The 113,391-nt window shown below is 63.5% G+C and carries 104 protein-coding genes and 1 tRNA gene (2 of these 105 only partly in view); 48 read left to right on the top strand and 57 right to left on the bottom strand.

Annotated features, from left to right (window positions below):
- The 6 genes from ABMC89_RS14580 to ABMC89_RS14555 form a co-directional block, all read right to left on the bottom strand.
- A protein-coding gene (locus ABMC89_RS14580) for a hypothetical protein (protein WP_349569180.1) crosses the window boundary here: on the bottom strand, window positions 1-340 show its beginning. It extends 557 nt beyond the left edge of the window; only the first 340 of its 897 coding nucleotides appear in the window; the start codon lies at window positions 338-340; the stop codon falls past the left edge of the window.
- A 2-nt stretch (window positions 341-342) separates the two neighbouring features.
- Window positions 343-2,148, bottom strand: coding sequence for a succinate dehydrogenase flavoprotein subunit (sdhA, locus tag ABMC89_RS14575; protein WP_349569178.1), 1,806 nt, complete (start codon window positions 2,146-2,148; stop codon window positions 343-345).
- Between the two features lie 167 nt (window positions 2,149-2,315).
- Window positions 2,316-2,687 (bottom strand): succinate dehydrogenase, hydrophobic membrane anchor protein, encoded by a 372-nt coding sequence (gene sdhD / locus ABMC89_RS14570; RefSeq protein WP_349569175.1) that lies wholly within the window; start codon window positions 2,685-2,687, stop codon window positions 2,316-2,318.
- 10 nt (window positions 2,688-2,697) lie between these two features.
- Entirely contained in the window at window positions 2,698-3,081 is a 384-nt protein-coding gene (gene sdhC, locus ABMC89_RS14565) for a succinate dehydrogenase, cytochrome b556 subunit (protein WP_349569173.1), read from the bottom strand.
- A 340-nt stretch (window positions 3,082-3,421) separates the two neighbouring features.
- Window positions 3,422-4,384 (bottom strand): malate dehydrogenase, encoded by a 963-nt coding sequence (gene mdh, locus ABMC89_RS14560; protein ID WP_349569171.1) that lies wholly within the window; start codon window positions 4,382-4,384, stop codon window positions 3,422-3,424.
- Window positions 4,385-4,508: 124 nt separating this feature from the next.
- On the bottom strand, window positions 4,509-5,618 hold the full coding sequence (locus tag ABMC89_RS14555; RefSeq protein WP_349569169.1) for a PRC-barrel domain-containing protein: 1,110 nt from the start codon (window positions 5,616-5,618) through the stop codon (window positions 4,509-4,511).
- A gap of 116 nt (window positions 5,619-5,734) precedes the next feature.
- Between ABMC89_RS14555 and ABMC89_RS14550 the strand changes: the two genes are divergently transcribed.
- The gene (locus tag ABMC89_RS14550) at window positions 5,735-6,490 is read left to right on the top strand and encodes a sulfite exporter TauE/SafE family protein (protein WP_349569167.1); all 756 of its coding nucleotides are present in this window, start codon (window positions 5,735-5,737) and stop codon (window positions 6,488-6,490) included.
- Between the two features lie 79 nt (window positions 6,491-6,569).
- On the opposite strand, the gene ABMC89_RS14545 is transcribed toward ABMC89_RS14550, so the two are convergent.
- Entirely contained in the window at window positions 6,570-6,902 is a 333-nt protein-coding gene (locus ABMC89_RS14545) for a hypothetical protein (RefSeq protein WP_349569165.1), read from the bottom strand.
- A 331-nt stretch (window positions 6,903-7,233) separates the two neighbouring features.
- On the opposite strand from ABMC89_RS14545, the gene ABMC89_RS14540 reads away from it, so the two are divergent.
- From ABMC89_RS14540 to lpdA, 16 genes are all read left to right on the top strand, one after another.
- Entirely contained in the window at window positions 7,234-8,091 is an 858-nt protein-coding gene (locus tag ABMC89_RS14540; RefSeq protein WP_349569163.1) for an HpcH/HpaI aldolase/citrate lyase family protein, read from the top strand.
- Window positions 8,092-8,094: 3 nt separating this feature from the next.
- Window positions 8,095-8,649: an NnrU family protein gene (locus ABMC89_RS14535; RefSeq protein WP_349569161.1), complete on the top strand. Its 555-nt coding sequence runs from the start codon at window positions 8,095-8,097 to the stop codon at window positions 8,647-8,649.
- 12 nt (window positions 8,650-8,661) lie between these two features.
- Window positions 8,662-8,865 (top strand): DUF1737 domain-containing protein, encoded by a 204-nt coding sequence (locus tag ABMC89_RS14530; protein ID WP_349569159.1) that lies wholly within the window; start codon window positions 8,662-8,664, stop codon window positions 8,863-8,865.
- Window positions 8,866-8,867: 2 nt separating this feature from the next.
- Complete coding sequence (locus tag ABMC89_RS14525; RefSeq protein WP_349569157.1) at window positions 8,868-9,902, top strand: MaoC family dehydratase; 1,035 nt, start codon at window positions 8,868-8,870, stop codon at window positions 9,900-9,902.
- A gap of 94 nt (window positions 9,903-9,996) precedes the next feature.
- Window positions 9,997-10,437 carry a universal stress protein gene (locus ABMC89_RS14520; protein WP_349569155.1) on the top strand — a complete coding sequence of 147 codons (441 nt, stop codon included), beginning with the start codon at window positions 9,997-9,999 and terminating at the stop codon, window positions 10,435-10,437.
- Window positions 10,438-10,699: 262 nt separating this feature from the next.
- Window positions 10,700-11,893 carry an ADP-forming succinate--CoA ligase subunit beta gene (gene sucC / locus ABMC89_RS14515; RefSeq protein WP_349569153.1) on the top strand — a complete coding sequence of 398 codons (1,194 nt, stop codon included), beginning with the start codon at window positions 10,700-10,702 and terminating at the stop codon, window positions 11,891-11,893.
- A gap of 73 nt (window positions 11,894-11,966) precedes the next feature.
- A complete protein-coding gene (locus ABMC89_RS14510; protein WP_349569151.1) occupies window positions 11,967-12,278 on the top strand; it encodes a hypothetical protein in 312 nt (103 codons plus the stop codon).
- Window positions 12,278-12,796 (top strand): succinyl-CoA synthetase subunit beta, encoded by a 519-nt coding sequence (locus ABMC89_RS14505; protein WP_349569149.1) that lies wholly within the window; start codon window positions 12,278-12,280, stop codon window positions 12,794-12,796. The genes ABMC89_RS14510 and ABMC89_RS14505 overlap by 1 nt, the downstream gene beginning before the upstream one ends.
- Window positions 12,796-13,458 (top strand): hypothetical protein, encoded by a 663-nt coding sequence (locus tag ABMC89_RS14500; protein WP_349569147.1) that lies wholly within the window; start codon window positions 12,796-12,798, stop codon window positions 13,456-13,458. Before ABMC89_RS14505 ends, ABMC89_RS14500 begins: the two co-directional genes overlap by 1 nt.
- Before the next feature lie 103 nt (window positions 13,459-13,561).
- On the top strand, window positions 13,562-14,449 hold the full coding sequence (gene sucD / locus ABMC89_RS14495; RefSeq protein WP_349569145.1) for a succinate--CoA ligase subunit alpha: 888 nt from the start codon (window positions 13,562-13,564) through the stop codon (window positions 14,447-14,449).
- 98 nt (window positions 14,450-14,547) lie between these two features.
- Complete coding sequence (locus tag ABMC89_RS14490) at window positions 14,548-17,502, top strand: 2-oxoglutarate dehydrogenase E1 component (protein ID WP_349569143.1); 2,955 nt, start codon at window positions 14,548-14,550, stop codon at window positions 17,500-17,502.
- Between the two features lie 4 nt (window positions 17,503-17,506).
- Complete coding sequence (gene odhB / locus ABMC89_RS14485; RefSeq protein ID WP_349569141.1) at window positions 17,507-19,078, top strand: 2-oxoglutarate dehydrogenase complex dihydrolipoyllysine-residue succinyltransferase; 1,572 nt, start codon at window positions 17,507-17,509, stop codon at window positions 19,076-19,078.
- 54 nt (window positions 19,079-19,132) lie between these two features.
- Window positions 19,133-19,516 carry an MAPEG family protein gene (locus ABMC89_RS14480; protein ID WP_349569138.1) on the top strand — a complete coding sequence of 128 codons (384 nt, stop codon included), beginning with the start codon at window positions 19,133-19,135 and terminating at the stop codon, window positions 19,514-19,516.
- A 15-nt stretch (window positions 19,517-19,531) separates the two neighbouring features.
- The gene (locus tag ABMC89_RS14475; protein WP_349569136.1) at window positions 19,532-19,795 is read left to right on the top strand and encodes a hypothetical protein; all 264 of its coding nucleotides are present in this window, start codon (window positions 19,532-19,534) and stop codon (window positions 19,793-19,795) included.
- Window positions 19,795-20,190 (top strand): MAPEG family protein, encoded by a 396-nt coding sequence (locus ABMC89_RS14470; RefSeq protein WP_349569134.1) that lies wholly within the window; start codon window positions 19,795-19,797, stop codon window positions 20,188-20,190. The genes ABMC89_RS14475 and ABMC89_RS14470 overlap by 1 nt, the downstream gene beginning before the upstream one ends.
- A 73-nt stretch (window positions 20,191-20,263) precedes the next feature.
- Window positions 20,264-21,652 carry a dihydrolipoyl dehydrogenase gene (lpdA, locus tag ABMC89_RS14465; RefSeq protein WP_349569132.1) on the top strand — a complete coding sequence of 463 codons (1,389 nt, stop codon included), beginning with the start codon at window positions 20,264-20,266 and terminating at the stop codon, window positions 21,650-21,652.
- A 115-nt stretch (window positions 21,653-21,767) separates the two neighbouring features.
- On the opposite strand, the gene ABMC89_RS14460 is transcribed toward lpdA, so the two are convergent.
- From ABMC89_RS14460 to ABMC89_RS14450, 3 genes are read right to left on the bottom strand one after another with little or no spacing between them, the layout of a single operon-like run.
- Window positions 21,768-22,502, bottom strand: coding sequence for a lysophospholipid acyltransferase family protein (locus ABMC89_RS14460; protein ID WP_349569707.1), 735 nt, complete (start codon window positions 22,500-22,502; stop codon window positions 21,768-21,770).
- A gap of 2 nt (window positions 22,503-22,504) precedes the next feature.
- Window positions 22,505-23,413, bottom strand: a complete 909-nt coding sequence (locus ABMC89_RS14455) for a cell division protein FtsX (RefSeq protein ID WP_349569130.1) — start codon at window positions 23,411-23,413, stop codon at window positions 22,505-22,507.
- On the bottom strand, window positions 23,410-24,087 hold the full coding sequence (locus ABMC89_RS14450) for a cell division ATP-binding protein FtsE (RefSeq protein WP_349569128.1): 678 nt from the start codon (window positions 24,085-24,087) through the stop codon (window positions 23,410-23,412). The genes ABMC89_RS14455 and ABMC89_RS14450 overlap by 4 nt, the downstream gene beginning before the upstream one ends.
- Before the next feature lie 167 nt (window positions 24,088-24,254).
- On the opposite strand from ABMC89_RS14450, the gene ABMC89_RS14445 reads away from it, so the two are divergent.
- The gene (locus ABMC89_RS14445; RefSeq protein WP_349569126.1) at window positions 24,255-25,079 is read left to right on the top strand and encodes a zinc-ribbon domain-containing protein; all 825 of its coding nucleotides are present in this window, start codon (window positions 24,255-24,257) and stop codon (window positions 25,077-25,079) included.
- 28 nt (window positions 25,080-25,107) lie between these two features.
- Here ABMC89_RS14445 and ABMC89_RS14440 read toward each other — a convergent pair whose 3' ends face one another.
- Genes ABMC89_RS14440 through argH form a run of 6 tightly spaced genes read right to left on the bottom strand, consistent with a single transcriptional unit; the run spans window position 25,108 to window position 31,119 of the window.
- Complete coding sequence (locus tag ABMC89_RS14440) at window positions 25,108-27,741, bottom strand: TIGR02302 family protein (RefSeq protein WP_349569124.1); 2,634 nt, start codon at window positions 27,739-27,741, stop codon at window positions 25,108-25,110.
- A gap of 37 nt (window positions 27,742-27,778) precedes the next feature.
- Window positions 27,779-29,044, bottom strand: coding sequence for a diaminopimelate decarboxylase (gene lysA / locus ABMC89_RS14435; protein WP_349569122.1), 1,266 nt, complete (start codon window positions 29,042-29,044; stop codon window positions 27,779-27,781).
- Between the two features lie 32 nt (window positions 29,045-29,076).
- Window positions 29,077-29,394: a DUF2834 domain-containing protein gene (locus ABMC89_RS14430; RefSeq protein ID WP_349569120.1), complete on the bottom strand. Its 318-nt coding sequence runs from the start codon at window positions 29,392-29,394 to the stop codon at window positions 29,077-29,079.
- Window positions 29,394-29,561, bottom strand: a complete 168-nt coding sequence (locus ABMC89_RS14425) for a hypothetical protein (RefSeq protein WP_349569118.1) — start codon at window positions 29,559-29,561, stop codon at window positions 29,394-29,396. The genes ABMC89_RS14430 and ABMC89_RS14425 overlap by 1 nt, the downstream gene beginning before the upstream one ends.
- The gene (locus tag ABMC89_RS14420; protein ID WP_349569116.1) at window positions 29,558-29,731 is read right to left on the bottom strand and encodes a hypothetical protein; all 174 of its coding nucleotides are present in this window, start codon (window positions 29,729-29,731) and stop codon (window positions 29,558-29,560) included. The genes ABMC89_RS14425 and ABMC89_RS14420 overlap by 4 nt, the downstream gene beginning before the upstream one ends.
- Window positions 29,728-31,119 carry an argininosuccinate lyase gene (gene argH / locus ABMC89_RS14415; protein WP_349569114.1) on the bottom strand — a complete coding sequence of 464 codons (1,392 nt, stop codon included), beginning with the start codon at window positions 31,117-31,119 and terminating at the stop codon, window positions 29,728-29,730. Before argH ends, ABMC89_RS14420 begins: the two co-directional genes overlap by 4 nt.
- Window positions 31,120-31,142: 23 nt before the next feature.
- Here argH and ABMC89_RS14410 point away from each other — a divergent pair, with 23 nt between their 5' ends.
- Complete coding sequence (locus ABMC89_RS14410; protein ID WP_349569112.1) at window positions 31,143-31,715, top strand: TlpA disulfide reductase family protein; 573 nt, start codon at window positions 31,143-31,145, stop codon at window positions 31,713-31,715.
- 12 nt (window positions 31,716-31,727) lie between these two features.
- Here the strand turns inward: ABMC89_RS14410 and ABMC89_RS14405 are convergent, their stop codons facing one another.
- Window positions 31,728-32,801 (bottom strand): Hint domain-containing protein, encoded by a 1,074-nt coding sequence (locus ABMC89_RS14405; RefSeq protein ID WP_349569110.1) that lies wholly within the window; start codon window positions 32,799-32,801, stop codon window positions 31,728-31,730.
- Window positions 32,802-32,932: 131 nt separating this feature from the next.
- Window positions 32,933-33,865 carry a lipid A-modifier LpxR family protein gene (locus ABMC89_RS14400; RefSeq protein WP_349569108.1) on the bottom strand — a complete coding sequence of 311 codons (933 nt, stop codon included), beginning with the start codon at window positions 33,863-33,865 and terminating at the stop codon, window positions 32,933-32,935.
- A gap of 212 nt (window positions 33,866-34,077) precedes the next feature.
- Here ABMC89_RS14400 and ABMC89_RS14395 point away from each other — a divergent pair, with 212 nt between their 5' ends.
- Window positions 34,078-35,727 (top strand): sulfatase-like hydrolase/transferase, encoded by a 1,650-nt coding sequence (locus tag ABMC89_RS14395; protein WP_349569106.1) that lies wholly within the window; start codon window positions 34,078-34,080, stop codon window positions 35,725-35,727.
- Window positions 35,728-35,735: 8 nt separating this feature from the next.
- Here ABMC89_RS14395 and hpaR read toward each other — a convergent pair whose 3' ends face one another.
- From hpaR to edd, 3 genes are all read right to left on the bottom strand, one after another.
- A complete protein-coding gene (hpaR, locus tag ABMC89_RS14390; RefSeq protein WP_349569104.1) occupies window positions 35,736-36,194 on the bottom strand; it encodes a homoprotocatechuate degradation operon regulator HpaR in 459 nt (152 codons plus the stop codon).
- A 384-nt stretch (window positions 36,195-36,578) separates the two neighbouring features.
- Complete coding sequence (eda, locus tag ABMC89_RS14385; RefSeq protein WP_349569102.1) at window positions 36,579-37,217, bottom strand: bifunctional 4-hydroxy-2-oxoglutarate aldolase/2-dehydro-3-deoxy-phosphogluconate aldolase; 639 nt, start codon at window positions 37,215-37,217, stop codon at window positions 36,579-36,581.
- 3 nt (window positions 37,218-37,220) lie between these two features.
- The gene (gene edd / locus ABMC89_RS14380; protein ID WP_349569100.1) at window positions 37,221-39,029 is read right to left on the bottom strand and encodes a phosphogluconate dehydratase; all 1,809 of its coding nucleotides are present in this window, start codon (window positions 39,027-39,029) and stop codon (window positions 37,221-37,223) included.
- Window positions 39,030-39,075: 46 nt separating this feature from the next.
- On the opposite strand from edd, the gene ABMC89_RS14375 reads away from it, so the two are divergent.
- On the top strand, window positions 39,076-39,918 hold the full coding sequence (locus ABMC89_RS14375; protein ID WP_349569098.1) for a hypothetical protein: 843 nt from the start codon (window positions 39,076-39,078) through the stop codon (window positions 39,916-39,918).
- Between the two features lie 8 nt (window positions 39,919-39,926).
- Here ABMC89_RS14375 and ABMC89_RS14370 read toward each other — a convergent pair whose 3' ends face one another.
- Window positions 39,927-40,967 carry a hypothetical protein gene (locus ABMC89_RS14370; protein WP_349569096.1) on the bottom strand — a complete coding sequence of 347 codons (1,041 nt, stop codon included), beginning with the start codon at window positions 40,965-40,967 and terminating at the stop codon, window positions 39,927-39,929.
- A gap of 45 nt (window positions 40,968-41,012) precedes the next feature.
- Here ABMC89_RS14370 and ABMC89_RS14365 point away from each other — a divergent pair, with 45 nt between their 5' ends.
- The 3 genes from ABMC89_RS14365 to ABMC89_RS14355 all read left to right on the top strand — a co-directional run bounded on the left by ABMC89_RS14365 (window position 41,013) and on the right by ABMC89_RS14355 (window position 44,246).
- The gene (locus tag ABMC89_RS14365) at window positions 41,013-41,789 is read left to right on the top strand and encodes a hypothetical protein (protein WP_349569094.1); all 777 of its coding nucleotides are present in this window, start codon (window positions 41,013-41,015) and stop codon (window positions 41,787-41,789) included.
- Between the two features lie 41 nt (window positions 41,790-41,830).
- Entirely contained in the window at window positions 41,831-42,853 is a 1,023-nt protein-coding gene (locus tag ABMC89_RS14360; RefSeq protein WP_349569092.1) for a hypothetical protein, read from the top strand.
- Between the two features lie 136 nt (window positions 42,854-42,989).
- Complete coding sequence (locus tag ABMC89_RS14355; RefSeq protein WP_349569090.1) at window positions 42,990-44,246, top strand: peptidoglycan-binding domain-containing protein; 1,257 nt, start codon at window positions 42,990-42,992, stop codon at window positions 44,244-44,246.
- A 60-nt stretch (window positions 44,247-44,306) separates the two neighbouring features.
- On the opposite strand, the gene ABMC89_RS14350 is transcribed toward ABMC89_RS14355, so the two are convergent.
- Window positions 44,307-45,671 (bottom strand): hypothetical protein, encoded by a 1,365-nt coding sequence (locus tag ABMC89_RS14350; protein WP_349569088.1) that lies wholly within the window; start codon window positions 45,669-45,671, stop codon window positions 44,307-44,309.
- 441 nt (window positions 45,672-46,112) lie between these two features.
- Between ABMC89_RS14350 and ABMC89_RS14345 the strand changes: the two genes are divergently transcribed.
- Window positions 46,113-47,051 carry a 4-helix bundle domain-containing protein gene (locus ABMC89_RS14345; RefSeq protein ID WP_349569086.1) on the top strand — a complete coding sequence of 313 codons (939 nt, stop codon included), beginning with the start codon at window positions 46,113-46,115 and terminating at the stop codon, window positions 47,049-47,051.
- A 3-nt stretch (window positions 47,052-47,054) separates the two neighbouring features.
- Window positions 47,055-47,714 carry a Fe2+-dependent dioxygenase gene (locus ABMC89_RS14340; protein WP_349569084.1) on the top strand — a complete coding sequence of 220 codons (660 nt, stop codon included), beginning with the start codon at window positions 47,055-47,057 and terminating at the stop codon, window positions 47,712-47,714.
- A 206-nt stretch (window positions 47,715-47,920) separates the two neighbouring features.
- On the opposite strand, the gene queF is transcribed toward ABMC89_RS14340, so the two are convergent.
- The 5 genes from queF to ABMC89_RS14315 form a co-directional block, all read right to left on the bottom strand.
- Complete coding sequence (queF, locus tag ABMC89_RS14335; RefSeq protein WP_349569082.1) at window positions 47,921-48,385, bottom strand: preQ(1) synthase; 465 nt, start codon at window positions 48,383-48,385, stop codon at window positions 47,921-47,923.
- A gap of 16 nt (window positions 48,386-48,401) precedes the next feature.
- Window positions 48,402-49,112: a 7-carboxy-7-deazaguanine synthase QueE gene (gene queE / locus ABMC89_RS14330; RefSeq protein ID WP_349569080.1), complete on the bottom strand. Its 711-nt coding sequence runs from the start codon at window positions 49,110-49,112 to the stop codon at window positions 48,402-48,404.
- On the bottom strand, window positions 49,109-49,462 hold the full coding sequence (gene queD, locus ABMC89_RS14325; protein WP_349569078.1) for a 6-carboxytetrahydropterin synthase QueD: 354 nt from the start codon (window positions 49,460-49,462) through the stop codon (window positions 49,109-49,111). Before queD ends, queE begins: the two co-directional genes overlap by 4 nt.
- Window positions 49,462-50,163: a 7-cyano-7-deazaguanine synthase QueC gene (gene queC / locus ABMC89_RS14320; RefSeq protein ID WP_349569076.1), complete on the bottom strand. Its 702-nt coding sequence runs from the start codon at window positions 50,161-50,163 to the stop codon at window positions 49,462-49,464. Before queC ends, queD begins: the two co-directional genes overlap by 1 nt.
- Before the next feature lie 443 nt (window positions 50,164-50,606).
- Window positions 50,607-52,895 (bottom strand): adenosylcobalamin-dependent ribonucleoside-diphosphate reductase, encoded by a 2,289-nt coding sequence (locus tag ABMC89_RS14315; protein WP_349569074.1) that lies wholly within the window; start codon window positions 52,893-52,895, stop codon window positions 50,607-50,609.
- Between the two features lie 258 nt (window positions 52,896-53,153).
- Here ABMC89_RS14315 and ABMC89_RS14310 point away from each other — a divergent pair, with 258 nt between their 5' ends.
- Window positions 53,154-53,585 carry a DUF1489 family protein gene (locus tag ABMC89_RS14310; protein WP_349569072.1) on the top strand — a complete coding sequence of 144 codons (432 nt, stop codon included), beginning with the start codon at window positions 53,154-53,156 and terminating at the stop codon, window positions 53,583-53,585.
- Between the two features lie 21 nt (window positions 53,586-53,606).
- On the opposite strand, the gene hisG is transcribed toward ABMC89_RS14310, so the two are convergent.
- From hisG to hisS, 3 genes are read right to left on the bottom strand one after another with little or no spacing between them, the layout of a single operon-like run.
- Window positions 53,607-54,290 carry an ATP phosphoribosyltransferase gene (gene hisG, locus ABMC89_RS14305; RefSeq protein WP_349569070.1) on the bottom strand — a complete coding sequence of 228 codons (684 nt, stop codon included), beginning with the start codon at window positions 54,288-54,290 and terminating at the stop codon, window positions 53,607-53,609.
- Window positions 54,284-55,360, bottom strand: a complete 1,077-nt coding sequence (locus tag ABMC89_RS14300) for an ATP phosphoribosyltransferase regulatory subunit (protein WP_349569068.1) — start codon at window positions 55,358-55,360, stop codon at window positions 54,284-54,286. Before ABMC89_RS14300 ends, hisG begins: the two co-directional genes overlap by 7 nt.
- Complete coding sequence (hisS, locus tag ABMC89_RS14295; protein ID WP_349569066.1) at window positions 55,360-56,856, bottom strand: histidine--tRNA ligase; 1,497 nt, start codon at window positions 56,854-56,856, stop codon at window positions 55,360-55,362. The genes ABMC89_RS14300 and hisS overlap by 1 nt, the downstream gene beginning before the upstream one ends.
- Before the next feature lie 138 nt (window positions 56,857-56,994).
- Between hisS and ABMC89_RS14290 the strand changes: the two genes are divergently transcribed.
- The gene (locus ABMC89_RS14290) at window positions 56,995-57,189 is read left to right on the top strand and encodes a SlyX family protein (RefSeq protein ID WP_349569064.1); all 195 of its coding nucleotides are present in this window, start codon (window positions 56,995-56,997) and stop codon (window positions 57,187-57,189) included.
- A 30-nt stretch (window positions 57,190-57,219) separates the two neighbouring features.
- On the opposite strand, the gene ABMC89_RS14285 is transcribed toward ABMC89_RS14290, so the two are convergent.
- A complete protein-coding gene (locus tag ABMC89_RS14285) occupies window positions 57,220-58,104 on the bottom strand; it encodes a hypothetical protein (RefSeq protein ID WP_349569062.1) in 885 nt (294 codons plus the stop codon).
- Between the two features lie 114 nt (window positions 58,105-58,218).
- Window positions 58,219-61,755 (bottom strand): DNA polymerase III subunit alpha, encoded by a 3,537-nt coding sequence (gene dnaE, locus ABMC89_RS14280; protein WP_349569060.1) that lies wholly within the window; start codon window positions 61,753-61,755, stop codon window positions 58,219-58,221.
- A 248-nt stretch (window positions 61,756-62,003) separates the two neighbouring features.
- Between dnaE and xdhA the strand changes: the two genes are divergently transcribed.
- From xdhA to ABMC89_RS14220, 12 genes are all read left to right on the top strand, one after another.
- A complete protein-coding gene (gene xdhA / locus ABMC89_RS14275) occupies window positions 62,004-63,407 on the top strand; it encodes a xanthine dehydrogenase small subunit (RefSeq protein ID WP_349569058.1) in 1,404 nt (467 codons plus the stop codon).
- On the top strand, window positions 63,404-65,803 hold the full coding sequence (xdhB, locus tag ABMC89_RS14270) for a xanthine dehydrogenase molybdopterin binding subunit (protein WP_349569056.1): 2,400 nt from the start codon (window positions 63,404-63,406) through the stop codon (window positions 65,801-65,803). Before xdhA ends, xdhB begins: the two co-directional genes overlap by 4 nt.
- Window positions 65,800-66,564 carry a xanthine dehydrogenase accessory protein XdhC gene (gene xdhC, locus ABMC89_RS14265; RefSeq protein ID WP_349569054.1) on the top strand — a complete coding sequence of 255 codons (765 nt, stop codon included), beginning with the start codon at window positions 65,800-65,802 and terminating at the stop codon, window positions 66,562-66,564. The genes xdhB and xdhC overlap by 4 nt, the downstream gene beginning before the upstream one ends.
- Window positions 66,561-68,078, top strand: a complete 1,518-nt coding sequence (locus ABMC89_RS14260; protein WP_349569052.1) for an ABC transporter ATP-binding protein — start codon at window positions 66,561-66,563, stop codon at window positions 68,076-68,078. The genes xdhC and ABMC89_RS14260 overlap by 4 nt, the downstream gene beginning before the upstream one ends.
- Before the next feature lie 99 nt (window positions 68,079-68,177).
- Window positions 68,178-69,260 carry an ABC transporter permease gene (locus ABMC89_RS14255; RefSeq protein WP_349569050.1) on the top strand — a complete coding sequence of 361 codons (1,083 nt, stop codon included), beginning with the start codon at window positions 68,178-68,180 and terminating at the stop codon, window positions 69,258-69,260.
- Complete coding sequence (locus ABMC89_RS14250) at window positions 69,260-70,180, top strand: ABC transporter permease (protein ID WP_349569048.1); 921 nt, start codon at window positions 69,260-69,262, stop codon at window positions 70,178-70,180. The genes ABMC89_RS14255 and ABMC89_RS14250 overlap by 1 nt, the downstream gene beginning before the upstream one ends.
- Window positions 70,181-70,227: 47 nt before the next feature.
- On the top strand, window positions 70,228-71,307 hold the full coding sequence (locus ABMC89_RS14245; RefSeq protein ID WP_349569046.1) for a BMP family ABC transporter substrate-binding protein: 1,080 nt from the start codon (window positions 70,228-70,230) through the stop codon (window positions 71,305-71,307).
- 312 nt (window positions 71,308-71,619) lie between these two features.
- Window positions 71,620-72,228, top strand: a complete 609-nt coding sequence (locus ABMC89_RS14240) for a glutathione S-transferase family protein (protein ID WP_349569044.1) — start codon at window positions 71,620-71,622, stop codon at window positions 72,226-72,228.
- Window positions 72,229-72,343: 115 nt separating this feature from the next.
- Window positions 72,344-73,276 carry an aldo/keto reductase gene (locus tag ABMC89_RS14235; protein WP_349569042.1) on the top strand — a complete coding sequence of 311 codons (933 nt, stop codon included), beginning with the start codon at window positions 72,344-72,346 and terminating at the stop codon, window positions 73,274-73,276.
- The gene (locus ABMC89_RS14230) at window positions 73,273-74,349 is read left to right on the top strand and encodes an NAD(P)/FAD-dependent oxidoreductase (protein ID WP_349569040.1); all 1,077 of its coding nucleotides are present in this window, start codon (window positions 73,273-73,275) and stop codon (window positions 74,347-74,349) included. Before ABMC89_RS14235 ends, ABMC89_RS14230 begins: the two co-directional genes overlap by 4 nt.
- Window positions 74,346-75,002 carry a DUF938 domain-containing protein gene (locus tag ABMC89_RS14225; RefSeq protein WP_349569038.1) on the top strand — a complete coding sequence of 219 codons (657 nt, stop codon included), beginning with the start codon at window positions 74,346-74,348 and terminating at the stop codon, window positions 75,000-75,002. The genes ABMC89_RS14230 and ABMC89_RS14225 overlap by 4 nt, the downstream gene beginning before the upstream one ends.
- Window positions 74,999-75,781 (top strand): glycoside hydrolase family 25 protein, encoded by a 783-nt coding sequence (locus ABMC89_RS14220; protein WP_349569036.1) that lies wholly within the window; start codon window positions 74,999-75,001, stop codon window positions 75,779-75,781. The genes ABMC89_RS14225 and ABMC89_RS14220 overlap by 4 nt, the downstream gene beginning before the upstream one ends.
- 6 nt (window positions 75,782-75,787) lie before the next feature.
- Here ABMC89_RS14220 and ABMC89_RS14215 read toward each other — a convergent pair whose 3' ends face one another.
- The 6 genes from ABMC89_RS14215 to ABMC89_RS14190 all read right to left on the bottom strand — a co-directional run bounded on the left by ABMC89_RS14215 (window position 75,788) and on the right by ABMC89_RS14190 (window position 84,018).
- A complete protein-coding gene (locus tag ABMC89_RS14215) occupies window positions 75,788-76,273 on the bottom strand; it encodes a hypothetical protein (protein ID WP_349569034.1) in 486 nt (161 codons plus the stop codon).
- A 25-nt stretch (window positions 76,274-76,298) separates the two neighbouring features.
- Window positions 76,299-77,057 (bottom strand): hypothetical protein, encoded by a 759-nt coding sequence (locus tag ABMC89_RS14210; RefSeq protein ID WP_349569032.1) that lies wholly within the window; start codon window positions 77,055-77,057, stop codon window positions 76,299-76,301.
- Window positions 77,054-79,546, bottom strand: coding sequence for a GcvT family protein (locus ABMC89_RS14205; protein ID WP_349569030.1), 2,493 nt, complete (start codon window positions 79,544-79,546; stop codon window positions 77,054-77,056). The genes ABMC89_RS14210 and ABMC89_RS14205 overlap by 4 nt, the downstream gene beginning before the upstream one ends.
- 218 nt (window positions 79,547-79,764) lie before the next feature.
- Window positions 79,765-81,168 carry an FAD-binding oxidoreductase gene (locus tag ABMC89_RS14200; RefSeq protein WP_349569028.1) on the bottom strand — a complete coding sequence of 468 codons (1,404 nt, stop codon included), beginning with the start codon at window positions 81,166-81,168 and terminating at the stop codon, window positions 79,765-79,767.
- 4 nt (window positions 81,169-81,172) lie between these two features.
- On the bottom strand, window positions 81,173-82,954 hold the full coding sequence (ggt, locus tag ABMC89_RS14195; protein ID WP_349569026.1) for a gamma-glutamyltransferase: 1,782 nt from the start codon (window positions 82,952-82,954) through the stop codon (window positions 81,173-81,175).
- Window positions 82,955-83,031: 77 nt separating this feature from the next.
- A complete protein-coding gene (locus ABMC89_RS14190) occupies window positions 83,032-84,018 on the bottom strand; it encodes a 2-hydroxyacid dehydrogenase (protein ID WP_349569024.1) in 987 nt (328 codons plus the stop codon).
- Between the two features lie 127 nt (window positions 84,019-84,145).
- On the opposite strand from ABMC89_RS14190, the gene ABMC89_RS14185 reads away from it, so the two are divergent.
- From ABMC89_RS14185 to ABMC89_RS14160, 6 genes are all read left to right on the top strand, one after another.
- The gene (locus ABMC89_RS14185; RefSeq protein ID WP_349569022.1) at window positions 84,146-84,676 is read left to right on the top strand and encodes an SH3 domain-containing protein; all 531 of its coding nucleotides are present in this window, start codon (window positions 84,146-84,148) and stop codon (window positions 84,674-84,676) included.
- 60 nt (window positions 84,677-84,736) lie between these two features.
- Complete coding sequence (locus ABMC89_RS14180) at window positions 84,737-85,726, top strand: NADPH:quinone reductase (protein ID WP_349569020.1); 990 nt, start codon at window positions 84,737-84,739, stop codon at window positions 85,724-85,726.
- Between the two features lie 89 nt (window positions 85,727-85,815).
- Complete coding sequence (locus tag ABMC89_RS14175) at window positions 85,816-87,147, top strand: mechanosensitive ion channel domain-containing protein (RefSeq protein ID WP_349569018.1); 1,332 nt, start codon at window positions 85,816-85,818, stop codon at window positions 87,145-87,147.
- 70 nt (window positions 87,148-87,217) lie between these two features.
- Window positions 87,218-87,292 (top strand) — tRNA-Gln (locus ABMC89_RS14170).
- A 337-nt stretch (window positions 87,293-87,629) separates the two neighbouring features.
- Entirely contained in the window at window positions 87,630-88,100 is a 471-nt protein-coding gene (locus tag ABMC89_RS14165) for a (2Fe-2S)-binding protein (RefSeq protein ID WP_349569016.1), read from the top strand.
- A 4-nt stretch (window positions 88,101-88,104) separates the two neighbouring features.
- Window positions 88,105-90,405: a xanthine dehydrogenase family protein molybdopterin-binding subunit gene (locus ABMC89_RS14160; RefSeq protein WP_349569014.1), complete on the top strand. Its 2,301-nt coding sequence runs from the start codon at window positions 88,105-88,107 to the stop codon at window positions 90,403-90,405.
- 219 nt (window positions 90,406-90,624) lie between these two features.
- Here the strand turns inward: ABMC89_RS14160 and ABMC89_RS14155 are convergent, their stop codons facing one another.
- From ABMC89_RS14155 to ABMC89_RS14140, 4 genes are all read right to left on the bottom strand, one after another.
- Window positions 90,625-92,184: an acetolactate synthase large subunit gene (locus ABMC89_RS14155; RefSeq protein ID WP_349569012.1), complete on the bottom strand. Its 1,560-nt coding sequence runs from the start codon at window positions 92,182-92,184 to the stop codon at window positions 90,625-90,627.
- The gene (locus ABMC89_RS14150) at window positions 92,181-93,749 is read right to left on the bottom strand and encodes a class I adenylate-forming enzyme family protein (RefSeq protein ID WP_349569010.1); all 1,569 of its coding nucleotides are present in this window, start codon (window positions 93,747-93,749) and stop codon (window positions 92,181-92,183) included. The genes ABMC89_RS14155 and ABMC89_RS14150 overlap by 4 nt, the downstream gene beginning before the upstream one ends.
- A 4-nt stretch (window positions 93,750-93,753) precedes the next feature.
- A complete protein-coding gene (locus ABMC89_RS14145; protein WP_349569008.1) occupies window positions 93,754-95,748 on the bottom strand; it encodes a TRAP transporter permease in 1,995 nt (664 codons plus the stop codon).
- Between the two features lie 82 nt (window positions 95,749-95,830).
- Window positions 95,831-96,967: a TAXI family TRAP transporter solute-binding subunit gene (locus tag ABMC89_RS14140; protein ID WP_349569006.1), complete on the bottom strand. Its 1,137-nt coding sequence runs from the start codon at window positions 96,965-96,967 to the stop codon at window positions 95,831-95,833.
- Window positions 96,968-97,312: 345 nt separating this feature from the next.
- Between ABMC89_RS14140 and ABMC89_RS14135 the strand changes: the two genes are divergently transcribed.
- Together ABMC89_RS14135 and ABMC89_RS14130 are read left to right on the top strand one after the other, a co-directional pair.
- The gene (locus tag ABMC89_RS14135; RefSeq protein WP_349569004.1) at window positions 97,313-97,840 is read left to right on the top strand and encodes an SRPBCC family protein; all 528 of its coding nucleotides are present in this window, start codon (window positions 97,313-97,315) and stop codon (window positions 97,838-97,840) included.
- Between the two features lie 157 nt (window positions 97,841-97,997).
- Window positions 97,998-99,761 (top strand): sugar phosphorylase, encoded by a 1,764-nt coding sequence (locus ABMC89_RS14130; RefSeq protein WP_349569002.1) that lies wholly within the window; start codon window positions 97,998-98,000, stop codon window positions 99,759-99,761.
- Here ABMC89_RS14130 and ABMC89_RS14125 read toward each other — a convergent pair.
- The 14 genes from ABMC89_RS14125 to glpD all read right to left on the bottom strand — a co-directional run.
- Window positions 99,755-100,975, bottom strand: coding sequence for a glycosyltransferase family protein (locus tag ABMC89_RS14125; protein WP_349569000.1), 1,221 nt, complete (start codon window positions 100,973-100,975; stop codon window positions 99,755-99,757). The genes ABMC89_RS14130 and ABMC89_RS14125 overlap by 7 nt on opposite strands.
- A 12-nt stretch (window positions 100,976-100,987) precedes the next feature.
- Window positions 100,988-101,767, bottom strand: a complete 780-nt coding sequence (locus tag ABMC89_RS14120; protein WP_349568998.1) for an HAD-IIB family hydrolase — start codon at window positions 101,765-101,767, stop codon at window positions 100,988-100,990.
- A gap of 92 nt (window positions 101,768-101,859) precedes the next feature.
- Entirely contained in the window at window positions 101,860-102,657 is a 798-nt protein-coding gene (locus ABMC89_RS14115; protein ID WP_349568996.1) for a carbohydrate ABC transporter permease, read from the bottom strand.
- Window positions 102,657-103,445 carry a carbohydrate ABC transporter permease gene (locus tag ABMC89_RS14110; RefSeq protein WP_349568994.1) on the bottom strand — a complete coding sequence of 263 codons (789 nt, stop codon included), beginning with the start codon at window positions 103,443-103,445 and terminating at the stop codon, window positions 102,657-102,659. Before ABMC89_RS14110 ends, ABMC89_RS14115 begins: the two co-directional genes overlap by 1 nt.
- An 84-nt stretch (window positions 103,446-103,529) precedes the next feature.
- Complete coding sequence (locus ABMC89_RS14105) at window positions 103,530-104,675, bottom strand: iron-containing alcohol dehydrogenase (protein WP_349568992.1); 1,146 nt, start codon at window positions 104,673-104,675, stop codon at window positions 103,530-103,532.
- Window positions 104,675-106,162 carry a glycerol kinase GlpK gene (glpK, locus tag ABMC89_RS14100; RefSeq protein WP_349568990.1) on the bottom strand — a complete coding sequence of 496 codons (1,488 nt, stop codon included), beginning with the start codon at window positions 106,160-106,162 and terminating at the stop codon, window positions 104,675-104,677. Before glpK ends, ABMC89_RS14105 begins: the two co-directional genes overlap by 1 nt.
- 123 nt (window positions 106,163-106,285) lie before the next feature.
- The gene (locus ABMC89_RS14095) at window positions 106,286-108,007 is read right to left on the bottom strand and encodes an ABC transporter substrate-binding protein (protein ID WP_349568988.1); all 1,722 of its coding nucleotides are present in this window, start codon (window positions 108,005-108,007) and stop codon (window positions 106,286-106,288) included.
- 81 nt (window positions 108,008-108,088) lie between these two features.
- Window positions 108,089-108,361 (bottom strand): DUF2160 domain-containing protein, encoded by a 273-nt coding sequence (locus ABMC89_RS14090; protein ID WP_349569705.1) that lies wholly within the window; start codon window positions 108,359-108,361, stop codon window positions 108,089-108,091.
- Window positions 108,362-108,378: 17 nt separating this feature from the next.
- Window positions 108,379-108,705: an SH3 domain-containing protein gene (locus ABMC89_RS14085; RefSeq protein WP_349568986.1), complete on the bottom strand. Its 327-nt coding sequence runs from the start codon at window positions 108,703-108,705 to the stop codon at window positions 108,379-108,381.
- Window positions 108,705-109,571 (bottom strand): carbohydrate ABC transporter permease, encoded by an 867-nt coding sequence (locus tag ABMC89_RS14080; RefSeq protein WP_349568984.1) that lies wholly within the window; start codon window positions 109,569-109,571, stop codon window positions 108,705-108,707. Before ABMC89_RS14080 ends, ABMC89_RS14085 begins: the two co-directional genes overlap by 1 nt.
- Before the next feature lies 1 nt (window position 109,572).
- Window positions 109,573-110,442 carry a carbohydrate ABC transporter permease gene (locus tag ABMC89_RS14075; protein WP_349568982.1) on the bottom strand — a complete coding sequence of 290 codons (870 nt, stop codon included), beginning with the start codon at window positions 110,440-110,442 and terminating at the stop codon, window positions 109,573-109,575.
- Complete coding sequence (locus ABMC89_RS14070; protein ID WP_349568980.1) at window positions 110,442-111,518, bottom strand: ABC transporter ATP-binding protein; 1,077 nt, start codon at window positions 111,516-111,518, stop codon at window positions 110,442-110,444. Before ABMC89_RS14070 ends, ABMC89_RS14075 begins: the two co-directional genes overlap by 1 nt.
- Before the next feature lie 10 nt (window positions 111,519-111,528).
- Window positions 111,529-112,617, bottom strand: a complete 1,089-nt coding sequence (locus tag ABMC89_RS14065; RefSeq protein ID WP_349568978.1) for an ABC transporter ATP-binding protein — start codon at window positions 112,615-112,617, stop codon at window positions 111,529-111,531.
- 9 nt (window positions 112,618-112,626) lie between these two features.
- Window positions 112,627-113,391 carry the final stretch of a glycerol-3-phosphate dehydrogenase gene (gene glpD, locus ABMC89_RS14060; RefSeq protein ID WP_349568976.1) on the bottom strand. 822 nt of this gene lie beyond the right edge of the window, so the window shows 765 of its 1,587 coding nt (coding positions 823-1,587); its start codon lies beyond the right edge, outside the window; it ends in the stop codon at window positions 112,627-112,629.

Genomic DNA, 113,391 nt, shown 5'->3' with positions numbered 1-113,391 from the left:
GCTTGCCCTTGGGCTGCGGGATCCGGTCCTCGTAGGAGACGACGACCATAGGCGCATCCCCTGCCGCCGCGATCCGCTGCGCATCGGCGATATCGTGGTGCGGCTGCACCCGGCTTTCGGCATCGTAGATGTCGAGCGATCCGTAAGCGCTCAGCGGGTCGCGCCCGTGTCTGCAGTTGTTGAAGAACACACCGCCCGTCGCCGCCTGCGGCGCGTTGCGCATCAGCCAGTCGATGATCGCATGATTGCCCGAACGGCGCATCCCGAACACCTGCAAGGCGCAGACAGGGGCGAACCCCGCCTGGCCCCACGCGGTGCCGATCTGCGCCGTTGCGGTCATGATCAGTAGACCCGCGCTTTCGGTGCGATCTTCTTGAGGTCGATACCGCCCTCGTTGTGCGATGTCAGCGGCTGGGTGTGAACACCACGGAAGCCCAGCGACGCCTCGTTGCCCTTGAACCAGATCAGGCTGTGCTTGCGCCAGTTCTCGTCGTCGCGGTCGGGATAATCCTCGTGCGCGTGGGCACCGCGGCTTTCCTTGCGGGCCGCAGCGGCAGTGATGGTTGCAACCGCGTTTGGCATGAGGTTGGTCAGTTCGAGCGTTTCCATCAGGTCCGAGTTCCAGACCAGGGATGTATCCGTCACCTTGATATCGCTGAGCTTGCCCGCGACACCTTTCATCTTCTCCTCACCCTCGGCCAGCGTCTTGTCGGTGCGGAAGACGGCCGCATCCTGCTGCATTGTCTGCTGCATCTCGAGACGCAATTCAGCCGTCGGGACGTGGCCCTTGGCATAGCGCAGACCGTCGAACCGGCTGAACGCCGCCTCGATCGACCGCTTGCTGGGGGTTGGCACGGCGGTTTCGGGATCGACGACTTCCTTGGCGCGGATCGCTGCCGCGCGGCCAAAGACCACGAGGTCGATCAGCGAGTTCGAGCCCAGACGGTTCGCCCCATGCACGGATGCGCAGCCCGCTTCGCCCACGGCCATCAGACCGGGCGATACATTGTCGGGGTTGTCCTTGGTCGGCGCCAGCACTTCGCCCCAATAGTTCGTTGGAATGCCGCCCATGTTGTAGTGAACGGTCGGCAGAACCGGGATCGGCTCTTTGTTGACGTCGACACCCGCAAAGATACGCGCGGATTCCGAGATGCCGGGCAGGCGCAGTTCCAGCGTTTCCGGTGGCAGGTGGTTGAGGTGCAGGTGGATGTGGTCGTTCTTGTCGCCCACACCGCGGCCTTCGCGGATTTCCATCGTCATGCAGCGGCTCACCACGTCGCGCGACGCCAGATCCTTGTAGGTCGGCGCGTAGCGCTCCATGAACCGCTCGCCTTCGGAGTTGGTGAGGTATCCGCCCTCGCCGCGCGCGCCTTCGGTGATCAGGCAGCCAGCGCCGTAGATGCCGGTCGGGTGGAACTGGACGAACTCCATATCCTGAAGCGGCAGGCCCGCACGGGCCGTCATGCCGCCACCGTCTCCGGTACATGTATGCGCAGAGGTGGCGCTGAAGTAGGCGCGGCCATATCCGCCCGTCGCCAGCACAACCATCTTCGCCGAAAAGACGTGCATCGTGCCGTCGTCCAGCTTCCAGCACAGAACGCCTTGGCAGACGCCGTCCTCGCTCATCAGCAGGTCGATGGCGAAATATTCGATGAAGAACTGCGCGTTCTGTTTCAGCGACTGGCCATAGAGCGTGTGCAGGATCGCGTGGCCGGTCCGGTCGGCGGCGGCACAGGTGCGCTGCACGGGGGGGCCTTCGCCGAACTCGGTGGTGTGGCCGCCGAAGGGGCGCTGGTAGATCTTGCCTTCCTCGGTCCGGCTGAACGGCACGCCGTAGTGCTCAAGCTCGTAAACCGCCTTGGGGGCTTCACGGGCGAGGTATTCCATCGCATCCGTATCGCCCAGCCAGTCCGATCCCTTCACGGTGTCGTACATGTGCCACTGCCAGTTGTCGGGACCCATGTTGCTCAGCGATGCGGCGATGCCACCCTGTGCGGCCACCGTGTGCGAGCGTGTCGGGAACACCTTCGAGATACAGGCCGTGCGCAGCCCCTGCTCCGCCATGCCCAGTGTCGCACGCAGGCCAGCACCGCCGGCACCGACGACGACAACGTCGTATTCATGGGTTTCGTAATCATAAGCAGCCATAATGTGCCCTCTCTCGATTTGGACCGGTGCGCGCTGCGCGTCCCGTCCCTCATGTTCTCGCGCGATCTGCGCGCGGTCTGAATTTCCCTATGGGCGGAGCGACCCGCCACTTGATCCCGTAGATAGCACGGGCGACGGCGACCGCCGCCCAGCCATTTGTCGCAGTGTCAGAGCGCCAGCCGCGCGATGGCGAAGATGGCCACAGCCGCCGCACCGTAGCTGATGCAGGTCATCACGATCAGCGCGATTTTCTGCGCGGGGCCGTGCACATAGTCCTCGATCAGCGTTTGCACACCGTCGTTGAAATGCTTGAAACCTACGGCAAAGGTCAGCGCCGCGATGATCGCGGGGGTGGGCCGGCTGTAGTAGGCGACGATTTCCTCGTATGTCCCGCCAAGTGCTGCGCCGAAGGTAAAGACGAACAGCGGGATCAGGATCAGCAGCGCGACGGAGCTGACTTTCATCGCCCAGAAATGCGCTGTGCCGCTTTTGGCAGAGCCAAGTCCGGTGGCGCGCTTGCGGTCGGTCATATATGCCATGTGAGCCTCCTTAAACGGCGATGACGGTCACGAGGGTCAGGAACACCGACCCGCCAAGACACGCCCAGCCCAGTTTTTCTGCGGTGGGGATATCCATCGCGACGGCATTGTCCCAGATCAGGTGCCGGATGCCCGCCAGCGTGTGGTACCACAGACCGAGGACCGACAGGAACATCACCAGATCACCGAACCAGCTGGTCAGCACGGCATTCGCGGTCGCGAAGTAATCGGCATTCGTTGACGCGGCGAGAAACCACCACACGATCAACAGCGCACTGATCAGCAGGGCGTTGCCCGTGATCCGCGTGAGAATGGAGGTCATCGAGGTCAGCTGCGGGCGATAGATCGTCAGATGCGGTGACAGCGGGCGGTTGCCCCGGTTCACATCGGCCATATCAGGCTCCTTTCTGGCTACTTGGCTTTAGTGATAGCGGTTTTTTTCCGACTGTCACGCGGGCAAGGCGGAAATACGCGGACTGTTACCGCTATTTTTCAGGATTTTTTCGCGGCGCGGGCGGTTCCGGGCATATTGTGATCACTAGATTTGTTTTTGTGATCACACATATGCTGCCTCAACCGAATGAGGTGACTGCGCGGCCCCGCCGGATGCCCCGCCAAACGCCTCCCGACCGTGAGTCGGGCATCCGTGATCACAGCCCTCCGCACAGCGGGCCTCTAACGAAAAAAGGCGGACCGAACAGATCCGCCTTCTTCGAATTTTGTATGCAGCCGCCTTATGCGAGGCTGTCGTCGATCCCTTTGCAGGCCTCGACAAGGCCCTTCACCGCGTTCACGGAATTGTCGAACATGGACTGCTCTTCCTTGTTCATCGAAATCTCGACGACTTTCTCGACACCGCCAGCGCCGATCACTGTCGGAACGCCGACATAGAAACCGTTCAGGCCGTAGGCGCCATCGACGTATGCGGCGCAGGGCAGCACACGTTTCTGGTCTTTCAGATAGGCTTCGGCCATTTCGATCGCCGATGTGGCTGGCGCGTAGAAAGCGGAACCGGTCTTCAGCAGGCCGACGATCTCGGCGCCGCCGTCGCGGGTACGCTGAACGATCGCGTCCAGTTTCTCCTGCGTGGTCCAACCCATCTTGACCATGTCGGGGAGCGGGATACCGGCAACGGTGGAATACCGTGTCAGCGGCACCATCGTGTCGCCGTGACCGCCCAGAACAAAGGCCGTCACATCGCGCATCGACACTTCGAACTCTTCCGCGAGGAAATGGCGGAAGCGCGCCGAATCAAGAACACCCGCCATGCCGCAGACTTTTTCGTGCGGCAGACCGGAGAATTCGCGCAGGGCCCAAACCATCGCGTCGAGAGGGTTGGTGATACAGATAACGAATGCGTTCGGTGCGTGGGCTGCGATTCCCTCGCCCACGGACTTCATGACTTTCAGGTTGATGCCCAGAAGATCGTCGCGCGACATGCCCGGCTTGCGGGCGACGCCGGCTGTCACGATGCAGACGTCGGCGCCCGCGATATCCGCGTAATCCTGCGTGCCGGACATTTTCGCGTCAAAGCCTTCGGACGGGCCGGATTCGGCGATATCGAGCGCTTTTCCTTCTGGCGTGCCCTCGGCAATGTCGAACAGAACGACGTCGCCGAGTTCCTTGATTGCAGCGAGATGGGCAAGTGTGCCCCCGATTTGCCCGGCGCCGATAAGCGCGATCTTGGGTCTGGCCATGTGCAGGTCTCCGATTGAGTTTGCGTTGACCGCGGGCTTAAACCTTCATGTGCAGTCATGCAAGTTGCCGCTGCGCACGCGCAACCGAAACTGAAACCCATGGGAGCGTCCGACTGGGCCCGTATCAGTTGTCGGACTTCACCTCTTCGCTTTCGGCGTCATTCGCGCCGTCGCTTTCGATGATCTCTTCGTTCGACACGTCGTCGGCTTCACCCTTTTCTTCGGCCTCGTCGGGGATCCCGACTGTCGCCTGATCGTCTTCGGTGTTCACATCGCTCAGCTCGGCATCGCGGGGCTGCCCATCCTCGGTTGCCGCTTCATCCGATGCGTCGATGGACGTGCCGTTGGGGGCCTCATCGCCCTCCATCTCGTCCGCAGGCTGTGCTTTGTCGATGGACGCGTCCTCGTCCTGACCGACGATTGTCGGGTCGTCCTCCTGCGCTGCGGCGGTATCGCCGTTGTCTGTGCTTTCTTGGGCGGAAGCCTCGTCTTCGGCTGTGTCGTCACCTGCTGCTGTGTCATCTGCGGTCTCTGCCGGCGCGTCGCCCGCGTCCGCGTTCTCTTCACCGGTTTCGCCGGATGCTGCGTCCTGATCCGCTTCGGCGGCGTCATCCGCACTCGCGTTTTCCGCCGCGCCCTCGTCGGTAGAGGTCTCTTCCGCTTCGGTCTCGGCAGCTTGCTCATCCGCTGGCGCACTGTCGTCGCCGGATGCCATTGTATCGCTGGTTTCTTCTTCCGCGGCGGTTTCTTCTTCGTCAGCCTCTTCACTGTCGGCTTCTTCGTCACCGGCGTTATCCGCAACACTCTGGATGTCGAACTTGTTGAACCGTGGCGCGTTATCGAGGGTTTCCTCATCGGTGAAGATCACGAAGTATTTGTCACCGCGCACATCTGTCACGACGGTCAGGCCGTCGATCCCCGCAGACACTTCGCGATCGGCCAGCCCCCAGAATCCCCCGACACTCATGATCAGCGCTTCGACGGCACCGTCCGAATTGATCACCACATCCTTCACCGTGGCAATGCGTTCAAAGCGGTTCGCCCCGTCCAGCGGCATCGGCTCGTCGGTTTTGGGCTTGCCGCGGAAGTTATAGACGGGCTCACCGATCATATCGCCGACCAGCAGGCTGCTTTCGTTCATCTTTACAACGCCGACTTCGGTCTGCACGGATTGGGCCGTGGCAGGGACGGCAAAGGCGAGAACGAGGGCGGTGGAAGTCAGCAGGCGTTTCATGGGGTGGCTCCTTGCAGCGGATCGTGCGAATTTGTGTTGCGCCAAGATGAACGTTATGCGCGGTGGTTCGGTTCCAGCGCAAACTAGGTGCGCGGACAGGGTTTCAAGGGGCTGGGATGCTTAACCTCGATCTGTGGTTCTTTGCGATTGCCGGACCGGCGGTCATCTTTGCCGGTATCTCCAAAGGGGGCTTCGGATCGGGCGCTGCCTTTGCGGCCTCGTCGATGCTGGCGCTTGTGGTGGAGCCTGCCATGGCGCTGGGGGTGATGCTGCCGCTGCTGATGCTGATCGATGCCGCCACCCTGCGACCCTACTGGGGCCGCTGGCGCCTGCGCGAAGCGATGATCCTCATACTCGGCGGCCTGCCCGGTGTGGCACTGGGCGCGATGCTGTTTCGTGTCGCATCGCCCGATCTGCTGCGGCTGCTGATCGGTCTGGTGTCGGTGGGGTTTGTCCTGTGGCAGATCGCGTCGCGGTCGGGCAAGCTGAAGCTTGGCACGCGCCCGATGCCCGACTGGGGCGGTGGCATCGCGGGTCTCACGGCGGGTTTCACCAGCTTCATCAGCCACGCGGGCGGCCCGCCTGCGGCGGTGTTCCTGCTGGCCCGCGGTCTGGACAAGACCGCGTATCAGGCCACGACAGTACTGGTGTTCTGGGCCATCAATATCGCCAAGTTCATTCCCTATGCCGCGCTTGACATGTTCACGCAGGCCACGACACAGGCCAATCTCGCGCTGGCGCCCTTCGCGCTGCTGGGCGCATGGCTGGGCGTGCGGGCGCATCGCATCGTGCCCGAACGGTTGTTTTTTGCGGTCACCTACGTGGCGCTGACCGCGACCGGTCTGAAACTGATCTGGGACGGTCTGACCTGAGGCGAACGCTGCGCCCGGCGGTCGGCCGCGGAAAAGAGGAGCCGCGCGTCAAAGGTGCGCGCGGCCCCGCTGTGCGCGGTCAGGCCGGGTCGCCCGCCGCCGGCAGGCTTTCCGTGACTGTCTCGAAAGACTGGCCCGAGGCCACAAGACAGCTGAGCCCGGTGGGCAGCGTCACCAGAATGGTCCAACTGCCCGTCGCGTCGGAGGCGAAGACCTCCACCATGCGGTTGCCCGAGCCGAGGCCGATTGACTGGCGGGTCTCGCCATAGCCGCTGGCGAGGCGTTCGACCACAAGGTCCCGGGGCCCGCAGTTTCGCTGCCCCTGCGCGCTGGCCCCGCTGCTCCAGGCGATCAGGATCGCCGACGCGGTGGTCAGCGCGGCAAGATGAATAAATTTTGCAGTACGTGTCATGTCAGTGCCTTTCCAGAGGTCAGGCGGCGCGACGTGGTTATGGCCCCTCCGGCGCATCAGCCGGTGAAACACGGGCGCCCCCGGTATGAAACTTCGCTGCATGACGCTGCATCGCCTATGCCGGCGGCCCAGCCGGCGCGCTCCCCTTCGGATCATGCCCCCCGACTGTTGCCGATGAGATTTAAATTCCGGGTTAACGCCGCGTCCGCTGCCGTTGCGGCCCGTATTTTCGCCGCAGCGCGGCGCAAAGGGGCTTGAAGTTTTCGTCCAGAAATGCCCCTTTGCGCGCAACTTTGTTTCGTCAATCCCGTGATACCATTCAGGAGTTCCCATGCCCTCCATTGCCCGCCCCCTGCGGTCCGTCCTCTACATCCCCGGCTCCAAGCCCCGCGCGCTGGACAAGGCACGCGGACTGGCTGCCGATGCGATCATCTTCGATCTTGAGGACGCCGTGATTCCCGAAGAGAAAGTCGCCGCGCGCGATACCCTGCGTGTCGCCTTGGCCGAAGGCGGCTACGGCAGCCGCATGAAAATCATCCGGATCAACGGGCTCGACACCGAATGGGGCGCCGACGATGCAGCTGCCGCCGCCGAAATGGGCGCGGAGGCAATCCTGCTGCCAAAGGTGAACGCGCCCGCCGATCTAGACGCGCTCGCGAAGATCTGCGGCGATATCCCTCTGTGGGCCATGATGGAGACGCCTCTGGGTCTGCTGAATGCCGCCGCCATCGCCGCGCACCCCAAGTTGCAGGGCATGGTCATGGGGACAAACGATCTGAACAAGGATTTGCAGACCCGTACCCGGACCGACCGCCTGCCCCTGATGACGGGCCTTGGCCTGTGTGTGCTGGCGGGCAAGGCGCATGGCGTGGCGCTGATCGACGGGGTGTATAATGCCTTCAAGGACGACGAGGGGCTGAAAATCGAATGCGATCAGGGCCGTGACATGGGCTTTGACGGCAAGACGCTGATCCACCCCGCGCAGCTTGATGTCGCCAACGCGGCGTTTTCGCCGTCCGCCGAAGAGGCCGATCTGGCGCGCCGCCAGATTGCCGCATTCGAGGAATGCGAGGCCACCGGTCAGGGTGTTGCAGTGGTTGACGGCAAGATCGTCGAGAACCTTCATGTTGCAACCGCACGCGAAACGCTGGCAAAACTCGAAGCGATCGAAAAGCTCAAGGCGGAATAGACCATGACCCTTCTCATCCTCGGCCTGCTTCTGTGGACCCTCGCACATTTCTTCCGGCGTCTGGCACCGCAGGCGCGGTCGCGCCTTGGCAATGCAGGCAAAGGCGCGGTCGCGGGGGCCATCGTGCTGGCGCTGTTGCTGATGATCTTCGGCTACCGCTGGGCCGAATTCATTCCCGTCTGGACGCCTCCCGCGTTTCTTGTGCATGTCAACAACCTGCTGATGGTCGTGGCCCTGTGGGTCTACGGATCGAGCGCGGCCAAGGGGGCCAAGGCCTGGCCCGCCTACAAAACCCGCCACCCACAATTGCTGGGGTTCAAGATCTGGGCGTTCGCGCATCTGCTGGTCAACGGCGATCTGGCGTCGATCGTGCTGTTCGGCGGGCTTCTGGCCTGGGCCGTGGCCGAGGTTATCGTGATCAACCGCACCGAGCCCGACTGGACACCACCGCAACCGGCGGGCGCGCGCACCTACGTGCGTCTGGCGATCATCACCGTCGTTCTTCTGGTGCTCATCACATCGGTCCACTACGCGCTTGGCGTGTCCCCCTTCGCCTAAAGGTCTGACAAAATGAAACTTTACCGCTTCCTCTCAGAAGAGGATACATCCGCTTTTTGCCATAAGGTTACCGATGCGCTGAACAAGGGCTGGGAGCTTTACGGCACACCGACGCAAACGTGGGACCACGCGGCAGGCGTGATGCGCTGCGGTCAGGCCGTCACCAAAGAGGTCGACGGCACCTACACACCCGACACCAAACTGGGGGCACATTGAGCATGGCGAGCAAGACAAACGCAGGCCGGTTTTTCGAGGACTACGCTGTCGGTCAGGTCATCGACCATGCGGTGCCGCGCACATTGGGGAACGGCGAACGCGCGCTTTATCACGCGCTCTATCCCGCCCGCCATGCGCTCTATTCATCCGACGCTTTCGCCCAATCGTGCGGCCTGCCCGGCAGCCCTCTCGACGATCTGATCGCCTTTCACACCGTGTTCGGGAAAACCGTTCCGGACGTGTCGCTCAATGCCGTGGCCAATCTGGGCTACGCGCAGGGGCGCTGGCTGAAACCCGTCTTCGCCGGTGACACGCTGCGTAGCCGATCCGAAGTGATCGGGCTGAAGCAGAATTCGAACGGTCGCACCGGCGTCGTCTACGTGCGCACCACCGGCCTGAATCAGAGCGGCGACACGGTTCTGGAGTATGTGCGCTGGGTCATGGTCCGCAAACGCGATGCCGACGCCCCTGCCCCCGAAACGGTTGTGCCCGACCTGCCGGATGCCATTGCAGCCGCCGATCTGGTCATTCCCGAAGGACTCGATTTCACCAACTACGATTTCGATCTGGCAGGAGAGCCGCACCGGCTGGGCGACTACGCGGTGGGCGAAACGATCGACCACGTCGACGGTGTAACCATCGAAGAGGCCGAGCACATGATGGCCACGCGGCTGTGGCAGAACACCGCGAAGGTTCATTTCGATACCTCCGCCCGCCCCGACGGCAGCCGCCTGATCTATGGCGGACACGTGATTTCGATGGCGCGGGCCCTGTCGTTCAACGGTCTGGCAAACGCACAGATGATCGTCGGCCTCAACGGTGGCGCACATGCGAATCCCTGCCTCGCCGGGGATACGGTACGCGCGTGGTCGGAAGTGCTGGAGATTGCCGAAACTCCCGCACCCGGCGTTGGCGCGATCCGCCTGCGGCTTGTGGCGACCAAGGGCGGCGCGCCCTTTGCGCTGCGCGGCGAGGATGGCAAATATCTCTCCGATGTGCTGCTCGATCTCGACTACTGGGCGCTGATGCCGACCTGAGGCCGACCTGAGGCCGAAGCCCGCCTTGATCTGGGTCAAGGCACAGGATCGCCAGCACATTACCCTGATCCTCACACACCAGAGGAGATACGTAATGTTCCGGAAAATCCTGTTAGCCTACGATGGCTCGGACCACGCCGAAGCCGCGCTTGCGACTGCGGCGGGTTTGTCGAATGCGCTCGGTGCCGATCTGCATGTGGTACATACACCGCAGCTGGATACCCCGCCTGTCGTTTTGGGCCCCTACGTCAGCCAGCTGGGCACACCGCCGACGCAGGCGGAATACGACGCAGTCGGCGCCAAGATGATCGAAAGGGTCCGCACCGCCGCCGACGCACATGGCGTGCGCGTCAAGGGCGCGCATGTCGGGCACGGCGCGCCCGCGGATTACATACTGGCGACTGCAAAAGACATTGATGCGGACCTGATCGTAATGGGCAGGCGCGGGCTGGGCGCGGTAAAAGCTCTCGTGCTGGGGTCGATCAGCCACGCGGTGGCCCACCGAGCAACCTGCGCCTGTCTGACTGTCGTCTAAAGTGGCTCAGAAGCATTCTGCGGCAACGCACCGAAACGTATGGCCGCTGCCAAGTGCATTTATCGTCAAGATGTGCAAAACTTCTGACAAATCTTACATGTCCACGAAAATCGTTGGTTTTGTGATCACACGTTTTGGGTGTGTGATCACAAATGTCGCTTTGGGCTGGATATTCCCGAGAAGTGCTGGAAACTGCTGCACGAGCAATTCCTAGAAGGGCGCATATCTGCGCCCTGCCCACCACAAACGGGACCGTTTCCAAATGAACATCCACGAATACCAGGCCAAAGCCCTCCTGCGCAGCTATGGCGCTCCAGTCTCTGACGGGCGTGTCGTACTGAAAGCCGAAAACGCAAAGAACGCGGCAGGCGAACTCGATGGGCCGCTTTGGGTGGTCAAGGCGCAGATCCACGCGGGCGGTCGCGGCAAGGGCAAGTTCAAGGAAGCCGATGCCGGCGAAGCAGGCGGCGTTCGTCTGACCAAATCCGTCGAAGAGGCTGCGGAAGAAGCGAAAAAGATGCTTGGCCGCACGCTCGTCACGCATCAGACCGGCCCAGCGGGCAAGCAGGTCAACCGCGTCTACATCGAGGACGGTTCCGGCATCGAGACCGAATTGTACCTCGCACTGCTGGTGGACCGCCAGACATCGCGCGTGGGCTTTGTCTGCTCGACCGAGGGTGGCATGGACATCGAGGAAGTCGCCGCATCCACTCCGGAAAAGATCGTGAGCTTCTCCGTCGATCCGGCGACCGGTTTCCAGCCGTTCCACGGCCGCCGAATCGCTTTTGCGCTGGGTCTCGAGGGAAAGGCCGTGAAGCAGTGCGTCGGCCTGATGGGCACGCTCTACAAAGCGTTCATCGAAAAAGACATGGAAATGCTGGAAATCAACCCGCTGATCGTGACCGACGGCGGCGACCTCAAGGTGCTGGACGCCAAGGTCAGCTTTGACGGCAACGCGATTTACCGCCACGGCGATATCGCGGAACTGCGCGACACGACCGAAGAAGACCCCAAAGAGCTTGAAGCGTCGAAGTACGACCTGAACTACATCGCGCTCGACGGTGAAATCGGCTGCATGGTCAACGGTGCGGGCCTCGCGATGGCGACGATGGACATCATCAAGCTTTATGGCGCGGAGCCTGCGAACTTCCTCGACGTGGGCGGTGGCGCCACGAAAGAGAAAGTTACCGAAGCGTTCAAGATCATCACGTCGGACGAGAACGTCAAAGGCATCCTCGTGAACATCTTCGGCGGCATCATGCGGTGTGACGTCATCGCCGAAGGCGTGGTCGCAGCGGTGAAGGAAGTTGGCCTCAAGGTGCCGCTGGTGGTTCGCCTCGAAGGCACGAAGGTCGAAGAGGGCAAGGCCATTATCAACAATTCCGGCCTCGACGTGATTGCCGCCGACGATCTGAAGGACGGTGCCGAGAAGATCGTGAAAGCGGTCAAGGGCTGAGACAATGGCGCGGCGCGCCTGGGTGTGCGCCGCGCTGTCTTGCCATCGACACGCAGCTTAAGGAGCCATCGCGATGTTGGACCCCGATCATCATACCCCCTTCCCTTCCTCGCCCGTGATTGCGGGTATTGCTCTTTTGGGCACGGCAGTGCTGTTGCGGAACTGGCAGCCGGGCGCGCTGGACCTGCCCGAAGCCGATAGCGATCGCCCCCACCGCGACCGCGGTGCACGCCGTGCCGCCCGCAAGGCGCGCGACGGCATTGCCGCCATCATGCCGCGCAACCTGACTCGTTCCGTGGCACGGTCCCTGATGATCGTCGGCGCGTCCCTGATCCTGATGCGTGCGCTCGACGAGCTGGTCGAGGACGAAGAGTCGCTGTTCTGATGCATTCCCTCCGCCGCCTCTGCCTGACGACCTGCGCCCTGTCATTGGGGATCGCGGGCGGCGTGCGTGCGGATGCGGCGGCGTTGCAGGCTTTCGCCGACCATTGTTTCAGCCCGTACCTGACCGCCGAGACGGCGCAGGATGCCCTTTCGTCAGAGGGCGTGCGGATTGATTTTTACGACACGCGGCCCTTCTCTTCGGCGGAGCCGTCGCCTCCGGCGGGCCGCCCGGCGACGCCCGGCACCGACCGCCGTTGCGAGGTCGCCTTCGATGGCACCGCCACGGACGCAGGGATCGCAGCTGTCGCATCGGGCCTGTCGCGCGAGGGAATTACCGCCGAAACAGACGTGCCCGCGGGGTTTCCCGCGCTCGACACCAGCGCCTTTGTCGCCGCGCGGCTGCTAAACCCCCGCCGCATCGCGGTGGTGCAGGTCGGCACCCGCCCCGGCCCCCACGGGACCGAGACCTATCTCAATGTTGAACGGCTGGACCCGCTGCCGAACGGGGTGCGCCCGTGATGCGCCCGGCCTTCCCTTCCTTCCGAGCCGACGCGCTGATCGCCGCTGCACTGCTGCTGATCTTCGCGCGGATGCTCGGTGTGGCGCTGCTGTCCGAACCCTCTCAGGCGGTTCTGCTGATGGAGGGGGGCATGATCGAGAGCGCATCGGCGCTCGGCTATGGCGTCTGCATAGCGCTTCTCTTCTGGCTCTGGCCCGCCGGCATGGTGCGTCGCAGATTCTATTTTCCGGTCCTGCTTGCCGTATTCGCGGCACGCGAACTCGATCTCGACAAGATCCCCTTTACCAAGGGCCTTTTCAAATCCAGCCAGTATCTCGGCGATGGCGTTCCGTTGACCGAGGTGATTGTCTCCGGCCTGCTGCTGGCCGCGATCATCGCGACCGTTCTGATGCTGCTGCTGCGCGAAACGGGTCCCTTCTTGTCCGGCCTGCGCAGCCGCGACCGCGCGTCCATCGCCACGGCGGCTGGCATCGCCTTCATCTTCTTCTACAAGGCCATCGACGGGCTCGCCCGCAAACTCGAACCTTTCGGCATCCGGATCAGCGATGCGCTGAACCGCAACCTGTCGGTGATCGAGGAGGTCGGCGAACTCGGCATTCCGGTGATGTTCGCAATCGCGATCATTCTCGCGGCCCAGAAATACGCAGGAGCGCAGTTTTGAATGGCCCTCCCCGCTCCCTTTGCGCGTTGCCCGGACGGGCGACGCCATCCTCACCGCGCATCTACGCAGACTTGAATTGAACTAAGAGAAAGCACCCAAGACTATGGCCGTACTCGTCAACGAAAACACCAAAGTCATCTGTCAGGGCCTCACCGGCTCGCAGGGCACATTCCACACCGAACAGGCCATCGCCTACGGCACGAAGATGGTCGGCGGCGTCACCCCGGGCAAGGGCGGACAGACGCACCTTGACCTGCCGGTCTACAATTCGGTGCATGAAGCCAAGGCAAAGACCGAAGCGAATGCATCCGTGATCTACGTGCCGCCCCCATTCGCCGCCGACTCCATTCTGGAAGCGATCGACGCCGAGATGGAGCTGATCGTCTGCATCACCGAAGGCATTCCGGTGCTCGACATGATGAAGGTGCAGCGCGCCCTCGAAGGGTCGAAGTCGCGCCTGATCGGGCCGAACTGCCCCGGCGTCATCACGCCAGACGCCTGCAAGATCGGCATCATGCCCGGCCATATCCACAAACGCGGCACCTGCGGTGTTGTCTCGCGCTCCGGCACGCTTACCTACGAGGCTGTGAAACAGACGACAGACCTCGGCTACGGCCAATCTTCCGCGGTGGGTATCGGCGGTGACCCGATCAAAGGGTCCGAGCATATCGACATTCTCGAGATGTTCCTCGCCGACGACGAAACCCATTCGATCATCATGATCGGTGAAATCGGCGGCACCGCCGAGGAAGAGGCCGCGCAGTTCCTTGCCGACGAACGCAAGAAGGGCCGCTGGAAACCCACCGCCGGTTTCATCGCGGGCCGCACCGCCCCTCCGGGCCGCCGCATGGGCCACGCAGGCGCGATCGTTGCCGGTGGCAAGGGCGACGCGGAAAGCAAGATCGAAGCGATGCGCGAAGCGGGCATCGTGGTGGCCGATAGCCCCGCCACACTGGGCGAAGCTGTGAAAGCAGCCATCGAAAAGGCCTGAGCGCCTCACAAGGCGGGCCTTGGCCCGTCCTGACGCGCGCGGGGCTCCCCGCGCGCTGCGACCTCCAACCGTTCCGTGATCTCGAGCGAGGCCTCACAATGACCGACCAACCTGCAAACGACCAGTTCCACGCATCCTCTTTCATGCAAGGCCATAACGCCGAGTATCTGGAACAGATGTACGCGCGCTATGCCAGTGACCCCAGTGCGGTCGACGAGGCGTGGCAGGAATTCTTCCGCCAACTGGGCGACGAGGAAAAACAGGTCAAGGCCGAAGCCTCGGGGCCAAGCTGGGCGCGCACCGACTGGCCGCCCATGCCGGGCGACGATCTGACCGCCGCGCTGACCGGCGAATGGCCGGTCGAGGCGAAGGCCGCCGGAAACAAGATTGCCGAGAAGGCAAAGGAAAAGGGCGTCGAGGTCTCCGACGACCAGATCAAGCGCGCCGTTCTCGACAGTATCCGCGCCCTGATGATCATCCGCGCCTACCGTATCCGGGGCCATCTGGCCGCCGATCTGGATCCGCTGGGCATGCGCGAGACGAAGACCTATGACGAGCTCGACCCGAAATCCTACGGCTTTGCCGATGGCGACATGGACCGCCCGATCTTCATCGACAATGTGTTGGGCCTTCAGGTGGCCAGCATGCGCCAGATCGTCGACATTCTGAAAACCACCTACTGCGGCACGTTTGCGCTGCAATACATGCATATTTCGGACCCAGAACAGGCCGCGTGGCTGAAAGAGCGGATCGAAGGCTACGGCAAGGAAATCCATTTCACCCGCGAGGGCCGCAAGGCGATCCTGAACAAGCTGGTCGAGGCGGAAGGGTTCGAGAAATACCTGCACGTCAAATACATGGGCACGAAGCGCTTCGGCCTTGATGGCGGCGAAAGCCTGATCCCCGCGATGGAGCAGATCATCAAGCGCGGCGGACAGCTTGGTCTGAAGGATATCGTGGTGGGGATGCCCCACCGTGGCCGTCTTTCGGTGCTCGCCAACGTGATGCAAAAACCCTACCGCGCGATCTTCAACGAATTCCAGGGCGGCAGCTTCAAGCCCGAGGATGTCGATGGATCGGGCGATGTGAAATACCACCTCGGGGCGTCGTCGGACCGTGAATTCGACGGCAATACCGTGCACCTCAGCCTGACCGCGAACCCCTCGCACCTCGAGGCGGTGAACCCCGTGGTGCTGGGCAAGGCCCGCGCCAAGCAGGACCAGTTGAACGACAAGGACCGCACAGCCGTGATGCCCTTGCTGCTGCACGGCGATGCGGCGTTTGCCGGTCAGGGCGTTGTTGCGGAATGTTTCGCGCTCTCGGGCCTGCGCGGCCACAAGACCGGCGGCACCATGCACATCGTTGTGAACAACCAGATCGGGTTCACCACCGCGCCGCATTTCTCGCGGTCCTCGCCCTACCCCACCGACAACGCGCTGGTGGTCGAGGCACCGATTTTCCACGTCAACGGTGACGATCCCGAAGCCGTGGTGCACGCCGCCAAGGTCGCGACTGAGTTCCGCCAGAAGTTCCACAAGGACGTGGTGATCGATCTGATCTGCTACCGCCGCTTCGGCCACAACGAGGGGGACGAACCGATGTTCACAAACCCCCTGATGTACAAGAAGATCAAGAAGCAGAAGACGACACTGACGCTTTACACAGACCGTCTGGTCAAGGACGGCTTGATCCCCGAGGGCGAGATCGAGGACATGAAGGCGCAGTTTCAGGCGCGCATGGCCGACGAATTCGAAGCCGGCAAGGAATACCGCCCGAACAAGGCCGACTGGCTCGACGGGAAATGGTCCCACCTCGATCGCGAAGGCGAACGCTACGAACGTGGCGAAACGGCGATCAAGCCCGAAACGCTCGAGGATGTCGGACGCGCGCTCAGCACGGTTCCCGATGATTACCCCGTTCACAAGACGGTCAGCCGCCTGATGGAGGCGAAGGCCAAGATGTTCGAAAGCGGCGAAGGCTTTGACTGGGCCACCGCCGAGGCGCTCGCCTTCGGTTCGCTCCTGACCGAAGGCTACAAGGTGCGCCTCTCGGGGCAGGATTCCGCACGCGGCACGTTCAGCCAGCGGCACTCGGCCCTGATCAATCAGGAAACCGAGGAGCGGTATTACCCGCTCAACAACATCCGCAAGGGTCAGGCCGAATACGAAGTCATCGACTCGATGCTCAGCGAATACGCGGTTCTGGGATTCGAATACGGCTACAGTCTCGCCGAGCCCAACGCCCTGACGCTCTGGGAAGCACAGTTCGGCGATTTCGCCAACGGCGCGCAGATCATGTTCGACCAGTTCATCAGCTCCGGCGAAAGCAAATGGCTGCGGATGTCGGGCCTCGTATGCCTCATGCCCCACGGCTACGAGGGACAGGGCCCCGAACACTCATCCGCCCGGTTGGAGCGGTTCCTGACAATGTGCGGCGGCGACAACTGGATCGTGGCAAACTGCACCACGCCCGCGAACTATTTCCACATCCTGCGCCGCCAGCTGCACCGCGACTACCGCAAACCGCTGATGTTGATGACGCCGAAATCGCTGCTGCGTCACAAGCTAGCGGTCAGCAAGGCCGAGGAGTTTACCACCGGCTCGTCCTTCCACCGCGTGCTCTGGGACGATGCCCAGCAGGGCAACTCCGACACCACGCTGGTCGCGGATGACAAGATCAAGCGCGTCGTGATGTGTTCGGGCAAGGTCTACTACGACCTTCTGGAAGAACGCGATGCGCGCGGGATCGACGATGTCTACCTTCTGCGCTTCGAGCAGTTCTATCCCTTCCCGGCGCAATCTGCCGTGAAAGAGCTGGAGCGGTTCAAGAACGCGGAAATGGTCTGGTGCCAGGAAGAGCCTAAGAACCAGGGCGCCTGGACCTTCATCGAACCCAACCTCGAATGGGTGCTGGAGCGCATTGGCGCCAAACAGACCCGTCCCATCTATGCTGGCCGTGCCACTGCGGCCTCTCCGGCGACAGGTCTGGCCAGCCAGCACAAAGCACAACAAGAAGCGCTCGTGAATGAAGCGCTGACAATCAAAGGATCCTGAACCGATGAGTAGCGAAGTCCGCGTGCCCACACTGGGCGAATCCGTAACCGAAGCCACCGTTGCCACATGGTTCAAGAAGCCCGGCGATACCGTCGCCGTCGACGAAATGCTGTGCGAACTGGAAACCGACAAGGTCACCGTCGAAGTTCCGTCGCCGGTTGCAGGCAAGCTTGAAGACATCATCGCGCAGGAAGGCGAAACCGTCGGCGTCGATGCGCTGCTTGCCACCGTTGCCGAAGGCGACAGCGGCAGCGACGCGGCCCCGAAAGCCAAGGAAGCCGCCCGTGAGGACGACGCCAAGGGCCAAGCCCCCCGCGACGCCGTCGAGGGCGAAGATACGGCGCACGCCGATGAAGGTGGATCCGGCGGCAGCGACGTCGATGTCATGGTTCCGACCCTCGGCGAAAGCGTCTCCGAGGCGACCGTGAGCACATGGTTCAAGAAAGTCGGCGACACCGTTGCGCAGGACGAAATGCTCTGCGAGCTTGAAACCGACAAGGTTTCGGTCGAGGTACCCGCCCCAGCCGCGGGGACGCTGACCGAAATCCTCGCCGAGGAAGGCAGCACCGTCGAGGCATCGGCAAAGCTCGCCGTGATCAGCTCGGGCGACGGTGCCAAGGCATCGGCCCCCGCCCACGAAGAAGCCCCCGCCCCGGCCGCCAAGAAGTCGGAAAGCAGCGGCAAGGATATCGAGGATGCTCCCTCGGCCAAGAAAGCGATGGCCGAAGCGGGACTGAGCCGCGATGACGTCACCGGCACGGGCCGCGACGGCCGCATCATGAAAGAGGACGTGGCCAAGGCACTGGAAGCCGGCAAATCCGCCCCCGCAGCGGCACCTGCCCAAGCGCCCCGCGCGCCGGTTTCGGCCGATGATGAAAGCCGCGAGGAACGGGTAAAGATGACCCGCCTGCGCCAGACCATCGCCAAGCGCCTGAAGGACAGCCAGAACACCGCCGCGATGCTGACCACCTACAACGAGGTCGACATGACCGAGGTCATGGCGCTGCGCAACGAGTACAAGGACCTGTTCCTGAAGAAGCACGGCGTGAAGCTGGGCTTCATGTCCTTCTTCACCAAGGCCTGCTGCCACGCGCTGCGCGAGGTTCCCGAGGTCAACGCCGAGATCGACGGCACCGATGTGGTTTACAAGAACTTCGTCCACATGGGCATCGCTGCGGGCACCCCGCAGGGGCTTGTTGTGCCGGTGATCCGCGACGCGGATTCCATGTCCTTTGCCGAGATCGAAAAAGCGATCGCCGACAAGGGCGCGCGCGCCCGCGACGGCAAGCTCAGCATGGCCGAAATGCAGGGCGGCACCTTCACCATCTCCAACGGCGGTGTCTACGGCTCGCTCATGTCCTCGCCGATCCTGAACCCGCCGCAGTCCGGTATTCTGGGCATGCACAAGATTCAGGACCGCCCGATGGCGATCAACGGAGAGGTCGTGATCCGTCCGATGATGTACCTAGCACTCAGCTACGATCACCGTATCGTGGACGGCAAAGGCGCCGTGACCTTCTTGGTCCGGGTCAAGGAAGCGCTGGAAGATCCACGGCGTCTGTTGATGGATCTGTAACCTGTCAGGGGCGGGCCTTTGGCCTGCCTCTTCACCCCGAAAGGCTCCTGTACCATGACCGAACTCGAAGCTCTCGTCGCCTACGGCCTTCTTACCGCACTTACTGTCGTCTGGCAGGCAACCGGATCGCTCGGTCAGCTGGGCATCGCGTACCTGATGGGCGCGCGCGATGAACAGCGCCCCGTCAAGGGCGTTGCCGCGCGGCTGAACCGTGCGCTGAACAATGCCATCACCGCAATGGCGCTGTTCGCACCTGCTGTGCTGCTGATCCTTGTCACCGACCAATCCACCCCCGCGTCCACGCTGGCCGCCACGGTGTTCTTCATCGCGCGCCTGATCTATCTGCCCGCTTACGCCTTCGCGATCACCGGCGTGCGCACCCTCGCCTGGGCTGCCGGTTTTGCCGCCACCGTGTCGCTCTATCTGCTTGCCCTGTAACGGAAGGTCCGACCCATGCAAATGATCTGCCACTTCGAGGTGAGCGATTTCACCAAATGGAAAACGGCGTTCGACGCGGATCACGAGGCGCGACGGGACGCCGGACTGGGCGTGCTGCAAATCTGGCGTGACGCCGACAGCACCAGCCACGCTTTCGTTCTGCTGTCGGTCAACGACCGCGACCGCGCGCAGGCGTGGATCAAACGCTCGGACGCGCTGAAGGGCGACGACGGCGGCACCGTCAGCGACGAAAGCTACTACTTCATCGAGACCGCCTGATGACCGCTGAACTGACCGCACTTACGCTCGCGGCGCTGCTGCAATGCGTGCAGTTCGCGCTTTATGCTGTGCCGGCAAATCGCGAGCTTGGCCCGGGCTATACCATGTCGGCGCGCGACCGCGATCCGTCCCGCAGCCTCTCGGACAAAACCGCGCGGCTGGGCCGGGCCTTCGACAACCATTTCGAGGGGCTGATCCTTTTCGCCATCGCCGTCGGTGTGGTGCAGATGTCGGGACAGAATACCGCACTGACCGCCGCTTGCGCCTGGGCGTATCTGGTCGCGCGGGTCCTTTATGTGCCTGCCTATGCCTTCGGCCTGCGCCCCTGGCGCTCGCTGATCTGGATGGTGGGATTCTTCGCTACGCTCATTATGCTGCTCGCAGCACTTTTCTGACCAAACGGTAGGGGGCGGCCCGCGATCCGCATTTGCCGCCCGCACCACCGAAATACTGTCCAAGGAGGACCCTATGTCCGCATATGACGTCATCATCATCGGTTCCGGCCCCGGCGGCTACGTCTGCGCCATCCGCTGCGCGCAACTGGGCCTGAAAACCGCCTGCGTCGAGGGGCGCGAAACACTGGGCGGCACCTGCCTCAACATCGGGTGCATCCCGTCGAAGGCGCTGCTGCACGCCAGCCACATGCTGCACGAGGCGGAACACAACTTTGCCGAAATGGGCCTGAAGGGCAAAAGCCCCTCGGTCGACTGGCAGCAGATGCAGAAATACAAACAGTCCACCATCGACAGCAACACCGGCGGCATCGAATTCCTGTTCAAGAAGAACAAGGTCGACTGGATCAAGGGCTGGGCCAGCATCCCCGAAGCGGGCAAGGTCAAGGTCGGCGACGAGATCCACGAGGCGAAGAACATCGTCATCGCCTCCGGGTCCGAACCAGCAACCCTGCCCGGCGTCGAGATCGACGAGAAAGTCGTGGTCAGCTCCACCGGCGGGCTGTCGCTGGGCAAGGTGCCAAAGAAGATGGTTGTCATCGGCGCGGGCGTGATCGGGCTTGAGCTCGGCTCCGTCTACGCGCGGCTCGGCTCCGAGGTGAAGGTGATCGAGTACCTCGATCATATCACCCCCGGCATGGACGCGGAGATCAGCAAGCAGTTCCAGAAAACCCTGAAGAAGCAGGGGCTGGAATTCATCCTCGGCGCAGCCGTGCAATCGACCGAAGCGACCAAGCAGAAGGCCAAGGTGACCTACAAGCTGCGCAAGGATGACAGCGAACACACGCTGGACGCCGATACCGTGCTCGTTGCCACCGGGCGCAAACCCTATGTCGAGGGGCTGGGTCTGGACGCGCTCGACATGATCATGACGAAGCGCGGGCAAATCCAGGTCAACGATCAGTGGCGCACGTCAGTCGACGGGGTATATGCCATCGGCGACGTGATCGAAGGCCCGATGCTGGCCCACAAGGCCGAGGACGAAGGCATGGCCGTGGCCGAACAGATCGCCGGTCAGCACGGGCACGTAAACTACGGCGTGATCCCCGGTGTGATCTATACCCACCCCGAAGTCGCCAACGTCGGCATGACCGAAGAGCAACTGAAAGAAGCGGGCCGTGACTATAAGGTCGGCAAGTTTTCCTTCATGGGCAACGCCCGCGCCAAGGCAAATTTCTCGGGCGACGGCTTTGTGAAAATGCTGGCCGACAAGGAAACCGACCGGATCCTGGGATGCCACATCATAGGTCCGGCGGCGGGCGATCTGATCCATGAGGTCTGCGTCGCGATGGAATTCGGCGCCTCGGCGCAGGATCTTGCGATGACCTGCCACGCCCACCCGACCTATTCCGAAGCCGTGCGGGAGGCCGCTCTGGCCTGTGGTGACGGTCCGATCCACATGTAAGCGGTGGTGCCCACGCAGGCACAGACAAAGCCGGGCCCATCTGATGGGTCCGGCTTATTCGTTCAGGCGGGTTATGCAGATCAGGCGCTAAAGGGCGCACCGCGCAGCGACCGGATCACTCCGGCGTATAGAGATGCGCGACATTGGTTTCGGCCAGCAGCCGGTCGGACGCCTCTTCGACGCGGTTCTCCAGCAGCCGCATGAACTCGGCTTTCGGCAGGCCCGGCTCGATCGGCTCCAGAAACTCCACAACCGCCACGCCGGGCCGACGGAACAATCCGCGGCGCGGCCAGAAAACCCCTGCATTGGTCGCCGCCGGCACGCACTTCTGGCCCAGCTGGTCGTAAAGCGCAGCGGTACCGACCTTGTAGGGGACCTTCAGGCCAGGACGGACCCGCGTGCCCTGGCTGTAGATGACGATCTGTCCCGGCTCGCGGCGGCCTGCCTCGACCTCCTCCACCATCTTCTGGATCGCGCGGCCGCGCTTGCCCCTGTCGACAAAGATCATCTCCATCCGCTTGACGTACTGGCCGATCACGGGGGCCCATTTCAACTGGTTCTTCATGATGAACTTGGGCAGCGGCAGCGCATTGTAGATCATGATGATGTCGAGAAACGACTGGTGCTTGGCCGCGATCAACGTCTCGCCCTGCGGAATGTCACCGCGTATTTCGCAGCGCAGCCCGACCATCCAGCGCGCGGACCACATCACATACCGCGCGTAGGCCCGACAACCAGCGTAGGCGCCGCGCTTCGAGAACATGGCCCAAGGCGCGTAGGCCAGCCCGATGACCGGCATCGACAGCGTCGCGTTGAGCGAGAACAGGATCGACCGGATCCATTGCAAGATGATCACGAAAGCTCCTCCAGAGTGCTGCGTGCGGCGCGGCGGGTGGCGAAAAATGCGACCCCGGCAGCCAGCGGCGGAATTGTCAGCGGTATCAGCCAATGCCAGCCCCTAAAGCCGAGCCCGGTCAGAAAGCTTGCCGTCTCGTCACTGCCGCCGGGCATCAGAAGCACCGCGATCAGCCCTAGCGCAACGCCCCCTGCAGCCCCCGCAAGGGTGCGCAGGGTGAAACGCCGGATGAAGGCATGGGCGATATAGTCATCCGTGGCCCCCACCAGCCGCAGCACGGCAATGACCTGCGCATTGGCGGCAAGTGCGGCGTTGGCGGCCAGGGTGACCATCGCACCGGTCACCAGCACGATCAGCAGGATCGACACCACGCCGAGGCTGCGCAGCCGTGCCGCCGCGTCCACCAGCGGCTCGCGCCAGCGCGAGTGATCGTCCAGAACCGCGCCCGGCACCTCGGCGGCCAGCCTCAGGCGCAGGCCGGCGGCATCCATGCCTTCGGCGGTTTCGATAACCTCGATCAGGCGCGGCACCGGCAGCGCGTCCAGCGCCAATTCCGCCCCGAACCACGGGGCAAGCAGAGCGGCCTGTTCGTCGTCGCTGAGCGCGCGGGCGGTCTGCACCCCGCGCGTCGTCTCGAGGATGCGCAGGGCCGCGCCGGTCTGGGCCTGCTGCTGGTCATCGGGTGCAGCGATCCGGATCGTTGCCGACCGGCCCAGTTCTTCGCCCCAGCGGTCGGCAAGCCGCCCCGCCGCCAGTGACAGCGCCAGCGCGAAAACCGCGAGGAAGGCCATCGCGCCGGCGGCAAAAACCGTCAGCTGCGCGGTAAAGCCCGAAGGCGGGACAACCCTGTCGGCCTGAGCGTCGGACGACCAAGTCCCGCGCAGCAGTTTACGCAGCTTCTTCACAGATCCGCCCCCGCCAGCTGGATACGCCGGTTTGCGATCCGCAGGACCCGCGCCTGTACATGCGCCTTGGTCGCGCGGATCAGGCTCAGATCATGGGTGGCGACCAGCACGGTCTTGCCCATGCGGTTCAGCTCGATCAGCAGCCGCAGCAGGCGCTGTGACATGTCCCAGTCGACGTTTCCCGTAGGCTCGTCGGCCAGAACCACATCGGGCGACATGATCACCGCGCGCGCAAGTGCGGCGCGCTGCCGCTCGCCCCCGGACAATTCGGGCGGTATCGCGTTGGCGCGGTCGGTCAGCCCCACCCAGTGCAGCAGATCGGACAGGTCCTCGCGCGCGGCCTCGGCATTGCGACCCGAGACATTCAGCGGCAAGGCCACGTTCTCATGCACCGGAAGGTGATCCAGAAACTGGCAATCCTGATGCACGACCCCCACGCGGCGGCGCAGCAGCGCAACATCGTCGCGGCTCAGCCCGCGCACATCGGAATCGAACAGGCGGACGTTGCCCGCCGTGGGTAACAGCGCCCCGTAGCACAGCTTCATCAAGGTGGTCTTTCCCGACCCAGAGGGACCGGTCAGAAAATGGAACGATCCCGGTGCGAGCTTCAGCGAAATATCCGAAAACAGCTCGCCCCCGCCGTAGCTATAGGCCACATTTTCCAGCTCGATCACGCGCCGCCCCTTTTTGCTGTGCCTGTTGTGCCGCAGCACCAGCCCGGTTTCAATCCTTTGCAGCCAACGGCTACAGGCCAAATTACGCTTTTCGCATCTGGTCTTACAGCCTATGCTGTTCGTTAACGAGCAAATACAGAGCATAAACTGATGCTGCGGGGCGAAAGATGAGGCTGATCTGTCCGAATTGCGATGCGCAATACGAAGTGCCAGATGACGTGATGCCTGCGACCGGTCGGGACGTGCAGTGTTCCAACTGCGGTCAGACGTGGTTTCAGCACCACCCCGACCATGCTCCTGCCGAATTGCCCCAAGACGACCCTGTCACCGCCGACGACGAGGAGGTCGCGCCACCGCCGCCGCCCCCTCCGCCCGCGCCGGAGCCAAAGCGCAAGCAGCTTGACCCTGCCGTAGCCGACATCCTGCGGCAGGAGGCCGAGGCCGAACAGGCCGCGCGCCGCGCCGGCCAGAGCGGTGGCGGCCTGGAAAGCCAGCCCGATCTCGGCCTTGATGCCGAACCGCAACCGCGCAAGGAAGAAGCCGACCGCCGCGCCCGCGAGGCACGCGAGAGAATGGCCCGCATGCGTGGCGAGGATCCCGACGAGCTTGCCGTCGAAGATGCGGAGGCCAGTGCCGCAGGCCTCCGGTCACGCCGCGATATGCTGCCCGATATCGAGGAGATAAACTCGACATTGCGGGCCGGTGCCTCGGGCGGGAACGACGCCGCCCAAGAGGACGCGCCACGCATAGACGCACCGACCCACCAGCGCAAGCGGCGCGGTTTCCGCACCGGTTTCCTGACCGTGGTGCTGATCTTTATCGTCTTGTCTGCTATCTATATTCTCGCGCCGCGTCTTGCGACATCCGTACCCGCACTGGCGCCGCCGCTGGCGGCCTATACCTCTGCCGTGGATCGCGGACGTATCTGGATCGACACCCAGATCAGGGGTGTTCTGGAGGGCTCCGGCGCCGAAGGCGCAGGCGGCAGCTGATCGCGCCTGTACCGCTGGCCGGTACAGATCAGAAACGATCCAGCAGACGCCTGAGGTATTCCAGTTCGATCTCGGGCCGCCCCGCCTCGCCGGAACGGCGGCGGATTTCATCCAGCAGTTCGCGCGCGCGCCCGTAGGCATCCGGGTTGAGATCGGCACGTTCATCGCTGCCGGTGGCGCCGTTGGTCCCCTGACTGCGGCCGAGTGGATCCTCGCTCTGGGCGCGGCGGTCGCTTTCCTGAGTTCCCTGTCCGGGCTGCTGGTTCTGTTGTTCCTGCGCCATCGCCTCGCCCAGCGACCGCATCCCCTCGCGCAATGCTTCCATCGCCTGCGACTGGTTGTCGATCGCGCCGGGCAGATCGCCTTCGCGCAGGTCCTGCTCGGCCTCGTCCATCGCGCGGCCCGCACGGTCCAGCGCGTCCCGCGCGGCCTCTCCTTCGGCAGAGCCTTGCCCCGGCAGGCGACCCTGCTGTCGGCTCAGCTCATCCCGCAGCTGCTGCTGGCGCTCGGCGAGGGATTGTTCCTGGCCCTGACCCTCGCTCGGACTCTGTTCGCCACCACCGCTTTCGCCGCGCTGTTGCCCTTCCTGACCCTCGCCTTGGCCCTGCTGGCCTTCGTGGTTCTGGCCACGTCCCTGTCCGCCGTTGCGCCCCTCGTTCCCCTGGGACTCGCCGGCCTGGGCGCCGGGATTGAACTGCTCCTGCAAATCGCGGAATGCCTGATCGCTCAGCCCTTGCTGGTTGCGCAGGGTTTCGGCCAGACCTTCCATCGCCTGCTCGCCCGGCGATTGACCGCCCTGCCCCTGCTGGCCTTGCGTGACCTGCATGTTCTCCATCATCTCTTGCAACTCGCGCAGGGCCTGTTCGGCCTCGGCCATGCGGCCCTGTTCCATTAGTTCCTGAATGCGGTCCATCAGGCGTTGCAGGTCGTCCTGCGTCATCTGCATGGACTCGCCCTGCTGTTGCTGGCCCTGCTGCTGTTGCCCGTCATCCTGACGCTGCGCCTGCTCGCGCTGCAATTGCTGCATGTACTCTTCGGTGGCGCGGCGCAATTCCTGCATCAGCTCGGCGATTTCCTCGTCCGAGGCACCGTTCTTCATCGCCTCGTTCAGTCGCTCCTGCGCGCGGCGCATCCGTTCGCGCGCATCGTCCAGATCGCCCTCCTCCAGCTCAAGCGCCAGATCCCACATATCCTTGGCAATCTCATTCTGGGTTTCGGGGTCGAGCCCGTATTTCGCGTGCATCTCCAGCCGGTCGATCAGCTTGCGCAGACGCAGCGCGGTGGTTTGCGCGCGGAACACATCGTCGGGCAGATAGCTGACCGCCCGCAGGACCTGTGCCGTCCGGCCAAGGTTCTCCCTGCTCCACAGGATATCGCGGCGCATCTCGATCACCGAAGCCGCGACCGGATCGAAGAACCTGCGCCCCGGCAAGGTCATCTGCATCGGTGCCGTCTGTCCCATCTGCTCTGCCGCATCCAGCGCGGTCATTGCGACAGTCACCGGCAGGTTCGCCCAGGGATGCTGGGAGAAATCATCCACCAAATTTTCTTCGAAACCGGCGCGATCGCCCGAGATCGGCAGCGGCAGCGGCACGACGATTTCGGGACGCGGCTCGGGGTCCACACTCAGCCCGTACCGGCGCTCTACCGCCGGGAGGTCCAGCGCAAAGCGCGCCTCGCCCGCTTCCACGCCGTAGTCATCCTTTGCCGCGAAGGGCAATTGCATCTCGCCCATGGCCGCCACGTCCGGCGCGCCGAGAATGGTGATTTCCGGAGCCTCATCCGCACGCACGGCAACGGACCATGCGCGGCCGCCCGGTCCCTCGATCGCGATCTCGCCATCGCTCAGAACCTTGAAATCGAAGGCCGTCTGCGGCGGCGCATCGTCTTCGCCCGCATCCGGCGGATCGGCGCGGCCCGATACCGCCTCGCTCAGGGTCAAGGCGCCCGGCTCGCCGTAAAAGCGCACGGTGATCAGTGTGCCGACCGGCAGGGTCAATTCGCCCGCCGCAAGATCGTTGAGGTAGAACGTGGGCTTGCCCGTATAGCGCGGCGGTTCTGCCCAGCCTTCCCAGACCGGCCCGCTGGCCAAAGTGGCCTCTGCGCCCCGCGCCATGTCGTCGATGGTACCAACCCGCCAGATCGAGCCGAACGCCAGCGCGACCATGAACCCGAGGGCGGCAACGTAGCGCAACGCATAGGGGTCGCGCGACGACACCCGCAGATCGCCCGGCACCGCTTCGGCGCGGGCAGCGCGTTCGGCCATGCGGCGCTTGTGGGCACGCCACACCGCCGCTGATGCCGCATCGCTGTCCCCGATTGCCTGATCGTCCAGCAGTGCCGTGATGGGCCGTCCCGGCAGGCTCCGGTCGAGCCGCATCATCGCGTCCAGCTCGGACGGCATGGACAACCGGCGCAGGGCGTAGATCAGAGACCATAGCGCCAGCGCCACGGTAAGCCCGCCAACGGCCCACAGAGCCTCTAGCGGGATCACCTCGTGCAGGCCCAGCATGGCAGCGGCCAGCGCCACCAGAACGACGCTCAGCAGCGGCCAGAGCGCGCGCACCGCGACTTCGGCACGCATTCCCCAGCGGGTCAGCGCCAGCGGCCGGCGCAGCCGGTCCATCGTGCGGGTCAGATCGTCGGGGGTAAAGGAAGTCATGCGCGCCTCGCTCGTCGGGCCAAGGCGCGACACGCGCCTACAACCATTCGGGGATGGTATCGCGATTTATCATTTCGTCAAAGGTCGGCCGTGGGCGGATAACCGCGAATTGATCGTCCTTGACCAGCACCTCGGGGATCAGCAGGCGCGAGTTGTATTCGGACGACATGACCGCCCCGTAAGCGCCGGAGCTGCGAAACGCGACCAGATCGCCCGCAACCAGCGGCGGCATCATGCGCTGTTTGGCGAATGTGTCGCCGGATTCGCAGACGGGCCCGACGATGTCATAGGGCTGGCGCTCGACGCCCGGCGCAGGCTCCTCTACCGCGATGATGTCGTGATGCGCTTCGTACATCGCGGGGCGGATCAGATCATTCATCGCCCCGTCAAGGATCAGGAAATCGCGCCCCTCGCCGGATTTGACGTAGATGACCCGCGACACCATCAGGCCCGCGTTCCCGGCGATCAGCCGTCCCGGTTCGATCTCTATCTCGCAGCCCAGATGGCCCAATGTGCGCGCCACCATAGCGCCGTAGTCAGAGGGCAGCGGCGGCGCCTGATTGCCGGTTTCGTAAGGGATTCCAAGGCCTCCCCCCAGATCGAGCCGTATTATCTCGTGGCCGTCCGCCCGCAGCGCCTCGGTCAGCTCGGCCACTTTGCCATAGGCCGCCTCGAAGGGTGCAAGGTCAGTTAGCTGCGAGCCGATATGCACGTCGATACCGATGACCTTCAGACCCGGCAACGCCGCGGCCATCGCGTAGACTTCGCGCGCACGCGCGATCGGTATCCCGAACTTGTTCTCGGATTTGCCCGTTGCAATCTTGGCGTGGGTCTTGGCATCGACATCGGGATTGACCCGCACGGTGATCGGCGCCTCGACACCCAACTCGGTTGCGATGGCGCTCAGCTGCTCCATCTCCGGCTCGCTTTCGACGTTGAACTGGCGGATCCCGCCGGTCAGCGCCACGCGGATTTCCTCGGCGGTTTTGCCCACACCGGAGAAAACGATCCGCTCCCCCGGCACGCCTGCGGCCTTTGCGCGCAGGTACTCGCCTTGGCTGACAACATCCATTCCCGCACCGGCCTGTGCCAAAGTTTTCAGCACCGCCTGATTGGAATTGGCCTTCATCGCGTAGCAGACCAGATGGTCCATGCCCGCCAGCGCTTCGTCGAAAGCACGGAAATGCCGCAGCAGCGTTGCCGTGGAATAAACGTAGAAAGGCGTGCCGACCGTGGCCGCAATCTCGGAGATTGCAACGTCTTCGGCAAAAAGCGCCCCGTCGCGGTACAGGAAATGGTCCATTTCTCTATTTTGCCCTTAAACTCTTATCCGGCCTATTTCACAGGCGCTGCGCGCAGAAACAGGTAAAGAGGCAAGCCACAGCTTACCCCGATGCAGAAGGTGGCGGGGATGGCGATCAACGCGCCCCAGTTCCGGCGGACCGCGACTTCGGCGATGATCCAGACCGTCAACGCCACAGCCGCGATGGTCAGATCCCAGACCAGACCGCTCGTCGCCGCATTGACGTGCCACGCGTCGACCATCGCCATGATGTCCCAACCGTTCTCGCGGAACCATGTGACGAAATAATACATCGGATGGATCGCGCCCCAGACGGCCAGCGCAAGATAGATCATGCGTAGAACTGACATCAGTATCTCCGTATCACGCCGACATTGGCATAGCCCGACAGGCTGATCCCCGGCGTCGTCACCGACGGTTGCTGTCGCGGCGAGGTATAGCCGGTGTCTTCATCGGCATCCAGTGCGCCGCAGCCCGCGACCAATGCGCCCAGCGCAAATGCACACAACAGTCTCAAAATCCCAGCCCCAGCGTCAGCGGGCCCCGGCGCAGACCCACGGTGCCACCGACCGAAGCGCCGGCATTCGACAGGGTGACCGTGGCCCCGCCCGCCGGCTGCACGGGTTCGCCGTCCACACCGCAGGCGGCGACGGCTGCAAGCGTCAGCACCATGGCAAGGCGTTTCATCCCAGCGTCTCCTTCCAGCGCGCGATCTGCGCGCGCACCTGTGCGGGGGCGGTTCCCCCGTAGGACATGCGCGAGTTTACCGAATTTTCCACCCCGAGCACGGAAAATACATCTTCGGTGATGTCGCCGTGGGCGGCTTGCATCTGCTCCAGCGTCAGGTCCGGCAGGTCGCAGCCCTGCGCCTCGGCGGTGGCGACAAGCGCGCCGGTGATGTGATGCGCGTCGCGGAACGGCAAACCCAGCACGCGGACCAGCCAGTCGGCCAGATCTGTCGCGGTCGAAAACCCGCTGCCCGCCGCGGCTGCAAGGTTTTCGCGGTTGCCGGTCATGTCCTTGACCATACCTTCCATGGCGGCCAGCGCCAGCATCAGGTTGTCCGCCGCGTCAAAGACCTGTTCCTTGTCTTCCTGCATGTCCTTGGAATAGGCCAGCGGCAGCCCCTTCATCACCATCATCAGCGCGACGTTGGCGCCGAATATCCGACCCACCTTGGCGCGGATCAGCTCGGCTGCATCGGGGTTCTTCTTTTGCGGCATGATGCTCGACCCTGTCGAGAACCTGTCCGACAGGCTGACGAAACGGAACTGCGCCGAGGACCAGATCACCAGTTCTTCGGCAAAACGGCTCAGGTGCATCGCGCAGATGCTGGCGGCACCCAGAAACTCCAGCGCGAAATCGCGGTCACTCACCGCGTCAAGGCTGTTGGCCGCAGGCCGGTCGAAGCCCAGAGCCTCTGCCGTGGCATCGCGGTCGATGGGAAAGGATGTCCCCGCCAGCGCCGCCGCCCCGAGGGGGCTTTCGTTCATCCGCGCCCGCGCGTCGCGCACGCGGCCCAGATCACGGCCGAACATCTCGACATAGGCCATCATGTGATGGCCCCATGTGACGGGTTGCGCGGTTTGCAGGTGGGTGAACCCCGGCATCACCCAGTCCGCACCGCTCTCGGCCTGTGCGAGGAGCGCGCGCAGCAGAGCGAGGAGCGCACCCTCGAACGCGTCGAGCTGGTCCCGCACCCACAGTTTGAAGTCCGTCGCCACCTGATCGTTGCGCGACCGGCCCGTGTGAAGACGCCCGGCAGGCTCTCCGATCACTTCTTTCAGGCGCGCTTCCACGTTCATGTGGATGTCCTCCAGCGCGGCGGAGAATTCGAAGTTTCCGTCCTCGATTTCTGACAAGACCGTGAGCAGCCCTTCACGTATCGCCTCGGCATCGCTAGCTTCGATGATACCCTGCGCGGCCAGCATCGCCGCGTGGGCGCGAGAGCCTGCAATGTCCTGGGCTGCCATACGCTTGTCAAACCCGATCGAGGCGTTAATTGCCTCCATGATTGCATCGGGTCCGGCGGCGAAACGGCCGCCCCACATCTTGTTGGAAGTCTTGTCAGTCATCTGCCTATCCCGCGGAGGGTCTCATGAAGAAAATATCGCTCGCCATCGTCTATACGGCCATTGCCTTGGGGACCAGCCCCGCATGGGCAAATGATGCGGACACAATCCTGCCCCTGCGCGACGGTGACATGAAAAAACTGGCGGTGCACGAGACCCCGCAGGCGACATCGGGCGCGGCCTTCGAGCTGGCCGACGGTGCGGGGACCGCGACGCTGGCCGATTATTCCGGCAAATACGTCCTGGTGAATTTCTGGGCAACCTGGTGCGCGCCCTGCCGCAAGGAGATGCCGCAGCTCTCCGAACTGCAGCGGGAGTTCGGCGGCGAGGATTTCGAGGTGCTCACCATCGCCACGGGACGCAATTCGCCACAGGGCATCCAGAAGTTTTTTGACGACATCGGTGTCGACAATCTGCCCCGCCATCAGGACCCGCAGCAGCAGCTTGCCAGCCAGATGGGTATCTTCGGCCTGCCGATCACCGTCCTGCTTGACCCGCAAGGCCGCGAGATCGCGCGCCTGCGCGGGGATGCGGACTGGTCATCCGACAGCGCCAAATCCATCGTAAAAGCGCTGGTCGAGGGCCGCGCCGAAGGCTGAGAGCGCCCCCGCTCAGGCCGCGTGGTTCAGGATCGCCGCCTCGGAGGGCGACAGCGTGCGGCGCGCAAAACTGCCGTAGGTATGCGGGTCGTATTCGAGCTCGGGATAGGCCGCCAGAAGCCGGTTGCGGTCTTCCTTGTCCAGCGTGGTCAGCGCGGCGGAAGCGGGGTGGAAGCTTTCTGTTTCGACCCCGTTTGCCCAGAGAACCTGATGCTGGTCGAGAAGGATATGGATATAGGTGACCTCGCGCAGGGTGGTATCCACGGTGATCGTTCGACCGTTTATCAGGTCCTTCGCCGCCACCAGCACTTCCGAGGTATTGAACAGCTCCTGCGCTGCGGGCCCTTTGACCAAGACGCGGTGTTCGGGCGATACCAGCAGATCCTGATCCGGCCGGTCGAGGCCCAGCGCATCGCCCGCGATGCGCACGGGGCGCAAACGCGGCATCGCAAACAGACGCGCGCCGGTCATGCGGCGCTGGCCGATCCAGCGCAGCGGTTGCAGGCCGTTGTCCTTGGTCTGCACCATGTCGCCCTCGCGCAGATCCTCGATCCTCTCAAGGCCGTATTCGGTCCGGATCATGGTGCCCGGCGTAAAGCAGATTACCCCGCCCCGCTGCGACATATCCGGTGAGGGCGGCACCGTTCCCAGAGTGTGGTGAACGATCCACAGGTCGCAATTGCGCGGCGGCATCTCATCGAGAAACATCAGCAGCGGCTGCGCGCCGCGACCGACCTCGATCAGGGTCACACTGTAGCTTTTGGAGCCATCTGTGACGACGAAGCTGTTGTCCATCAAGGGCACGGAAGTGTCGGCAGCCCGAAGCGTCGCGCGCGGATCGGTTTCCCGTTCCAACGCCGCACCCACCAAACGGTGAACCATGCGTGCCGCCCGTTTGCGCAATTCTTCTGCGCCGTCCGCCCTGTCCAGCCGCAACACATCCGATGGTCCGTCCACGCGCACGGCATCGCCGCGCCACGCCCATGCGCCCCCTACGCTCAACGACTGCACGGGTGCAGCGTCAAGACCATCAATTTCTGTTTGCGACCAAGAGATGACGAACGTGCCACGAAAGCCCGTTCCCATATCTGTTACGCCTGCCTCGTTCTTTTTTTATTCCCACAAGGCTAGCAAAGATGATTCGCCTGCGGAAGAGCGTTTATGTCTCAGGACATAAAACTGTTGCACGGACGACGACAAGAACGAGGCGGATGCACCTAGAAGCTCAGGTTGATCCGGACGGATCCTGTCAACTGGCCTTCGGTCTGGGCTTCGAATTCCTCGCTCAGATAGGTAAGACCATAGAAGGCCGACGCGGTCCTGCCCTGCCAATGGACGCCCGCGCGCAGCCTGTCGCGGCTTGGCGTCAGCTCGTACCCGCGGTCTTCGGGCAGGTAGATGCTGTCCGCGACATGCGCGACATCGGCACCCAGCAGGAAGGAAAATCCGGTGGTGTCAGAATTCTGGATGACGCGGTAGCGGTGGCCGGTCACGCTTTCGCGTACCATGAATTCACCCTGCCCGATGCGCCCGATCGTCAGATCCATGCCCGCGCGCACCATGGTTTCGGCGCCCGCACGCCCCTCGACAAAGGGCCGCAACCTCAGCGCCGGGCCCAGATCCAGCGTGCGCCCGAGTTCGGCCACCACAGTGGGATGCAGACCGCCGCCGATCTGCGCATCCAGCAGCGCTTCGGACGGCGCGTCCACGCCGAACGCTTCGTGGAGCTGTTGCTGGAGCTTGCCCAGCCCCGTGCCCGAGCCGGTAAAAACCAGATCGGCGCCCATCGAGGTTTCGAGCCCGTTCCAGTCGAAATGCGTATGCGCGCCCACCGACAGCGATCCGGCATAGGGCCGGTCACCGACCGCCGGTGCGGAAAGGTTCTCGGGGGCGAGAATTTCAAACGAAAGGCGCAGTTCGACCAGATCACCGAATTGCGACGGCGCCGATCCCTGCCAGTCGGTCTTTCCCCAGACCCGCGAGGACGTCCAGGACCCCGTGCGCCAGCGGTCCTTGCCATCGCCGATGTAGTCATTGCTCATCAACCGGCCATAGCCCAGCCTGTTGCGGTCCTGCGCCATGGCAGCATCGGACAATCCGACTGCAAGAAAGCACGAACCGACAAGCGCGGCGAGAAGGCTGCGAAGCATGAGTGTATTCCGTCTGTTTTCGCCCCCCAGCGGCCTACTTGGTAGCGTGAACCGCGCGGGCGCGCCAAGGTGCGCGGCACCGCCGAACGGCGAACTTGTGATGGCTGCGCTTTTCGTGTCACGGTCGCGCGACCAAAATACAGGCAAAGGCGCGTTGCCGGCCCGCGCAAGGGCCGCGGCGATCCCTGCATACATCAGACCGGAGCTGTGTCTTGAACATCCTTTTCATCATGTATGACCAGCTGCGTTTCGACTATCTCGGCTGCGCGGGGCATCCGCATCTCGACACCCCGAATTTCGACCGCGTTGCCGCGATGGGCGTGCGCTTTACCAATGCCTACGTCCAGTCGCCCATCTGCGGGGCCAGCAGGATGTGCACCTACACGGGCCGCTATGCCTCAAGCCACGGCGCGCAATGGAACGGGTTTCCGCTGCGGGTGGGCGAGCAGACGATGGGCGATCATCTGCGCAAGCTCGGCATGGACTGCTGGCTGATCGGCAAGACCCATATGAAGGCAGACGCCGAGGGGATGGCGCGGCTGGGCCTGTCGCCCGACAGCGTGATCGGCGCACGGCAGGCCGAATGCGGCTTTGATGTCTGGATCCGCGATGACGGCCTGTGGGGCTACGGGCCGGACGGCTACTACGACGAGAAACGCTCGCCCTATAATGAATACCTCAAATCAAGGGGATACGACGGCGAAAATCCCTGGGCCGATTACGCGAATGCCGCCGTATCGAACGACCAGATCGCTTCGGGGTGGATGTTTCGCAACGCGGACAAACCCGCGAACATTGCCGAGCCCGACAGCGAAACGCCCTGGCTTACCTCGCGCACGATCGATTTCATCGACCGGCAGGAAGGGCCATGGTGCGCGCATGTCAGCTATATCAAACCGCATTGGCCCTATATCGTGCCCGCGCCCTACAACGATATGTACGGCCCCGCCCATGTGCCCCCGGCCAAACGCCACGAGGCGGAGCGCGAGGACACGCATCCGGTTCTGGCAGCCTATATGGAAAGCAAGATCGCGTCGGCCTTCCAGCGCGACGAGGTCCGTGAAAAGGTAATTCCCGCCTACATGGGCCTTATCAAACAGTGCGACGACCAGCTGGGCCGCTTGCTGGATCATCTGGAGCATACCGGACGGATGGACGACACGATGATCGTCCTGACCTCGGACCACGGCGATTATCTGGGCGATCACTGGCTGGGCGAGAAGGACATGTTCCACGAGGCATCGGTGAAGGTGCCGCTGATCGTCTACGATCCGCGCCGCGCCGCGGATGCAACGCGCGGGACGACCTGCGATGCACTGGTCGAAAGCATCGATCTGGCCGCGACCTTTGTCGAGGCCGCGGGCGGCGCCGTGCCCGATCACATCATCGAAGGCCGGTCCCTGATGCCATGGCTGCACGGGCAGACCCCCGACTGGCGCGAGGTGGCGATCTCGGAATACGATTACTCGGCGACGCCGCAATGCATGAAGCTCGGTCTTCAACCGCGGGACGCACGGCTGTTCATGGTCTTTGACGGGCGGTTCAAGCTGATCCATGCAGAGGGCGGGTTCCGGCCGATGCTCTTCGATCTGGAAACCGATCCGGATGAATTCAACGATCTGGCCAAGCACGGTAACGACCACCCTGCCCTGGGCGTTCTTTACGATGCGCTTGCAAGGTGGGGGCGGCGGATGTCCCAGCGCGTGACCAGGTCGGATGCCGATATCGAGGCGTCGCGGGGACGGTCCCTCAGACGGGGGATCCTGCCGTTTCTCTACGACGGAAGCGAAGTGCCCGACGATCTGACCGAACGCTACAGAGGGCCTGTCCGGCAGAAACACCGGCCGACCCGCGAGGAGTAAGCGAAGGTCTAGACCTTGGTGCGCTGAAGGTCTTCGAGAAGATCGAGTAAATTGTCGAGCTTGTCGGCACCGAAAGACTCGCGCAAATCCGCCGTGATCTTTCGCGCCTGGTCCTTGTACCTCTCGAGGATATCGCGACCGCCCTGTTCAATGGTCACGATGCTGCGGCGCCTGTCTTCTGGGTCCGGGCAGCGCGAGATCAGGCCATCGCATTCCATCGCCCGCAGGATACGGGTGAGGCTGGGAAGCAGCAGACAGGCCGCCCGGGCGATGCTGTTCTGGTCCTGCGCGCCGCTTTCGTCGAGCACCCGCAGCACCCGCCATTTCTGTTCGTTCACTGGTGCATTGGCTAACATTTCGCGCACGGGCCCCATCACCTTCTCGCGCGCCCTCAGCAACGCGATGGGCAGGGCCCTTTCGGTCTGTTCCAGTTTTGTTTCCATGCCACCGTGCTTGCTATCTGTCATCACTGCCGCCCATCGTCTACTATCTGCGAGTTGACGCAACAACCAATTAAAGAGCCATGCGAGACTTCAGCCTGATCTTTTCAGTTAACAAACTGTTTATCAGATATTTCTTGCTATTTGAGGCTTTTGCGTCTCGTCATTCGGTCCCGTCTTCGCGCTCGATACAACGCAAACTCCTGACGGCAAAAAATCATGCGGACAAAACGGCCGCATCAAAGCTCAGTTAGAATAGTTGTCCCCCGCACATCCTCCGATGAGCGAGATCTCTCCCCTCACAGAATAATATCATGAAAAATGCAAAGAAACCAGAACACTGTTCCATCGGCCCGCAGGCGGGGTTTGGGCGCTGTTGCGCATGTGCAGCAAGCGGTCCGGTGCGCCGGCTTAACCGCGTGACAGTCTAGACGCTGCGCGCGCGCGTTCTTCGATCTGCGCCCAGTCGCCTGCCCGTACCAGTTCGGCGGGTGCGATCCAGCTTCCGCCCGCACAGACGACATTCGGAAGGGCCAGATACCGCTCTGCGTTCTCGGGGCTGACACCACCGGTGGGACAGAATGAAATCTGCGGCAACGGCCCGCCCAGACCTTTCAGGGTGGTGATCCCGCCCGCCCCTTCGGCGGGGAAGAATTTAAGGATATCATAGCCGCGCGCGGCGAGCGTCATCGCTTCTGTCGCTGTTGCCGCCCCGGGCAGAAACGGCAGTTTGGCGGCCTCGCACGCCGACAGCAGCGCCTCCGGTGCGCCCGGCGACACGCCGAAGGTCGCACCCGCATTCATCGCGGCCTTCACATCCTGCGGTGTGACCAGCGTTCCCGCGCCGACCCGCGCGCCTTCGACGGCGGACATCGCCGCAATCACATCCAGTGCGCAGGAGGTGCGCAGGGTGACTTCGAGCACCGGCAGGCCGCCGCGCACCAGCGCCTGCGCCAGCGGCACCGCATCGGCCACGTCGTCGACCACTAGCACAGGGATGATCGGGGCAAGCCCCGCGAGTTCACGAATGAAATGCGTCTGGCCTGTCATGCTTCAGCTCCCGAATACGCTTGCGCCACTGTCCGCGGCACCCACTGCCGCGCGAAACGCGGTGAAGAGTTCGCGACCGGTGCCATAGTGATTTCCCGTAAGGTCCGCGGTTTCCGCAGGACGGTCCAGCACACCCTCTGTCAGGATCTCAAGCGTACCGGCCCGCGCATCCACCCGCAGCATGTCACCGTCGCGCAGTTTGGCAATCGGTCCGCCGTCCAGCGCTTCGGGGCAGACATGGATCGCGGCAGGCACCTTGCCCGACGCGCCGGACATGCGCCCGTCGGTGACCAGCGCCACCTTCTGCCCGCGCCCCTGACAGATCCCCAGAAGCGGTGTCAGGCTGTGCAGTTCGGGCATGCCGTTCGCTTTCGGCCCCTGAAACCGGACCACGACGATGACATCGTCTGTCAACTCTCCGGCCTTGAACGCCGCCTTGACCGCGTCCTGATCGTGGAAAACACGCACCGGCGCCTCCACGACCTGATGCTCCTGCGCAACCGCCGATATCTTGATGACACCGGTGCCAAGGTTGCCCGCAAGCCGCCGCAGGCCGCCGCTGGACTGGAAGGGATCACTTGCAGGGCGCAGGATCTTGTCGTTCAGGCTTTGGCGTGTGCCCTCGCGCCAGGCCACGGTGCCGTCCTTCAAGAACGGCTCTTGGGTATAAAGCGACAGCCCCCCGCCCGCGACGGTGCTTGTGTCGGGATGGAGCAGCCCGGCATCCAGAAGCTGGCCGATCATATAGCCCAGACCGCCTGCTGCGTGGAAATGGTTCACGTCCGCCAGCCCGTTGGGATAGACCCGCGCCATCAGCGGCACCAGATCGGACACTTCCGAGAAATCCTGCCAGTCCAGAACGATGCCACCGGCGCGCGCCATGGCCACCAGATGGATCAGCAGGTTCGTCGATCCGCCCGTCGCCATCAGCCCGACGATGCCGTTCACGAAAGCCTTCTCGTTCAGGATATCGCACACCGGCGTATAGGTATTGCCAAGATCGGACAGGGACAGCGCGCGGCGGGCGCTTTCCACCGTCAACGCATCGCGCAGATCATTGCCGGGATTGATGAAACTGGTGCCGGGCAGATGCAGGCCCATGAATTCCATCAGCATCTGGTTGGTATTCGCGGTACCGTAAAAGGTACAGGTGCCCGGACCGTGATAGGCGGCCATCTCGGCGCGCATCAACTCGTCGCGCCCGCATTCACCGGCGGCGAATTTCTGGCGGACTTTCGATTTCTCGTCGTTCGACAGCCCGCTGGTCATCGGCCCTGCGGGGATGAACACGGCCGGCAAATGGCCAAAAACCTGCGCCGCGATCACCAGACCCGGCACGATCTTGTCGCACACGCCAAGGAATACAGCCGCATCAAACGTCGCATGGCTGAGGGCGACACCGGCGGCCATCGCGATCACGTCACGCGAGAACAGGCTCAGCTCCATCCCCGCCTCGCCTTGGGTGACGCCGTCGCACATCGCGGGCACCCCGCCCGCCACCTGCGCGGTGCCGCCTGCCGCGCGGATCGCATCCCGGATGAGAGTGGGGTAGCGCTCGTAGGGCTGGTGCGCCGACAGCATGTCGTTATAGGCCGTCACGATCCCGAGGTTGCCCTGTTGCCCCGTGGCCAGCTTGTCCTGATCCGGGCCCGCGCCCGCATAGGCATGGGCCTGACCGGAACACGACAGATGCCCGCGCGACGGCCCCTTGCGCCGCGCTTGGTCCATACGGTCGAGATAGGCGCCGCGCGTGTCTGCGCTGCGTGCGACGATACGGTCCGTGATCTCGGTCAGCTTCGGGTGCAGTGTCATGGGCAGATCCTAAAGGCTCGGTTCAACATTAGTTAGCGCTAACATAATGAGGTTTCCGCGAAAAAGAAACCCGGCATTTCCCGACCAGAGTGACCTGTGCGCGCGAACAAATCAACGTCTGTGGAATTTGGCGGTCATCCCGCGACCTGTCAGGCTGATCCGCCGCGCAAACGCCCTGCAACCCTGCGGGACGCAAACCACAGCCAGAAAATTCTTGTCAATCCAAACCGCGTTATCCAAAATATTTATAAACGCGCGACACGAAAGGAAGACGATCTTGAGCATCAAAATGTCATTCCTCGCAGCCGCTCTTTGCGCGATGGGCACTCTCGGGTCGGCGCAGACTTTCGAGGAAATCATATCAAACGCCGAAAAGCAGGTCGAGGATATCGGCAAGTATCAGTTGGCCCTGCAAAACCCCGATCCGCGAATGCAATATGCGCTGATCCAGCAAATGCTGAAGCTGGAGGACCCCGCATTGCAGAGGATCGCGAAAGAACACGCGCTTTTCTCTACCAATCCGGTCATGCGCGAGGCGGCGATCAAGGCGATACTGGACAGCTCCCCGAACCTGCGGATTCAATTTGCCGGTGATCGAAGCGCCGCTCTGAATATCGCCGCGTGGGTCACGGACAATGGCGGCACGTACCTCGAAAATCAGGGGCAGGTTCTGTATCGCGTGCGCGCCGCCCGCGGCGCTGATTGCTGGGGCGGCGAGAAAAGTTGCTATATCCGGCAGGTCGGCAACGCGATCCAGCTTACCCCGTCTTTCCCGAACCGCAAAAAGATATCGGCCGTTTTGAATTTGGGGAATGACGGTGTGATGCGCGGGACCATGAACTATAACGATGTCGAATTTGTTCAGGTCCAGATCGATCTCAAGGAGTGACGCGCTGCCTATTCGACCACCAGCTGGTCAATTCTAAGGCTCCGCTCCGGATACCACACATCGACGATCTGTATCTTGATCCTGCGCGCCCATGTGCCGCCCGTTGCAGCTTCGAAAACGCCGGTGGGTGACATATCGGGGGTGGCAATCGGCGTCCAGTAGGGACTGGCGGGAAGACCTCTGTCTATCAGGATCTTGATCCTGCGGGGCGGGGTCGTCGTGGAGGACACGAAGCTGAAGATCGAAATCTTGTTCAGTGGCAGTATCTCTGTATTCGACAGGGTGATTTCGAAATTGACCGGCGCGCCGCTCCATTCGCTGATCCAAGTTGATCCTTGATCCCCCGGCTCAAGTCCGATTACGCCAGATCCCTCCCCTGCATCGAACTCCGTGACGCGGTATCCGTAGCCGCTGGACGCCGCGCCGATGGCCTGTGTGCTGGGATGCAAGGTGGCGCTGAGCTGCCGCCCGATGAGCGCGCGGATGCGATCAATCCGGAGGAAACGCGCCTCCCCGGTGTCTCCTGCATCGATGGCAATCCCGCTCAGCGTGCCTGCAACCGACAGGACCGCCCCGGACAGCCCCTGTATCACGTCCGCATCGGTGCCCGCGTCCGATAGCCTGACGGTCACGAAAGTGTCGTCCACATCGATCAACGTGGCACCGATCCTGTCAAAGAACGCGCCGTCGAAATGCACGCTCTTTATCAATCCGGTCTCCGTTGTCACGTGGACCCCGGACAGGTCTGTGGGCAGCGCGTCGAACGTGATCGAACACCTATCGCTCAATGCGCCCTCGACGTAGGCAAGCGCGACATCGTTATCGGTATCGCGCCAGAAAATCTCGGCGGTGCCGACGGTTTGGGGGGACGGCGCGAACAGGGCAACGCGGTCTTTGGTTGCGGAGACGTGATTTGGCAAAACCGCGTAGCACAGGCCGCGGTTTTCGAACAACAGCGCCTGCCCCAGATCGTCTTCGACCATCGCCACGTCAGCGCTGTGTCCCGCACCGGCGAGCAGGACCAGTATAAAGAGACTTCGCAACAACATCACAATCGCCTAACCTTCGGGAGAAAAGGAGTTCCCGAAAGGTTCATGACCGTGAAGCGCCTGTCAATTCTTCTTTCGGCACTGCTGTTTGCGGGCGAGGCAACGGCGCAGGACGTGCTGCCGCTCGAAGGTCTGGTCATCAGCGAAACGGATCCGGAACGCACACTGATTTCCAAACCGAACTGGCTTCGCGGTTTGCATGTGATCGGATCCGACCTTCCCGAACAGCAAAGGCCACAGATCGAAGCCGTCATTCCCGAAGAGTGGCTGGGGACCACGATATGTGCGCGGATCACGACAATCGTCGGCAATTACACCGCGCTCGTCGAGTTCAACGTTCCCGAAGAAGTGAATACGCGCCGTGCAAGATTGAATTTCATTTCCAGATACGAGGACATCATTTCCGAGGTGTCGCCGGACAACAGCGGTATCACTTTGGAAAAAGGCCGGTGTATTGGCGATACCTCTAAAACGGATCGCCAATATCTGGCGAATTTCTGGAATGAGGGCGCAGAGACCCTGGGGGCTGAGGATCAGGACATCGAACTGATGCTCAATATGAACATCGCACGGGCCGACGAATTGCTGGCGGAGGCGGAATTGATCGAGGCAGGATCGACCCGGATCAGGCTGGAGCCTGCCTGCGCGCGAATAGACAGCCCCGATGCGCTGGCCTACAACTTCAGGTGCTCGTTCACCATTCCCGCAGAATATATGCCGACGCATGCGGATGCGACCCTCAGATTCGGCTATAAACGGCTGTATCGCGGACGGGTCTCCGCGCCGCGCAGCGCCGTGATTTTCCTGGGAGTAGCACCATAAGCGCGGTCTTCAGCAGGACACTGGCTGCGGGACGGCGGCTGTTGGCGTACCGCGCCGAGGTCGGCTTTTCGGGGCGCATCGCACGCGCCGGGCTGACCATCATCTTCGTGGCATTCGTCATCTATTATGTGCTTCCGCGAAAGCAGTCCTTTACCGTCTTTGCATCGACTGAATACCTTGTTGTCCGCACCGTGAACGAAAGCTCGCCGGATTGGGAGCTGCCCGACGCCTCCATATGCCTGCGAACGAATGAGGGTTCCAGGGCCAGCAGCATCGATGTCGCGGATTGCGACAACAGCCTTTACGAACAGCACCGGCTGGCCGACATCACGCTGAGGTGGAGCGAAGGGTACACGCTGACCTTTCAGGGGCGCGACCCTTCTTTCCTTCTTCTTCTGGTGGGCAAGGAAGAGACAGCCAAACCCGTCATCATCGATGGATACCGGATGCGCGATGGTCAGGCCGACTACGACAGTCCCGCCGAGCTTCAAGTCACGGGTGGCAGCATTCTGAGAATTCCGTGGGACGGTCCGGAACGCCCGTTGATCCCGATGCGGGGACGCATCAGCATCGGGCACCTGCCCGACGGACGCCACGAAATGCTGCTCCGCGAAGCGCGGTACGAAATCCGCCAGACCCTCGGCATCACCCGCCGGCCATCGCTGGTGGCCCAGGGAGATTTCTACCCCGGGGACCGCATCGGTTTCGCGCGGCAGAGCGGGCCGTTCTGGGACCGGGGCGCAACGGCCCCCGCCGGAAACGCCGAGGATGATATCGTCGCGACGCTGTTTGTAACCAACCTCAGCAGGCTCAGCCCCGCTTTTGACATGGTCGCGACAAGCCCGTCGCAATACAGCGCCCTGCGGCTGACGCGCATCGGCAGCGCGCCCACGATCATTCCGGTCTCGTGGACACAGAGGATCGCGGCAGACACCATCCCCGTTGCGCTCGCCACGCTGTTCGGTTTGCTGGCAACGGCGATCGCACTGTCCAATACCTATTTCGCGACACCGCCCTCCTCCAACGGCAACGCGCGGGGCAAGGCCGATCCTGACGGGTCATAGCGCCCTTCGGCGCGACCCCAGACAGCCCGGCGCGACCGGTCAAGAGCGTAGACACAAGCGGCCCGTTCCGAATACAGTCGATGCAATTCATTTAATCTATGCGCAAATCAATTCAGTTCCGAGAGAGGACCATATCATGAAAATTGCAATGAGTTCGGCAATCGCCCTGTCACTCGCGCTTAGCGCCCCAAACCCTGTTTACGCGGATCTCAAGGATGCCCTGATCGGCGGCGTGATCGGTGCGGCGATCAACCAGAGCGTCCGCAACAGCCAGGCCCAGAAAAGAGCAACGGCCAAGAGAACCACCCGAACGGTCAAGAACCGTGCAAATGTGCCTGCCAGCCTCAACAGCCAGTTCACACGCGACGAGCGTCGCCAGATACAGACCTCTCTCAACAACATGGGGCTGAATGTAGGTGTCGTGGACGGGTCGCTTGGCCCCAAAAGCCGCGCGGCAATCTCGCAATTCCAGGCGAGCCGTGGCGAAGCGGCAACCGGCCAGATGACCCGCGCGCAGTTCCTCGCCCTGACGGGTGTCGGATTTGCCGCGCCAGCACCCGCTTTCGCTGACCGTCAACTCAACCTGAACGAAGTGGTCATGCTTCAGCAAAGCCTTCAGCGTCTGGGATTCTACCGCGGGACAATCGATGGCATCAACGGGGCTGGCACCCAAAACGCCCGTGCCGCATTTCTGGCGTCGCAGGGCCAGAACCCGATGCAAGTCCCGCAGGTCCAGTCCCTTGCCATGGCGTCAACCGCTGCCGGCTACACGTTGCCGCAAAATCTGATGCAAGAGGCACAGGCCCAGTTTGCCGCTGCCAGCGGTGCAACCGGTTTTGGCGCAGCGCCCGTGCCGCAGTCGAACTTTGGACAGTTGCCACAACAGAACAACCAGTTTGGCACGCCCACGACATCCGCAGGTTTCGCGACACCTCCGCCCCCTCAGCCGGTCTTTGGGGCGCAGCCCGCGACACAGGGGACTGCTGGGTTCGCACCCCAGACCGCACCGCAGCAGCAACCGCTTTTCGGTGCCCCCACCCAGCAACAGATGCCGCAACAGCAACAGCAGCCCCTCTTCGGTGCGCCCGCCCAGGCTGCACCGCAGCCGCAGCAGGTTCAGCCCATACAGCAGCCTCAGAACAACGCGATCTTTGCGAGCACCGGAGGGGCAACAGCGCCGCAACAGCAGATTGTCGTGGCTCCCCAACAGGCGCCATCGGCCCTCGACATCTTTGCGCCCCAAAGCACGGGTCAGCCGGCTGCCGTGGCCCAGCAGCCGACACAGCCCGCCGTCTTGCAACCCGTCGCACCGCAGCCGCAGCAACAGGGCGCCGCAGCTCCGGTCATGACCTTCACGGCACCTGCGACAGACGCGAGCCTGCTGAGCAACTGATGCCTCGACATGAGCGGTCGGCCCTGCTCCGGTCGCTCATGTTTCCGGCTAAATCGCTGCTTATTCCGTAGCTTCAGAAAAGCTTGGCGCAATCACCGGGGAGGTGTCGAGCTGCGATGCCGGCTCTTTGGGCTGGCTTGGTTCAGCGGCGCCTTTCGGGGTAAAGCCACCGCCGAAGGATACCGGACTGGTTTGCTGCAACTCGCCGGTCTGGGGATTGCGTTGCAGGACGATTGCCTGCCCCGACACGGGCGCAAAATCGGACGTGACTTTTTCGCGATCGATGCTTCCGAAGATCGTCAGGTAGCGCTCGCCATTTGGCAGGTTCTCCAGTCGGCGCCGATCGACTTCCAGACCTTCAGTCTCCAGACGCATGACGAAAACGGAATTGCCGACCGCCGCGGATCCGGTCACCGGAAAGCTGGACCCGCTGGTGATGCCCGATCCCGCAACCTTCCGCGTGCCCGTTCCGACAGCGCGAAATCCCTGCTGCTGAAAGAGCATCTGCATGTCGATGTTATATTCGGGGATCGTAATCTTCATCGGATTCGTGACATCGAGGCTTTGAACCATGCTCAATGTCGGGTGCTCGAATGTCTTCACCCGCACCACCGCATCCTTGGACAGGCCGAACAGCTGCCCGTCCGTGGGGATGATCTGCACGATCCGTTCGCCGTTGTTGGCCGCCTGAAATTGATAGCCGACGATGGCAAACAACTGACGCCCGAACCTGTCGAATACGGCACGCGCGTCCTGCTGGGACAGGTTGAGCGACCCGCCGAACGGAAATTGCGGCGCGTTCCGTTTCGCTTCTTCGTTCACCACCGAAAATTGCCAGGGGAAAGCCTCTGTCGTGACGGTCGTGCCCTGCAGGATCTGCCTTGCACATCCCTGCGCATTCCGGTCAGGCTGCAAACTTCCCGACAGGACCTGCCGCAGGCCGACGCTCCGGATATTGGAAAACGGCAGATCGCCCGTGGTGAAATCGTATCTACCCGTATCAATCGAATACCCGATATCGAACCTTTGCGGGATCCAGACGGAATTGACGGCACTGCGCAACTGCTCTTTGAGAGAGAACGCCTGAGTGAAATAATCTCGGCGCTCGAATTCGTTCGCGAAGGCGTTCGTGCAGTTGAACCTGTCGGAAGTGGTCATGAGATAGATCAGGAAATTGACGTAGAACTCCTGATTGTCCAGCATGGAAGGGTTGCTGCGCATATAGAGGTACAGCCCCCTCGAATAGCTGTCGCGCATACTCAGGCGACTGGCCGCCTGAACGAGATCGACGCCGAATGCAGCCCCCTGCCCCTGTGCCGTTTGCTGCGCCGCTGACGCACCGGCCATCAGACCGAAGCATGTGACTCCCGCCAAGGCGATCCGCGCCAGCGATGTCTTCAGAGGATTTTTGAAAAACGACAGCATGATCGCCCCCTTTGTAAAATTTTCGCGGCAATCTCAGCAAACGGCCTTCGACAGATTACTGCGAGGAATCGATTCAGCCAAAATCTTATTTCCAATTGCGCTTGGCGGGCCTCGCGCGCGGCAGTCGGACCATCACCGTGGGGTCACACCTTCTCCTTCCCGTGCGTTGTTTCGAACGGCATCGGATCGTGCCGGATTAGAAGTTCTTCCAAGAGGCCTTTTGCACCCATTGCGGCCCATCGCTGCAAATGAAACCAGACGCTCCAGCAGGCGGAAAGCCACACCCAACACCGTCGCCAAACCCGCACAGCAACCGCCGGATAGCCCCAAGATCCTCAAGCCAGCGGATCAAATTTATTTCATACTAAAATACTAAGGATTGACGTTGGACATGCAGGCGCCTACACGAGAGGCCAGAAAACCAAGCATGAGAGGTAAGTCATGACCGATACTCCAAACAACCGTCCGCGCCTTGTGAATGCGCGCCGAGTCTCAACCCTGACAGGCGTTGCGGCCTTGACCGCCGCAGGGTTTATCGCCGCCAGCGGAGCCTATGCGGAAGGTGAAGGCGAAGGCGAATCTGTCGAGCAGACCAGCACGATCTCCGCCCAGGCCGAGGGCGAAGGAGAAGGCCACAGCGCAGCACCGGAAACCGCTTCTGGCGAAGGAGAGGGTGAAGGCGAAGGAGAAGGCAGTGCATCCGCCGATGGCGGCGTCGCGCTTCTGACCGGGCTTGCCTTCATGGAGGGGCATGTGCGCGCGGGCCTCGCGCTTTACGAGGCTGGCGATCTTGCGGCGGCAAAAACCCACATGGGTCATCCGATCGAAGAGAAATACGAAGCGGTCGAGGACGCGCTGGAGAAATCCGGCCACGGGGCTCTTGAGGGCCAGATCGCGGCGCTGGCCGCCGCAACCGAGGCCGAGGCAGATCTGTCCGAGGTGCAGGCCCTGTTCACCGAGATGCGCGAGACGATGGAAGCCGTACGCGCCGATTATCCCGCCGACACGCAGGTCGAAAGCCTTGTGGCGCTGACCCGCATCGCGGGCGAGGAATACAGCGCCGCCATCGGCGACAATCAAACCGTGACCGACCTGCACGAATACCAAGATAGCTGGGGCTTCCTGCGGGTGGTCGAGGCCGAAGCAACGCAGATGGCAGAAAGCGGCGACACGGCGCTGGCCGAAGTGGCGCAAACCCTGCTCGAGCAGGTGGGCGTGACCGATGCGGTCTATGGCGACCTTCAGGGTCAGGGCAGCTTCGATCCAAATGCCGAAGTGATCTACGGCGCGGCAGCGCGCATGGAACTGGCCGGCCTGTCGCTGGGCCATGCCGAAAGCGCAGCCGAGGGTGAAGGCGAAGGCGAAGGCGAAGGCGGTTAAACCATGGCAATCGTCATCTCCAATGTGCTTGGTGACGAGGCGTTGGCGGCCCTTCGGGACGCCGCCGACGCACTCGACTACGAAGACGGGCGCAAGACGGCCGGTCGCTATGCCCGGGACGTCAAAGCGAACCTCCAGGCCAGCAAGTCGCCCGGACTGGAAGCGATTTTCGAGAAGGTCCGCAGGACCCTCGATGGTCACGAACTGGTCCGCTCCTTCGCGCGGCCACGGCATTACGCGCGTATGCTGTTGTCGCGCTATCGTGGCGGCATGACCTACGGCACCCATGTCGACGATCCGGTGATGAACGGTCTGCGCACAGATTTATCCTTCACGCTCTCGCTGACGGACCCGGAGCAATACACCGGCGGAGAGCTTGTGCTTGAGGATGCTTTGGAAGATCGCGCCATCAAGCTGCAAGCCGGCGATATGATCCTTTATCCGACATCCGCGCTGCACCGGGTCGAACCGGTCACGGACGGAGAGCGCGTCGCCATCGTCGGGTGGATCACCAGCTGGGTGCGCGACCCCGCACGCCGCGAGATCCTGCACGATCTCGATGTAGCGGCCCGTTTGCTGCATGACGAGACCGGCAAGACCCCGGCCTTCGACCGCGTGTTCAAATCCAAGGCCAACCTGTCGCGGCTGTGGTACGACGATTGAGGCTACGCCTGTCGCGAGACAGGCGCAGCCTTGGCCGCGACTGACGCGGATTGCCGGGCAGGCGAGCAGATCCATTCCGCGTGACGACAAGATCGGGCAAGCGACAGCGCGGGTACAAACCAGCCTTTGCCGGGGTCAGATTTGAACCCGCATTCCTTGTTGGCGCGCAGACGTTGCAGCCGCAGGGACCGAACGCTATCCCCTAATCAACCCCGTCCCCGATAGGGCGGAACACCCTGATCGGGAATCCACACGCCTTCCGGAAGCGGACCGGTCTGCCAGAACACGTCGATGGGAATACCGCCGCGCGGATACCAGTAGCCGCCGATGCGCAGCCATTGCGGATCGAGGAAGTCGACCAGCCGGCGCGCGATCGAAATGGTGCAGTCCTCATGAAAGGCGCCGTGGTTGCGGAAGGACGTGAGGTAGAGCTTCAGCGACTTCGACTCCACCAGCCACTGGCCGGGCACGTAGTCGATGACCAGATGCGCAAAGTCGGGCTGCCCCGTCATCGGGCAGAGCGAGGTGAATTCCGGCGCGGTAAAGCGCACGTTGTAGGCGATGTCGGCCTGCGGATTGGCCACCCGTTCAAGCTCGGCCTCTTCGGGGCTGCCGGGAACGCGGGTTTCCCCGCCGAGTTGCTTCAGGTCGCTGTAGATCGATGAGGTCATAAGGGTCTCCGGAAGGTCAGACGCCGCGCTTGTTGCCCCAGATCAGGACATGCAATTGCGGCAGGATACGGGGGGCGAACCAGCGATCCGCCATTGCGGTTTCGGTCAGCCAGCCAAGCCGGTCGGCCAGGGCCTGCGGGTCGACGGGCGTCTCGGGGTCGACCTCGGGATTGCCCGGCTGGAGGTAGAGCGGCAGGTCGGGGTGGCGACCATGGGCGTCCTTGGCCCAGTCGTAATCGGTCTGGTCGAAGATCACGATCTTCATCACCGTACTGCGGGCGCCGCGACCGGCTTCGACGCAATCGGCGAAGATGTCCCAATCCACCCGTTCACCGCTCGAGGGCGGTTTGGGGGACAGAACCAGCGTGTCGAGATCCGAAAACCAGGGCCGCGCGACTGAGCCTTGGGTCTCGCAGGCGAAGCGGTAGCCTTGCGCGCGCCCGAGCGCGATGAGCGGGCCAAAATCCTGGATCGCCGGGTTGCCGCCACTCAGCGATACCGTCACGGGCTGACCTTCGGACAACCGATGCAATTCCTCCCAGACCGCCTGCGGCGACATAGGCGCCCAGTCGTGGCGAAAGGCGCTGTCCACCGCATGCATGCTGTCGCACCATGTGCAGCGGTAATCGCAGCCCCCCGCGCGCACGAAGAGCGTGGGCTCGCCGATCAGCGCGCCTTCGCCCTGGATCGTCGGGCCGAAGATCTCGGCGATGCGCAGGGTGGTCATGGCCGGTATTCCGCCCATGTCTTGGGCGTCTCGCTGACCAGTGCTGCACTGGTCTCGGGCCAGCGGGCCTTGCACCAGTCGTAGAAATGCTTGGCCATGTTTTCCGCCGTCGAGGGAACATCCAGTATGTCGTTCAGATGCCGGTGATCGAAGGTGTCGTCGATATAGGACTTGAGCGGCTTCAGGTCGTGATAATCGCGCACAAAACCGTCCGCATCGAGCGCCTCCGCCGCCAGTTCGATCACCACGATGTAATTATGCCCGTGCAGCCGGGCGCATTGGTGGTCGGCGGGCAGGTTTGCCAGCTGGTGGGAGGCGGAGAAGTGGAACTCCTTGCGAATACGAAACATCAGCGCGCCTCCTTGTCGGCCACGGCTTTCGCCCAGAAATCGGGATCGGCATAGTCGGTCGGATCGTTGATGCCGGCGAGGTGGAAAGCCTCGCGCCGCTCCACGCAGGTGCCACAGCGTCCGCAATGCACCGCGCCGCCCTTGTAGCAGGACCACGTCTCGGCGAAGGGCGTGCCGTGCTTGGCCCCCTCGACTACAATATCCGCCTTGGTCCGCTCCACGAAGGGCGTATGGAGCCGCACGTCGGCGTAGCCGTCGAGGGCCATGCGCTGCATCACCTCAAAAGCCTGCGTGAAGGCCGGGCGGCAATCGGGATAGATGAAGTGATCGCCGCCGTGAACCGCGGTGGCGACGGCCTCATCGCCATTGGCCGCAGCGACGCCAAAGCCGATCGCCAGCATGATCGCGTTGCGGTTCGGCACGACCGTGATGCGCATCGTCTCTTCGGCGTAATGGCCGTCGGGCACGTCGATGTCGTCGGTGAGCGCCGATCCGGTCAGCGCCGCACCGATGGTGCGCATGTCGATGAGGTGATGCGGGACGTCCAGCCGCCGTGCGGCGGCAGCGGCGAAATCCAGCTCCTTGCGGTGGCGTTGGCCGTAGTCGAAGGAGACAAGCCGCGTGAGCCGATGCTCGGCAGCGACGATATGGGCGAGCGATACGGAATCGAGCCCGCCAGAGCAGATGACCAGAGTATTCATTTTTAACCCTTGTTTTGTTGACCGGGTAGGCTGCGACCGGTTGAGCGTGCGTGTATAGGCAGAAGATTTACGGCACAAGGGTATGGCGCGATTTCGCGGCCTCACCGGTTCGGCTGCAGCTTGTGGAAGCGACCTTGGATGCGGCGATCATCTGCAAATGCTTCTTTGGTAACCCAGCGATACGGTGGCAGGATCGGGGAAGACCGCTCTCACGCGAAAGCGGGTCAGGTAGCCGCCGATTCCCAATTTTTCTTACGTTGGTATCTGGCGGGTCGACGGGCATCCGGATGTCGGTCGAAAACGACTGACAGCGACCACGTTCCTTAGATGAAAAAACCGGGCGTTTCCGCCCGGCTCTTACGTTAAGCTTGCGCGACTGGCCGCAACATTACTCTGAAAGGCGAACAAGCCCTTTCAGTTACAACCAGCCTTCGACGCCCGCTTCAGCCGCATTTGCTGTGACCGCAGCTGCCGCAGGTCATGCAGCCCTCGACCATGCGCAGGTCGTATTGACCACAGCTTGAGCATGCCTTGCCGCGCGGTTTGTCGAGACCGACAACCTTTGCCTGCGGGTCGGATTTCAGACCCATGCCTTCGCCGGCGATAAAGCCCGTGGTGATCAGGTGCTGTTCGATCACGCCACCGATGGCAGCCAGGATCGACGGGATGTACTTGCCGCCCATCCACGCACCGCCGCGCGGATCGAACACGGCTTTCAGCTCTTCCACCACGAAGGATACGTCACCGCCGCGCCGGAACACGGCCGAGATCATCCGTGTCAGGGCCACGGTCCACGCGAAATGCTCCATGTTCTTGGAGTTGATGAACACCTCGAAGGGCCGCCGCTTGCCGCCGACGATCAGGTCGTTGATCGTGATGTAAAGCGCGTGCTCGCTATCGGGCCACTTGATCTTGTAGGTCGACCCTTCCAGTTCCTCGGGCCGGTCCAGCGGCTCGGACATATAGATGACATCGCCGTGGGGCGCCTGCGGTTCCTCGCCGTCGCGCGATATCACTTCGGGTGCGGTTTTCTTGTCTTCGGAAACGCTCAGGACCGATCCTGTCACGTCGTTGGGCCGGTAGGTCGTGCAGCCTTTGCACCCCGAATCCCACGCCTCCATGTAGACGTCCTTGAACGCCTCGAAAGAGATATCCTCGGGGCAGTTGATCGTCTTGGAGATCGACGAATCCACCCATTTCTGCGCAGCCGCCTGCATCTTGACGTGGTCCAGCGGGGCCAGCGTCTGGGCGTTGACGAAATAGTCGGGCAGCTCGCGGTCGCCGAATTTGTCGCGCCACATCTGCACCGCGTAATCCACAACCTCTTCTTCGGTGCGCGACCCGTCTTTCTGCAACACCTTGCGGGTGTAGGCATAGGCGAACACAGGCTCGATTCCCGAACTGACGTTGCCCGCATAGAGGCTGATCGTACCGGTGGGCGCAATCGACGTCAGCAGCGCGTTGCGGATACCGTGCGTGCGAATGGCTTCGCGCACGTCATCGTCCATCATCTGCATGGTGCCGGAGGCCAGATACTTGTCCGCATCGAACAGCGGGAACGGGCCCTTTTCCTTCGCCAGTTCCACACTCGCCAGATAGGACGCGCGGGCGATGGCCTTCAGCCACGCCTCGGTCTGGGCGGCAGCCTCGTCCGAGCCGTAACGCAGCCCCAGCATCAAGAGCGCATCGGCAAGGCCGGTCACACCTAGACCGATGCGGCGCTTTGCCTGCGCTTCCTGCGCCTGCGCTTCGAGAGGGAATTTCGACACGTCGACCACGTTGTCCATCATCCGCACGGCGGTCGCGACCAGATCGTTCAGGCGGGTGATGTCCAGTTCGGCGGCCTCCTCGAACGGGTCGGTGACAAGGCGGGCAAGGTTGATCGACCCCAGCAGACACGCGCCGTAGGGCGGCAGGGGCTGTTCGCCACAGGGGTTCGTCGCCGCGATCGTTTCGCAATAGCTGAGGTTATTTGCCTTGTTGATACGGTCGATGAAAATCACACCGGGCTCGGCGTAGTCGTAGGTCGCCTTCATGATCTTGTTCCAAAGATCGCGCGCCTGCACGGTCTTGTAGACATGATCGTCGAATTTCAGATCCCATGTACCATCGGCCTTGACCGCATCCATGAAGGGATCCGTGACCAGCACGGACATGTTGAACATCCGCAACCGCGCCGCGTCGGATTTGGCCGAGATGAAGGATTCGATATCGGGGTGATCGCAGCGCATCGTCGCCATCATCGCACCGCGGCGCGATCCCGCGGACATGATGGTCCGGCACATCGCGTCCCACACATCCATGAACGACAGCGGGCCAGAGGCATCGGCGGACACGCCTTTGACATCCGCTCCCTTGGGACGGATCGTCGAGAAATCATAGCCGATCCCGCCCCCCTGCTGCATGGTGAGCGCGGCCTCTTTCAGCATGTCGAAAATGCCCGCCATGCTGTCGGGAACGGTGCCCATCACGAAGCAGTTGAACAAGGTCACGCGGCGCGCGGTTCCGGCCCCTGCCGTGATCCGGCCCGCGGGCAGGTATTTGAAATCTTCGAGCGCGGCAAAGAACGTCTCTTCCCACGCGCCCTTGTCCTCCTCGACCTGCGCCAGATCGCGCGCGATGCGCCGCCAGGTGTCCTCGACGGTGACATCGTTGGGCGTGCCATCGGCAGCCTTGAAGCGATATTTCATATCCCAGATTTGTTCGGCGATCGGGGCGGCAAAGCGTGTCATGGGCGCACTTTCATCATTGGAGGTGTCGGCAGGGGGACCTGCATCTTGGTCTGTCGGGCCACAAATCTCAACTGGCAATATCGTCAATTTCGCCGCATGGGAAATCACCCTCGGCGGTGGTAAGGATAGATCCATGGCGATTGGTGGCTGTTCGAGAGACGGCATATGTGGTAGGACGCACATGCGTCAACACACTATATGGTTAAACACGCCATTTTTTTCAATTGTGTCGCTTTCGGGAATCGGGGATAGATCGGTATGGCTTCGCACATTCATCTCATCAAGCTGTCGGTCGGAACCGAAAGCGTCGATCAATTGATCGACTGGCAACTGCACCGCTCGAAACAGATCGAGAACGGGCAGTATTACCACCTGACGCGCATGTGGCCAAAGCGGGAGGCCGAGATCATCAACGGCGGCTCGATCTACTGGGTCATCAAGGGAGAGATTTCCGCACGCCAGCGGATTATCCGCCTTGACGAGAAATTCGGTCAGGACGGGATCAGGCGCTGCGGAATCGTGCTGGATCCTGAGGTGATTCCCACCGTGACAGCGCTGCGCCGGCCTTTTCAGGGCTGGCGGTATCTCAAGCCCGAAGACGCGCCCGCCGACCTGCCGAAGGGCCGTTCGGGCGAAGAGGCGATCCCTGCCGAACTCAGCCGCGCATTGGCCGATATCGGCGTCCTCTGAGGCTGCGGGCGCCCCTGCCCGTTACAGGCGCGAAAGCAGATCATCGAGCGTGTCGCGCACACCCCCGTCCAGCGGCGCGCGGCGCGATTGCCACAGGGTCGCTTCGCTGCGCAGAATCAGGCCATCGCCCAGAATTTTCAGATGGTTTGCGCGCAGGGTCTCTCCGGTCGAGGTAATGTCGGCGATCGCCTCGGCGGTTTCATTTGCCACCGTGCCCTCGGTCGCGCCCTGGCTGTCGACCAGCGCATAATCCGCGACACCCGAATGGCGCAGGAACTCCCGCACGAGGCGGTGGTATTTCGTCGCGATCCGCAACGGGTGGCCGTGTTCGGCGCGAAAGGCCGCCGCGGCGGCATCCAGATCGTGCAGCGTATCGACGTCGATCCATGCCTGCGGCACGGCGATGATCAGATCGGCCTGACCGAATCCCAGAGGAGCGACCGGTTCGACCAGCCTGTCCCAAAGGGCAAGTTTCTCGTGCACCAGATCGGTGCCGGTAACGCCAAGGTGGATACGTCCCGCCGCCAGTTCGCGCGGGATCTCTCCGGCAGAGAGCAGCACCAGCGCGACACCGTCGATCCCCTCGACAGCCCCTGCGTATTCGCGGTCCGATCCGGTCCGCGTCAGGGTGATGCCCCGCGCGGCGAACCACTGGAAGGTCTTTTCCATCAGCCGGCCCTTGGACGGCACGCCCAGCTTCAGCATCCCTCGACCTCCAGTATCAGACCCGGACGCATGACACCGCCCACGGCGGGTATCTCGGCCCCGCCGCCCAGTCGCCGCGTCAGCGCGTCATAGCGCCCCCCGGTGGCGAGCGGTGGCAGGTCCGGGCGCGCTTCGGCACGAAAGCCGAAAACAAACCCATCGTAGTATTCCATCGACGAGCGGCCATAGCTTGCCTCGAACATCAGGGTGGAGACATCCACGTCCCGTGCCTCCAGCGCCTGCGCGCGGGCCTTGACCCGCCCCACCGCCGCTTCGATCGCGGGCAGATCGACGGCAAGATCCTCCAGCATCCCGATCGCCTCGCTCAGAGGTGCCGCGATATCGAGGAGCGCCTCGATCAGCGCGACTTCGCGGTCGGCCAGCGCCGGGGCCTCGCGGTCCGCGCGCAACACAGCGATCCGCGCGTCGATCTCGCGCTGGCTGCGCAGGCCGACCAGTGGCGCGTCCGACGATACCTGCCCCGCCAGCAGCGCGTCACGCTGGGGCGGCGGCGGCGTCCGGCCCGCGTACATCTCGAGAAGCGCGCGAAACCGCCGCGGGCGCCAGATGTGCCGGCGCAGCGCGGCCTTGCGCATTTCAGTAGTCGCCAGCCCGTCAACGACGGCCATCAACACGCCGATGTCGCCGGTCATCGCCCGCACCGGCAAATCGCCAAAACCCGCCGCGATCAGGGCAAAGACTTCGGCATCGCTGGCGGCAGGATCGGCACGTTCGAACACTTCGTAGCCAACCTGCACATATTCACTAGCGCGGTCCTCGTCCTCTTCCTGACGGCGGAACACTTCGCCCGCGTAGGTATAGCGCGCAGGTTCGGCCCCGCCCTGCATGTGCATCTGAACGACCGGCACCGTGAAATCGGGGCGCAACATCTGCTCGCCCCGCAACGCGTCGGAGGTGACGTAGGCGCGCGCGCGGATGTCTTCACCGTAGAGATCCAGAAGCGTGCCCGCCGGCTGGAGGATCGGCGGCTCGACGGGCTGCGCGCCCGCCGCCTCGAAGCGCGCGCGCAGCTCGGCGGCGCGGGCATTGGTCTGCGCACGGGTGGGCATCAGCGGTAAAGCTCCAGTATCTCGCGTACCTTCGCGACCATATCCCCGCGCACGACCTCATACTGGCTGGGGCGGTCTTTCCATTCTTCCAGCGTCGCGTCCTGTGCGATTTTCGCGCCGAGGATCAGGTCCTTGATCTGTACAACCTCTTTGTCGAACTCGTCGCCACCCGCGATGATCGCAACCGGGCTGCCGCGCTTGTCGGCGTATTTCAACTGGTTGCCGAAGTTCTTGGGATTGCCGAGGTAGACTTCGGCGCGGATACCATCCTTGCGCAGTTCGGCCACCATTGCCTGATAGTCCGCCATGCGGGCCTTATCCATCACCGTCACCACGACCGGACCTTCGGCGTCGTCTTCCAGACGCCCCTTGGCATCCAGCGCGGCAAGCAGGCGGTCCACACCGATGGACACACCGGTTGCGGGCACTTCCTGTCCGGTGAACCGCTTGACCAGATCGTCATAGCGGCCGCCCCCGGCAACCGAGCCGAAATTGCGCACCCGGCCCTTGTCGTCGGTGATCTCGAAGGTCAGTTCCGCCTCGTAGACGGGACCGGTGTAATAGCCGAGCCCGCGCACGACGGACGGGTCGATCTCGATCCGGTCGGCGGCATAGCCCCCTGCCCCCAGAAGCGACGCGATTGTCTCGAGCTCGGTCACGCCCTCAAGCCCGATGTCGCTGCCTGCAACCAGTTCGCGCAGGCGCGCGCAGGTCTCGCTGCCGCTCTCGCGCTTGGCCTGCATGAAACCCATGACCACATCCGCCTGCGCATCATCCAGCCCCGCGCCGTCGGTGAAATCGCCACTTTCGTCCTTGCGGCCCGCGCCGAGAAGCGCGCGCACGCCGTCGGGGCCCAGACGGTCCAGCTTGTCGATGGCACGCAGGACGATACCGCGCTCGGCCTCCTTGTCGTCCCCGGACAATCCCGCAACTTCCAGCACACCGTTCAGCACCTTGCGGTTGTTCACCCGCACCACGTAATCGCCACGGGCGATCCCGACCTCTTCCAGACAATCGGCCAGCATGGCGCAGATTTCCGCATCTGCCGCGACATCCTTTGCGCCCACCGTATCCGCATCGCACTGGTAGAACTGGCGAAACCGGCCCGGTCCGGGCTTTTCGTTGCGCCACACAGGGCCCATCGCGTAGCGGCGATAGGGGGTCGGCAGATCGTTGCGGTGCTGGGCATAGACCCGCGCCAGTGGGGCCGTCAGATCATAGCGCAACGCCAGCCAGTCGCCCGGTTTCTCGGCCTCGGCGTCCTCCTGCCACGCGAAAACGCCCTCGTTGGGGCGGTCCACATCGGGCAGGAACTTGCCCAATGCCTCGACCCGCTCCACGCCCGAGCTTTCCAGCGCGTCGAACCCGTAGCGATGGTAAACCGCCGCGATCTTGCGCAGCATCTCGGTCCGGCGCGTGACTTCGGCACCGAAATAGTCACGGAATCCCCGGGGCGTTTCGGCCTTGGGGCGCGGGGTTTTCTTGGGCTTGGCCATGACGGTCCTCTGCAAGAGACGGCAGTTGCCGCAGGCTCTACCGGATGGCGCAGAGCGGGGCAAGGCGCAGGCGTCACGCGGGGGCGCCACCGGATCACGGCCCTTGCGCCGGCGGGCAACGCCGCCTAGATGCGGGACATGGACCATATCGAAGAGAAAATAGCGCATCTCGAACGCACGGTGGACGATCTCAGCACGATCGTTGCCACCCAGCAGAGCGAGATTGACCGCCTGACCCGCCATGTCGCCATGCTGATGCGGCGCGAGGCGGAGCGTGACGCCGATGGCACGGGCGGCGTGGTGGTCGGCGACGAACGCCCGCCCCACTATTGATCCGCACCCCTGCGCGGGACGCGCGGCGCGTCAGTTCATTGATTTCAGAGCGGCCTCGACCACTTCGCCGTTGTGGACCAGGAATTCCTTCCACCGGCCATTGTGTTCGTTGAACTCGTAGGCGCTCACGAAGGCCGTCTGTTTGTCCAGTTTCCCGATCTTGCTGCCGCAGGGCTTGGCCTTGCGCGAGCCGCATTCGCGGGCCTTGATCTTGTCATAGGCCGCATCGGTCGCCGCATAGGGCATATTCGCCCCCGCTGGCCCGAAACGGAACTGCTCATAGCTCGAAGGGGTGCCGATCAGGGCATTGGCGGCGGTGAACTGACGCGGGCAGCCGTCGTCGAATCCCGTCAGGTAATAGGTCCGCTTGGCCACGATCCCCGGCACGCTGTCATAAAGGGTGAAGCCGCGCCGCGAGGCCACATCGACCCGCTGGCCGAGGTTGCGCCCCTTCGCATCGCAGACCCGCGCGATTTCCCCGAAGGGCAGCACCGTGCCATAGGCGACATCGAGCTTGTCGGGACCGTTGCGCGGCGCATCCGCGCCACCGCCGAATATCGCGGCCAGTCCGGTGGGCGCATCCTCCGCAGTGTCGGCTGGATTGTTTTCGGGTGCGAGTGCGGCCACTTGCGCAGGTTCGGCTGTCTGGGCGGTACGCTGTCCGAACAACCCGCTCAGAAACCCGCCGCCAGCCTGTGCGGGCGCGGCAGCCTGCGGGTCGGCGGTTTCGGCACCGCCCGCAGCGGCGGCCGTGCCAAAGAAACCCTCGCGCTCGATCTCGGCGGCATCGGGCAGGACGGAGGCGGCCGGATCGGTCTGATCCACATCGACATCCGACAGGCGGTCGACACCCGACAGCGGATCACCGCAGCCCGCAAGTGCCAGACAAAATGCTACACCCAGAATTCCGCGCATACGCGCCTCCCATCAGACCTTCGCTGTCTTTTAAAGAAGCGCACCCGCGACGTCCAGCAATCCCCCCGTGCGGACCGGCGCACCACCGCCGGTCTGCGCGGATAGCGGCCGGTTTCAGATTTCCTCGACTTCCAGGACACCGCCAAGGGAGCGTATCGCGCCCTTGATCTGCGGGGTCACGGGGAACTCAGCGCCGAGGTCAACCTCGACCTCGCCGGGCAGCGCCGGATCCATGAGGCACAGTTGCACCGGCCCCTTTCCGGCGGCCCGCGCGGCGTGGCGCGCGCCTTCGAGAACGTCCGACACGGCCGAGATCGCTGCGGGGCTTTCGATGTAGATCTTCAGCCCCATGCCCGCCGCATCCGCAACGGCGGCCTCGACCGGTGCCACGGAACGGCCCAGAAGCTTCAGCTGGTCGCTTTCCATCGTTGCCTCGACCGTCACGACGACCTTTGATCCGGTTTCCAGGTGGTCCCGCGCCAGTTCCAGCGTGTCCGAGAACAGCGTGACTTCGTAGGCGCCCGTCGGATCGGAGAGTTGCGCAAAGGCAAAACGGTTTCCGCGTGCCGATTTGCGTTCCTGACGGCCTGCCACCACACCGGCGAGGCGGGCATTCATCGCGCCCTTCCGGGCAACTCTTTCGTTCAGATCGTCAAGCGTCATGAACGGCACACCGCGGTCATTGCCCCACTTGCGCTTGAGCGGCCCCATGTAGTCATCCAGCGGATGGCCCGACAGATAGAAACCCACCGCCTTGAATTCCTCGGTCAGCCGCTCTGCCGACAACCAATCGTCGCAGGGCATGATCCGTGGCTCGGGCAGATCGTCCCCCGCCTCGCCGAAGAGCGATACCTGGTTCGATGATTTCTGCTCGAAGATCGCGGCGGAATAGGCGGTCAGCGCGTCCAGCGCGCCAAAGACACGGCGACGGTTGCTGTCGAGCGCGTCAAACGCCCCCGCCCGCGCCAACATCTCGAGCGACCGCTTGCCCACCCGCTTGAGATCGACACGACGCGCCAGATCGAAAAGCGTGGCAAAGGGTCTGTCCACACCGTCGACGTGACGGCCTTCGACAACCAGCCGCATCGCCTCGACGCCGACGTTCTTGAGCGCGCCCAGCGCGTAGACAAGCGCACCATCGACCACCTTGAACGTGGCATCCGACCGGTTCACGCAGGGCGGCACCCACGGCAGTTCCAGCCGCTTGCGCACCTCTTCGAAATAGACCGCCAGCTTGTCGGTGAGGTGGATATCGCAGTTCATCACACCGGCCATGAATTCGACCGGGTGGTTCGCCTTGAGCCACGCTGTCTGGTAACTGACAACGGCATAGGCCGCCGCGTGGGATTTGTTGAAACCGTAGTTGGCGAATTTCTCCAGAAGGTCGAACACCTCCGACGCCTTCTTCTTGTCGACGCCATTCTCCATGGCGCCCTTTTCGAACTTGGGGCGTTCCTTTGCCATTTCCTCGGCGATCTTCTTGCCCATCGCGCGGCGCAGCAGATCGGCCCCGCCGAGGGAGTATCCGGCCATGACCTGCGCAATCTGCATCACCTGTTCCTGGTAGACGATGATGCCTTGGGTTTCTTCCAGAATATGGTCGATCAGCGGGTGAACGGATTCGCGTTCGCGCTTGCCGTTCTTGACCTCGCAATAGGTCGGGATGTTCTCCATCGGGCCGGGACGGTAAAGGGCCACCAGCGCCACGATATCCTCGATGCAGGTGGGCTTCATGCGTTTGAGCGCATCCATCATGCCCGAGCTTTCCACCTGGAACACGGCAACCGTCTTTGCGGCGGCATAAAGCTTGTAGGACGCCTCGTCGTCCAGCGGGATTGTCGCGATATCGTCCAGCAACCCCTCGGGTGGCTCGAAAAGCTCGGTGCCGTCTGCGGCGATGTGCAAATGCCGACCCGACGCCTTGATCTGGTCCACCGCGTTCTGGATCACGGTCAGGGTTTTCAGGCCCAGAAAGTCGAATTTGACCAGACCGGCCTGTTCGACCCATTTCATGTTGAACTGCGTCGCGGGCATATCCGACCGCGGATCCTGATAGAGCGGCACCAGCTGGTCCAGCGGGCGATCCCCGATCACCACCCCCGCGGCGTGGGTCGACGCGTTTCGCAGCAGCCCCTCGACCTGCTGGCCGTAGTCCAGCAGCCGTGCCACCACTTCCTCGTTGCGCGCCTCCTCGCGCAGGCGCGGCTCGTCCGCCAATGCCTTTTCGATGCTGACGGGTTTGACCCCTTCCACCGGGATCATCTTGGACAACCGGTCGACCTGGCCGTAGGGCATCTGCAACACGCGGCCGATGTCGCGCACCGCCGCCTTGGACAAAAGCGCACCGAAGGTGATGATCTGCCCGACCTTGTCGCGCCCGTATTTTTCCTGGACGTAGCGGATGACTTCCTCGCGCCGGTCCATGCAAAAATCGATGTCGAAGTCGGGCATCGAGACCCGTTCGGGATTCAGGAACCGCTCGAACAGCAACGAATAGCGCAGCGGATCGAGATCGGTGATCAGCAGCGCGTATGCCACAAGGCTGCCCGCCCCCGACCCACGTCCCGGCCCGACGGGGATGCCTGCCTCTTTCGCCCATTTGATGAAATCGGCAACGATCAGGAAATAGCCGGGGAACCCCATGCCTTCGATGATGCCCAGTTCGAACTCCAGCCGCTTTTCGTACTCTTCGACCGGTGCGGCGTGCGGGATGATTGCAAGACGCGCTTTCAGCCCCTCCTGCGCCTGCCGCCGCAGTTCGGCCACCTCGTCATCGGCAAAGCGCGGCAGGATCGGATCGCGGCGATAGGCCTGGAACGCGCAGCGCTGCGCGATCTCGACGGTGTTCTCGATCGCTTCGGGAAGATCGGCAAACAGCGTCACCATCTCGGATTGCGATTTGAAATAATGTTGCGGGGTCAGCCGGCGGCGCGGCTGCTGCTGGTCGACATAGGCGCCCTCGGCGATGCAGATCAGCGCGTCATGCGCCTCGTACATCTTGGCCTTGGGAAAATAGACATCGTTGGTGGCGACCAGCGGAATGGACATATCGTAGGCCATTTCGATAAATCCGCGCTCGGTCTGGCGTTCGGCTTCGGGCGCGCCGTCCTCGCCGGGGTGGCGCTGAAGCTCGACGTAGAGCCGATCTCCGAAAGCCTTGTGCAGCCGGGCCATCAGGGCCTCCGCCGCCGGGCGCTGGCCGTTCTGCAACAGCATCCCCACCGGACCGCCCGGACCGCCGGTCAGGCAGATCACATCAGCACAATGCACTTCCAACTCGTCCAGCGTGACCTGCGGCAGCGCCCCTGCCTTGTCGAGGTAGAGGCACGAGTTCAGCTTCATCAGGTTCTCGTAGCCTGCTTCCGTCTGCGCCAGCAGCACCACCGGCGCGGGCGGGCGCGCACGCTCGCCGGGCTGGACGCTGACGTATTCCAGATCGACCTGGCAGCCGATGATCGGCTGAACCCCCGCCCCCGACATCGCGACCGAGAATTCCAGCGCCGCGAACATGTTGTTCGTATCGGTCAGCGCCAGCGCGGGCATGGCTGCATCCACACACATGCCGGGAAGCTTTTTCAGCCGCAGCGCCCCCTCCAGCAGCGAGTATTCGGAATGGGTGCGCAGGTGAATGAATCGGGGAGTGTTTGTCATGCGCCAAAGCTACCCCATGGGCCGCCTGCCCCGCCACCTCCAAAACCGCGCGGGTCCAAACTTCGGCGCGAATGGGACCAGAATGCATGCACCCCGGACGCGCGGCTGCGCTTGCCCTTGCGTCACGGCACTTGCGCCCCTTGCCAAAGGCCGCACCCCCGCCGTAGCCTGTCCCCGACCGGTGGTTCTACGCCGCATCGAACCCCGAAGGTCAGGGACGCATCAGGTACCGCGGCGGGGTTACCCCCATGCATCTTTCATTCACACTCAACGGCGCGCCCGTCCGGATCGACGACCCATCGCCCACGACGACCCTGCTCGACTGGCTGCGCGAAACGCGCCACCTGTCGGGCACCAAGGAAGGCTGCAACGAAGGCGACTGCGGCGCCTGCACGGTGATGGTCAGCGACGGGGCGGGCAACGCGCCCCTGAACGCCTGCATCCTGTTTCTGCCGCAGCTTGACGGAAAACATGTCACCACTGTCGAAGGGCTGAGCGCACCGGACGGCACGCTCCATCCGGTGCAACGCGCCATGATAGACACCCACGGCAGCCAATGCGGCTTTTGCACACCGGGCTTCGTCGTCAGCATGGCAACGGCGCATCTGAACGGGGACAGGGACCACGACACCGCACTGGCGGGCAACCTCTGCCGGTGCACCGGCTACGCCCCGATCATCCGCGCGGCGCAGGCTGCCCAAGACGCCCCAGTCCCCTCGCATCTTCTCCATTTTGCCGATAAAACTCCGGGGGGGGCCGCTCCTGCCCCGCAGGAGCGGGCGGGGGCAGAGCCCCTGGCCTACCATCAACCCCGCGATACGGACACGCTGGCCGACCTCTACGCGGCGCACCCGGGCGCCACTCTGGTGGCCGGTGCGACCGACGTGGGGCTCTGGGTCACCAAACAGATGCGCGATCTGGGAAAGGTGATCTTTCTCGGGCATTGCGCGGATCTGCGCGGTATTACCGAAACCGACAGCGCCTGGCGCATCGGCGCAACGACCACCCTCGCGCAGGTCGAACGGACGCTGGATCCGCATTTTCCCAGCCTCGGCGCGATGCTGCGCCGCTACGGATCGGCGCAGGTGCGTGCGGCGGCGACACTGGGCGGAAACATTGCGAACGGATCGCCCATCGGCGATGGCAGCCCCGCGATGATCGCACTGGGGGCAACGCTGCATCTGCGCCACGGCAGCGAAAGGCGGCAGATGCCGCTTGAGGATTTCTTCGTCGATTACGGCAAACAGGACCGCGCGCCCGGCGAATTCGTCGAGGCGATCGACGTGCCCAGACAATCCGACAGCCTGCATTGCCACAAACTATCCAAGCGGTTCGATCAGGACATCTCGGCAGTCTGCGGGTGCTTCAACCTGCCGGTGGAGGGCGACTGCTTCGGCGCGGTTCGTCTTGCCTTTGGCGGTATGGCCGCCACGCCAAAACGCGCGGCACGGGCCGAGGCCGCGCTGCGCGGAGCGCCTGTGAGCCTCGACAGCGTGCAGGCCGCGATGGACGCGCTCGGACAGGATTTCTCGCCGCTGACCGACATGCGCGCGTCGGCGGCCTACCGGATGCAAGCGGCGCGCAACATGCTGCTGCGCAGCTATCACACGCTGTCGGGCACCGAAACGAACCTGCACGCGGTCCGCGCATGAGCGTCGCAAAGCCCCTCCCCCACGATGCCGCCCGCCTGCATGTGACCGGTGCCGCGCGCTACGTTGACGATATCGCGACGCCGGCCAGCACGCTGCACCTTGCCTTCGGCCTGTCGACCGAGGCCCGTGGCCGGATCACGTCGATGGATCTGGACGCGGTGCGCGCCGCCGCGGGCGTGATCGACGTGCTGACAGCGGCGGACCTGCCCCACGCCAACGACGTATCCCCCTCCAACCACGACGAACCCCTGCTCGCCACCGGCGAGGTCCATTACATCGGCCAGCCGCTTTTTCTGGTGGTCGCCACATCGCATCTTGCCGCGCGGCACGCAGCTGTGCTGGGGCATGTCGAGATCGCAAAAGAACCTCCGGTCCTGACCATCGAGGACGCACTCGCAGCCGGATGGCGGTTCGAGGACACGCCGCGCATCTACGCAAAAGGCGATGCCGAAGGCGCGCTGGCCGCCGCGCGCAACCGGCTGTCCGGGTCGGTCGACATCGGCGGTCAGGAACATTTCTACCTCGAAGGACAGGCCGCGCTTGCCCTGCCCGGAGAGGCCGGTGATATCACCGTGCACAGCTCCACCCAGCATCCCACCGAAATCCAGCACAAGGTCGCCGAAGCACTGGGCCAGCCGATGCACAGCGTGCGCGTCGAGACACGGCGCATGGGCGGCGGCTTTGGTGGCAAGGAAAGTCAGGGCAATGCGCTGGCGGTCGCCTGTGCCGTGGCGTCCGCGCGCAGCGGCCAGCCCTGCAAGATGCGCTACGACCGCGACGACGATATGATCATCACCGGCAAGCGCCACGATTTCCGCATCGACTACGAGGTGGGATTTGACGACGACGGCCGGATCACCGCGCTCGATGTGACGCATTACGCGCGCTGCGGATGGGCGATGGACCTCAGCCTGCCGGTCGCGGATCGCGCGATGCTGCACGCCGACAACGCCTATCATCTGCCCGATGTGCGCATCACCTCGCACCGCCTGCGCACCAACACCCAAAGCGCCACAGCCTTTCGCGGCTTCGGCGGACCGCAGGGAATGGTCGGAATGGAGCGGGTGATAGAACATGTCGCCCGCCACCTCGGGTGCGATCCGCTGTCTGTCCGGCAGCGCAATTTCTACAGCGATCTGCGCATCGCACCGCCCGATATCGAGACCGACGCCCTCCCCCCCGCCGACAGCGACGCCGATCTCGCCTCGCGCGGGGCGCAGGCGGATCTGCAACCGCAGGTGCAGGCCCCCGATCCGGCGCCGGACGTACAGACCACGCCCTATCACCAGCCCGTCACCGACTGCATCATCAACGCGCTGACCCACCGGTTGATCGAAACCTCCGGCTACACCGCGCGTCGTGCGGCCATCGCCGACTGGAACCGGCAGCAGCCTGTCCTGAAACGCGGGATCGCGCTGACACCGGTGAAATTCGGGATTTCCTTTACGCTGACACATCTCAATCAGGCGGGTGCGCTGGTGCATGTCTACCAGGACGGATCGGTCCACCTGAACCACGGCGGCACCGAGATGGGACAGGGGCTGTTCCAGAAAGTCGCGCAGGTCGCGGCCAGCCGCTTTGGCATCGCTGTCGAGGCGGTCAAAATCACCGCGACGGACACGGCGAAGGTGCCCAATACATCCGCCACGGCGGCAAGCTCGGGAAGCGATCTGAACGGCATGGCGGTCCTGAACGCCTGCGATACGATCCGCGACCGGATCGCGGCCTGCCTGGCCGCAATGCACGACTGCACCCCGGCGGATGTTGCTTTCGCGGACGGACAGGTCACCGCCGGAGGCCACGTCCTCAGCTTTGCCGAAGCGGCACAGACGGCCTACCAGAACCGTGTATCGCTATCGGCGACTGGCTTTTACAAGACCCCCGACATCCAGTGGGACCGGATCGCGGGCAAGGGTCGTCCGTTCTTTTACTTCGCCTACGGTGCCGCGGTGACCGAGGTCGTCATCGACACGCTGACCGGCGAGAACCGGATCCTGCGCACCGATATCCTGCATGACGCGGGCCAGTCGCTGAACCCCGCCATCGACATCGGCCAGATCGAGGGCGGCTATGTGCAGGGCGCCGGATGGCTGACCACCGAGGAGCTGGTCTGGGACGATCGCGGAGCCCTGAAGACGCATGCGCCCTCGACCTACAAGATCCCCGCCTGTTCCGACCGGCCGAGGATTTTCAATGTCGCCCTTTGGGACCAGCCCAACCCGGCGCGCACCATCTACCGGTCGAAGGCGGTGGGCGAGCCGCCCTTGATGCTGGGCCTGTCGGCCTGGGCCGCTTTGAACGACGCGGTACAGTCCTGCGGGGAGGGCTTTGCCGATCTGCACGCCCCGGCCACCGCCGAAGAAGTGCTCACCGCCATAGGACGGGTGCGCGGATGAGCGTGATCTACGTCGAGATCACCGCCACGCGCGGCTCCGCACCGCGCGATGCGGGTACCGCGATGGCAGTCACCGCCAACGGCATCACCGGCACGATCGGCGGGGGCGCGCTGGAACACCGCGCCATCGCAACCGCCCGGCGGATGCTCTCGGAAGGTTGCGACCACATGGCCGAGACGATCCCCCTCGGTCCGGGTCTGGGGCAGTGCTGCGGTGGTGCCGTCACGCTGGCCTACGGGCGCGAGGTACGGCGCACCGATCCACGAGGGCCGGTCACGAATGGATTTGCCGGCTGCCTTGGACCTGCGCAGTCCCTGTGGGTCTGGGGGGCAGGACATGTGGGGCGCGCGGTCGTCGCCACAGCCCCATCGCAGATGTTCGACATCACCTGGATCGACAGCGCGGCCGACCGGTTCCCGGCAGAGATGCCGCCCAATGTCACCGCCCTGCCCGCCGCCGACATGCCCCTGCTGGCGCAACGGGCCGCACGTCAGGCGCATCACCTGATCCTGACCTACAGCCACGACATCGATTTCGCACTTTGCGCGGCGCTTTTGCAGCGCGGGCCGAAATCCATCGGCCTGATCGGATCAGACACCAAATGGCGCCGCTTTTCGCGTCGCTTGGCCGATCTGGGCCACGATCCGGCGCGGATTACCTGCCCGATCGGTGATAAGTCCCTTGGCAAAGCGCCCCCGCAGATTGCAGAAGGGGTCATCCGGGACCTCGTGTCCGATCCCACGATGAAGAAGTTCGCATGACCGCCCCACTGCTGAAGATGACCGGCCTGACCAAAGCCTACCCCGGGGTGGTCGCCAATGACGATGTGTCACTTCAAATCGCGCCCGGCGAGGTGCACGCGCTGCTGGGCGAGAACGGCGCGGGGAAATCCACGCTGGTCAAGATGATCTACGGCCTTGTCAGCCCCGACAGCGGCACGATGGAAATGCACGGACAGCCCTTCGCCCCCGCAGAGCCGCGGGCGGCGCGGGCGGCGGGTGTGGGCATGGTGTTTCAGCATTTTTCGCTGTTCGACGCGATGACGGTGGCGGAAAACATCGCGCTGGGAATGGAGGACGCGCCGAAACTGGGCGAGCTTTCGGCGAAAATTCGGGAGGTGTCGGAAACCTACGGCCTGCCGCTGTCGCCCGACCGCATCGTGGGCGATCTGTCCGCCGGGGAGCGGCAGCGTGTCGAAATCATCCGCTGCCTTCTTCAGGACCCGACGCTTCTGATCATGGACGAGCCGACGAGCGTTCTGACCCCGCAGGAGGTCGAGATCCTGTTCGAGACCCTGCGCAAACTGAGCGCCGAGGGCACCGCGATCCTGTATATCTCGCACAAGCTGGAAGAAATCCGCAGCCTCTGCGACAGCGCCACGATCCTGAGACTGGGCCGCGTGGTCGGCCAGTGCACCCCGCGCGAGACCACCGCGCGCGATATGGCCGAGATGATGGTCGGCAAGATCCTTGCCACCCCGACCCGTGCGGCGCATGAGCCCGGAGAGACGGTCCTGACTGTCAGCGCACTCGAAGCACCTGCGCCCAGCGCCTTCGGCATGTCGCTCAAATCCGTGTCTTTCGCGCTGCGCGCGGGCGAGGTTCTGGGCATCGGCGGTGTGGCGGGCAACGGGCAGGACGAATTGCTGGCGGCGCTGTCGGGCGAACGCCCCGTCGCGCGCGGCATGATCGCCCACCGTGGCGAGGATATCGGCCCGATGGGCCCGACGGCCCGCCGCAAACGGGGCATCCTCGCGGCCCCCGAAGAACGGATCGGCCATGCCGCAGCGCCCGATATGTCGCTTGCCGAGAATGCGATGCTGACCGGTGCTACGCGGCAGGGATTTGACCGGCGCGGTTTTCTGGACTGGTCTGCGGCGACCGCCTTCGCCGGCGAGATAATCGCACGGTTCGACGTGCGCACGCCCGGAACACAGGCGGCAGCGCGGTCCCTGTCAGGCGGCAACCTGCAAAAGTTCGTCATCGGCCGCGAGGTCATGCAGAACCCCGATGTGCTGGTCGTGAACCAGCCGACATGGGGTGTCGATGCCTCGGCGGCGGCGGCCATCCGGCAGGCGTTGCTGGATCTCGCCGAAGCGGGGGCCGCGGTCATCGTGATTTCGCAGGATCTTGACGAGTTGATGGAAATCTCGGACCGCTTTGCCGCGCTGAACGAGGGCCGCCTGAGTGACAGCCGCCCGACACAGGGGCTGGGTGTCGAGGAAATCGGGCTGATGATGGGCGGGGCCCACGGGATGGAGGTGGCCCATGTCTGATGTCATGCCATTTGAGTTTATTGGCAAAATGGAGAGACCGCTGCGCGCACCCGCTGGCCGGTGTGCTGCGCGGGCTGTTTCGCCAAAGGTGCGTGCCCCATGATCGCGCTGGTCAAACGGGCCGAGCCGAGCCGGTTTTTCTCTCTCGCGGCGCCGGTGCTGGCGGTGGTTGCGACCATGGTTTTCGGCGGGATCCTTTTTGCGTTTCTGGGCAAGGATCCCCTGACCGCGATCGGGACGATTTTCTGGGAGCCGCTGTTTGGCGAATTCGCGTTTTTCTACCGCCCGCAGCTTTTGATCAAGGGGGCGCCGCTGGTGCTGATCGCCATCGGGCTGAGCCTGGGATTCAAGGCGGGGATCTGGAACATCGGCGCCGAGGGGCAGTACATCATGGGAGCGCTTTTCGGCGCGGGCGTCGGTCTGGCGTTCTACCCGATGGAGAGCGTCTTCATCTTTCCGCTGATGGTGCTGGCGGGGGCCTTTGGCGGTTGGGTCTGGGCGATGATCCCTGCCGTTCTCAAGGTGAAATTCGGCACCAACGAGATCCTCGTCTCGCTGATGCTGGTCTATGTTGCCGAGCAGTTTCTCGCCTCCATGTCACTGGGGCTGTTGAAAAACCCCGAAGGCTTCGGATTTCCGGGATCGCGCAATCTGCAACAATACGCCAGTGCGCACAACGGTGAGCTGATCGCGGGATCGGGGATGCACTGGGGTGTGGTCGCGGCCCTGATCGCGGTGATCTTCGGCTATGTGCTGCTGGCCAGGCACAGGCTGGGATTTGCCATTCGCGTCACCGGCGAGGCGCCGCGCGCCGCGAAGTTCTCCGGGGTCAACCCATCGCGGCTGGTGCTGTTCTGCCTTGGTATTTCGGGCCTTCTGGCCGGGCTTGCGGGGCTCTTCGAGGTGTCGGGTCCGGCAGGTCAGGTCACAATCGAATTCAATGTAGGCTACGGGTTTACCGCGATCATCGTTGCCTTCCTGGGGCGGCTGCATCCCGTCGGCATCCTGCTTGCGGGCGGGCTGATGGCGCTGACCTATATCGGGGGCGATATCGCGGAGTCAAAGCTGGGCCTGCCCGCCGCGGCGATACAGGTGTTTCAGGGGATGCTGCTGTTTTTCCTTCTGGCCTTTGATCTGTTCACGAACTACCGGCTGCGCCTTGGCCGGGCGGAGGTGGCGTGATGGACCTGTCGGCAATCAACCCGGTGCTTTTCATCGCAGGCTTCTTTGTCGCCGCGACACCGCTGATTTTCGCCGCGATCGGCGAGTTGGTGGTCGAGCGGACGGGGGTGCTGAACCTCGGGGTGGAGGGGATGATGATCGTCGGCGCCATCTGCGGCTTCGCCACGGCAGTCGAAACCGGGTCACCCCTGCTTGGGTTTGCCGCGGCGGCGGTCGGCGGGGCCGCCCTGAGCCTTCTGTTCGCCTTTCTCACGCAGGTCATGCTGGCCAATCAGGTCGCCTCGGGGCTTGCGCTGACGCTCTTCGGGCTGGGTTTCTCCGCGCTGCTGGGCCAGAGCTATGTAGGGATCAAGCCGCCGCGGCTGGGCGATATCGATTTCGGCCCGCTTCGCGAGATCCCGGTGATCGGACCCATCCTGCTGAGCCATGACCTCATCGTCTATCTCGGCCTTGCACTGGTCATCGCGGTCTGGGCGGTGCTGAAATACAGCCGCATCGGCCTTGTCCTGCGCGCCGTGGGCGAGAACCACGATGCGGCCCATGCGCTGGGGTTCAAGGTGAAGCGGATCCGTACGCTCGCGATCATGTTCGGCGGGGCCTGTGCCGGTGTCGGCGGGGCCTACATCAGCCTGATCCGTGTGCCGCAATGGACCGAAGGGATGACAGCGGGCGTCGGCTGGATCGCCCTCGCGCTGGTGGTTTTCGCCTCATGGAAGCCGCTGCGCGTGCTGCTTGGTGCCTATCTTTTCGGCGGGCTGGTCCAGTTGCAACTGAACCTTCAGGGCGTGGGCGTTGCCATTCCTGTCGAGTATCTGGCAATGTCGCCTTACGTGATCACGATCATCGTTCTGGTCGTGCTGTCCCGAGACAACAATCGCGCGCCCGGTTCACTGGGTCGCACGTTCCACGCCTCGTCCTGAGGCCCAATTGCCCGAAAAGGGCGCACTGAAAACTGGGGAGATACCTGATGAAATTCACCAATCTGCTGACCGGCCTTGCGCTGGCTGCCGGTATGGCGACAGCGGCCTTTGCCGATGGCCATGAGAAGACCAAGGTCGGCTTTGTCTACGTCGGCCCCGTCGGCGACGGCGGCTGGACATACGAGCACAACCAGGGCCGTCTCGCGGTCGAGGAAGAGTTCGGTGATGCGGTCGAAACCGTATTCGTCGAGAACGTTGCCGAAGGCCCCGACGCCGAGCGGGTGATGACGCAGATGGCGCTGGACGGCGCCGACCTGATCTTTACCACCTCGTTTGGTTACATGGATCCGACGATCAACGTTGCGGCGAAATTCCCGGACGTGAAATTCGAACACGCGACCGGCTACAAGCGCGCCGACAACGTTTCGACCTATTCGGCACGTTTCTACGAGGGCCGCGCGATTCAGGGCCACATCGCGGGCAAGATGACCGAAAGCAACATCGTCGGCTACATCGGCTCCTACCCGATCCCCGAAGTGATCCGCGGCATCAACTCGGCGTTCATCCACGCGCGCAAGGCGAACCCCGATGTCGAGTTCAAGATCGTATGGGCCTACACCTGGTTCGATCCCGCCAAGGAAGCGGATGCAGCGAAAGTGCTGATCGAACAGGGCGCGGACGTGATCCTGCAACACACCGACTCCACCGCGCCACAGGCCGCCGCGCAGGAGGCTGGCAACGTCGTAACATTCGGTCAGGCCTCGGACATGGCGCAATACGCGCCCTTCCCGCGCGTCTCGTCGATCATTGACGACTGGGCACCCTACTACATCGCGCGCACAAAGGCCGTGATGGACGGCACATGGGAAAGCACGGACACATGGGACGGGATCGGCGCAGGCATGGTCGGCATTGGCGAGATCACAGATGCCGTTCCTGCGGACGTGAAAGCAGAAGCGCTGGCACTGAAGGACAGCATCGCATCGGGTGAATACCATCCCTTCACCGGCCCGCTGAACAAGCAGGACGGCAGCGTTTTCCTGGCCGAGGGCGAGACTGCCGATGATGGCACGCTTGCCGGCATGAACTTCTATGTCGAAGGCATCGAAGGCGACATTCCGCAATAAGCGCGGCTGCCGCATAGCGGCGATACGCGAGGAAAGGGCCGGCACGCTGTTGCCGGCCCTTTTTTGTCACAGAGGCAGGCGGAAGAATTCAATTCATCGCTGTGGCTGTAGATCTCGAACGCGCCGCGAAAACCCGCGTGTCCGCATCGTGGATCGGAAGGGTCTCAGGGGGGATGATCGGCTCTGGCGTCATGGGTGCTGCGCGCGGCGGCCAAAGTGGCACAGCACATCGCGCGTTCAAGAGAATTATTCGCCCCGTCATCTTCAGTGGCCATCTTTCCAGTCGCAAGCAATCGGCGTAGGCTTCTGCATATGATTACTTTGCACCACCTCAACAGGTCCCGCTCGCTCCGCATTCTGTGGCTTCTCGAAGAACTGGGGCAGCCCTACGATCTGGTGCTGCACCAGCGTGACGAGCGCACGAACCTTGCGCCGCCTGCGCTGAAGGAACTGCACCCACTAGGCAAATCACCGGTGATCGAGATCGACGGCGACCGCATCGTCGAAAGTGCCGCGATCGTCGAGCTTTTGTGCGCGATGCATGCCCCCGGCATGGTGCCCGATCCGGGCACGGCGGCGCATGTGCGGCATCTGGAACTGATGCATTTTGCCGAAGGGTCGGCGATGACGCCGATCTTGCTGAACCTCTACGTCGGGCGTCTGGGCGACGCGGGAGAGCCGCTGCATCCGCGCATCAACGACGAACTCGACAACCATTTTTCTTACATGGAAAGCGTCATCCGGCCATCGGGGCATTTCGTGCTGGATGATCTCTCCGCGGCGGACATCATGCTGAGTTTTCCGGCGCAGATCGCCATGCGGCTGCGCGATGCGGATCAATACCCGAAACTGGGTGCGTTCTGCACGATGATCGAAGCGCGCCCCGCCTTCCGCCGCGCCGTGGAAAAAGGCGGCTTCTGAGCCCGCGACCTCTGCTGCTAGCGCGGAAGGCAGCGGCGGGCGGAAAGCGCGAGATTCCGCCCGCCTGCGCCTTCGGACGATTGCACCGCGTCGGCTGGCGTGTCACCCATATGGCATGAAACAGCTTACCAGTCCCAACGGCACGGCGGCCAGCGCGCTGGCATTCGGCACGATGCAATTCGGGGGCCGCGCGGATGAAACCGCCTCGGCCAGAATGTTCGACGCCTGCCGCGCGGCGGGCATCACCCACTTTGACACTGCGCATGTCTACACCGACGGCGCGTCGGAAAAGATACTGGGCAAGCTGATTGCCAAGGACCGCGACAGCCTGCTGATCGCGACAAAAGCCGCCTACACCGGCGGCGCGCGCCCCGACACGATCCGCACGTCGTTAGAGACGTCGCGCAAACGTCTGGGCATCGATGTGATCGACGCGCTCTACATGCACAGGTTCGATCCCGACACCGATCTGCACGACACTTTCGAGGCTCTGGCAGAGCTGAAGCAGGCCGGGCTGATCCGCTATGTCGGCATATCCAACTATGCCGCGTGGCAGGCCGTGAAGGCCTGCTGGGTCGCGTCGAAATTCGATCTGTCCATTGACCTGATCCAGCCGATGTACAGCCTTGTCAAACGACAGGCCGAAGTCGAGATCCTGCCGATGGCAGCGGATATGGAGATGCTCTGCGCGCCCTACTCGCCGCTGGGTGGCGGCTTGCTGAGCGGTAAATATGCCGAAGGCGGATCGGGGCGATTGACCGAGGACGACAGATACGCCGAACGCTACGGGGCGCGGGTGATGCATGACGCCGCCGCGCGGCTGTCGCAGATTGCGGCGGCGCGGGGCACGCATCCGGCAACACTTGCCGTGGCCTGGGCCGCGGCGCATCCCACCGCGCCCACGCCGATCATTTCCGCCCGCGACCCTGCGCAGCTTGCCCCGTCTCTGGCCGCGCTCGACTATGACATGCCAGACGATCTTTATGATGAACTGGCGGCGCTGGTGCCTGCACCGCCGCCCGCCACAGACCGAACGGAGGAAGCATGAGCGACATTATCGTGATCGGCGGAGGAATTGCGGGCCTTTCGGCAGCGGCACGCCTGTCGGCGGACGCCCGTGTGACCGTGCTCGAAATGGAAAGCGGCGTGGGCTACCACGCCTCCGGACGCTCTGCCGCGCTGTTCGAGCAGAACTACGGCCTGCCCAGCACCATCGCGCTGAACATGGCCTCGGCGGATTACCACCGCGAGGCCAACGGCGGATATCTCAGCCCGCGCGGGCTGCTGATCGTTGCCGACAAGGAAGACGAGGACGCGTTTCTGAAGGACGTGGCCACCATGGGGGTGGACCGGATCAGCGCCGAGGAGGCGCGGGAAATGGTGCCGATCCTGTCGCCGGCAGCCGCCCTCGCGGGGTATCACGAGGCCGCCTACGATATCGACACGGACCGTCAGATGCAGGATTTCGTCCGCACCCTGCGCCAGAACGAGGGGACGCTGGTCACAGACGCCACCGTCACCCAGATCAGGCAACACGAGCGGGGCTGGACGGTGACCGCTGCGGGCGTGGAGTACGAGGCCGAAATGATCGTCAACGCAGCCGGTGCATGGGCCGATCTGGTCGCGGGGCTGTCGGGTGTGACACCTATCGGGATCGTGCCGCACCGCCGGTCCATGGCCCGCCTCAAGGCGCCGGGCGGGCATGACGTAACCCGCTGGCCGATGTTCTTCGGCACCGGCGAGCAGTGGTACGCCAAGCCCGACGCCGGTGCGCTGCTGGTCTCTCCGGCAGAGGAGGATGCGACCCATCCGCACGATGCCTTCCCCGACGACATGACGCTGGCAGAGGGCCTTGCCCGCTATCAGGAGATGGTGACCGAGGAGGTGACCAGACCGATCAGCACATGGGCCGGTTTGCGCAGCTTCGCGCCCGACCGCGCGCTGGTGCTGGGCCCCGATCCCGATGTGCCATCGTTCGTGTGGTGCGCCGCACAGGGCGGTTACGGTTTCCAGACCGCGCCCGCAGCATCGCAACTGGTGGCCGATCTGGTGAACGCCAGACCCCCGCAGATCGAGGCCGCCGTGGTCGCGGCCCTCGTGCCCGACCGGTTTCGCGTGTGACGACCCTGCCCCGCAGCGCGAGTGTCGCCCACCGCGAGGGCACCGGCGCCAAGCTTTTCGCGCCCTCCGCCGCGCGCAACACGGCTCCGATTGTCGCGCTGCTGTCCGAAGTGGCGCCTCCGGGTGGCAGGGCGCTGGAAATCGCGTCGGGGACAGGACAGCATATCGTCGCCCTCGCTGCGGCGATCCCGCAGACCGAATGGTTTCCGAGCGATATCGCCGAGGACCGGCTTGCCAGTATCGCGGCCTACGCGGCCGAGGCGCGACTTGCCAATCTGCATCCCGCAACGCGGCTGGATGCCTGCACGGTCGGCTGGGCGGATCGGCTGGGCCCGTTCGGGATGATCCATGTGATCAATCTTTTGCACCTCATCCCCACCGACGCCGCACGAACCGTGATCTCAGAGGCGGCGCAGGCGCTTTTGCCGGGCGGGCGGCTGGTCCTTTACGGCCCTTTCCTGCGCTCGGGGCAGGCCACGTCACCCGGTGACCTGAGTTTCGATGCGCAACTGCGCGCCAGCGATCCCGCCATCGGGTACAAGGATGATATCTGGATCGAGACCTGCCTGCAGGGCGCGGGCCTGCTTCTGGAAGACGTCCGCAAGATGCCCTCCAACAACCTCGCATTCATTGCCACGAAGGATCAGAGATGAGACTACGCCACGCCTTCGCCGCTGTCGTGATCGCCCTGCTGGGGGCCTGCGGCGGGCCGCCTGCGGTGCCGGTGGGCGATGTGATCGCCCCCGACTTTCGCGACAGGGATCCGGTTGATTTCGGCAGCCAGCGCCCCGACCGCTACGCCGTCCACGGCATCGACGCCGCGCGGTTCCAGCAAAGCATCGACTGGCGTCAGGCTCGCCAGAACGGGGTCAACTTCGCCTTTATCAAGGCAACCGAGGGCGGCGACCTGATAGATCCGATGTTCGAGAGCCACTGGCGGGACGCCGCATCCGCCGGGGTCGCACGCGGGGCCTACCACTTTTACTACTTCTGCACCTCGCCCGAGGATCAGGCGCGGTGGTTCATTCGCAACGTACCGAAGGCCGCAGGCACCCTGCCACCGGTGCTGGATATGGAATGGAACCCGTTTTCGCCCACCTGTGCGCACCGGCGCCCGCCGGCGGATGTGGTTCAGGACGAAATGCGCCGCTGGCTGCGGATTGTGACGTCGCATTACGGGCAGCGGCCGATCATCTATACCACCCCACGCTTTTACGAGGAGAACCGGCTGACGAATTTCGACGGCTACGAGTTCTGGCTGCGCACCACTGCCAAGCCCCCGCGCGAGGCTTTCCCCGGTGAAAGCTGGCGGTTCTGGCAGTATTCCGCGACGGGCGTCATCGGCGGGATCGAGGGAGAAGTCGACCTGAATGCCTTTTCCGGCAGCGCCGCCGACTGGCGGGCGTGGCTGGCACGGCGCGCGCTGCGCTAGGCAGGATCAGGAGGTGCGCCCAAGACCCATGGGCAGCACGTAGACGGGCATCCGGCTTACCGAGGTGCGACAGGGCGGCGCGGCGCCGCGCAGGGACGTCAGTTCAAGACGGGCGCGTTCCGCGACGCAGGCGATATCGCCGTCGAAGCTGGGCAAGTGGAAGATCACCGTCTTGGCGGTGGCCCCGAATCGCATCCGTGTAATGGTGATATGCCCTGCGGCGCGCTCGTGGCAGGCTCTCCAGCACAGTTCGGCAATATCGGGCAGGTGGCGCAGGCTTTCCCAGCGGTCGATCAGCGCGAAAGTGACAGTGGCGCCCTCTGGGGCCTCCTCGCGCCGCTCGGCGCCCAGCGCCTCCCTGAGCTCCTCGGCGCGGTCCCCGATCACCGCGACAGTCGGCACACGCGGCGGCGACAGCATCACCCCCAACGCAAAGATGCCAAGGATCGCACCTGCCGCTGCTCCCAGCACGGTCCTGCGCCGCCGCTTCATCGCATCCTCCGCGTCCGAGGCCCGATCAGCGGGCCGGTGTGTCCCTCGCGAAATGGCGCGCCACGACGAATAATCCACCGATCAGCATCAGCGGAAGAATGAAAATGCGGAAGACATGCACGCCCAGCACGGCCAGAAGCGCGCCGATCAGCTCATCCGCGCGCCGCCACAGATTGTTGGCGAGCTGGCGGTATTCGGTGAGCCCCGGTTCGTCCTCGCCCAGCGCATCACTGCCGCCGACGCGCGCGGTAATCTCTTCGACCAGGGCAATGTTGCGCTGGTAGGTGGTTTCGGTCAGCGAGAATGCCAGCGGTTCGGACGCGACCAGCGCCAGCGGCAGCGCAAGACCGAGAAATCCGCCGTACCACGCCAGCCGCCGCGGCAGGCCCGCGTGGCCCCGACCGCTTGCCGCCCATAGCGCCAGCGCAATGGCAAGCATCGCCAGACCGATGGCGCTGACCGGCCCCAGCGCCACGGCGATCACGCCGGTGACAACCATCACGCCAAACACAAGGCTCGCGATACGCTCAACGGTATCATCGATCGGCTCCAGCACTTTCAGGGGCCGCGCGGAGCCCGAGGCGATGAAGGACAATCCGACCTCGATCTCCTGCGCGGTGGACAGAAAGGCGTTCAGCGTGCGCAGCGTCACATAGCTGGCCGCCGCGGTCGTCGCGACGCCGCGCGCGTAGCCCTGCGCGGCGCCCACAAGCGGGTTGTCACGAAAGAGCGCAGCCGTCAGCGCCAGCACGCACAGCAGCGCAAGAAGCAGCCTGCGGGTCACCCGTCGATCCGGATGCGGGCATTCTTGGGATCGTAGGGGCTGTCCTCGACGATTTCCGCATCCCACAGACGGTCGAACATCTTGACCTTCAACTTCGTGCCGACGTCGGCCACATCGGGAGAGACATAGCCCATGCCGATGGATTTGCCGAAAGCGACAGAATAGCCCCCCGAGGTCAGACGCCCCACGCGGGTCTCCCCGTGGTACAGCACTTCGCGGCCCCATGGATCGGCGTCCTCTGGCCCGTCGATCAGAAGTGTGACGCATTTCGCGTTGATCCCGTGATCGGCCATCGCCTGCTTGCCGTGGAAATCCTTGTTCAGATCGACGAAGCGCGGCAGGTCTGCCTCCAGCGGAGTGGCATCGCGGCCCAATTCGTTGCCGAACGCGCGATAGGATTTCTCCTGCCGCAGCCAGTTCTGCGCCCGTGCCCCGACCAGTTTCATGCCGTGCTTCTCGCCCGCTTTCTCAAGCTGGTCGAACAGGTAGTTCTGCATCTCGATCGGGTGGTGCAATTCCCATCCCAGCTCGCCGGTATAGGCGACACGGATCGCGCGCACCGGACACATGCCCAGTTCGATATTGCGCATGGTCAGCCACGGGAAGCGCTTGTTCGACAGGACCGTTTCGGGGTCCGCGTCCTTGACGATCTCTTTCAGAACATCGCGCGATTTGGGTCCGGCAATGGCAAAGACACCCCACTGCGTGGTCACGTCGTGACATTCGATATAGCCAAGCTCGGGCATCTTGTCTTCGATAGCCTTGCGCAGGTAATCGCTGTCATAGGCCGTCCAGGCGCCCGCGCTGACGAGGTAATACTCGTGCTCTGCCAGACGCACGATGGTGTATTCGGTGCGGGTGGTGCCGTGGCCGGTCAGTGCGTAGGTCAGGTTGATCCGCCCCACCGACGGCAGCTTGTTGCAGGTGAACCAGTCCAGAAAAGCGGTCGCGCCGGGGCCACGCACCAGATGCTTGGTAAAGGCGGTGGCGTCGATCAGGCCGACGCCCTCGCGGATCGCCTTTGCCTCCTCGACGGCGTATTGCCACCAGCCACCGCGCCGGAAACTGCGCGCATCATGGTCACTGAACCCCTCCGGCGCGAAATAGTTGGGTCGCTCCCAGCCGTTCACATGGCCGAACTGCGCGCCGCGCGCGGCTTGCCGGTCGTAGGCGGGCGATGTCCGCAACGGCCGGCACGCAGGCCGCTCCTCGTCGGGGTGGTGCAGGATATAGACGTGCTCGTAGGCTTCCTCGTTCTTGCGGGCGGCGTATTCCGTCGTCATCCAGTCGCCGTAGCGCTTGGGGTCGAGCGACGCCATGTCGATCTCGGCCTCGCCCTCGACCATCAGCTGGGCAAGGTAATAGCCCGTCCCGCCCGCTGCGGTGATGCCGAAGGAAAAGCCTTCGGCCAGCCACATGTTGCGCAGTCCCGGCGCCGGGCCGACCAGCGGGTTGCCATCGGGGGTATAGCAGATCGGGCCATTGAAATCGTCCTTCAGGCCGCAATTCTCGGCGGAAGGAATGCGGTGGTTCATTGCCATGTACTGGTCCTCGATCCGGTCGAGATCGAGCTGGAACAGATCGGCGCGGAAGCTGTCGGGCACACCGTATTCGAACCGCGCGGGCGCGTTCGGCTCATAAACGCCGAGGATCCAGCCGCCACGCTCTTCGCGCACGTAGGATTGCGCGTCCGCGTCGCGAATCACGGGATGCTCGACATTGCCTTCCTTGCGGAACTTCACCAGCTCGGGGTCCTGATCCATCACGATGAACTGATGCTCGACGGGGATCGCGGGCATCTTGATCCCCAGCATCTTCGCCGTACGCTGCGCATGGTTGCCCGACGCCGTGACGACGTGTTCGGCGGTGATGACGATCTGCTCGTCCGACGGCACAAGGTTGCCGCCGCGCTCGACCATCTTGGTACAGGTCACCTCCCACGCCTCGCCGTTCCAGTGGAAGGCATCGGCCTGCCACTTGCGTTCGATCGCCACGCCGCGCTGGCGCGCACCCTTGGCCATCGCCATCGTCACATCGGCGGGGTTAATGTAGCCATCTGTCTGGTGATAGAGCGCGCCCTTCAGATCCTCGGTCCGGATCAGCGGCCATTTCGCCTTGATCTCGTCGGGGGTCATCCACTGGTAGGGCACACCGCAGGTTTCGGCGGTCGACGCATAGAGCATGTATTCGTCCATGCGTTCGTCCGTCTGTGCCATGCGCAGGTTGCCCACGACGGCGAAACCCGCGTTCAGGCCGGTCTCTTCCTCGAGGGTCTTGTAGAACTTGATCGAATAGTCGTGGATGTGGGTCGTCGCGTAGGACATGTTGAAATAGGGCAGCAGCCCCGCCGCATGCCATGTCGAACCCGATGTCAGCTCGTCACGCTCCAGCAGCATCACATCTTCCCATCCGGCCTTGGCCAGATGATAGGCAATCGACGTGCCCACGGCACCGCCGCCCACGACCAAAGCTTTGACTTGCGTTTTCATGCCCGCGACTCCCTCTCGTTCAAGTGCCGTTTTAGACAAAAGCGCAGCCCCCCTGCGCCAACCCGCGACAGTGCGGGGCGAAAAACGACCTCGCCGCATCTGTGCTTTCGCTTCGGGGTCAATACGCCCAGGGGCAGGCCGAACTTTGCCCTGACGCAGGCTGCGCGATCACCGGGAAAACCGGCCCTGCGCCGGAGATGTCCGGCGCGTCCGCTCGATCAGGCTGGAAGGATCTTTCCCGGATTCATGATGTTGTCGGGGTCGAGCGCGCGCTTGATCGCGCCCATCACCTCGACCGCACCGCCGAGTTCACGCAGCAGGTAGGGCCGCTTGCCCTGCCCGATCCCGTGCTCTCCGGTGCAGGTCCCGCCAAGCGCGATGGCCCTGTCGTTTAGCCAGCTGACGTATTCTTCCGCCCGGGCGACCTCGTCGAGGTTGTCCATGTCCAGCAGCAGCGAGGCGTGGAAATTCCCGTCGCCCGCGTGGCCCACGATCGGCGCGATCAGCCCCAGCTCGGCGGCCTTGGCATTGGCGCCGCCAACGGCTTCGGCCAGCCGCGAGATCGGAACGCAGACATCGGTTGCGACCGCCTTGCAGCCCGGGCGCAGGGCAAGCATCGCCCAATAGGCGTCGTGGCGCGCCTGCCAGAGCTTTGTCCGTTCCTCCGCAGAAGTCGTTGCCGCATAGCCCGATCCGCCGAACTCTGCGGCCAGCTCCCCGAATGTGGCGGCCTGCTCGGCCACACCCGCGTCCGACCCGTGGAATTCCAGCAGCAAGAGCGGCGTCTCGGGAAGGCTGAGCTTCGAATAGGCGTTCACCCCCTTGACCACGAGCGCATCGAGCAGTTCGATCCGCGCCACAGGCAGCCCGTACTGGATTGTCGCCATGACCGCCTCGCAGGCGGCCTCGATGGTGGGAAAGGAACAGCTTGCCGCCGATATCGCCTCTGGAATGCCCTGCAGGCGCAGCGTGATTTCGGTGATTACCCCCAAGGTTCCTTCCGAGCCGACCATCAGGCGCGTCAGATCGTAGCCGGCCGAGGATTTGCGCGCACGGCTGGCGGTGCGGATGATCTCTCCGTTTGCCATCACGGCCTCGACGCTCAGGACGTTGTCCTTCATCGTCCCGTAACGCACGGCGTTCGTGCCCGACGCCCGCGTGGCCGTCATGCCGCCGATGCTGGCATCCGCTCCGGGATCGATCGGAAAGAACAGCCCCTGATCGCGCAGGTGGGTGTTCAGCGCCATGCGGGTGACACCGGGCTGGACCCGGCAATCCAGATCGCCTGCGTTGACTTCCAGCACCTCGTTCATCTGCGACAGATCGATGCTGACCCCGCCCGCCGGGGCGTTCACATGCCCTTCCAGCGAGGTGCCGGTGCCGAAAGGAATGATCGGCACGCCGTGGGCCGCGCAGACCTTGACGATGGCGCTGACCTCTTCGGTGGAATGGGCGAAGATCACCGCATCGGGTGGCTGGTTCACGATCCACGTCGTGGTATGGCCGTGCTGTTCACGGATCGCCATGCCGGTCTGGCAACGTTCCCCGAACTGCTGTTTCAGGATCCCCAGCGCCGTGCCGATCCCGTCCTCGTTCCGCGCCATCGCAACTGCCTGTACCATTCTCTCAGTCTCCCAATGCGATGCCTTCGCGGCGCGGATCCGCCCCGCCAGACATTCCTGCCTCGTCGATCGCGATCACATGCAGACCCGATGTCAGGTCGCGCGTTTCCACGTCGAATCCCATTTCGCCCAGAGGGCCTGCAAGCTCGGCTGCTGCGGTCCCTTCCTCCAGATCATAGGTGCCGAACCGGTTGACCGCATGCGGCACCATCACCGCCTGCTGCGGGTCCATTCCCCAGTCCAGCATGGCAACGATGGTCTGTGCCGTATAGCCGATGATCCGGCTGCCACCGGGCGATCCCAGCGCGATTACCGGCTGCCCGTCGCGCATCACGATTGTCGGGGCCATCGACGAACGCGGCCGCTTTCCGGGTTCGACGCGGTTGGCAATCGGCACACCATCCACATGGCTGCGGAATGAAAAATCCGTCATCTCGTTGTTCAGCAGGAAGCCTCCGACCATCAACCGGCTGCCGAAACCGTTCTCGATGGTTGTCGTCATCGACGCCACGTTGCCCGCCGCATCCACGATCGAGATATGGGAGGTCGACGGCAGCTCGATTGCCTCGTCATCCGCGCGGATCAGCGCGTGGTCGAACGCGGGCGTCCCCGGGGCGACCTCCTCCAGTGCGGTCTGCCCGGTCAACACGTCGGCGCGCTGCGCCAGATAGGCAGGGTCCAGCATCCCGCGGACCGGAACCGGCACATAATCGGTATCGGCCACGTAGCGACCGCGATCCGCGAAGGCCAGCCGCGCGGCGTCGCCCATCAGCCGCCGGACCGTCGCGTCCTGCGGGCCCGCGGCCAGATCGAACGACTCCAGCAGCCCCAGAATCTGCCCGATGGCCAGAGCGCCGGACGACGGCGGCCCCATGCCGCAAATCTCATGCGCGCGGTAGGGGGCGCAGACCGGTGCGCGCTCCTTCACCCGGTAGATCGCCAGATCGACCTCTGACAGCACGCCGGGGTTTCCTTTGGCAGTTTGCACGGTCGCCACGATACTGCGCGCCAGATCGCCGGCATAAAAGGCGCCAACGCCCTCGGCAGCAAGGCTGCGCAGCGTCTCGGCGTAGGGCAGGTTGACGAGCGTGTCGCCCGCCTTCACCGGCGCACCGCCGGGCATGAAATATTCCGCCGTGATGTCAGAACTGGCAAGCCGCTCGGAATCGCCCTCGACCAGCTGCGCAAGGCGCGGACTGACGGCAAAACCCGCCTCGGCCAGCTCTATCGCCGGAGCAAGCAGCGTCGCCCAGTCCTTGGTCCCCCAGCGCTGGTGGATCTCGGCCAGCAGCGCAGGCGTGCCCGGAGTTCCGACAGACCGCCCGCCGACAACCGCATCGAAGAATTTCAGAGGCTCCCCCTGCGCATCCTGAAACAGTTGCGGCGTCGCGGCCAGAGGCGCCGTCTCGCGCCCGTCGAGAGTGGTCAGCTGGCCGCTCTGCGCATCGTACCACACCAGAAAGGCGCCACCGCCCAGACCCGAACTTTGCGGCTCGACCAGTCCCAGCACCGTTTGCACGACGACCAGCGCATCCGCGGCGGATCCGCCCGCAGCCAGTGCATCCGCACCGGCCTGAACCGCCAGCGGATTGGCCGCGGCAACCATCCATGTCTCGCCGCGCACGGGCCTGCCCGCTTCCTTGGCCGCGATTGCCGCGTCAACCTGCGCGGAAACTGGCGCGATCCCGCCCGCCCCCGCCGCTTCGGGCGCAATACCGTCTGCCGCTTGCTGGGCCATCGCGGCACCCGCCGCGAAAACCCCGATCAAGAACGCCATGGACCGCATCGTATTCCTCCCCGACTTCTCCATTTTGCCAATAAACTCAATCCCGCACCCTCCCCGCACGTGCAGGGTGAAGGGGCTCACAGCATCGACGGCACGACCTGGTCCGGCGGCCGGTGGCCATCGTCGAAGGTCTTGATGTTGATGATCACCTTCTCGCCCATCTCGATCCGGCCCTCCAGTGTGGCCGATCCCATATGCGGCAGGAGAACCACGTTCTCCAGCTCGCGCAGGCGCGGGTTGATCTCCTGCCCGTGCTCGTAGACGTCCAGTCCCGCACCCTTGATCGCACCGGAGCGCAGCATCCGCGTCAGAGCGTTCTCGTCGATCACCTCCCCGCGCGAGGTATTCACGATCACCGCGTCCTGCTTCATAAGCTGAAGCCGCCGGGCGTTCATCAGATGGAAGGTCGAGGGCGTATGCGGGCAGTTGACCGAAATCACGTCCATCCGCGCCACCATCTGGTCGAGGCTTTCCCAGTAGGTCGCGCCGAATTCGGCTTCGGTTTCGGGGCGCAAGCGGCGCCGGTTGTGGTAGTGGACCTGCATCCCGAACGCCGCCGCGCGGCGCGCGACCGCCTGTCCGATCCGCCCCATCCCCAGAATGCCCAAGCGGCGTCCCGCGATCCGTCCCCCCAGAAGCGCCGTCGGCGCCCAGCCGGTCCATTCGCCCTTCTGCATCTTCGCCATGCCTTCGGACATGCGGCGGGTCACGGCCAGAATCAGCGCCATGGTCATATCGGCGGTGTCGTCGGTCAGCACGCCGGGGGTGTTGGACACCAGAATGCCGTTTTGCCGCGCGGTCGCCACGTCGATGTTATCGACGCCCGCGCCGTAATTCGCGATCAGCTTCAGGCGCTGACCGGCCCGCGCGATCAGGGCGTTGTCGATCTCGTCCGTGATGGTCGGCACCAGAACGTCGCAGGTCTGCACGGCTTCCTGCAACTCGGCGCGGGTCATCGGCTCGTCCGTTTCGCGCAGCTTCACGTCAAACAGTTCCGACAACCGGTTCTCCACGACTTCGGGCAACCGTCGCGTGACTACAACACTCAATTGCTGTTTTGGCATAATTTGGTCTCCGGTCTTGGCGCTCGCGCTTTTCTGGGGCCATGGTGGCCCATGCGGTCACGAGGCACAAGAACCCCGGAGCGCTGAAAAAGAGCAATATAGTCAAAAGACAGTGCAGGCAGCACCAATGTTCAGAACGATATCCGTCAAGTTTCTTGCGGTCGTCCTTGCGGCGTCCGTGCTCTTTACCCTGTGCCTTGCGCAGGGCCCCGCCTTTGCGGACGAAAGCCGCATCGGACAGGTGACCAAACGCCCGATTCCACGCTTCGTCTCGATGAAGGCGTCCGAAGGCAATGTGCGCCGTGGACCATCGCTGAGCCACCGCATCGACTGGGTTTTCAAACGCCGCGACATGCCGCTCAGAATCACCGCAGAACACGGCCACTGGCGCCGCGTCGAGGACCGCGACGGCATGGGGGGCTGGGTGCATTATTCGCTTCTGTCGGGCACCCGCACCGTCATCATCGAAAAAGACATGCTGAGCCTGCATGCAAGCCCGGACGCGCGCGCGCAGGTCGTGGCGGCGCTGGAACTGGGCGTGGTCGCGCGGGTCAGCGAATGCCAGGCGGAATGGTGCCTGCTGCGGTCCGGCGGCTACAAGGGCTGGGCACCCAAGGCCCGTGTCTGGGGCGTGCAGGCGGCAGAGATCTTCGACTGATTGCACATCCTCCGGGCCTCGGCCATGGTGGCGCGGTCCAACCGCACGGAGAACGCCGCCATGAAAGCTATCACCTATGATCGTTTCGGCCCCGCCGAAGACGTCCTGACCCTTTCGGATATCCCGACCCCCTCACCCGCAGCGGGCGAGGTTTCGGTGCGGCTCGCGTTCTCGGGCGTCAACCCCTCCGACATCAAGGCGCGCGCCGGATCGAGGCCGGGCATCACCAAGCCTCCCTTTCCACAGGTCGTGCCCGACAGCGACGGCGCCGGCACCATCGAGGCGGTCGGCGACGGCGTCGATCCCGCCCGCGTGGGCGAACGGGTCTGGATCTGGAACGGACAGTGGCAACGCGCCTTCGGCACGGCGGCCACGCATATCACCCTGCCCTCCGAACAGGCGGTATTGCTGCCCGAAGGCATCGCGCTGGAAGCCGGTGCCGTTCTAGGCATTCCCGGCCTGACAGCGACTGAAGCGGTCTTCGGCGCGGGCGATGTGGAGGGGCAGACCCTGCTGGTTTCCGGCGGCGGCGGCACAGTGGGATACCTCGCGGTCCAGCTTGCCAAATGGGGCGGCGCGAAGGTGATCGCCACAGCCAGTGCGCGGGATTTCGACCGCGTCCGCGCGGCGGGAGCGCAAACCGTTCTCGACTACCGCAGTGACACGCTGGCCGAAGATATCCTTGCCGCCAATGGCGATGCGCCCGTCGACAGGGTGGTCGAGGTCGAATTCGGCGTGAACGCAGGTGTATGCGCCGATGTCATCAAGCCGAATGGCGTGATCGCCGCCTACGGCTCACAAATCGACATGACACCGACCGTGCCCTTCGGGCCGCTGCTGTTCAAGGCGGCGACCATCGACATCATCCTGATCTACCTGCTGCCCCTCGCCCAGCGTCAGGAACGTATCGCGCGGCTGCACCGCGCCCTGCAGGACGGCGCACTGGTCTGCCCTGTGGAGCAAACCTTTGCACTGAAAGACTGCGCCGCTGCCCATAACGCGGTGCAGCAGGGCAAGCGCGAGGGGGCTATCCTTCTAGACTGCGCCTGATCGGGCCGCAACAGTCCGCGATTGCCAATCCCGTCGCGAGGCCCCTAAACTCCCCCGGTATTTGAGATGATTTTCGGGCGGGAGCATTCATGCGCAATTTCATTCTGGCCTGCTGCCTTCTGCTGACCTTTGCCTCTGCCACGGGGGCACAGGAAACCGGACAGCCCACCGGCACAATCGCGGTCGGTGCGGACGCCGACCAGGACGCCGCGATCGCGACCCGCATCCGCGATATTCTGGGAGAGCTTGAAGGGTTCGATGACGTCACCGTCGCCGTGAAGTCGGGCATCGTCACGCTTCGCGGCAGCACGCTGGACAGCGCGACATCCGGCAGGTTGAACGATCTTGTCGGACGTATCGAAGGCGTCGTGGCAATCGAGAACGAGGTCGCCGAAACCACCGATGTGGTGCGGCGCCTCAACCCGGCGGTAGAGCGGTTCAAGGCGCGCGGGTTGCAGGTGCTGGCATTCCTGCCGCTGGCGCTGGTGGCGCTGTCGGTCTTTGTGCTGATCGTCCTGTTCGGCTTTTTCATCGCGCGCCGCAAACAGCCGTGGGACAGGATGGCGCCGAATGCGTTCATCGCCGATATCTACCGGCAGATCCTGCGCCTTTTGTTCATCGTCGGCGGGTTGGTGGTCGCCCTCGATATCGTGAACGCGACCGCCCTCTTGTCGGGTATTCTGGGCGCTGCGGGGATCGTCGGTCTGGCCATCGGCTTTGCCGTGCGCGACACGGTCGAGAATTTCATCGCGTCGATCATGCTGTCGATCCGCCAACCCTTCCGGCCCAACGATACCGTCGAGATCGAGGGCGACACCGGCAAGGTGATCCGGCTGACCTCCCGTGCGACCATCCTGCTGAGCTTCGATGGCAACCACATCCGCATACCCAACGCGACAGTGTTCAAAAGCCGGATCGTGAATTTTTCGCGCAACGCCGAGCGCCGTTTCACCTTTGGTCTGTCCGTGCGGCCCGATGCGGACCTCGATCTGGCGCGCACGGTTGCCCATGACACTCTCGAAGCGCTGCCTTTCGTCCTCAAGACACCCGCCGTATCGGTCTGGGTGGAATCGATCGACGACAGCTGGGTAACGATGAACATGGCCGCGTGGATCAACCAGAACGACACATCGATCGTTCTGGCCCGCTCCGAAGCGATCCGCCTGACGCAGGCCGCCTATGACGGCGCGGGGCTCGCGGCGGACGTGCCCACCTACAGATTGCAGCACATCGGCCCTGCGGGTGCGCCAATCGCTCCGGAAACCGCGCCCGAAACCTCTGCCACGCCGCGTAGCGTGGAAACCCCTGCACCGGTGCAGGACACCGACGCCACCGAGGACAAGCAGCTACAGGAGATCGTGGATCTGGAGCGCGCGGAGGAGCGGTCCGATCTGTTGCGCGACAACGCCGCTCAGGAATAGAAGAACAGGCAAAATTATCCAGATAATGGCTTGCGCCCGCTGCCAAGCCGCTCTAAATAACGCCGCACGTTGGGATGTAGCCAAGTGGTAAGGCAACTGTTTTTGGTACAGTGTACCGTAGGTTCGAATCCTACCATCCCAGCCATTTTTCCCCGATCCGATCTTGCAGCATAAAGCGCTGTATATGTGCGCGTCAGCCAGCGGCATCGTCTGGCTCGTAGCCTTCTGCGGACAAGGCCGGGTGCCGCCAAAGGAGCCCAGGCACTCTGGATAATCACGCTTCTTCGCAGACCTATGGAGGCAATGCCATTCGCTAATGGCACATCCTCTGCGGGCAGCGTTTTCAAGATGCGCAGACTGACGCGACCTGCCGTCCGGCGGTCATTGCGCTTTAATCACCCGCCACGGTTGTCTACAGTGGCCCTCCGGGGGTCATCTGTACCGTCCCCGGAGGCAGAACATACCCAAGGGGGAATCATCCTATGATAGAATTCGAATTGAACGGACAGCAAATCTCGGTCGACGCCGATCCGGATACCCCGCTGCTTTGGGCGATCCGGGACGAGATCGGTCTGACCGGCACGAAATTCGGCTGCGGCATCGGTGCCTGCGGCGCCTGTACCGTGCACATCGACGGGACTGCGGCGCGGTCCTGCGTCACATACCTGTCTGATGTCGCGGGCATGAAGGTGACCACGATCGAAGGTCTTGACGAAAACAACAGCCATCCGGTTCAGGAAGCGTGGCGCAACCTGCGCGTGCCCCAGTGTGGATACTGCCAGTCGGGCCAGATCATGCAGGCCGCTTCGCTGCTGAAGAACACACCGAATCCGAGCGACGAAGACATCGACGCGGTGATGACCGGCAACCTGTGCCGGTGCATGACCTATTCGCGCATCCGGCAAGCTGTCCGGACCGCGGCCACCGCAATGGGAGATTCCGCAAATGACTAATCTTATGTCCCGACTGGCTGGCTCTGACAGCCAGCCGCAGATGACCCGCCGCGGGTTTCTGGTAACCATGACCGCCACCGGCGTGGCCTTCGGCTTTCCGCAGGCCTCGCAGGCTGCGATGAACCCCGAGGTTCCAAGCGGCACGCCCGTCACCCCGACCGGACAAACCTTCGAGCCGTCGCTGTGGTACTGGATCGACGCCGAGGGTCAGGTCAACGTAAACATCATCCGCGCCGAGATGGGCCAGCACGTCGGGACCGCCATCGCGCGTATCCTTGCCGACGAGCTGGAAGTGGCGTGGGAGAACGTCCGTATCACGCATGTCGACTCGGCTGAAAAATGGGGTTTCATGGTCACCGGGGGCAGCTGGTCTGTCTGGCAAAGCTGGCCGGTCTACCGGCAGGCGGGTGCCGCCGGCCGTACCGCATTGATCGAAGCCGCAGCCAAGATGTGGGGCGTGGATGCATCCGGCCTCACCGCGCGCGACGGCACTGTCACAGACGGCACCCAGACCATCAGCTACGGCGATCTGGTGGCCAGCGGGCTCGACCGCTCCTTTACCGAGGACGAGCTGGCCGCGCTGCCGCTGAAACCCCATGCCGATCTGCGCCTTGTCGGACAGGACGTGCATCCGCTCGACCTCGATACGAAAACCACGGGTCAGGCGATCTACGGTCTTGATGCCAAGGTCGATGGGATGGTGTACGGCGTGCCGATGCTGCCCCCGACACGCTACGGATCGAAGGTGAATTCGGTCGACGACAGCGCGGCAAAGGGCATCAAGGGCTACCTTGAAACCGTTGTGCTGGACGATCCTTCGGGCACGGTGCCGGGTTGGGTCGTGGTGCTGGGCCAATCGCTTTATGCGGCGCGGACAGCCTCCATGGAAATCAGCGTGGACTGGGAAGCGGGCGAAACTGTGGATGTGTCCGAGGACGACATCCAGGCCCGCGGGCGTGAACTGATCGACAGTGATGCCGGAGCGATCCTGCACACCGCGCAACCCGATACGTCGGCGTCTTTCGATGCCGCCGCCGACACGCTGGAGGCAGAGTACACGACGCAGTCCGTGCTGCACTTCCAGATGGAGCCTGTGAACGCCACGGTCTTCCAGAATGCCGACGGCATCTGGGAAACCCATGCAGGCAACCAGTGGCAGTCCCTGATCCTGCCAACGCTGTCCACCGCGCTCGAAGTGCCGGCGGACAAGATCGTGATGCGCAGTTACATGCTGGGCGGTGGTTTTGGCCGTCGTCTCAACGGTGATTACATCGTGCCGGCCGCACTGGCGTCAAAGGCCGTGGGCAAACCGGTAAAGCTGGTCTTCTCGCGGGAACAGGATGCCGAATTCGACAGCATCCGTTCGCCTTCGGTGCAAAAGCTGCGCATGGCGTTCGACGATGCACAGGCGGTGACCGGGATGGAGCATCACGCCACAGCCGGATGGCCGACGCAGGTCATGGCACCGGGTTTCATGCCCAAGGGCGTGAACGAGGAACCCTACGATCCCTTCGCCATCGACGGGGCCGATCACTGGTACGACGTGGGCGCGCATCGTGTCCGGGCCATTTCCAACGATCTGGCCAACGCGACCTTCCGTCCCGGTTGGTTGCGGTCGGTGGGGCCGGGCTGGACCAACTTTGCCGTCGAAAGCTTCATGGACGAAGCCGCGCACAAGGTCGGTGCTGATCCGCTACAGTTCCGGCTCGATCATCTGACGGCAGAGGGAATGAACGCGGGCTCCGCGCCCAATGCGGTCGGCGGTGCCACACGGCAGGCGGCTGTTCTGCGGCGGGTGGCCGAGATGTCGGGCTACGGCAACACCGATCTACCGGAAGGCACGTCGATGGGTATCGCGACGACCTTCGGTCAGTCGCGCACCATGCCGACCTGGACCGCCGCGGTCGTCCAACTGGCCGTCGACAGCGAAACCGGCGATGTGGATGTGCAGAAGATGTGGCTGGCGTTCGACTGCGGCACCGTGGTCGATCCCGACAGTGCGCGCGCGCAATGCGAGGGCGCGGCACTCTGGGGTCTGTCCATGGCATTGCATGAAGGCACCCGCATCGAAAACGGCAAGGTCGTCGATCTCAATCTCGGGGCGTACACGCCCCTGCGTCTGGCCGACGTGCCAGAGATGGAGATCGAGTTCATCGACAGCACGGAAGTGCCCGTCGGTCTGGGTGAACCGGGCACCACGGTTGTGGGGCCAGCGATCGCGAATGCGATCTTCAACGCGACCGGCGCGCGTGTGCGTCACCTGCCGATCACCAGCGACGCGGTGCTGTCGGCGATGAAGGCGTAAGACTAAAACGCGGGCGCATTCAGTTGCGCCCGCGACCCTCTCCCATATCCGCCGGCGGCCTTGCGCAGTCTTGGGCAGCCGCTGCCGGACCTCCCCCACACATGCTCGAACCCGTTGACCTTTCCTGCGCGGCAGGACGGCGGAGAACGTGAAAAAGGCCGCTGGTGAGCGGCCTTCGAACACTCCGGGCAAACGCCGGAACCGGATGATATACTCTGCTTAGAGCATGATCTCGATCAGGCGCGGGCCTTCGGCGTTCAACGCATCGTCCAGTGCCGCTTCGAGCGCCTCGCATTCACTGACGCTGATGGCCTGCACCCCCATGGATTGCGCCATCTGCACCCAATCCAGTGCCGGACGGTCGAGGCTGAGCATATCCATCGCACGCGGTCCCGCGTTCTGGACGCCGACGTTGGTCAACTCGCCGCGCAAGATCTTGTAGCTGCGGTTGGCAAAGATCAGCGTCACGATATTCAGATTCTCGCGGGCCATGGTCCACAGCGACTGCACCGAATACATCGCCGACCCGTCCCCGGTCAGGCACATCACGCGACGGTCCGGACAGGCCACAGCCGCACCGATGGCAGCGGGCATGGCATAGCCGATGGAGCCGCCACAGTTGTTGAGCCATGTGTGCCGCTTCGCCCCCTTGGTGGCGGGGGAAAACGCGCGGCCGGTTGTGACGGATTCGTCCACCACGATCCCGTCCTGCGGGATCGCGCGCGAAATGCACGCCGCGAGATTGTCGAGGTTGATGGTGCCGCTTTGCGGTTCGGGCGTCTCGGCCGTGACCACATGGGCAGGTGCGGTTTCCTGCGCCCCGGTGGCCGCGCAGAGCGCGTCGAGTGCGGCGGTCAGATCGTTGCTCTTGTCGGCAAGCGGCAGGATTTCCGTCCCCTCGCTGGTCAGGATTGCGGGTTTACCCGGATAGGCAAAGAAACCGATGGGCGCACGGGCACCGACCAGAACGATGCGCTTGAACGGCTCAAGAACCTTGAGCGCGATATCGATCGGATAGGGGACGCGGTTGATAAATACCCGCCCCTCGCCGCGCTCCAGACGCGCGTTGGACCATTCCGACAACAGCTTGCACCCGGTCTTGGCCGAAATGCGCCCCGCCGTCTCAAGATTGCTTTCCGTCAGGGCCGCACCGCCCAGCAACAGCAGCGTTTCAGGCCCGTCGAGCAATTCGGCGGCCCGGTCCAGCCCGCTTTCGTCAAATCCGGTGGGCGCGGGCATCTCGGCCCCAGTTGCGGCCACACCGCCGTCGTTCCACGCGGTATCGCTGGGCAGGATCAGCGACGCGATCTGGCCCGGCGCGACCATCGAGGCACGCACAGCCTCCTCGGCATCGCGGCCCACATCGGCAGCGGAATGCGAGGTATGGACCCAATGCGACATCGGGCGCGCGATGCCCTCGATGTCTGCGGTCAGCGGCGCGTCGAGTTCGATGTGTGTCGAAGCATGTTCACCGATGATGTTTACGATGCCCGACCCTGCCTTTTTGGCGTTGTGCAGGTTCGACAGACCATTGGCGAGGCCCGGCCCGAGGTGCAGCAAGGTCGAGGCGGGTTTGCCGGCCATGCGGAAGTAGCCGTCCGCGGCGCCGGTCGCGACAGTTTCGTGCAGCGCGAGGATCGATCTCATGCCCGGCACATGATCGAGGGCCGCCACGAAATGCATCTCCGATGTGCCGGGGTTGGTAAAGCAAACCTCGACCCCGTTTGCCAGAAGGCTTTTGACCAGGCTCTCGGCGCCGTTCATCTTCTCGTTGCTCACGTCTTCTCCTTTTCCCAATAGGGTGCGCGCAGATCCCTCTTGAGGATCTTGCCAATGGTGCTGCGCGGGAGTGTCTCGCGCAGTTCAACCGCAGACAATCTGTGGCTCTTGCCCAGCCGCGCGTTAGCTTTTTCCAGTATCTCGTCGCCGGTCCGCGTGGCCCCGTCGCGCAGCACCACAAGGCCCAGAGGCGTCTCTCCCCATGCGTCGGAGGGCACACCGATGACGGCTGCGTCGACCACATCCGCATCGTCCAGCAGGATCAGCTCCAGATCGTTGGCATAAATGTTCAGCCCGCCCGAAATGATCATGTCCTTCTTGCGGTCCGACAGCACCAGAAAGCCGTCCTCGTCAAAACTGCCCATATCGCCCGAGCGGAAATAGACGCGGTCGTTTTCGTCGCGCCAGATGTAATCTGCGGTCAGGTCGTCGCGCCCGAAATATCCCGCCATCATCGTCGGGCCACGCCCCACGATCTCGCCCACTTCGCCCTGTGGCACTTCGCGGCCTTCGGTGTCGATCAGGCGGATGTCATTGCCCGGCGCGGGCTGGCCTACAGTGTGCAGCTTGGTCGGGTTTTCGTCGGCCACCAGAACGCTGACCCCGCCGCCTTCGGTAAGGCCGTAGTATTCGATCAGCTTGCCTGGAAACCGGTCGAGAACGTCTTTCTTCACGTCCGCCCGCAAGGGCGCCGAGGTCGAGAATTTGACGCGCATCGACGACAGATCGAAGCTGTCGAAGTCGGGCACATCCATGATCCGCTTGTACTGCACCGGAACCAGCATGGTATGCGTGATCCCCTCGCGCTCTACGATTTCGAGATAGGCGCGGGCGTCGAACTTGGGCATCAGGTGCACTGTCGATCCGCCGAACAGCGTCGGGATGAACGCGACGATGGTGGTGTTGGAATAGAGAGGCGTGGAGATCAGCGTGCGCGCGTTGTCGTCATAGCCGTTTGGCGACACGCGGTCCATCTGCGCCGCGCGCATCCAGTGATTGTGCAATATACCCTTCGGCGTGCCGGTGGTGCCTGACGAATAGATCAGGTTGAAGGCATCCGACATCTCCAGCGGGACCATGGGATCGGTGGTATCGGCCTCCGCCAGCAATGTCTCGTAATCCGCCATACCTTCACGGTCGAAATCTATCGCCACGCGGTGCAGGTCCAGATCGTCGACGAAGCCCTCGACCAGACCGAAGTACTGTTCGGCCACGAAAATCGCCCGCGCGCCGCAGTCGGCCAGCATCTTGTGCAATGCCTCGGGGGCGGCCATCGACGACAGTGGCGTCACGCAGCCGCCCGCCCGCAGGATGCCCATGAAAAGCTCGGCGTAGGGGATGGAATTCGCCGACAGGATCGCGACATTGTCTCCCTTCCTGATCCCCATGCCGATCAGGGCGTTCGCCACGCGGTTGATCCGTGCATCGAATGCGCCCCATGTCAGGCGCGTGTCGCCGCACACCAGTGCCGGGGCCTCCGGGTGGGCGGCGGCATTCGCGCGGATGCGCGCAACAACGGTTTCCCGTGGCGGGTTTTCAGGTGTCGGGGGATTTGTCGGTATCATACTCTCAGGCCATTGCGTCACGGGTCTTTTGCGCCCGCCATGCTACGATGATCGGCAGGATACAGATGGCTGCCCCCACCACGAAAGACAGGGCATAGCCCCAGTTCAGCAGGTCGGTCTTGGGTTTGGCGATCAGCAACCCGCCCACGAACAGCATCACCCGCAGGGGGATCCCCATCGGCCCCTCGATCGGCCCGACGAGGCTGATAAAGCCCTGCAATGCCGCCGAAATCAGCCCGACCCCGATGATCGCGCAGGTCAGTGCCACGGTGACCTCCCAGGCGGGGGCCTGTCCGATCAGCGCCGGGTTCAGCACGAAGAGGAACGGCGCGATATAGATCACCCCGCCGAGGCGCATCGCCTCGAACCCCGTCGCGATGGGGTTCGATCCGGCCATGGTCGAGGCCGCGAAAGCACCCAGCGACACCGGCGGTGTGATATAGCTGACCATCCCCCAGTAGAGAATGAAGAGGTGCACCGCGAGCGTGTTGAGACCACCGGCCTCGAGCGCGGGAGCCAGCACGACGGCAAGGAAAATATAGCAGGCCGTCACGGTCATCCCCATGCCGAAGATAAAGGCCGTAAGTGCCCCCATCAGCAGCAGGACAAGAGTGTTGTCGCCGGCCATGAACACCAGTTCGTTCACCAAGGTGCCCGCAAGGCCGGTCGCCGAAAACGACCCGACGATCAGCCCCACGCCCAGCAGGATCGCGGTCAACTCCGCCAGACCCATGCCGACACCGACCACCATGTTTCCCAGCCGCTGCATGTTCAGGCGGAACCGCTTGCGGAACTGGTTGACGATCAACAGCAGCACAACCGAATAAAACGGCGCCGAGCTTTCCTGTCGCAAGGCGATCATCATGTAGAGCAGCAGCGCGAAGACCGAGATATAGGGCCAGCCTTCGGCCATGACTTCCTTCAGGCGCGGCAGATCGGGCTTTGGCAGGCCGCGCAATCCGCGCTTGGCCGAATAGGCGTCGATCTGGGCGAAGAGGCTCCAGTAGTACAGGATCGAGGGGATCGCGGCCGCCAGCGCGATTTCCACATAGGGGCGCGACAGGAACGACGCCATGATGAACGCGGTGGCGCCCATGATCGGTGGCATCAACACACCGCCCGTCGAAGCGCAGGCTTCGGTCGCGGCGGCGGTCTTGGCCGAAAAACCGGTCTTGCGCATGGCAGGGATCGACACCGCGCCGGTGGTCAGCACGTTCGAGATGACCGAGCCCGACATCGAGCCCATGAAGCCGGAGGCGAAGATCGACACTTTCGCTGCCCCGCCGCGATAGCCGCCGACCATGCCCATGGCCAGATCGTTGAAGAACTGGCCGCCGCCGGTGCGTTGCAGCACCGCGCCAAAGAGGATGAAGCCGATCACCACGCCGCCAAAGGCCTTCATCGGGATGCCAAAGGAGCTTTCGGCGGAATAGATATGATAGGGCACGGTCTGCATGAACGTGCTCTGGAAGCCCGAGAACGGGTCAGGCACCTGCCCCGCGAAGGTGGGGTAGAAGGCGAAGAAGGTCACGATAATGAAAAGGATCAGCCCCCCCGCCCGGCGCGTGGCCTCGAGGATGAGGAAGAAGAAAATGACCGATACGTATTGCGCCTGCTCCGGCGCGGCATATTCCCAGCCCTGCGACAGGTTCTGCTGGGCGGTCTGCGACAGGTAGGCCGTACATCCGAGCGACAACGCGAACAGCACCCAGTCGAGGATACTCGGCACCCCGCCCTTGCCGCCGCGCATCTGGAAGATCAGGAAACTCAGCGCCAGAAACAGGCCGCCGAGAATATAGAGATAGCGCCCTTCGATCAGGACGATGCCCGCGATCTGAAGGTTGAAAAGCTGATTGACCACAAGGACAAGCGACAGGATCGTGCCGGCAATGACCACCCAGCGCGCAACGCCTCCGAGGCGTTCTGCGGGGGTCTCTCCGTCTATCGCGACTTGCTCGACGCCTTTCGCGCTCCCGGGTTGGGTGCTGTTGTCTGTCATGGGCCAAACTCACATGGAAGGGTTGGAAACAGGGGAAAACCGGCCGGTGGGATCACCGGCCGGTTCCGAAGGTGTCAGCGGATCAGAATGTGACCTGGAAACCGCCATCTTTCAGGGCTGCGCGACGTGCCGCATCCCATGCTGCTTCCCAATCTTCCGGCGCTTCCGCTTTCAGCGCTTCCCACGCTGCGGCAAGCGCTTCCTGACGGGCGATCAGGTTGTCGTTGTGGGCTTGCGCCGCATCGGTCCAGACGCCCTGCTCCTTGTAGTAGCGGATCGCACCCTCGTGGTAGGGAACCACCCACTCCATGTCCTGCTTGTCGATCGCCCAGCCACCGATACCCGGTGCCTTGCCATCGTACTGCGGGAACAGTTCAACCATCGCCTTTGTCATGTTGTAGACCAGATCGTCATCGGTCGCTTCGATCGCCGTGAGCACCGGATAGGCATAGCCCGCGCCCTGATAGCCATCGGTTCCGTCGATCGTGGCACCGACCATGGCCTTGTTGGGCGTGAAGAAGGGCGCGATGGCCGTCATCCGCTCCAGACCTTCGGTGTTGTCAGGATCGATCGGGGGCCAGAACAGACCGCGCGGACCGGCTTCGGCCTCATAGGCCTTGCCCGAGTTCGTGGAGGCGAAGGCCGCGTCGACCTGACCTTCGATCAGGCCTGTCCAGCTGGCGCCGAAGCCGCCGAAATCGACACGCTCGACATCATCCCATGTCAGCCCGCCATAGGCGAGGTAGGCTTCGGTGTTCACGTTCAGCGCGGGCGCGCCAACGATATAGGCCACGCGCTTGCCCGCGAGATCGGCATATTCCTCGATGCCCAAATCACCGGCCACGCCGACGGCGAGGTTGATCGCGCCACCGTTGTTGGCCATCAGCACGCGAATGGGCTGCGGGCCCCAGTTTTCCGCGCCGAAGTCGAACACGCCTTCCTGCGCCATAAAGCTGCCGCCGACACCCGTGGCCGAGAACTGCACACGGCCCTGACGCAGCGGTTCTGTCCGCGACACGTCGTTCTTGCCGGGCAGAACGCGCAGGTTGACGCCCGTGGCGTCCTGCAATGCCGCGCCGATGGCGACGGACTGGTTATAGCCTGCCGAGCCGGTGTCATACGCGGTCCAGCTCAGCTGTTTCGGCAGATCGATATCCTGGGCCATCGCCATGGTGCCGGTCAGACCGAACACTGCGACAGCAGAGGTAAAGTAATTCATGGTATCCTCCCTGATTTCTTGTCTCCGCGCCGAACCAACGGGACGGAAGCGAAAGGGCGGGCCGCTTCTATTTTGAAACGTAGTTCCGCACCGTGGAAAAGGATAGGGAATATGGCTTTCGAGAGTCAACCATGCATCAGCCCTCAAGACAATCAAACTTCCCTAGGGGCAGGCCAGCGTCCGCGCCACAGGGACAGCAACCGTCTGGCTGATCAGTTTGGGGCGATTCGACGTCAGGCCTCAACCGCATAGACCGTCGTGAACAGAGCACCTTGCGGCGACCGATCTTCTCGGTCATCCTTTGATGAACGCGACGGACAGAGCCAAGCAAACGGGAGAGTGCGCATGAACCTCAGCGATCAGAAGATCATCAATGCAGACCGCGAGACTGTGTTTGCCGCGCTTTTGAACCCCGAAGTACTGAAAGCCTGCGTGCCGGGCTGTCAGGAAATGTCAGGCTCCCCCGAGGAAGGATTCGAGGCGACGGTGGTCCAGAAGGTCGGGCCGGTGAAGGCAACCTTCAAGGGTCAGGTCGAACTGAGCGAGATGATCGCGCCCGAAAGCCTCACCATCACCGGTGAAGGCAAAGGCGGCGCCGCGGGATTCGCCAAAGGTGGTGCGAATGTGCGTCTGGAGGAGGACGGCGGGCGCACGATCCTGCATTACGACGTGGAAGCGAAAGTCGGCGGCAAACTCGCGCAGCTCGGCAGCCGGATCATTGACGGCTTCGCCAAGAAGATGGCCGACCAGTTCTTCTCGAACTTTCAGGACGCGGTCGGCGCGCCCGAAGCCGGAGAAGAGGACGTCGAAGTGGAAACAGCCGACGGCGAAACCAAGAAAAAGGGCTGGTTCAACAAGCTTGTCAAAGGCTGACCGCTTTGGGCGCCGTGGGTGTCTGCGCGGCGTGTCCAGGCCGCATCCGGGTCGGAAAACCGCCTAAAATCGCGGCATTGCGTGCCCCGGCGCGCGGGCGGCTGGCGAATTTCACCGTTGGATTTGTCCTTGCGCGCCGAACGTGCATGTTTGGCGCATGACCTCTGAAGATACTCCCCTGCCGCCCGATGCCTCGCTGGGACGCGTGATCGCGGCCCATGTGGCGAAGATCTATCCCCAGTTCGACGCCGACATTCTGGCCAGCCAGATTGTCGATGCCTTCTGGCCCGAGGGGTCATCGCGGCGCAAACGCGCCCGCAGGCCCGGCAATTCGCTGTGGTCGCAAAGCGATGCGCTGTTGATAACATACGGCAACACATTGGTGGACGGCGTCCATAAACCGCTGGATCTGCTGAACGATTTCCTGCGCCAGCATTTGCGCGGCGCGATCAACGGCGTGCATATCCTGCCGTTCTTTCCCTATACATCGGATGACGGGTTCGCCGTGTCGGATTTTCGCAGCGTCAATCCGCAACTGGGCGACTGGCCAGACATCAACCGGATCGCGGACGCGTTCCAGCTGATGTCGGATCTGGTGCTCAACCACGTCTCCAGCCAGGGCACGTGGTTCAACGCCTACCGTCAGGGCCAGCCCCCCTATGACAGTTTCTTTTTCGAGGCCTCCCCGGAGGACGATCTGAGCATGGTGGTCCGCCCGCGCACAACACCGCTGCTGCAAGAGGTCGAGACGAAAAACGGGCCGCGGCACGTCTGGTGTACATTCAGCCACGACCAGATCGACCTTGATTTCCGCAATCCCGAAGTCCTGCTGGAATTCCTGCGGATCATCCGCCTGCATCTCGAAAACGGGGTGCGGATCATCCGGCTGGATGCGGTGGCATTTCTCTGGAAAGAGGCGGGCAGCCCGTCGATCCATCTGCCCCAGACCCACGAGATCGTAAAGCTGATGCGCAGCCTTGCGAATTTCGCGACCGAGCCGATGATCCTCGTCACTGAAACCAACGTGCCGAAAGCCGAAAACCTCAGCTATTTCGGCAAGCGCGACGAAGCGCATGTCATCTACAACTTTCCCCTGCCCCCGCTGATCCTTCATGCGATGATGTCGGGCAGTGCAAGGCACCTGCTGCGCTGGCAGCGTGGTATGCCACCCGCGCCGCTGGGGTGCGCCTATCTGAACTTCACCGCCAGCCATGACGGCATCGGCATGCGGCCCGCCGAAGGGCTGCTGCCGCCCGAAGAACAGGAAAAGATGATTGATGCGGTCCGTGCCTCCGGCGGGCTGGTGTCGATGCGCGCCCTGCCCGGCGGGGGGGAGGCCCCCTACGAGATCAACTGCACCTATTTCGACGCCATGCGCCGCACATTCGACGGTGAGGACGATCACCACATCGCGCGCTTCATCTGCTCGCAGACCATCGTCATGTCGCTGGAGGGGATACCGGCATTCTATATCCACTCCGTTCTGGCCACGCCAAACGACCACGAAAGTGTTGAAAAACGCGGGATGAACCGGGCGATCAACCGGCACCGCTGGGACTACGGCGATCTGAGCGCGCGGCTGGCACAGCCCGACACGCAGCAGGCGATCGTGCTGGGCACGCTGCGCGACCGGCTGAAGATCCGTAAGCGGCAGCAGGCCTTTCACCCCAACGCGACGCAGTTCACGACCGAGTTGGGCGATGCCCGCATTTTCGCGGTCTGGCGACAGAGCCTCGACCGGCAGCAATCCATCTTCGCGCTACACAATGTCAGCGGCGACACCCTGCGCCTGCGCAGCGATGCCCTGAACCTGATCGACGATGAAACCTGGATCGATCTGCTGTCAGGCGAAACCGTCGACGCCGACGAGATCACGCTTGCGCCCTACCAGTGCCGCTGGATCAGCAACACGGATCACTGAAATTCACGGTCGTCCGCCAGTGCCGCCGCCTGCATGTCGCGCAGGAAGGACGGGTCCGCCGAATGGACACGGTTCCACGTGGGAATGAACGGTGTTTCGTGCGGGTTTTCCAGAAATGTCTCGCCCGCGCGCATGATGCATTCCGCGAAGAGTTCGATCGACGCTTCCTCGGAGTGGCGGTCGAGCGCGAGGCCGTTCATCTTGGCGTCGGTGTAATACGCCTCGAGCAGGTCCAGCGCCGAACGGTAGTAGGTCGCCTTCAGCGTGCGGAAAACGTTGTTGGTAAAGACCGTGCCGTCCGCTGCCAGCTTGCGGATGATCGCCTTGCAGATGTCCGTGGCCATCCGGTTCAGGCCCGCCGCTGCATCCTCGGGGCTGAGATCCTGATGCTTGTGGTCATAGGCATCGGCGATTTCGACCTGACACACGGCCTTGGGCGCAAGATTGCGCCACGCCTCTGACAGGACCCCGATTTCCAGTCCCCAATCCGACGGAATGCGCAGATCCGGCAGGATGTTGGTGCGCATCGCGAATTCACCGGACAGCGGGTAGCGGAAACTGCGCAGGTAATCGATATAATCCCGGTCGCCGATCACCCGACGCAAGGCCAGCAACAACGGGCTGACCAGCAGGCGTGTGACCCGCCCGTTCAGCTTGTCATTGCCGATGCGTGCGTAATAGCCCTTGGCCACCTGATAGGGGAACGTGGGGTTGGCGACCGGATAGATCAGCCGCGCCAGCATCTCGCGCTCGTAGGTCAGGATATCGCAATCGTGGATCGCCATCACATCGCTGTCCTGACAGCCCAGCAGATACCCGATGGCGGACCAGACGTTCTTGCCCTTGCCCTGTTCGGAGGGGTAAAGGCCCATCTTGTCCAGACGATTGCCCAGTTCCTTCATGCGCGGGCTGTCGTTCCAGATCACCATATGGTTCTGGTTCAGACCCTGAAAGAACGCGCGCGCGTGGCGAAACTCGGCCTCGTCGGCGCGGTCGATCCCGATGATGATGCGGTGCAGGTAAGTGACCTTCGACAGCTCGGACAGGATTTTCGGCATCGCGTCCGTTGCCAGCTCGGAATAGAGGCACGGCAGGATCAGCGCCATCTTCCGCGTCTGGGCGAAGGTCTCCAACTCGTAGGTCATTTCCTCCAGTGAACGATTGCGAAGGTTGTGAAGCGTCGCGATGTTGCCGTTCTGGTGGAAATCAACCATGTCTTGCAGTCCTCATGCCAGGTTCAACTCTTGAACTAGATCGTGAATGGCTTTGTTCCAACCCTCGGGGCCGGGCTGTGTTGTTCTGCGGATCCGCCCTTCGCGTTCCCCGGCAAGCTCAGGCAAGGGATTGCGCTGCGGGTTGGCGACGATCACGCCGTAATCCGCGGCCGCGATCATCTCGATATCGTTGGGCGCATCCCCCAGAGCGATTGTGCGTGCCGGCGCGAAACGGGTTGCCAGCTGTGCCATCGCATCGCCCTTGGTGCGCCCGAAGGACAGGGTCAGAAACCGCCCGCCCTCGCGCGCGGAAACGCCCTGATGTGCAAGGGCGGCGATAAAGCTTTCCCGATCCGCATCGCTCCCGTACCAGAGGCCCGGCTCGGAAAAGCTGCGGTCGCGTGCGCGGGTAGCACCGCCGACGCTCAGGCCGGTTATCTCTGCCACTTCTTCGTCGCTCATGTCGCCGAAACCGGCGAAATCCTTGCGCAGGTTTGCGGGAATGCTGTCGAGAACCTCGCGCAACCGCTTGTAGAGGGCCACAGAGGGGCGGCTTTGCTCCGCCCCGATCGTCCCTGCCCCGTTTTCGACAATTGCGGGATAGTCCGTCAGCCCCATCGCCTCTTGCAATACGGCCACTTCCGGCGCGGTCTTGCTTGAACACAGAATGACGGGCGCAGGGATGCTTTTCAACAGATCCAGCGCCGGTTTCGCCGGACTCCAGTCATAGGTTTCGTGGTCCAGCAACGTGCCGTCGAGATCGGAAAAAACGACTATCGGTATGGTGCTCATACGATTACCTTCCGGGCTGCCAGAGGGAATCGCAAGCGCAATCCGGACCAGCGGGGACAAAGATGATCCATCCGTCTGCGGTCGGCTAATTCCTAGACGCGGATACGAAAGCCGCGCGCGATATGGCGCCGCACGAACACGATCAGAACCAGACCCGGCAGCAGCGAGAACACGGTCATCGCCATGACCAGCCCCACATCGGTGCGAAATCCGAACAGCCCCTCGATCGCCATGGTCACCGGCTTGCCCCCTGTCGAGGTCAGGATGCGGGCAAAGACGACCTCGACCCACGAGAAGATGAAACAGAAGAAGGCCGCCACCCCGATCCCCGGTGCGATCATCGGGACGAGGTGGCGCACAAAGAACCCCGGCACGCTGTACCCGTCGAGAAAGGCATTCTCGTCGAAGTCGCGCGGCACGGCGGTGATAAAGCTCTCGAGAATCCAGATCGCCACAGGGATGTTGAACAGGCAATGCACTAGTGCAATCGCGAGCGGCGTGTTCAGCAGGTTGATCTGCGCGAACAGCAGAAACACCGGCAAGGACAGGACAACGGGCGGCATGATCCGGAAGGACAGCAACAAAAGCAGCAGGTGCCTGTCGCCCAGAAACCGGTAGCGCGACAGCGCGTAGGCCGCGGGCAGCGACACCGCAAGCGTCAGGGCCACGTTCACGCTGACGTAGATGATCGAATTCCCCAAGGAGGCCACCAGACGCGGATCGTCAAAGATATGCCGGTAGTTGATCATCGAAAAACTGCCCTGCGCCACGCCGTCGTGCGGCAAGGTGGCGACAAAGCTCAGCAAAACCGCCTGCGCGAGCGGCGCCAGCACGAAGGCCGCCACCGCGACCAGCGCCAGTACACGCGCAAGTTTGGCAAGACCGCGCATCACGCCCCGCTCTCCTGCGCGCGCAGGCTGCGCAACAGCAACGTAAATGCCCACGCCAGCGTCAGCACCAGCAGCACATAGAGGACCGAGCGCGCGGCGGCGGGCCCGTAGTTGAACGCCGCGATCTCTTCACCCAGATCCAGCGAGAGAAACGTCGTCGCGCCGTTGGGTCCACCGGCGTTCAGGCCGAACGCTTCGGTGTAGATCATCAGGCTGTCCATCACCCGCAGGACAAGCGCCATCATCAGCACGCCGGTCAGGCGCGGCAATTCGATATGGCGAAAGATCTGGAACCGGCTGGCACCGTCGATCGCGGCGGCCTGATAGAATGCACCGGGGATCGCGGCGAGACCGGAGTAGGACAGGATCGCAACAAGCCCGACCCAGTGCCATGTGTCCATCATCAGCGTCAGGATCCACGCATGAACCACGTCGGTCTTGTACTCAATCGCCCAGCCGACCTGCGCCAGCAGCGCGCCCAATATCCCGTTTTCCGCATTGATAAATCCCAGCCAGATGCCGGGGATCATGTTCCACGGAACGACCAGCGGGATCGCAAGCACCATGAGGCACAGGCTGCCCCAGAGGGCCACGCGGGGCAGCAGCAGCGCGATCCCCACCCCCAGCGGAAACTGGATCAGCACGACCAGCGCGGTGAAGAGCACGCTGCGCCCGAGTGCGGCATAGAAGCCGGGATCGGCCAGCAGCGCTTCGTACCATTCCAGTCCGACCCAGAACCTGTCCTCGAGGGTGAAAATGTCGAAGAAGGAATAGTTGATGACAGACACCAACGGCACCAGCCCGACGAAAAACAAAACTGCAAGCGCTGGCGCCACAAGCGACCATGCGACAGTGTTGGGGCCCGGCCGCACCTATTGCGCGTCCGCCAACATCCGCTCGAAGGCTTCCACCGGCAGGGGCAACGCCCCCTTGCGGCTGGAGGACGCATCGGGGGCGGCCTGCGCGAGGCGCGCGTGATCGTCGGGTGTCACGCCCCAGTCGCCAAGCCGCGCAAGGCTCGCACTGTCGATCCACGCTGCAAAGCCAGACAGCGGATCGTCCGACACGGTCGGTGCGAAAGCGTCCGCGATCATGGCATTGACCGCTTCGGTCCGCACCCGTGCCGCAGAGCCTCCGGCGGCGTGGGCCGCGGTCAGGCGCAGGGTGGGCAGCAGGAAACGGCCGCACAGGCCGCCGTGCGGTGCCGCGAAATCTCCGCCGACCACCGATGCGAGGCCGTGCGCCGCGCCGAGCCCCCCATTGGCCAGCGCGAGCCCGCTTGCGGTGCTGACCCACGCCATGTCTTGCCACGCGGCAGCGCTGCCGGTCTCGACCACCTGCGGCAGGGCGCGCAGCCCCACCGGTATCGCGGCCCGTGTCAGAGCATCCGTATAGGGCGTGGCCAGCGCCGATGTGTACGCCTCGATCACCTGACAAATCGCGTCGAGGCCGGATTGCAGCACCACGCTGCGCGGCGCGCCCTGCATCAGCTCCGGGTCGACCAGCGCGTGGGTCGGCGTGATCGCCAGCCCCCGCAAGCTGATCTTGGCGCGGCGGCTCGGTACATCGAGAACCGCATTGGCCGTCACCTCTGCCCCGGTGCCCGCCGTGGTGGGCAGCGCGATGCACGGGATCTCGGGCGCTTGCGCGAGTATCTCGGCGGCGATGGTGTCGAAATCATCGTCGAGCGCGCGTCCCCGCGCCACCAGGAAGGCCAACGCCTTGCCGGTGTCGATGACCGATCCGCCGCCACAGGCGACCACCGCCTGCACGCCCCAGCCAAGGCCGCGCATCGCGGCATTCACGGATGCGACCGACGGCTCGCCGCTGGCGATCACCGTGTCGATTGAGATCCCCTCCGCCGCAAGGGCAGCGGCAACCGGATCGGCCGCGCCGCTGCGCCCGCGCACAAGAGCGACCCGCGTCGTCCCGCGCGGCAGAACTTCGGCGACCTGGCCAGCCACACCCGTACCGAAGCGTATGGCGGTGGGCGTATTTATCCCGAATACCCGCTCCATCAGTAGCTCAGCGTGGCCGAGACGGCCCGCTGCCAGTTTGCGTATTTCTCTTGCCGCACGCGCTCTTCCATCGCCGGTTCGAACGTCCGCTCCAGCGCCCAGGTCTTGGCGAACTCCGCCTGTCCGGGCAACAGGCCTGCCTTCATGCCCGCCAGCCATGCAACGCCCAGTGCGGTCGTTTCCAGAACCTTCGGCCGATCCACGGGCGCGTCGATGATATCGGCCAGAAACTGCATCGCCCAGTTCGACGCGCTCATCCCGCCATCGACGCGCAGCACCGGTGCGGCGCCGCCGTCCTGCCAGTCGGCGTGCATCGCATCCAGCAGGTCGCGCGTCTGGTAGCCCACGCTCTCCAGCGCTGCCCGCGCCATTTCCTCGGGGCCGGAATTGCGGGTCAGCCCGAACACCGCACCGCGACATTCAGGGTTCCAGTAGGGCGCGCCAAGACCGGTGAACGCGGGCACCAGAACCACGGATTGCGTCGGGTCCGCCGCCTCGGCCAGCGGTTGCGTCTCGGACGCTTCGCGGATGATTTTCAGGCCGTCGCGCAGCCACTGCACCACCGCCCCCGCGATAAAGATCGACCCTTCCAGCGCGTAGGTCGGCTTGCCCTCCAGCTGGTAGGCAATGGTCGTCAGCAGGCGGTTGGACGATTTGACCATCTGGTCGCCGGTATTGAGCAGGGCAAAGCAGCCGGTGCCGTAAGTGGATTTCAGCATCCCCGGCTCGAAACAGGCCTGCCCGATGGTCGCCGCCTGCTGGTCCCCCGCCACACCGCAAATCGGGATCGGCCGTCCGAAGAGATCGCTGCGGCAGCTGCCGTAATCATCGGCGCTGTCGCGCACGTCCGGCAGCAGCGACATTGGGATGTCAAAGAGCGCGCAGATTTCCTCGCTCCAGCGGCCCTCGCGGATGTCGTAAAGCATCGTGCGCGCCGCGTTCGTGGCGTCGGTGGCGTGCACCTGACCGCCCGTCAGACGCCAGATGATGTAGCTGTCGACCGTCCCGAACAGCAGCTCTCCGCGTGCCGCCTGATCGCGCGCGCCCTCGACGTTGTCGAGGATCCATTTCAGCTTGGTCCCCGAGAAATACGGGTCCAGCAACAGCCCCGTCCGCTCGGCCACCATGTCGGCGTGGCCCGCATCCCGCAGGCTCTTGCAATACTCTGCCGTACGGCGGTCCTGCCAGACGATGGCGTTGTAGACCGGTTTGCCGGTCTTGCGGTTCCACACCACGGTGGTTTCACGCTGGTTGGTGATCCCGATAGAGACGATATCGCCCGCATCGACGCTGCCGCGTTCGATCACCGCACGACAGGTGCCCGCGACCGTGGCCCACAGATCGCTCGGGTCGTGTTCGACCCATCCCGACTGCGGAAAAATCTGTTTGAATTCCTCCTGCGCCGTGAACGCAGGTTTCAGTGTCTCGTCGAAGAGAATGGCACGCGAGGATGTCGTGCCCTGATCAATTGCGAGTACGTATTTCATCGCGGCTTTGTCCCTTCGTGGTCGTGTCGTCTGCTGGCGCATCCTGCACCATCTGCGCGGCAACCGCACATTCCAGAAAAAAGGCGGGACGCTCGCGCGCCCCGCCCCGGTTTCAGATCCCGTTTACTGCCAGGATTTGATCAGCTCGTCGTAGGCGACGGTCTTTGGCTCTTCATCCTCGTTCTCCAGCTTGGCGTAGGGTGCGCCGGGCTGTGCGAACCAGTACTCGGCGTCCCGTTCCTCGTTGAGGACGGGGCCAAGATCACCCTGAACGCCTGCGCGCTCAAGCCGTTCCAGCACGCGCTCCTGATCGGCGCAGAGCGAATCCAGCGCTTCCTGAGGAGACTTGGCGCCGGACATGGCGTCACCGATGTTCTGCCACCACAGCTGCGCGAGCTTGGGGTAGTCAGGCACGTTGGTGCCGGTGGGCGACCATGCCACACGCGCGGGCGAGCGGTAGAATTCCACCAGACCGCCCAGACGGGGGGCGCGTTCGGTGAAGTGCTCGCTGTCGATGGTGGACTCGCGGATGAAGGTCAGACCGACGTCGGACTTCTTGAGGTCCACCGTCTTCGACACCACGAACTGCGCGTAAAGCCATGCGGCCTGTGCGCGGTCGACGGGTGTCGATTGCATCAGGGTCCACGAACCCGCGTCCTGATAGCCGATCTTCTGGCCTTCTTTCCAGTACACACCGTGTGGCGACGGCGCCATGCGCCACTTGGGCGTGCCGTCCTCGTTCATCACCGGCAGGTCAGGCTCGACCGTGGCGGCGGTGAAGGCCGTGTACCAGAACATCTGCTGTGCGACGTTGCCCTGCGCAGGGATCGGCCCCGCTTCGGAGAATGTCATACCGGCAGCGGCGGGGGGCGAGTATTTCTGAAGCCACTCGATCGCCTTGGTCACGGCGTAGACAGCCGCAGGCGAGTTGGTCGCACCACCGCGTGCAACGCACGAACCGGTCGGCTGCGAGTTCTCGTTCACGCGGATACCCCATTCGTCGACGGGCAGGCCATTCGGCTCACCCACGTCGCCCATACCGGCCATCGACATCCACGCGTCGGTGTAGCGCCAGCCAAGGCTCGGGTCTTTCTTGCCGTAGTCCATGTTGCCAAAGATGTCGCCTTCGACGCCCATATGGCTCAGGTCGCGACCTGTAAAGAACTCGGCGATATCCTCGTAAGCCGACCAGTTGACCGGAACCCCGAGGTCATAGCCGAACTGTTTCTTGAAATCCGCCTTGTTCTTCTCGTCGTTGAACCAGTCATAGCGGAACCAGTAGAGGTTCGCGAACTGCTGTGTCGGCAGCTGGTAGAGCTTGCCATCGGGACCGGTGGTGAAAGAGGTGCCGATGAAGTCGTCGATGTCGAGTGTCGGCAGCGTGACAGCCGCGCCTTCGCCCGCCATCCAGTCGGTCAGGTTGCGCACCTGCTGGTAGCGCCAGTGCGTGCCGATCAGGTCGGAGTCGTTGATATAGGCGTCATAGATATTCTCGCCCGACTGCATCTGCGTTTGCAGCTTCTCGACCACGTCACCTTCGCCGATCAGGTCATGGGTGACGTTGATACCCGTGATCGCTGTAAAGGCGGGGGCAAGGACTTCGCTTTCGTACTGGTGCGTCGCGATGGTCTCGGACACCACCTTGATGTCCATACCCTGATAGGGCGCCGCGGCATCGACGAAGAACTGCATCTCCGCTTCCTGCTCTTCCCGCGACAGGGTCGACAGATCGCCGATTTCCTCGTCGAGGAACGCGCGCGCCGCATCCATGTCCGCGATAGCGGGGGTGGATAGCATCCCCAGCGCGAACACGACCGCCGTGCTTGATTTCAGATTCAGTTTCATTTTTTCCTCCCGGTTATTGAAACTTGTTTTTGGTTGATGCCCTCCCCGACCCGCAGGCCGGAGACGGCGGCGATACATCGTCTAGACCCAGCGGAAGACCGCAGCGGCATAGACGAGGCAAACGAGAAGCGCCCAGGGCTGGCTGGCACCCACAAGCCCGAGCCAGGCAAGGTTGATGAACGCCGACCCCAGAAGCGTGATGAAAAGCCGGTCGCCGCGCGTGGTCTGCATCCCCAGCACCCCGCGGCGCGGCGTTTCGGGATACCGCGCGGCCAGCACGGTAAAGACGATCAGCGTCGTGGCGATGACGATGAAGAATATCGCGGTGGGCCATGTCCAGGCCATCCAGTCCAGCATGGTTTGCCTCCTCCCTATGGTATCATCTGGCACCAGCCGGTGTGGAACCAGCCGGTCAGATCGGTGCGGCGCCCGTTGATCGACGCGCTTTCGGCAAAGCACCATTTTCCTTGGCACTTGCGGGTGTCGATGGGCATGGAATCCCCGTTCCGCACGCGCGCAATCTCGCGGTACTGCGAACCGGGGCCGGTGCGGATCGACAGAAATCCGTCACCGTTCGGATCGAGGTGCGTCATGATGCAGGCCGCTTCCCATGGCTCGGCCGCTTGCGCGTGGCCGACGGCCGGGAACAGCATGATCGCCACCCCCATAGCCGCCATTTTTGCCGACAGTGCGTTCATCATACCCTCCCCAGGGCAAAGCCCTTGGCGATGTAGTTGCGCACGAAATAGATCACCAAGGCCCCAGGCACGATGGTCAGCACACCCGCCGCCGCCAGCACGCCCCAGTCGATGCCCGCTGCCCCTTGGGTCCGCGTCATGATCGCGCTGATCGGTTTGGCGTCCACCGTGGTCAGCGTGCGCGACAGAAGCAGTTCCACCCAAGAGAACATGAAGCAGAAGAACGCGGCGACCCCGATACCGGACGAGATAAGAGGCATGAAGATCTTCACGAAGAACCGCCCGAAGGAATAGCCGTCGATATAGGCCGTCTCGTCGATCTCTTTCGGCACGCCGCGCATGAAGCCTTCGAGGATCCAGACCGCCAGCGGCACGTTGAACAGACAATGCGCCAGCGCCACGGCGATATGCGTATCGAAGAGCCCGACCGATGAATAAAGCTGGAAGAACGGCAGCGCGAAGACCGCGGGTGGCGCCATGCGGTTGGTCAGCAGCCAGAAGAACAGGTGCTTGTCGCCCAGAAACGTGTAGCGGCTGAAGGCATAGGCCGCAGGCAGCGCCACGGCGAGGCTGATCGCGGTGTTCATCAGCACGTAGATCAGCGAGTTCACGTATCCCATGTACCACGCCGGATCGGTGAGGATCGTCGCGTAGTTCGCGAATGTCAGGTCGTTCGGCCAGAGCGTGAAGCTGTTGAGGATCTCCGTGTTCGTCTTCAGGCTCATGTTCAGCAGCCAGTAGATCGGCACCAGCATGAACAGCAGGTAAAGCGTCATCACGACGGCGGAGCCCTTGACCTTGAGCCTGCGTTTTGCGGGCGCTGTCGCGGTCAGCTTGCCGGGGATGGCTGTTGTCGTGTCGGCCATCTCAGTTCCCCTTGTTATCCATTGTCGTCATGACCGTGTAGAAGACGTAAGAAATGGTCAGGATGACGAGGTAATACATGATCGAGAAGGCGGCAGCGGGCCCGAGATCGAACTGCCCCAGCGCCATTTTCACCAGATCGATCGACAGCAGCGTGGTCGCATTGCCGGGGCCGCCGCCGGTGACGACGAAAGGCTCGGTATAGATCATGAAGCTGTCCATGAACCGCAGCAGGATCGCGATCATCAGAACGCCCATCATCTTGGGCAGTTCGATAAAGCGGAAGACGGCCCAGCGGCTCGCCTGATCGATCTTGGCGGCCTGGTAATAGGCATCGGGGATCGACTTCAGCCCGGCAAAGGCCAGCAGCGCCACAAGCGATGTCCAGTGCCAGACATCCATCACCACGATGGTTGCCCATGCCGCGAAGGTATCCTGCGTGTAGTTATAGTTGATGCCCAGCGCATCCAGCGTATAGCCCAGAAGCCCGATGTCGACGCGGCCGAAAATCTGCCAGATCGTACCGACCACGTTCCACGGGATCAAAAGCGGCAGCGACATCAGCACCAGACAGAAACTGGACCAGAACCCCGATTTGGGCATGTTCAGCGCCACGAAGATACCCAAGGGGACCTCGATCGCGAGGATGATGCCCGAGAACATCAACTGCCGGCCCAGCGCATTCCACATCCGGTCGCTGTCGAGCATCTCTTCGAACCATTCGAGGCCGGCCCAGAAAAACTGGTTCTGTCCGAATGTGTCCTGCACGGAATAGTTCACGACCGTCATCAGCGGGATCACCGCCGAGAATGCCACCAGCAATAGCACCGGCAGGATCAGGAACCATGCCTTCTGGTTGGGTGTCTTTTCCATCAGGCGGCCTCCCCCGGTTTGAGCCAGTCATCGACGTAGACGTTCACATGGGCGGGATCGAAGGTCACCCGCGACATCTCGGCGGATACGCTCTGCCCTTCGTCGGCGACGATGGCGATTTCATTTCCGAAAAGGTCGGCGCGCACGATCTTGTGGCGGCCCACGTCTTCGACACGGCGCACCTTGACCGGCAGACCGCCGGTATCGGAAAGCGACAGGTATTCGGGCCGCACGCCCAGTTCGACCTTGCCGGTCAGCGCGCCGTATCCGCGGCCCAGGTCAACCTGCGTGCCGTGGACCACGGCCTTGGACCCTTCCACGGTGGCGGGGATCACATTCATCCCCGGAGAACCGATGAAGTAGCCGACGAATGTATGCTCGGGCCGCTCGAACAATTCCTCGGGCGTGCCGATCTGGACCACGCGACCGTCGTACATCACGACGACCTTGTCGGCAAAGGTCAGCGCTTCGGTCTGGTCATGGGTGACGTAGATCATCGTATGGCCGAATTCGTGGTGCAGCGATTTCAGCTGGGTGCGCAATTCCCACTTCATGTGCGGGTCAATCACTGTCAGCGGCTCGTCAAAGAGCAGCGCGTTGACGTCCTCGCGCACCATTCCGCGCCCGAGAGAGATCTTCTGCTTGGCATCCGCCGTCAGCCCGCGCGCGCGTTTGTCCAGCGTGTCTTCCATCCCGATCATCGCCGCGATCTGCTGCACCCGCTCGGCCACGTAGCTGGCCGATGCACCGCGGTTGCGCAGCGGGAAGGCAAGGTTATCCCGCACGGTCATCGTGTCGTAGACAACGGGGAACTGGAAAACCTGCGCGATGTTGCGGTCGGCTGTGGAGGCCTGCGTCACATCCTTGTCGTCGAACAGGATGCGCCCCTGACTGGGATGCAGCAGACCGGAAATGATGTTGAGCAACGTCGACTTGCCGCAGCCCGAGGACCCCAGCAGCGCGTAGGCTTCGCCGTCTGCCCAGACGTGGTTCAGCTCCTTGAGCGCCCAGTCGTCTTCGGACGCGGGTTTCGGCAGGTAGGAATGTGCCAGATTATCGAGGGTGATCTTTGCCATAACGCTCTCCTCAGGCCGCCGCTGCGTAGGCTGCGGGGGCCCGGAGCTTGCCCGCCTCATCGAAAATATAGACATGCGCCGGATCAAGGTAGACCGGCAGGGTCTTGCCAAGGTCAAGCTGGTGCACACCGTGGATCAGCCCGACCCAGCGCGCGCCCTGATGATCGAGATGCACGAAGGTCTCGGATCCGGTCAGCTCTGTCACAACCAGCTTCGCATCGAACTTGAGCGCGTCGGTCGTCTTGCGCGTAATCTCGAGGTGGTTGGGACGGAAACCGGCCGTATACCGCCCGTCCGGCAGATCGGCCAAGGCCCCCGTCGCGGCAACGCTCTGGTCGGCGCCGAAGGTCAGTTTCGTGCCGGTCTTGCCGATGTCGAGGAAGTTCATCGGCGGATCGCTGAAGACCCGCGCCGTGGTCGCATCGACCGGCTTGCGGTAGACATCGGGGGTAAGCCCGAACTGGGTGACACGCCCTTCCCACAGGGTGGCGGTATTGCCTCCCAGAAGCAGCGCCTCCTCGGGTTCTGTCGTGGCATAGACAAAGACCGATCCCGCCTCTTCGAATATCTTGGGGATCTCGACGCGCAGTTCCTCGCGCAGCTTGTAGTCGAGGTTCGCCAGCGGCTCGTCCAGCAGCACCAGCCCCGCGTCCTTGACCAGCGCGCGGGCCAGTGCACAGCGCTGCTGCTGACCGCCCGACAACTCCAGCGGCTTGCGCTGCAACATCGGGGTCAGCTGCATCAGGTCGGCGGCCTTTTGTACTGCCGCGTCGATTTCGGCTCTGGATTTGCCCATCAGCCGCAGGGGCGAGGCGATGTTTTCGTAGACCGTCATCGACGGGTAGTTGATGAACTGCTGGTAGACCATGGCGACCTTGCGATCCTGCACGCGCATCCCGGTGACATCGCGGCCTTCCCAGATCAGCTGCCCCGTCGTCGGCACGTCCAGCCCGGCCATCAGCCGCATGAGCGAGGTCTTGCCCGACAAGGTCGGCCCGAGAAGCACGTTCATCGTCCCTTTTTCGAGAGTCAGGTCCGTGGGGTGAATATGCGTCACCCCATTCACCACCTTCGACACGGATTTCAGTTCAAGCGTCATCTTGGTCCCTCATTCCGCCGCATCGCTCTGGCGTGCGTTCACACGGTCGCGAATATAATCTTCGAGTTGCGCCGCCTCTTGCGGGGACAGCCGCAGACCCAGCTTTGACCGGCGCCAGAGCACATCGTCCGCAGAGCGCACGTATTCCTTCGCGATCAGGTGGTCGACTTCGCGCTCGGTCAGATGCGCGCCGAAGTCGCGGCCCAGATCGGAAGCCTCGCGCGCGTCCCCGAGAATCTCTGCCGCTTCGGTCCCGTAGGCGCGCACGAGGCGCTGTGCCCAGCGTGCGTCCAGAAAAGCGTAGCGCGCGCGCAGGCTGTCGATCAACGCCTGCACGCCATCATAAGCAAAATCGCCCCCCGGCAGCGGCACACCTGCGGTCCACGGTCCCTTGAGATCGGAAAAGACCTCCCCGATGTGTTCCAGCGCGCTTTCTGCCAGACGCCGGTAGGTCGTGATCTTGCCGCCGAAGATGTTCAGCGCCGGTGCGCCACGGCTGGTGTCGAGCTTCAGCACGTAGTCACGGGTCGCCGCCGTCGCACTTTTCGCGCCATCGTCGTAGAGCGGGCGCACGCCAGAATAGGTCCAGACGATATCATCCACGCTAATCGGCTCGGCGAGGTATTCGTTAATGAAATTCACCAGATAGTGCTGCTCTTCGGGCGTGCAGTAGGGCTTTTCACTGGCGTCGGGGTGCTCGGCATCCGTGGTGCCGATCAGGGTGAAATCCGTCTCATAGGGGATGGCGAATATGATCCGCCCGTCGGTGCCCTG

The organism is Sulfitobacter sp. HNIBRBA3233 (genome assembly GCF_040149665.1).
GTDB classification, from domain to species: domain Bacteria; phylum Pseudomonadota; class Alphaproteobacteria; order Rhodobacterales; family Rhodobacteraceae; genus Sulfitobacter; species Sulfitobacter marinivivus.
The sequence above is the reverse complement of the archived record's forward strand: the minus strand, read 5'-3'. Positions and strand labels throughout refer to the sequence as shown.

Excerpts from the sequence above, each read along its gene's own strand:
- ABMC89_RS14410 (WP_349569112.1), top strand. The coding sequence starts at position 31,143 with ATGAAGAAAATATCGCTCGCCATCGTCTATACGGCCATTGCCTTGGGG.
- ABMC89_RS14315 (WP_349569074.1), bottom strand. The coding sequence starts at position 52,895 with ATGACACGCTTTGCCGCCCCGATCGCCGAACAAATCTGGGATATGAAA.
- ABMC89_RS14250 (WP_349569048.1), top strand. The coding sequence starts at position 69,260 with ATGGACCTGTCGGCAATCAACCCGGTGCTTTTCATCGCAGGCTTCTTT.
- sdhC (WP_349569173.1), bottom strand. The coding sequence starts at position 3,081 with ATGGCCGATGTGAACCGGGGCAACCGCCCGCTGTCACCGCATCTGACG.
- ABMC89_RS14230 (WP_349569040.1), top strand. The coding sequence starts at position 73,273 with ATGAGCGACATTATCGTGATCGGCGGAGGAATTGCGGGCCTTTCGGCA.
- queC (WP_349569076.1), bottom strand. The coding sequence starts at position 50,163 with ATGAATACTCTGGTCATCTGCTCTGGCGGGCTCGATTCCGTATCGCTC.
- ABMC89_RS14520 (WP_349569155.1), top strand. The coding sequence starts at position 9,997 with ATGTTCCGGAAAATCCTGTTAGCCTACGATGGCTCGGACCACGCCGAA.
- ABMC89_RS14215 (WP_349569034.1), bottom strand. The coding sequence starts at position 76,273 with ATGAAGCGGCGGCGCAGGACCGTGCTGGGAGCAGCGGCAGGTGCGATC.
- hisS (WP_349569066.1), bottom strand. The coding sequence starts at position 56,856 with ATGGCCAAGCCCAAGAAAACCCCGCGCCCCAAGGCCGAAACGCCCCGG.
- ABMC89_RS14420 (WP_349569116.1), bottom strand. The coding sequence starts at position 29,731 with ATGAAACGCCTTGCCATGGTGCTGACGCTTGCAGCCGTCGCCGCCTGC.
- glpK (WP_349568990.1), bottom strand. The coding sequence starts at position 106,162 with ATGAAATACGTACTCGCAATTGATCAGGGCACGACATCCTCGCGTGCC.
- argH (WP_349569114.1), bottom strand. The coding sequence starts at position 31,119 with ATGACTGACAAGACTTCCAACAAGATGTGGGGCGGCCGTTTCGCCGCC.
- ABMC89_RS14475 (WP_349569136.1), top strand. The coding sequence starts at position 19,532 with ATGCAAATGATCTGCCACTTCGAGGTGAGCGATTTCACCAAATGGAAA.
- ABMC89_RS14105 (WP_349568992.1), bottom strand. The coding sequence starts at position 104,675 with ATGGAGCGGGTATTCGGGATAAATACGCCCACCGCCATACGCTTCGGT.
- ABMC89_RS14555 (WP_349569169.1), bottom strand. The coding sequence starts at position 5,618 with ATGAAACGCCTGCTGACTTCCACCGCCCTCGTTCTCGCCTTTGCCGTC.
- ABMC89_RS14205 (WP_349569030.1), bottom strand. The coding sequence starts at position 79,546 with ATGAAAACGCAAGTCAAAGCTTTGGTCGTGGGCGGCGGTGCCGTGGGC.
- ABMC89_RS14070 (WP_349568980.1), bottom strand. The coding sequence starts at position 111,518 with ATGGCAAAGATCACCCTCGATAATCTGGCACATTCCTACCTGCCGAAA.
- ABMC89_RS14345 (WP_349569086.1), top strand. The coding sequence starts at position 46,113 with ATGACCGATACTCCAAACAACCGTCCGCGCCTTGTGAATGCGCGCCGA.
- ABMC89_RS14135 (WP_349569004.1), top strand. The coding sequence starts at position 97,313 with ATGAACCTCAGCGATCAGAAGATCATCAATGCAGACCGCGAGACTGTG.
- ABMC89_RS14470 (WP_349569134.1), top strand. The coding sequence starts at position 19,795 with ATGACCGCTGAACTGACCGCACTTACGCTCGCGGCGCTGCTGCAATGC.
- ABMC89_RS14530 (WP_349569159.1), top strand. The coding sequence starts at position 8,662 with ATGAAACTTTACCGCTTCCTCTCAGAAGAGGATACATCCGCTTTTTGC.
- ABMC89_RS14260 (WP_349569052.1), top strand. The coding sequence starts at position 66,561 with ATGACCGCCCCACTGCTGAAGATGACCGGCCTGACCAAAGCCTACCCC.
- ABMC89_RS14150 (WP_349569010.1), bottom strand. The coding sequence starts at position 93,749 with ATGATACCGACAAATCCCCCGACACCTGAAAACCCGCCACGGGAAACC.
- ABMC89_RS14480 (WP_349569138.1), top strand. The coding sequence starts at position 19,133 with ATGACCGAACTCGAAGCTCTCGTCGCCTACGGCCTTCTTACCGCACTT.
- ABMC89_RS14285 (WP_349569062.1), bottom strand. The coding sequence starts at position 58,104 with ATGCGCGGAATTCTGGGTGTAGCATTTTGTCTGGCACTTGCGGGCTGC.
- queF (WP_349569082.1), bottom strand. The coding sequence starts at position 48,385 with ATGACCTCATCGATCTACAGCGACCTGAAGCAACTCGGCGGGGAAACC.
- ABMC89_RS14490 (WP_349569143.1), top strand. The coding sequence starts at position 14,548 with ATGACCGACCAACCTGCAAACGACCAGTTCCACGCATCCTCTTTCATG.
- ABMC89_RS14200 (WP_349569028.1), bottom strand. The coding sequence starts at position 81,168 with ATGGTACAGGCAGTTGCGATGGCGCGGAACGAGGACGGGATCGGCACG.
- ABMC89_RS14440 (WP_349569124.1), bottom strand. The coding sequence starts at position 27,741 with ATGACTTCCTTTACCCCCGACGATCTGACCCGCACGATGGACCGGCTG.
- ABMC89_RS14185 (WP_349569022.1), top strand. The coding sequence starts at position 84,146 with ATGTTCAGAACGATATCCGTCAAGTTTCTTGCGGTCGTCCTTGCGGCG.
- xdhA (WP_349569058.1), top strand. The coding sequence starts at position 62,004 with ATGCATCTTTCATTCACACTCAACGGCGCGCCCGTCCGGATCGACGAC.
- ABMC89_RS14525 (WP_349569157.1), top strand. The coding sequence starts at position 8,868 with ATGGCGAGCAAGACAAACGCAGGCCGGTTTTTCGAGGACTACGCTGTC.
- ABMC89_RS14140 (WP_349569006.1), bottom strand. The coding sequence starts at position 96,967 with ATGAATTACTTTACCTCTGCTGTCGCAGTGTTCGGTCTGACCGGCACC.
- ABMC89_RS14115 (WP_349568996.1), bottom strand. The coding sequence starts at position 102,657 with ATGCGCGGTCTTGCCAAACTTGCGCGTGTACTGGCGCTGGTCGCGGTG.
- ABMC89_RS14190 (WP_349569024.1), bottom strand. The coding sequence starts at position 84,018 with ATGCCAAAACAGCAATTGAGTGTTGTAGTCACGCGACGGTTGCCCGAA.
- xdhC (WP_349569054.1), top strand. The coding sequence starts at position 65,800 with ATGAGCGTGATCTACGTCGAGATCACCGCCACGCGCGGCTCCGCACCG.
- ABMC89_RS14505 (WP_349569149.1), top strand. The coding sequence starts at position 12,278 with ATGCATTCCCTCCGCCGCCTCTGCCTGACGACCTGCGCCCTGTCATTG.
- ggt (WP_349569026.1), bottom strand. The coding sequence starts at position 82,954 with ATGCGGTCCATGGCGTTCTTGATCGGGGTTTTCGCGGCGGGTGCCGCG.
- ABMC89_RS14175 (WP_349569018.1), top strand. The coding sequence starts at position 85,816 with ATGCGCAATTTCATTCTGGCCTGCTGCCTTCTGCTGACCTTTGCCTCT.
- ABMC89_RS14545 (WP_349569165.1), bottom strand. The coding sequence starts at position 6,902 with ATGACACGTACTGCAAAATTTATTCATCTTGCCGCGCTGACCACCGCG.
- ABMC89_RS14400 (WP_349569108.1), bottom strand. The coding sequence starts at position 33,865 with ATGCTTCGCAGCCTTCTCGCCGCGCTTGTCGGTTCGTGCTTTCTTGCA.
- ABMC89_RS14290 (WP_349569064.1), top strand. The coding sequence starts at position 56,995 with ATGGACCATATCGAAGAGAAAATAGCGCATCTCGAACGCACGGTGGAC.
- ABMC89_RS14550 (WP_349569167.1), top strand. The coding sequence starts at position 5,735 with ATGCTTAACCTCGATCTGTGGTTCTTTGCGATTGCCGGACCGGCGGTC.
- ABMC89_RS14445 (WP_349569126.1), top strand. The coding sequence starts at position 24,255 with ATGAGGCTGATCTGTCCGAATTGCGATGCGCAATACGAAGTGCCAGAT.
- edd (WP_349569100.1), bottom strand. The coding sequence starts at position 39,029 with ATGACACTGCACCCGAAGCTGACCGAGATCACGGACCGTATCGTCGCA.
- ABMC89_RS14500 (WP_349569147.1), top strand. The coding sequence starts at position 12,796 with ATGCGCCCGGCCTTCCCTTCCTTCCGAGCCGACGCGCTGATCGCCGCT.
- ABMC89_RS14085 (WP_349568986.1), bottom strand. The coding sequence starts at position 108,705 with ATGAACGCACTGTCGGCAAAAATGGCGGCTATGGGGGTGGCGATCATG.
- ABMC89_RS14165 (WP_349569016.1), top strand. The coding sequence starts at position 87,630 with ATGATAGAATTCGAATTGAACGGACAGCAAATCTCGGTCGACGCCGAT.
- xdhB (WP_349569056.1), top strand. The coding sequence starts at position 63,404 with ATGAGCGTCGCAAAGCCCCTCCCCCACGATGCCGCCCGCCTGCATGTG.
- ABMC89_RS14300 (WP_349569068.1), bottom strand. The coding sequence starts at position 55,360 with ATGCCCACCCGTGCGCAGACCAATGCCCGCGCCGCCGAGCTGCGCGCG.
- sdhD (WP_349569175.1), bottom strand. The coding sequence starts at position 2,687 with ATGGCATATATGACCGACCGCAAGCGCGCCACCGGACTTGGCTCTGCC.
- eda (WP_349569102.1), bottom strand. The coding sequence starts at position 37,217 with ATGACAGGCCAGACGCATTTCATTCGTGAACTCGCGGGGCTTGCCCCG.
- odhB (WP_349569141.1), top strand. The coding sequence starts at position 17,507 with ATGAGTAGCGAAGTCCGCGTGCCCACACTGGGCGAATCCGTAACCGAA.
- ABMC89_RS14375 (WP_349569098.1), top strand. The coding sequence starts at position 39,076 with ATGAGGTTTCCGCGAAAAAGAAACCCGGCATTTCCCGACCAGAGTGAC.
- ABMC89_RS14130 (WP_349569002.1), top strand. The coding sequence starts at position 97,998 with ATGACCTCTGAAGATACTCCCCTGCCGCCCGATGCCTCGCTGGGACGC.
- ABMC89_RS14255 (WP_349569050.1), top strand. The coding sequence starts at position 68,178 with ATGATCGCGCTGGTCAAACGGGCCGAGCCGAGCCGGTTTTTCTCTCTC.
- ABMC89_RS14540 (WP_349569163.1), top strand. The coding sequence starts at position 7,234 with ATGCCCTCCATTGCCCGCCCCCTGCGGTCCGTCCTCTACATCCCCGGC.
- lpdA (WP_349569132.1), top strand. The coding sequence starts at position 20,264 with ATGTCCGCATATGACGTCATCATCATCGGTTCCGGCCCCGGCGGCTAC.
- ABMC89_RS14075 (WP_349568982.1), bottom strand. The coding sequence starts at position 110,442 with ATGGAAAAGACACCCAACCAGAAGGCATGGTTCCTGATCCTGCCGGTG.
- ABMC89_RS14355 (WP_349569090.1), top strand. The coding sequence starts at position 42,990 with ATGAAAATTGCAATGAGTTCGGCAATCGCCCTGTCACTCGCGCTTAGC.
- queD (WP_349569078.1), bottom strand. The coding sequence starts at position 49,462 with ATGTTTCGTATTCGCAAGGAGTTCCACTTCTCCGCCTCCCACCAGCTG.
- sdhA (WP_349569178.1), bottom strand. The coding sequence starts at position 2,148 with ATGGCTGCTTATGATTACGAAACCCATGAATACGACGTTGTCGTCGTC.
- lysA (WP_349569122.1), bottom strand. The coding sequence starts at position 29,044 with ATGGACCATTTCCTGTACCGCGACGGGGCGCTTTTTGCCGAAGACGTT.
- sucD (WP_349569145.1), top strand. The coding sequence starts at position 13,562 with ATGGCCGTACTCGTCAACGAAAACACCAAAGTCATCTGTCAGGGCCTC.
- ABMC89_RS14180 (WP_349569020.1), top strand. The coding sequence starts at position 84,737 with ATGAAAGCTATCACCTATGATCGTTTCGGCCCCGCCGAAGACGTCCTG.
- hpaR (WP_349569104.1), bottom strand. The coding sequence starts at position 36,194 with ATGACAGATAGCAAGCACGGTGGCATGGAAACAAAACTGGAACAGACC.
- ABMC89_RS14430 (WP_349569120.1), bottom strand. The coding sequence starts at position 29,394 with ATGTCAGTTCTACGCATGATCTATCTTGCGCTGGCCGTCTGGGGCGCG.
- mdh (WP_349569171.1), bottom strand. The coding sequence starts at position 4,384 with ATGGCCAGACCCAAGATCGCGCTTATCGGCGCCGGGCAAATCGGGGGC.
- ABMC89_RS14405 (WP_349569110.1), bottom strand. The coding sequence starts at position 32,801 with ATGGGAACGGGCTTTCGTGGCACGTTCGTCATCTCTTGGTCGCAAACA.
- ABMC89_RS14245 (WP_349569046.1), top strand. The coding sequence starts at position 70,228 with ATGAAATTCACCAATCTGCTGACCGGCCTTGCGCTGGCTGCCGGTATG.
- ABMC89_RS14065 (WP_349568978.1), bottom strand. The coding sequence starts at position 112,617 with ATGACGCTTGAACTGAAATCCGTGTCGAAGGTGGTGAATGGGGTGACG.
- ABMC89_RS14510 (WP_349569151.1), top strand. The coding sequence starts at position 11,967 with ATGTTGGACCCCGATCATCATACCCCCTTCCCTTCCTCGCCCGTGATT.
- ABMC89_RS14220 (WP_349569036.1), top strand. The coding sequence starts at position 74,999 with ATGAGACTACGCCACGCCTTCGCCGCTGTCGTGATCGCCCTGCTGGGG.
- queE (WP_349569080.1), bottom strand. The coding sequence starts at position 49,112 with ATGACCACCCTGCGCATCGCCGAGATCTTCGGCCCGACGATCCAGGGC.
- dnaE (WP_349569060.1), bottom strand. The coding sequence starts at position 61,755 with ATGACAAACACTCCCCGATTCATTCACCTGCGCACCCATTCCGAATAC.
- ABMC89_RS14370 (WP_349569096.1), bottom strand. The coding sequence starts at position 40,967 with ATGTTGTTGCGAAGTCTCTTTATACTGGTCCTGCTCGCCGGTGCGGGA.
- ABMC89_RS14240 (WP_349569044.1), top strand. The coding sequence starts at position 71,620 with ATGATTACTTTGCACCACCTCAACAGGTCCCGCTCGCTCCGCATTCTG.
- ABMC89_RS14145 (WP_349569008.1), bottom strand. The coding sequence starts at position 95,748 with ATGACAGACAACAGCACCCAACCCGGGAGCGCGAAAGGCGTCGAGCAA.
- ABMC89_RS14080 (WP_349568984.1), bottom strand. The coding sequence starts at position 109,571 with ATGGCCGACACGACAACAGCCATCCCCGGCAAGCTGACCGCGACAGCG.
- ABMC89_RS14340 (WP_349569084.1), top strand. The coding sequence starts at position 47,055 with ATGGCAATCGTCATCTCCAATGTGCTTGGTGACGAGGCGTTGGCGGCC.
- hisG (WP_349569070.1), bottom strand. The coding sequence starts at position 54,290 with ATGCTGAAGCTGGGCGTGCCGTCCAAGGGCCGGCTGATGGAAAAGACC.
- ABMC89_RS14535 (WP_349569161.1), top strand. The coding sequence starts at position 8,095 with ATGACCCTTCTCATCCTCGGCCTGCTTCTGTGGACCCTCGCACATTTC.
- ABMC89_RS14235 (WP_349569042.1), top strand. The coding sequence starts at position 72,344 with ATGAAACAGCTTACCAGTCCCAACGGCACGGCGGCCAGCGCGCTGGCA.
- ABMC89_RS14365 (WP_349569094.1), top strand. The coding sequence starts at position 41,013 with ATGACCGTGAAGCGCCTGTCAATTCTTCTTTCGGCACTGCTGTTTGCG.
- ABMC89_RS14350 (WP_349569088.1), bottom strand. The coding sequence starts at position 45,671 with ATGCTGTCGTTTTTCAAAAATCCTCTGAAGACATCGCTGGCGCGGATC.
- ABMC89_RS14310 (WP_349569072.1), top strand. The coding sequence starts at position 53,154 with ATGGCTTCGCACATTCATCTCATCAAGCTGTCGGTCGGAACCGAAAGC.
- ABMC89_RS14095 (WP_349568988.1), bottom strand. The coding sequence starts at position 108,007 with ATGAAACTGAATCTGAAATCAAGCACGGCGGTCGTGTTCGCGCTGGGG.
- sucC (WP_349569153.1), top strand. The coding sequence starts at position 10,700 with ATGAACATCCACGAATACCAGGCCAAAGCCCTCCTGCGCAGCTATGGC.
- ABMC89_RS14120 (WP_349568998.1), bottom strand. The coding sequence starts at position 101,767 with ATGAGCACCATACCGATAGTCGTTTTTTCCGATCTCGACGGCACGTTG.
- ABMC89_RS14125 (WP_349569000.1), bottom strand. The coding sequence starts at position 100,975 with ATGGTTGATTTCCACCAGAACGGCAACATCGCGACGCTTCACAACCTT.
- ABMC89_RS14160 (WP_349569014.1), top strand. The coding sequence starts at position 88,105 with ATGTCCCGACTGGCTGGCTCTGACAGCCAGCCGCAGATGACCCGCCGC.